The organism is Rhizobium sp. BK418, assembly GCF_004341105.1.
Taxonomy (GTDB): Bacteria; Pseudomonadota; Alphaproteobacteria; order Rhizobiales; family Rhizobiaceae; genus Rhizobium.
Genome location: NZ_SLZK01000007.1, coordinates 1 through 114125, shown reverse-complemented (window position 1 = coordinate 114125; position 114125 = coordinate 1). Strand labels below are relative to the sequence as shown.

Here is a 114125-nt window from a genome sequence, read left to right as displayed (position 1 = left end):
CGCAAAACTGATTGTGTTCAATCCAAGTTCCGACATCTAAAGAATCCCTGTTGCACGCATCTACTATCAGGTAACGCCGGTTTCCGCGGAAAAGTTTCCGAGGCCGGTCTTTATGATTTCAAGATGGTATCTTTAGCCTAAATGCGCAAGGCGTTTCTTAAGAAAAGGTTAATCTCCACAGTTTCGTGGAAAGGAGTAGGGCAGCGCAAAAAGAAGAGCCGCAAAAGCGGCTCTCAAGGTAAAACAGGGAGAAAAATCAGACCAATTCACCGCTTGGAAAACTGTCTGAGGTCCAGAAGAAACTGGACGGTATGAGTAATATCTCATAAAGCTTAATTTTTTATTAATATCGTCCCAATTTAAGACTTGGCGAAAGTAATTTCGAAGCAATAATTGGTCTTTCACAGTTTTATGATCGGAAAAGATTTTCCGCGGCTAATCGACCAGAAGCCTTCTTGGCCGTTTCGGCTTCGAGCCGCTCGATCTCGGTTTTCAAGAGTTCCACACGCGCCTTCAACTCGTCGACCGAAAGCATGGAGAGATCGGAGCCGATCTCATGGGCGATCTTCTTCTGCGGCCTGTCGTCATCTATGAAGCTCATTGTCGCTCCTCCTTTAAAGCGTGCTGTGATCTACCGATCCGCCTCCATGCATATCGTTTATCGCAAAACCGCTGCACAGTTTGCGCGAGATGCTTCAGTTCGTCAGCCGAACTTTACAGCAGGATCACCGCTTTCGGGAGACTTGCTAGAGGCGCGATCGGCAAGCGACATGCTTTGCGGTGTGAGCGTCGGCGATGTCGCCGTCGGGATCGTCGTATAGGCATCGCGGTCGCTTACGGGAACGGCGGCGCGGATGCGGCTTCTGATGACGGCGTAGGCGGTGACCAGAAGGTGGGCAAGCGCGGTTACCAGGAAGAGCGCGTGCGGGCTGATGAGGGACATGACCGGGCCGCCGATCGTTGGGCCGATGACGGTGCCGATGCCGTAGAGAAGGAGCAGTCCGCCCGAAACCTTCACGAAATCCTCAGATGCGGCGAAGTCGTTCGCATGGGCGACCGCGATCGGATAGAGCGTATTGGCGACGGCGCCGTAGAGGATGACGAGACCGATCAGGAAAACCGGCGAAGAGGGGTGCAGCAGGAAAATCAGCAGGCCGGCAAGGGCCGCGATGGCCGACATGGCAGCCAGCACATAACGGCGGTCGACACGGTCGGAGAGGCGCCCGGCCGGAAGCTGCATGATGGCACCGGCAAAGATGGTGGCGCTCATCATCACCGCAATCAATGTGTCGGAGAGACCGGCACCTGCGCCGAACACAGCGCCGAGCGTACCATAGGCACCATTGGCGATACCGACAAGAAGGATGCCCAGGCAGGAGACGGGCGAATTGCGATAAAGGGCCGGCAGGTCAAGCTTCACCGCCTTCAGCGGTTGCGGCGAAGCGGCGGTCGACAGCGTCGTCGGCAGCATGGCGATGCAATAAAAAATGCCGCAGATCATGAAGAGCGCCGGCGTGCGCACGTCTTCCAGCGGGATCATCAGCTGACCGCCTACGACGCCGAGCAGGGTGATGCCGATATAAAGCGAGAAGATCGCGCCGCGGCTTTCATTGTTCGCCCGCTCGTTCAGCCAACTTTCGATGATCATCGATGTGCCGGCGGTTGAGAAACCGGTGACGGCACGCAGGACGACCCACCAGACCGGGTCGATGATGATGCCGCTCACAAGTGCGATGATGGCGATAATGGCGATGAAGCCGGAGAAGGCGCGCACATGGCCGACACGCCGTACCATCTTCGGCGCGATGAGGCAGCCGATGACGAAGCCCGCTGCCCAGGATGTGCCGAGCAGGCCGAGCGTCGTCGTTGCATAACCTTCGAGATTTCCGCGCACGGGAAGCAGAATGCCCTGCAATCCGTTGCCCATGAAAAGGAAGAGCGTGCCAAAGAGCAGCGCGGCGACGGACAGCAGATTTCTTGTCATATCCCCAGACTCGGCGTGTTCGCTTTGAAAAAGGACATAAGGCAAGACCTGTATCTGCCCAGTCCATAAGAATGTTGATTGTGCCCCGGAATGCCTTTACGGCGTGTAGATATTCTCTGTTCGCGTGAAAAAATGTCCGTCCTGTGACATTCTGATAGATGGAAAAAATAAAGCCATGACAAAGTTGATAGCATTGCTGCTCATCCTTGCCATGGCGATCCAGGTCATCAAGCCGCTGGGTTATCCGGGACTGCGCCGCCGGATGGATTTCTGGAAGATCGCGTTGATTGCCTTTGCCATCTGGGCGGTGGCGCTGCTGGCGCGCGACTTTGTAGTGTGATGTCTACGTTCAGTCCCGTAGGATGATTTCGCCCTTCATAACAGGCACGCAGCTTCCGGAGATTCTCACGTCGGTGACGGTGCCGGCTTTCTTGACGACATCGAGCTCAATGATACTGCGTCGACCCATTTCGACGCCCTGTTCGATCGTTACATGCTGGCTGATGTTAGCCTCCGGCAGCAGCGAAACGAGATAGGCGGAAAGAGCGGCCGATGCGCTGCCGGTCGCCGGATCCTCGATGACATTGTCCAGCGGCGCGAACATGCGGGCGCGGATTTTCCACGGCGTGGCCGCGGGTCGGACGTAGAGGAACAGGGAGAAATCATGGCTGCCGGTCGTGGTCTTGGCCGCCGCCTGAAAGCCATTGATATTCGGGCTTGCCGCAGCAAGGGCCTCAAGGCTTTCGAGCTCTGTAACAGCGAAGTTCAGACCGACCGACGCAAAGACCGGGGCATGGGTGCTTTTGCGGATTGAGGCCGGATCAATGGAAACGCAGCTTGCAATGACTGATTCGGGTATCGTCTCTCCTGTGTGAAGCGGCCGTGGAGCGCGGATGGTTGCAGCGGTGACGCGGCCTTCGCTGCGTTGCAAGGCCACTTCCACGAGACCGGCCTTCTCCTCGAACCGCAGCGTATCGCCGATGGCACGGCCGAAGATTTCGCTCTGCTGGCCGAGAACACAGGCGGTGCCGACATTGGGATGCCCGGCGAACGGTACTTCCATCGTCGGTGTGAAGATGCGCACTCTTGCAGAATTTTCGGGGTTCTCCGGCGGGAGCACGAAGGTGACTTCGGAATAGCCGAATTCAGCGGCGATCTGTTGCATTGCCGCATCGCCGAGGCCCCTTGCGTCGGCCATGACCGCAAGCGGATTGCCCTCGAAGCGGGTTGAGGTGAAGACGTCGACGGTGATGTAAGAGAGACTGTTCATGGCGGCTCCGATGGTTGACGTGCCATGATTAGCGAGGCCGGCGGTTACGGCGAACGATTATCTTGTCGCCGTGACAAATCGTAGTGGCGATACATACGCATAAAATAAAACAGGCGGCGAAGATGCTCGCCGCCTGCGTGTTTCGATGCTCAAGAAGCTTATGCAGCCTTTTCGAGCTCGGCCTTCCAATTGCCCTTGGCGGCGAGGCTGTTCATCTCAGCGCGATGCGTGAACTCGCGCTGGCCGGCGGCGACGTTTTCCTGCTTGCCGTTCCAAGTCTTGAGCGCGCTATCCTGCAGGGCGCGGCCATAGGAGAAGGTGACGAGCCAGGGCAGGTCATAGCCGTTAATGGCGGAGAGGTGAGCGGTCGCTTCTTCGGTTGTCTGGCCGCCGGAGAGGAAGGCGATGCCTGGGACGGCAGACGGAACCGTGCGCTTCAGGAGCTGCACCGTGCGCTCGGCGACTTCGGCTACGGAAGCCTTGCGGGCATTCTTGCCGTCGATGACCATGTTTGGCTTGAGGATCATGCCTTCGAGGCTGACACGCGCTTCAGCCAATTCCTCGAAGACGATGCGCAGCGTGGATTCGGTCACTTCTGCGCAGCGGTCGATATTGTGGTTGCCCGGCTTGCCATCCATCAGGCATTCCGGCTCGACGATCGGCACGATCCTGGCTTCCTGGCAGAGTGCCGCATAGCGGGCCAGCGCCTGAGCGTTCGCGCGCACGGAACCGCGGGTTGGCAGGGTCTCAGAGATGGCGATCACACCGCGCCACTTGGCAAAGCGGGCGCCGGCTTCGTAATATTTGGCAAGGCGGTCTGCGAGGCCGTCGAGACCTTCGGTGATGGTTTCGCCTGGGAATTTGGCCATCGGCTTGGCACCGATATCGACCTTGATGCCCGGAATGCTGTCGGCGGCCTTGATAATGTCGACGAAAGGCGTGCCGTCGGCTGCCTTCTGATACAGCGTTTCCTCATAAAGGATGACGCCGGAAATGTACTTCTTCATTGCATCTTCCGATCGGAAGAGCATCTCGCGATAATCGCGGCGGCTGGTTTCGGTCGATTCAAGATTGATCGTATCGAAACGCTTCTTGATGGTGGAGGTCGATTCGTCGGCTGCAAGCAGGCCCCGACCGCCAGCAACCATCTTCACTGCAATTTCTTCCAGTCGTTCGCTCATCACGTTCTCTCCACAATAAAAACCCAGCGGGATTAGTAATATAGATCCCGGATAACAGAAGTTTATAGGGAGAAAAATGGAGGGCTAAGTCACTGAAACGATTGAAATGATTTCAATCGTTTGAAAGTTTGAGAATTTTTTCTCATTTTGAGCAAAAGACCGCGGAGGCGGAGTGGCTTCCACGGTCTATCTTTCTGGAATTCCTGCGTAATCGGACTTCGATCAGCGGGAAAGGACGGCTACACCCGGCAGCTCCTTGCCTTCCATCCATTCGAGGAAGGCGCCGCCTGCGGTCGAGACATAGGTAAATTCCTCGGCAACGCCGGCGTGATTGAGGGCAGAGACCGTGTCACCGCCGCCTGCGACTGACGTAAGCTTGCCGGTCTTGGTGCGCTCGGCTGCATATTTTGCGGCGGCGACGGTGGCGGCATCGAAAGGCTCGATCTCAAAAGCGCCGAGCGGGCCGTTCCAGACGAGCGTGGTGGCGCGCTCGATCCATGCCTTGACGGCCTCAACGGACTTCGGGCCGACATCGAGGACCATGGCATCGGCCGGAATGGCGTCGATGGAGACGGTCTCGTTGGCAGCACCTGCCTTAAATTCGCGGGCGACGACGCCGTCTTCCGGCAGAACGATTGCACAGCCGGCGGTGGCGGCTTCGATCATGATCTGCTTGGCGGTCTCGGCAAGATCATGCTCGCAGAGCGACTTGCCGACATTGGTGCCACGGGCGGCGATGAAGGTGTTGGCCATGCCGCCGCCGATGACGAGCGCATCGACTTTCTTCACGAGGTTCATCAGGAGGTCGATCTTGGTCGAGACCTTGGCGCCGCCGACGATGGCGACGACCGGACGGATCGGGTTTCCAAGGCCCTTTTCCAGTGCTTCAAGCTCTGCCTGCATGGTGCGGCCGGCATAGGCCGGCAGGTGATGAGCAAGGCCTTCAGTGGAGGAGTGGGCGCGGTGAGCCGCGGAGAAGGCGTCGTTCACATAGATATCGCCGTTTGCGGCGAGCGCCTTGGTGAAATCAGGATCGTTCTTTTCCTCGCCCTTGTGGAAGCGGGTGTTTTCCAGGAGCAGGATATCGCCGTTGTTCATCTTTGCGATGGCGGAGGCCGCTGCCTCTCCGATGCAGTCGGATGCCGTCAGCACGGCGTGGTCAAGTACCTGTTCGACGGACGGGGCAACCAGCGAAAGCGAGAATTCTGCCGAGGGACCGTCCTTCGGGCGGCCGAAATGGGCGAGCAGAATGACCTTGGCGCCCTTTTTCGACAGTTCGAGGATCGTCGGCGCGACGCGCTCGATGCGGGTTGTGTCCGTGACCTTGCCATCCTTGACAGGAACGTTGAGATCGACGCGGACGAGAACGCGCTTGCCGGCGATGTCGTTGAGGTCGTCGAGAGTTTTGAAAGCTGCCATGGGAGGATCCGTTCGTGGTTGGCGAAAGTTGCGCAGACCATAGCAAGGATCGGAGGAGACGCAAGGCAGCGGGTCGCCGTTTTAGCGTGGGCTTTCGTCTCGCGCTGGCGCACTTTCCGCCCTGGCTGCCTCATGTTTCCGGCGGCCTTTCACACGGTCGCGGATGCGCTGAATAATATCACGCAGATTGATGAAGATCGGCAGCGTGGTGGCGGGCTCGACAGCCTCCAGCGACATGCCCACAGAGGTAATGTGATCCTGGTCGTCGAGATCGCGAACGATGAGGATGAGCGAGCCGAGGCGGACACGATCGGCATAATCTGCCTTGCCGCCGAGGCGCTGTTTCATCAGCTCGGCGATCGTCAATCCCTTTTCGGATTCGTTCAGGAGACCGGGACCATAGGCGGCGTCGAGATCGGCAGCGGGACGGGCCGGTGAGAGCGCGAAGGCGCCGAAGAACTCCGCATCGTCCTCATCTACGGGTGCGCGGCTGGCGAAGAGGCGGTCGAGCAGGCGCGAGTAACTGGGGGCGATGAAGAGGTAGACGAGATCGTTTTCCCTGAGGCGGCCGGCATATTGATAGCGCATCGACTTGCCGTCGCGGATCACGAGCGAGGGCGCAGCCCAACGCGGGATGCGCTCGCCGCGAAGCACTGGGCTATCCTTGATGACACGATAGGACAACAGCTCGTGGTTGGCAGCGCCCGGCAAGTCGACCTCCACCTTATCGACAGCGCCGATACGCGGCGGGATAATGAGGCCGAGGCGCTTGGCAAGTGGTTTGATCGTCCAGCCCTGTACGAGCAGCGAGGCGAGTACAATGATAAAGGCGGTGTTGAAATAGATCTGGCTGTGCTGCAGCCCGCCGAGGATCGGCATGATGGCAAGCAGGATGGACACGGCGCCGCGCAGACCGACCCAGGCGACGAAGCCGATTTCCTGTTGCGTATAATCGAAGGGCAGCAACGACAGCCAAACAGCGAGCGGTCGGGCAACGAAGATCAGGAAGAGCGCCAGCAGGATGGCCGGCACGATAATGACCGGAAACTGCGAGGGTGTCGCCAGCAGGCCGAGCACGAGAAACATGATGATCTGGGCGAGCCAGGTCATGCCGTCCTGGAAGCGTTTGATGGTGCCGATCGCCTGCATCTTGCGGTTTCCGGCATAGATACCGGCGACATAGACGGCAAGGAAGCCGCTGCCGCCGACGGCACCGGTGAAGGCGAAGACGAGCAAGGCAAGCGCCAGCACGAAGATAGGCGTGAGGCCGCGATCCATTTCCAGCCGGCCCGCGATCAACACGATCATCATGCCACCGAGCAGGCCGAGGATGACGCCAAGGCCCATTTGCTGGATAAACATGGCAAGCAAGCCGATATTGATCCCGGCGTAACGTTCGCCGCTGGCGAGAACCTCGACCAGCGCGATGGTGAGGAAGATTGCCATCGGGTCGTTGGTGCCGGATTCGACTTCGAGGGTGGAGCGCACCTTGTCACGGATGTTGATTCCTCCGATGCGCAGCAGGAAGAAGACGGCAGCGGCGTCCGTGGAGGCGACGATCGAGCCAAGCAACATGCCTTCGAGCCAGCTGAAATGCAGCAGCCAGCGGGCGGCAAAGGCGAAGAGTGCTGCCGTCAACAGCACGCCGACCGATGCGAGAGTCAACGAGGGTACCGCCGCGATGCGGAAAGCCTGCATCGGCGTCCCGAAACCGGAATCGAAAAGGATGATCGCAAGGGCGATGGAGCCCAGAACATAGGCAAGATAGTTGTTGCTGAATTCGATGCCGAGACCATCGACGCCGGCAGCAAGGCCGATCATCAGGAAGAGCAGCAGGAGGGGGGCACCGAAGCGGAAAGCCAGCAGGCTTGAAAAGGCTGCAAGAAGCACGAGTGCCGTTGCGACAAGCACCACGATGTAAAACGCTTCCATGCCCACCCCTTTCGCTTCATCACGCGATCTTGAAGCCGCCCCGGCCTGTCCCTTTTGCCCTCCGCGTCCAAAACGATCCATTAGTAAACGGCAAAATGCAGCAGAAGGGTAGGCCCTGCGGCTTAACCTCGGCTTGCACTGCTGCATCATGCTGCTGGACGACCCTTGAGAGGAGGGACAGTGAAGGATGCTATGGGAAAAAGTCTCTATAAAGAATGTATAAGCAAATCAGGCGAGAGCAGGGCGAACAGACGGGACGCCGCACTTTTTATCGATGAGGCGACTGGAGGCCGCTCCAATCCTTCTGCACCTCATATCGCTTCTGAATTCTATCCATCAGCGTACCATCCTTAAGCGGCACCTTTTCGATCGTATTGTAGGTGCGGAAGCCCATTTTTTCGTAGTAGGCGAGACCGCCAGTATTATCGGCGCGGATTGTCGCGTTGATGAATTCGATATTGCGCTCTTTAGCAACGGCAAGAGTTGCCGCGAAAAGTGCGGTTCCGGCGCCTGGTATCTTTGGGTTCTGCCGCGCAAACGTCGCGATATCGGCCCAGCCCTTCGGTGGGTTTCCGTAGAGGCTCAGGGACTGAAAACCGGCGAGGCCAGAACTGCTCTCGGCGACATGGCATGTCAGAGGCCATTCGCCTGTTATGAACCAATCGGCCAGTTCCTCCGGCGAAAGAGGCGTCTCGATTGCGGTTGTGCCGCCGATTGCGATGATCTCGTTGAGAATTTCGGAAAGTTCCCGGGCGTCGGCCGGATCAGCCTTTCGAATATTCAGATGCACTATTTTCTGCTCTTTCGACCCGAATCAGCGAAGGTTGGACACGGTTCCTCAAAACAAAACGGCCCGGTTTCCCAGGCCGTTTTTCAATCTACCGTCAAGCTCAGATAAGCTTGGCGAAGGCTACAGCCGTGTCGGACATCCGGCTGGAGAAGCCCCATTCATTGTCGTACCAGGACAGGACGCGCACGAAGTTGCCTTCCATAACCTTCGTCTGATCGGTTGCGAAGATGGAGGAGTGGCTGTCGTGGTTGAAATCACGCGAAACGAGCGGTTCGTCGGTGTAGCCGAGGATGCCCTTCAGCTTGCCGTTCGAGGCAGCCTTGATCGCTTCGTTGATTTCGCCGACCGTCGTGGCTTTCTTGGAGACGAACTTGAAGTCGACGACCGAAACGTTCGGGGTCGGAACGCGGATGGACGTACCATCGAGCTTGCCCTTGAGGTGCGGCAGCACGAGGCCGACGGCCTTTGCAGCGCCCGTCGAGGTCGGGATCATCGAAAGCGCAGCGGCGCGGGCGCGATACAGGTCCTTGTGCATCGTGTCGAGCGTCGGTTGGTCTCCGGTGTAGGAGTGGATGGTCGTCATGAAGCCGTGGTCGATGCCGACGGCGTCATCGAGAACCTTGACGACAGGGACCAGGCAGTTCGTTGTGCAGGAGGCGTTGGAGATAACCATGTGCTCCTTGGTGAGCTGGTCATGGTTGACGCCGAAGACGACGGTCAGGTCAGCGCCGTCGGCAGGAGCCGAAACGATGACGCGCTTGGCGCCAGCCGTCAGGTGAGCGGCAGCCTTGTCGCGAGCGGTGAAGATGCCCGTGCATTCCATCGCGATGTCGACGCCCAGTTCCCGATGGGGAAGGGTTGCCGGATCCTTGATCGCAGTAACCTTGATTGGCTTGCCGTTGCCGACGATGATCGTGTCGCCTTCGACCTTCACTTCGGCAGGGAACTTGCCATGGATAGAGTCGTAGCGGAGCAGGTGAGCGTTGGTCTCGACCGGGCCGAGGTCGTTGATGGCGACGACTTCGATGTCGGTGCGGCCGGATTCGACGATGGCGCGAAGAACGTTACGGCCGATACGTCCAAAACCGTTGATGGCAACCTTGACTGTCATGTGCATTCACTCCCTAGAGGTGGGGCTTACTGATATTAGACGAAGAAGTGCCCGAAGGCACTCCCATTAAAGCCTTGCTTCCGCAGCGGCAACGACGGCGTCAGCCGTGATGCCGAAATGTTCGAAGACCTTCTTTGCCGGACCGGAAGCGCCGAAGCCCTTCATGCCGACGAACGTGCCTTCCGGACCAATGAAGGCATCCCAGCCTTCGCGAACGGCGGCTTCGACAGCAATCTTGACCGGCGAGTTGCCGATGATGTCCTTTCGGTAGGCCTCCGGCTGGTCGAAGAAGAGTTCTGTGCAAGGAACGGAGACGACGCGGGTGGTGACACCCTTGCCTTCGAGGGTTGCGCGGGCGGCAACGGCAACTTCAACTTCCGAGCCCGAAGCGAAGATCGTGACCTTCGCGTCGGCGTTGCCGGCAAGCGTATAAGCGCCGAGTTCGCAGAGGTTCTTCTCATTATACTCGGTGCGGACCGTCGTCAGGTTCTGGCGGGTAAGGGCGAGAGCCGACGGATGATCCTTGCTCTTCATGGCGATCTGCCAGCATTCCGCGGTTTCAACCGCGTCCGCTGGGCGGAAAACACGCAGGTTCGGTACCGCGCGCAGGCCGGCGATCTGTTCGACCGGCTGATGGGTCGGGCCGTCTTCACCGACGCCGATCGAGTCATGGGTGAGCACGTGGATGACGCGGATGCCCATGAGCGAGGCGAGGCGGATCGGCGGACGGCAATAATCCGAGAAGATCAGAAAGCCGCCACCGTAAGGGATAAGACCGCCGTGCAACGCGATGCCGTTCATGGCAGAGGCCATGCCGTGCTCACGGATGCCCCAGTGCATGTAGCGGCCCTTGAAATCCGTCGGGGTGATGGAGACCATCTGGCTGGTCTTGGTGTTGTTCGACGGAGTCAAGTCGGCGGAACCGCCGAGCGTTTCCGGCACGAAACCGTTGATGACTTCGAGCGCGTCTTCCGATGCCTTGCGGGAGGCAATCGTCGGCTTGGTTTCGGCAAGCTTCTTCTTGTAGTCGTCAATGGCCTTGTCGAAACCTTCCGGCAGGTCGCCGGCAAAACGACGGGTGAACTCTGCCTTGGCCGGCGACTTGGCGAGCGTTTCTTCCCATGCCTTGACAATATTGTCGGAGCGGGTGCCGGCGGCGCGCCATGCGTCGAGGATGTCGGAGGGAACGACGAAGGGTTCGTATTCCCAGTTCAGCGCCTTGCGGGTGGCGGCGATTTCGTCGGCGCCGAGCGGGTTGCCATGTACCTTGTGGGTGCCTTGCTTGTTCGGAGCGCCGAAGCCGATGACCGTCTTGCAGGCGATGAAGGTTGGGCGGTCAGACTTGTGGGCGGCTTCGATCGCATCGGCAATGGCAGCCTGGTCGTGACCGTCGATCTCGATCGTATTCCAGTGAACCGCCTTGAAGCGGGCGATCTGATCGGTCGAGTCCGATAGCGAAACGGCGCCGTCGATGGTGATCGAGTTGTTGTCCCAGAAGAGGATCAGCTTGTTGAGCTTCAGGTGACCGGCAAGCGCGATCGCTTCATGGCTGATACCTTCCATCAGGCAGCCATCGCCGTTTATGACATAAGTATAGTGATCCTGCAGTTCCGGACCGAATTCCTCGCGCAGTTTGCGCTCGGCGATCGCCATGCCGACAGCATTGGCAATGCCCTGGCCGAGCGGGCCGGTGGTGGTTTCGATGCCCGTAGCATGTCCGTATTCCGGGTGCCCGGCAGTCTTGGAGCCGAGCTGGCGGAACTGCTTGAGGTCTTCAATCGACATGTCCGGATAGCCGGTCAAATAGAGCAACGAGTAGAGCAGCATCGAGCCATGGCCGGCTGACAACACGAAACGGTCACGGTTCGGCCAATGCGGCTTCTTGGGATCGAAGCGGAGATATTTGGTAAAGAGGACCGTTGCCACATCCGCCATGCCCATGGGCATGCCCGGATGGCCGGAATTCGCCTTTTCGACAGCATCCATGGAGAGGAATCGGATCGCATTCGCCATCCGATCGTTTTGTTCGCGTGAGGTCATGGCTTTTCCGCTGGTTCCAAGTTGGGATGGCCTCGAGCCTGCCAAGACCATCAATGAGAGCGGTCGAGACATAGCAGTTGGAACGGGCAAGTCAATAAAACGGACGGGGTTTGAAGGTCGGGTGCGACGATTTTTGACATTTGACCGTCAAGTTTTACAAAAGACGAATTTTGTGTGACAGACTTGTGTAAATCGTTCATCCACAGAATAGGGCGGGAGCGAGCCGGGTGGCTTTATTGACGCGCTCAAACCTAGCTGCGTATCCTTTTGAAAATATAGGGTCGGCTGTGGAAGCCGATTCGAGGGTCTTGTGCGGGGAACCGGAAGAGACATGACGCCTAACGGCAAAACCATCGAAGCGGCGCTTAAAGAGCTGAAACAGGCAATCTCGAGTCTCGAGAATGCGGTGGACATGCGTATCGAGCGCCAGCGCGAGCAGGGCGAGATCGAAGGCGAGGTTCGCCGCGTGCATGCCGACCGCTCGCGCCTTGCCCAGGAGCTCGACCAGGCGGAGTTCCGTGCAAACCGGCTGGAAGAGGTCAATCGCGAGGTTTCGCGGCGGCTGGTGACGGCGATGGAGACGATCCGCGCGGTACTTGACCGCTAAGAGGACTGGAAGACATGGCGCAGGTAACGGTAACGATCGACGGTAAGGCCTATCGCATGGCCTGCGAAGAAGGGCAGGAAGAGCACCTGACCGATCTGGCAGTCCGTTTCGACCGTTACGTCGGCCATCTCAAAGGGCAATTCGGTGAAATCGGCGATCTCAGGATCACCGTCATGGCCGGCATCATGGTAATGGACGAAATCTCGGAGCTGACACGACGTGTCGCCGGGCTGGAATCGGAGTTAGAGCTGCTCCGCAGCAACCGCGATACCGTGCTTGAGGCGACTGCCCGCACTGAGGAAGGCATTGCTGCGGCGCTTTCGGAAGTGACAAGCCGCATTCAGGGCATTACCGACAAATTGAATGGTCGTGCGCCCGCCGAACTCAATTAATTTGGGACAGCACCGCTGCCCCACTGGTGCGGCGAGATAAATGCCCCTATATTCTGCGACGCGGTCTGTGCTTCTCGACAGGAACAAATGAATCCTCGGGGCCATACCCGATCCTTAGGGAGCTGTCCCTGTCCGGGCTCGTGGGTCTGGACACACGGCACCCACCTACTTTCGTAGGCGCCCAGGATCGATAGTTTCCACCGGTTGTGTGGATCGCACTTTATTTCTTTGCTGGCGGGTTCTTCCTGAGCCGCGCCAATATCTCGCGACAAGCTCTGTTTTCAGTCGCCCGGTGGTTCGCTCCAGTCGGTGAGCTTTGCCCAGTCGTAGGCGCCTTCCATTATGATATCGAAGACCGGATCCTTGATGTCGTAATAGGCATCGACATTGTCAGGGAAATAGCCGGCGAGGCGTTGCTTGATCAGGGCGTAGGCGGCTACAGCCGTCGGATGAGCGCGCAAGAAATCCCGGCAGAGAAGCGGGTAACGCTGATTGAAGCGACCCTTTTCACGGACATGGATATTCGCAGGACGGCCCGTGCTTTTGAAAAACAGCTTTCTCAGCTCATATTCGGCCAGATCGACGCCCGGTGGGCAGTGATCGGTTGCGATCGAGCGGCTCTTGAACCCTTCCTTCTCGAACGCGGCTTCGTCGATCAGGTCAAGACTATCGACACTCACCTGAATATCGATGATGTCCTTTGCTGCTAGGCCTGGCACTGCCGTGGAGCCGATATGATGGATCACCGCGCCAGCGGGTGCTGCGCGCAGAAGGGCCCGCTTCAGGCCGAGGAAGTCGTCAGTCCAGCTTTGTCGTGGCGGATGGATTTCTATCGGCATGGAGCGCTTGCTATCTTTGGTCCGTGACAGAGCGATGAAGCTGGTCTCTTTAACGGATGTTCTTGCCCAGGAAATCGATGAAGGCCCGGATGCGGGCCGCGAGATGTTCGTGGCCGGGATAGACGGCGTGGATGAGCTCCATATCGTCAGGATTATAGGCTTGCAACACGGGCACAAGGGTTCCGGCATCGATATCCGGCTGCACATGGAATTGACCGACACGGGCGAGGCCGAGACCGGCCAGGCAAAGGCTGCGGGCGGTCGGCCCATTGTTTGTTTCGAAGTTGCCGAAGATAGGTCTTGAGAACCGGTCGCCGTTTTGCGGGTCGCGGAAGGGCCATTCCTCCGAGGCTGAGCGGAAACTGAAGGTCAGGCAATTGTGACGGTCGAGATCTTCAGGGTTTTCCGGCACGCCCTGCCGTTTCAGATAATCGGGCGAGGCCACGATAACGCGGCGGCTTTCGAGCAGCTTGCGCGCCTTCAGCGAGGAGTCGCGCAAGGCGCCGGACCGGATGGCGATGTCGGCGCGCTCGCCAACGATATCGATGATGCCATCGCTAAGCGCGAGGTCCAGATCGACTTCCGGATAGAGTTTCAGAAAATCCGGCACCAGCGGCACGATATAGCGAACCGCGAACGCGACTGAGCTGCTGACGCGCAAACGGCCGCGTGCCACGGTCGTGCCGCCGGCTGAGACGGCGCGTTCCGTTTCCTCGATGTCCGAGAGGATGCGACGGGAGCGTTCGAGATAGATTTCACCTTCCGGCGTCAGTTGCAGGGCGCGGGTGGTGCGGACCAGAAGGCGCGTGCCGAGACGATCCTCGAGCCGCGTGACGAGCTTGCTGACGGCAGAGGGCGAGAGCCGGAGCTTGCGGCCGGCTGCCGAAAAGCTCTGCAGTTCGGCCACTTGCACGAAGACATCCATCTCGCCAACGCGGTTGTCCATCCGCTTCCCATCTTGAATTCAATTCACAACTGTTGAGCCATTATAGGCTGTTATCGAGCAAGTGCGCCACGCCCATATTCCGGTTCGAACAAGAACCGCAATTCCATCGGGTCATTCTCATGCCTCTCGCACTCTTTGCACTGACGATCGCGGCTTATGCGATCGGGACGACGGAATTCGTCATCGTTGGCCTCTTGCCGACTGTTGCCAATGATCTCCACATCACTTTGCCGCTCGCCGGCCTCATCGTCAGCGTCTATGCGCTGGGTGTCACCTTCGGCGCGCCGATCCTGACGGCATTGACCGGGCGGATCGAGCGTAAGCCGCTTTTGCTCGGGCTGATGGCTCTCTTCATCGTGGGCCATATTATCGCTGCGCTCAGCCCCGGATATGAGGTGCTGCTGATCGCGCGTGTTGTCTCGGCTTTCGCGCATGGTGTTTTCTTCTCGGTCGGCTCGACGATCGCTGCCGATCTGGTGCCGGAAAACCGCCGCGCATCGGCGATTGCCATGATGTTCATGGGCCTGACGGTTGCCATCGTGACCGGCGTTCCGCTCGGCACCTTCATCGGCCAGACCTTCGGTTGGCGCACCACCTTTGCCGTCGTCGCCGGCCTCGGTGTCGTCGCCTTCGCAGGCATTGCCTTGCTGCTGCCATCAAACTTCAAGAAGGCTCCGCCTGCCAGCATTGGCGAACAGATCCGCCTACTCGCCACAGGCCGGCTTCTGCTCGTCTATGCGATGACAGCGCTCGGTTATGGCGGCACTTTCGTTGCCTTCACCTTCCTCGCACCGATCCTCGAAGAGATCACCGGCTTTGCCTCCTCAGCCGTCGGCCTGATCCTGATGCTCTATGGCGTGGCGATCGCTGTCGGCAATGTGGTCGGCGGGCGTATCTCGAACCGCGATCCGGTCAAGGCACTGACCTTCCTGTTCATCGCCCAGGCGTTGGTGCTGGTGCTCTTCGGCTTCACGGCGGTTTCGCCCTGGTTGACCATCCCGACGCTCGCCATTCTCGGATTCCTGTCCTTCGCCAACGTACCGGGTCTGCAGCTCTATGTCGTGCAATTGGCGCGCCAGCTGCGGCCGAATGCCGTCGATGTTGCCTCGGCGCTGAACATTGCCGCCTTCAACCTCGGTATCGCCATGGGCGCCTGGATCGGCGGCCTGGTGGTCGAGTCCCGATTTGGGCTCGGCGCGACGCCCTTCGTCGCGGCAGCGCTCGTCACGGTGGCCCTTGGTCTCACCATCCGGAGCGGTGCGCTTGACCGCCGCTCCGCTCCAGCCGCGGCTGTTGCTGGCCGCGCAGCTTGATCTCTCCCAGCCGAAAGGAAAGAAGCATGAAATTCGTCAGCGCCAATGGCGCCTCCATCCCCGCCCTTGGCTTCGGCACGTTCCGCATGCCGGGACCGGATGCCGAACGCATGGTCTCGCATGTGCTTGCCAACGGCTATCGCCATATCGACACGGCGCAGATCTATGGCAACGAAGCCGACGTCGGCGAAGGCATCCGCCGCTCGGGTGTTGCCCGCGGCGATCTCTTCCTGACGACCAAGGTTTGGGTCGAGAACTACCGGCGCGATGCCTTTCTCGCCTCGATCGATGAGAGCCTGAAGAAGCTGAAAACGGACCATGTCGATCTGTTGCTGCTCCACTGGCCAAACGAAACCGTGCCGCTTGCCGAGCAGATCGGCGCGCTGAACGAGGTGGCAAAGGCGGGGAAGGTGCGCCATATCGGTGTCTCAAACTTCAACACTGATTTGATGCGGAAGGCCGTCAGGTTCAGCAGCCTACCCATCGTCACGAACCAGGTCGAATATCATCCCTATATCGACCAGACGCCGGTCCTTCGCACGGCAAGAGAGCTCAATATGTCGGTCACTGCCTATTACGCCATGGCCGACGGTAAGGTGTTCAAAGATGCAGTGCTGCAGGAACTTGCCGCCAAGCACGGCAAATCGATCGCGCAGATCGTCTTGCGCTGGATCGCGCAGCAGGACGTGATCGTGCTTTCCAAAACTGTCTCGGAAGCGCGGGCCGAGGAGAATGCGGCGATCTTCGATTTTGCGCTAACGACGGAGGAAATGGCGGCGATCCACGCACTCGTCAAGGCGGATGGCCGCATCGTCAGTCCGGAAGGGTTGGCGCCGGTCTGGGATAAGGCAGCTTGAGGAGACGGACGCTTCGGCGCCCGTAATGATGTCTTCGAGTGGGGAAGATCGGCGGGCGGAGCGTCTGTTCCCGCCGATGCGGCTTACTTCTTCAGGCCCGGCAGGGTAACCTGATAGACTTGGAACATGGTATCGACATCGGCGCCGCCGTCACCTTTGTAAGCCGCGCCAACCTAGAAGCGATCCTGGGTGAGAAAGTCGTTGTCGTTGGCGATGAAGAGGAAATAGTCGTCGGGCAGATTCGGATCGAGAACGCTGGCGAGACCCATGGCTTCCGATTTTTCCGGCAGGTTGTTCTTGTCGTTCGGTGCGCCATTGTGCAGGCCCAAACGGCTGCCTGGTGACGGCGAGCAGTTCCGCCAGATGCTCCTGCCTCATGTTACGCAGCCGGCGCATGCGCCGGATCGTTGATCCTGAAATCGTCATGGCTGTTTCCTCGCCCCTGATCATAAGGGCGAGGTGCTCACCACAGCAAGCTATTGCGACGGGCCTTCGAGATCACTCTTCAGCCGGTCCAGAATAGAGAGTGCGTGGCCGGCATAGGCGCTGATCCAGCGGTCGTGGATCTGCTTGATCGGCAGGCTGTTCAGATGATTCCAGCGCTCCCTTCCTTCCTTTCTGGCTATCACCAGATCGGCGTCTTCGAGCACCTTCAGGTGCTGCATGACCGTGCAGCGGTCCATCTCCGGAAATGCATCGCAGAGCGCGCCTGTGGTGCGCGGCTCTTCTTTCAGAAGGTCGAGAATATCGCGACGGCGGCGATGCGCGAGCGCCTTGAAAATGGGATCGTCATCCGATTCGCTTGACATGTTATATTTTTATAACATAATCGCGGGAGATACAACGGAGAAGAGGAGGAAGTCGCATGTCCCTCAATATTCGCGTCTCGGGCCGCATCGGCCGGCCGGTGGCTGATGTTTTTGATGCAGTCGTCAATCCAAAGAAGCTGTCGAGCTACTTCACTACGATAGGCGGAGCGAGTGCGCCGCTGGTGCAGGGCACGACGGTGACCTGGTGGAAGGATGTACCGGTCGAGGTGGTCGAACTCGTACCCGACCGCAAGATCGTGCTGCGCTGGGATGGGGCCACGGACGAAGAGAAGAAGCCTTACAAGACCCTTGTGGAGATGAATTTCAAACCACTTGATGATGGTGGCACCATGGTGACCATCGCCGAAGACGGCTGGCGTGAGGACGAACCGGGGCGGCGCGGAACCTATCAGAATCTCGAAGGCTGGACGCAGATGTTCTGCTGCATGAAGGCCTTTGTCGAATACGGCATCAATCTGCGCGAAGGCATGTTCCTCAGCGAGATGCGCGGCGAGCAGGCCAAAGCGCAGGAAGGTTGAGCATCGATACCCTGATCCGGAGCGGCCGATGGCGCTGAGCCAACGTCGATCACGCAAAAGATATAGCCGCCGGTGAGGCGGCTATATCTTTTGGAAGGGTTGGATTTGCATTCCAAAGACGACAAATTGCCAAGGGCGAAAGGTACCGCCTGCGCCAGATGCAATAGATGCATTCGCCTTTGTGACAGAGACTTCGCTTGCCTGTCTCAATGCCGGTGCTAGTTTCCGGAATCATATCGATTAAATCCCAGGAGATTTCAGATGCAGCTTGGCATGGTTGGTTTGGGCCGTATGGGCAATTACATGGTCCAGCGCTTGATGCGGGGCGGCCACGAATGCGTGGTTTATGACGCCCGGCCGGAAAGTGTCGCCGAGCTCGTCGGCCTCGGAGCTGATGGCAGCGCTTCGCTCGAAGAATTCGTTTCGAAGCTCGCTCGTCCGCGCGCCGTCTGGCTGATGCTGCCGGCCGCCATCACCGACAAGGTCATCGCGTCGATCGTTCCGCTGCTGCATGACGGCGATATCCTGATCGACGGCGGCAACTCCTATTATCATGACGATATCCGCCGTGGCGCGGAGCTTATCACCAAGGGCATTCACTATGTAGATGTCGGCACCAGCGGCGGCGTCTTCGGCCTCGAACGTGGCTATTGCCTGATGATCGGCGGCGAGAAGGGTATCGTGCAGCATCTGTCGCCGATCTTCGCAACGCTGGCGCCGGGCAACGGCACCGCGGAAGCCTCGCCGAACCGCACGCCGGAGGCTGCGGCTCTCAGCACCGCCGAGCAGGGCTTCCTGCATTGCGGCCCACATGGTGCCGGCCACTTCGTCAAAATGGTTCATAACGGCATCGAATACGGTCTGATGGCCGCCTATGCAGAAGGCCTCAACATCCTGAAGCACGCCAATGTTGGCGCCCTGACGCATGAGGCGGATGCGGAGACTGCGCCACTCGCGCACCCGGAATATTATCAGTACGATTTCAACCTGCCGGAAATTGCCGAAGTCTGGCGCCGCGGCAGCGTCATCACTTCTTGGTTGCTCGACCTGACGGCCGATGCCCTGCACAAGGATCCGGCCCTTGCGAAATATGCGGGTCGCGTCTCGGATTCCGGCGAGGGCCGCTGGACGATCATGGCTGCCATCGACGAAAGCGTGCCGACCCCGGTGCTGAGCGCCGCACTGCACGGCCGCTTCTCCTCGCGCGACCAGGATGAGTTTGCCAATAAGGTGCTTTCGGCCATGCGTGCCGGCTTCGGCGGTCATGTCGAAAAGCCACACAAGTAAGCGAAGCTCATTCGTTTTTATATCAGCCGCCGGCTTGCAATGTTCGGCGGCGTTCTTTTGGCCGGCAATCAGCTAGATCGTTAGTTCGTCTGGCTTTTCCGCAGCGGCGCTTGCATAAATGCCTGACGTGCAAAACCGGAGGCGGGTATGGGGCGAATTTCTGCGATCGGCATCTGTGGCATCCTGATGCTGCTCTCTCTTTTCAGTGCCGTTTATGCACAGACGATACCGGCAGGTTCCTCCGAGGTTGCGCCGCCGCCTGCCCAGGTGCGGCAGATGATGGAACTGATGCAGACGCCCGAGGTCAAGCAATGGATGGCGACGCAGATGGCGGCGCCTGCAGCTTCCGCCGGTAACGACCAGGAAATGTCGATATTGTCCGGCCGCCTGCAGCACGCGCGCCAGCATATTGCGATGGTTTCCGGTGCGGCGATGACGCTGCCCTCCGAGGTCGCACGTGCTTCATCGCTATTCCTCGGAGAATTGAGTGCGGCTGGTCCGCTCCGGATGGCCGGGCAATTTCTCGCCATTCTCGTCACCGGCTTCATCGTCGAAATCCTGGTGCGGAGGGCGGTACGTGAAAGGCGGGAGCGGGCAGCGCAGATGACCGGCACGCGGCTTGCCGCGCGGGTCATTCCTGCCATTGTCTTCGGCCTCGCAACGGGCCTCGCGTTAATCAGCTTCAGTTGGCCGCCGGTTAGCCTGAATATCGCGATCGCAATTGCCATTGCTGTCGTTGCCCAGCGTTTCGCCGTTTCTATTGGCGGAGTCATCGTCGATCTCGTTACGCTGCCACGCGGGGAGGGTGAGACTGTTGCTGTCGATCCGGCCGTCGCACAATTCTGGTTCCGCCGCTGCACGCTGTTTGTCATCTATTTTGTTTTCGGCTGGGTTATTCTCCAATCAATGGAGCCGCTCGGCTATTCCATGGCCGCGCGATATCTGATCGGTTATGTACTTGGCATTGGCCTTTTCCTGATTGCCACGGAGGCGGTCTGGTCCCGGCCGGGCAATGAGACGCGGCGCAGCCATGCCGTTACCTGGCTGCTGACTCTTTATTTCATGCTGCTCTGGGGCATCTGGGTATTGAGCTTCGACTGGCTTCTATGGGTCTGCATCTATCTGCTGCTGCTGCCAAGGGTGCTTGCCGTCTCGACGCTCGCAGTCAAATCCTTCCACCAGGCTGAAGCAGGTTTTCTCGCCAAACGCCGCATCGCGACCGTGTTGCTCGATCGCGGCGTCAGGGCTTTGATTATCGCCTTTGCAGCCATCTGGCTCGGTCGTATGCTCGGCGTTGAAACGGCCACGATGATGATGTCGAACGAAACGATGATCGATCGGGTGGCCCGCGGTATCATTGGCGGTATCGTCATCCTGCTCGCGGCCGATCTGCTCTGGCATCTGGTCAAGGCCTATATCGACGGCAAACTGCTTGATTCTCCCGTCGATGGCACGATCAATGACGAAGAGAAGGTCAAACGCGCCCGTCTGCAGACGCTGCTGCCGATCTTCCGCAACATCCTTGCAGTCGTCATTGTCGTGATCGCCGTCCTGATGGTGCTTTCGGGCCTCGGTATCGAAATCGGACCGCTGATTGCCGGCGCCGGTGTCGTTGGCGTCGCCGTCGGTTTCGGCGCGCAGACCATCGTCAAAGACGTCATCAGTGGCATGTTCTACCTTTGGGACGACGCCTTCCGGGTCGGCGAGTATATCGAAAGCGGCAGCCACAAGGGCGTGGTCGAGGCCTTTAGCCTGCGTTCCGTAAAGCTTCGCCATCATCGCGGGCCACTGACGACGGTGCCCTTCGGTGAACTTGGGGCAGTCAAGAATCTCAACCGGGACTGGACGATCGACAAGATCAGCCTGAACGTGACCTACGACACCGATCTCGTGAAGACGAAGAAGATTATCAAGCAGATTGGCCAGCAGCTGCTCGATAACCCGGAGTGGGGGCCGCACATCATCGAAACGCTGAAGATGAAAGGCGTGGAACAGTTCGGTGAATTCGCCATCGAGATCCGGCTGTCGATGATGACGAAGCCCGGCGAGCAGTTCGTCATCCGCCGCAACGCGCTGGCGATGATCCGCAATGCCTTCAAGGAAAATGGCATCCAGTTCGCGGTGCCGACGGTGCAGGTTTCCGGCGAACGTGAGATCGATGCGAGTGCCGCTGCAGCGCGTTACGCAGCACAGGCCCATGCCGGGGGTGAACCGGCGGCCTGATCTTTCCAAATATCTATCGGCGGCGAGGACAGGCTTACGAAAATGCAATGCATTCAGGCCTGCGTGCTGCGCAAATTTGCCCCAATTGAGTATGAAGGAGGCGGCAAGTGCGCGGGTATAGATAATCGCAACAGGGTTCATAGAGCTTGCATGTTGCTTATGTTACGTCTTTCGAAAGAGATTCCCGCCACGCTGGCAATTGCGACAGGTACGAAATGTCGGGTCACGACAAGTTGGAAGAGAATTCAGAGACGGAAGAAGGCTTTTCGCCAGGCGCACTTTTCCGACGCTATCGCACACAGCTGACGGCTCTCGCCACGCTTCTCATTTTCTGCCTCGTCGGCTACGCGATCATGCAGTTGACGAATGAGGTCCGCTACGACGACGTGGTGGAGGCGCTGGCGGAAACGCGGCTAAGTTCGATCCTGCTCGCCCTGTTCTTCACGGCCCTGAGCTTTCTGGCGCTCGTCTTCTACGATATCAATGCCATCGACTATATCGGCAAGCGTCTGCCCTTCCCGCATGTCGCGCTCACGGCCTTCAGTGCCTATGCGGTCGGCAATACAGCCGGTTTCGGGGCGCTGTCGGGCGGGGCGATCCGTTACCGCGCCTACACGCGCCTTGGGATTTCGCCTGAAGATATTGGCCGCATCGTAGCTTTCGTCACACTTTCCTTCGGCCTCGGGCTGGCGGCCGTGGCGGCAATCGCGCTCCTAGTCATCGCCAATGAAATCGCGCCGCTGATCGGCGTCAGCAGTCTGTGGCTTCGTCTTATCGCGGCTGCCATTCTGGCGGTTCTCGGCTCTCTCATGGTACTCGGCCGCGAGGGCCAGGTTATCGAAATTGGGTCGGTTACTCTCCGCCTGCCGGATTCGCGCACCTGGTCGCGTCAGTTCCTGGTGACCGCGTTCGATATCGCGGCTTCCGCCTCCGTGCTCTACGTGCTCTTGCCTCAAACGGCGATCGGCTGGCCGGTGTTTCTGGCCGTTTACGCGATTGCCGTCGGGCTTGGCGTGCTCAGCCATGTGCCGGCGGGCCTCGGCGTTTTCGAGACCGTCATCATCGCGTCGCTCGGCAGCGCGGTGAACATCGATGCCGTTCTCGGCTCACTGGTTCTTTATCGCCTGATCTATCACGTTTTGCCGCTGCTGATCGCAATACTCGCGGTGTCGGCAACCGAACTTCGCCGCTTCGTGGATCATCCGGCTGCCTCCAGCGTGCGGCGTATCGGCGGGCGGCTGATGCCGCAGCTTCTTTCGGCGCTGGCGCTGCTTCTCGGCGTCATGCTGATCTTTTCGAGCGTGACGCCGACGCCCGATCAGAACCTGGAATTTCTCTCCAATTATCTGCCGTTGCCAATTGTAGAAAGTGCACATTTCCTTTCCAGCCTGCTCGGGCTTGCACTTGTCGTAGCGGCGCGGGGCCTTGGCCAGCGGCTTGATGGCGCGTGGTGGGTAGCAGTATTTTCCGCCGTTGCTGCCCTGACACTTTCGCTGCTGAAGGCGATCGCTCTTGTCGAGGCAGGCTTCCTGGCCTTTCTGGTCTTCGGCCTGTTCGTGAGCCGTCGGCTCTTTACTCGCCATGCCTCGCTTCTCAACCAGGCCATGACGGCGTCCTGGCTGACTGCGATCGCCGTGATCGTTGTCGGCGCAGTCGTCATTCTGCTCTTCGTCTACCGCGACGTGGAATACAGCAACGAACTCTGGTGGCAGTTCGAATTTGCGGCCGAGGCGCCACGCGGTCTGCGTGCTGTGCTCGGCATTACGATCATTTCCTCTGCTATCGCCATTTTCAGCCTGTTGCGGCCGGCAACTTTCAAGCCGGAGCCGGCCGATGCGGAGGCGGTGCGCCGCGCCGTGGAAATCGTCGAGAAACAGGACAGTGCGGACGCCAACCTCGTGCGCATGGGCGACAAGTCCATCATGTTTTCAGAAAAGGGCGACGCTTTCATCATGTATGGCCGGCAGGGCCGTTCATGGATCGCGCTGTTCGATCCGGTGGGTAGCCATCATGCTGTGCCGGAACTGGTCTGGCGCTTCGTGGAAGCGGCCCGCGCTGCGGGCTGCCGCGCCGTCTTCTACCAAATCTCGCCGGCGCTGCTTTCTCATTGCGCCGATGCCGGCCTGCGCGCTTTCAAGCTCGGTGAATTGGCGGTGGTCGATCTTCGCACTTTCGAGATGAAGGGGGGCAAATGGGCGAACCTGCGCCAAACTGCGAGCCGCGCCCAACGCGACGGTCTGGAGTTCTCCGTTGTCGAACCTGCCGGTATTCCGGCAATCATCGACGACCTCTCGGCCGTTTCCAACGCGTGGCTTGAGCATCACAATGCGAAGGAAAAGGGCTTCTCACTTGGCGCATTCGATCCTGACTACGTGATGTCGCAGCCGGTCGGCGTTCTCAAGAAGGACGGCCGGATCGTTGCCTTTGCCAATATCCTCGTCACTTCGGCAAAGGAGGAGGGGACGATCGACCTGATGCGTTTCTCGCCTGATGCGCCGAAGGGTTCCATGGACTTCCTGTTCGTGCAGATTATGGAGTATCTGCGCGGCCAAGGCTTTAAGCATTTCAACCTCGGCATGGCTCCCCTTTCAGGCATGTCGAAACGCGAGGTGGCGCCCGTCTGGGACCGTATCGGCGGTACGATCTTCGAACACGGCGAGCGCTTCTACAACTTCAAGGGGCTTCGCGCCTTCAAATCCAAGTTTCATCCGCACTGGCAACCGCGCTATCTTGCGGTCTCCGGAGGGGGCAATCCGATGATCGCATTGATGGATGCGACGTTTCTGATCGGGGGCGGATTGAAAGGGGTAGTGAGAAAATGATGAAAAAGTACCTGTTTGCTGCATGCATCAGCATGCTTGCGGCCATGCCGTCTTATGCTGCCGACGAAACCACTCAGAGCTTCGAGACCGGCCTTATCCCTTCGCCGCATATCTTCCTGCCTCAGGGCGAGGTGAAGGGCGCCGTCTTTCTGATTTCCGATGCGGCCGGCTGGGGCGACAATGAAAAGACTGAGGCCGACCGCTTGGTTTCGCAAGGCTCTGTCGTCGTCGGCATCGATTTTCCCTCCTATTTGGAAGCGTTGAACCGCTATGACGTCAGCCTGAATGACGGCTGTATCTATACGGTCTCCGATATTGAATCGCTCAGCCAGCAGGTGCAGCGCGCCGCCGGTAACAGTCCCTATCACCTGCCGATCGTTGCCGGCATCGGCGAAGGCGGCGCACTGGCGCTCGCTATCGCTGCGCAGACGCCAGATGCGACGATTGGACAGACCTTTGCAGTCGATCCGCGCGCGGGTATTCCGCTGGCCAAGGAACTCTGCACGCCGGCCGCAAAGCAGGTGGTCGGAGACCGCAGCATCTATGGGCTCACCGACGGTGCGCTTCCGGACCCGATCATTGCCACCTTCACGCCGAAGGCCGACAAGGATGGTCGCGCTCATGTCGAAGATCTCAAGAAGACGCATGATGCCATCGACATCCGCGAATCCGACGATGATGCGCAGACGGTATTTGCCGACACGCTCGACGACCTGGTGACGGCTTCGGGCGCTTTCGACAATCCGCTGGGTCTGCCGCTTGCCGTTCTCGACACCAAGCCGAACCTCGACACGATGGCGGTGATCTATTCCGGCGATGGCGGCTGGCGTGATATCGACAAGGAAGTGGGGGGCATGCTCCAGAAAGAGGGCATTCCCGTCGTCGGTATCGACTCGCTGCGCTATTTCTGGACGGAGCGAAAGCCGCAGGAAACGGCCGATGATCTTTCGCGCATCATCGACTTCTATCGCAAGCAGTGGAAGGTCAAGCGCGTCCTGCTGATCGGCTATTCGTTCGGCGCGGATATCGTGCCCGCCACCTATCAGCTTTTGAAGCCGGCGGAGAAGGCGGCAGTGGCGCAGATTTCGCTTCTGTCGCTGTCGCACCAAGTCGATTACGTCATTTCCGTCATGGGCTGGCTCGGTCAGAAGACTGAGGGTGCGGGCGGCGATCCTATCAAGGATCTCAAGGGTTCCGATCCGAAGCTGGTCCAGTGCATCTATGGCAAAGATGATGACGACGATGTCGCTTGCCCCGCCGTCAAAGATGTCGGCGGTGAGGTCATCGAACTGCCGGGCGATCATCACTTCGATGAGAATTACGATCTTCTGACCAAGACGATCATCGATGGCCTGAAGGAGCGGCTCAAGAGCTAACGCATCAGCCGCTCTTCGCTCCATCCGAGGGCAGCGATCTCGCCGCCCCGGAACCTCGCATCGTCATCAACGATAAATTCATCGAGCTGCGGTGGCGCAACGCTGCTGCCAGACAGCATGGCATGCACCTGTCCTCGATGGTGCGTCTGATGCTGGAAGAGATGGCTCAGCACGTCCTCCCTACGCTCACGCTGGACGCGACCGTCGCGCTGAAGCTCTATAGTCGAGACGAGTTTTTCCGGCGTCAGCGTTTCGCAGACGGTAACGAGGCGCTGGTCAACTTTCGCCTGCTCCGCGGAGAGTGATCGGAGATCGTCAAAAGGTTCTTCGATGTCGAAGGCGCGAAGGCCGAGCGTGCCACCTTCGAGACCATCGACATAGAACCAGTCGACTGTGAGGATATGGTTCAGCGTCGATTTGATCGACGGAAAAAAGCTTGTGCGTGTCGCCTCGAATTCACCCGGCTTGAGGGCTGTGCAGGCGGCGAGAAGCCGGTGGTTCGCCAAAGCATTGTTATAGGCGAGCTTTCGGAATATGCGACAGGGATCGAAACTCGGCATGGCATCTCCTCCTTGAAGCATTGCCGATTTCTTCGAAGTGCGGAAATGCTTTACCACTTTGTTTTCACGCAATTCTGGATACTGGCCGCTCCATAGCTTTGCCGGAGTTGCTTTAGTCTTTGTCGTCGAGATCGCCGTCGCGCCAGACCAGGTGCCGGGGCGAGGTCGGCAGGTTTTCGATCTCACCGGCGATGAAATAGGGCGGAATATCGAGCTCAGTCAGGGCCTGGAATGTTGCAGACACCCATTTGAATTCCAGGTGATTGTCACCGTCCTCGACCCGATGAATGATCTCATCTGTGTGGAACGGGAATTCCTGCGGGATTTCCATGAGATAGTAGAAGCCGAGTTCGTGCCAGTCGCGACCTTCGTAATGGAAGAAATTCTCGACGCTCCAGAGCAGGCGTCCGACAGTCACTTCGACACCGAGTTCCTCCATCATTTCCCGCTTCAGCGTTTCCTCCGAGGTTTCACCAATTTCGGCGCGGCCGCCTGGAAAAGTCCAGAAAGGTTCGTGAACGGCGCGATGGACAAGCACATGCCCGTCGCGAAAACCGAGCCCGGCGATGCGGTAGTTGAAGCGATGGCTGCCTGCATTGAGGCGAACGACGGTTCTCTTGGACATGATATTATCCGAGATCGATGACCACTATCTCCGGCGGAACGCCGAAACGCACAGGCGCGATGGAGCAGCCGAGCCCGCCGGAAACGATGATGTTTCGGCCGTTCTCAACAACATGGCCATAGGCGTAACGATCGCCATAGCGTGAGGGCACGACCGGCGAATAGCCGAGAAAGCGGATCTGCCCTCCATGCGTATGGCCAGATAGAGTAAGCGACACTCGCTCGGGCACGCGCGGAAAAATATCAGGCTCATGAGCAAGCAGAACAACGGGTGCGTCATCGGAAATCTGCTCAAGCGTTCCTTCGAGATCATCGAGACCCTGGATCTGGCTGCGGCCTCGTTTCCTGCTCGGCAGGAGCGCCAGTTGGTCTTCCAGCCCCGCCAGCCAAAAGCCATGCCCGTCCTTTTCCAGCCGGATGACGCGATTGCTGTAGACGGGAATACCGGCCTCGGCCAAAGCCCTATGTCCGAAAGTATCGCCCCCGCCATTCCTCTGCGCGGTCTTGTCCTCCCACCAATCATGGTTGCCCATGATCGCGTGGACGCCGAGCGGGGCTCTAAGCGTCGCGAGCGCCTTTGACCACTCACTGGAATGAACATGACCCGTCACCATATTCATGCCGGCCGCATAGTCGCCAAGCAGGACCGTAATGTCGCCCTTCAGCTCGTTGGCACGGGCACAAATCGAGGCGATGCGGGCCGCCGACATCCAGGGTTCGCAGGCGTGGAAATCAGCCAATGCGACAAGCCGCAGCTTCAGGCCGGACGTCCATCCCGGCGGGGTTAGGGCATAACGAGAAACTCTCAATCGGGCCAGCGGCTCATAGGCGAAGGCATATCCGCCGAGTGCCATGAGGCCGGCAAAACTGCTGCCTGCCAATTTGAGAAAGCCGCGCCGGCTGATCAATCAATCGTCCTCCCGGAACAGCCCGAACTGTGCAGCCTCCATATCCTTCGGTGGCTGCATGCCGAGATGTTTCCACGCGATTGCGGTGAGAACGCGACCACGCGGTGTGCGCTGGATGAACCCCTGCTGGATCATGTAGGGCTCGATAATATCCTCGATCGCATCCCGCGGCTCGGAGAGGCCAGCGGCAATGGTTTCGATACCGACCGGACCGCCGCCGAAATTCACGGCGATCATGTTGAGATAGCGCTTGTCGAGCTGGTCGAGGCCCATATTGTCCACCAGAAGGCGGGTTAGCGCCTCGTCGGCGATCTCGCGGGTGACGGCCTCGGCTCTGGCAACCTCGGCGAAATCGCGTACGCGGCGCAGCAGGCGTCCTGCGATGCGTGGTGTGCCACGGGCACGCCGCGCGATCTCGCGGGCGCCATCATCCGTCATGGCAAGGCCCATCAGGCGGGCGCCGCGGCGAACAATGAGTTCCAACTCTTCCACGGTATAGAAAGAGAGGCGCACCGGAATGCCGAAGCGGTCACGCAACGGCGTGGTCAGCAGGCCGAGGCGGGTGGTGGCGGCAACCAGAGTGAACTTCGACAGATCGATCTTCACCGAGCGGGCGGCCGGGCCCTCGCCGATAATGAGATCCAGCTGGAAATCTTCCATCGCCGGATAAAGGATTTCCTCGACCGCCGGGTTGAGGCGGTGGATTTCGTCGATGAAGAGCACGTCGCGCTCTTCGAGGTTGGTCAGCAGAGCAGCCAGATCGCCGGCCTTCGCGATGACAGGGCCGGAGGTCGAGCGGAAGTTGACGCCAAGCTCCTTCGCCATGATCTGCGCCAGCGTCGTCTTGCCAAGGCCGGGCGGGCCGACGAAGAGAACGTGGTCCAATGCCTCGCCTCTGTTCTTGGCCGCTTCGATGAAGATCTTGAGGTTGGCGCGCGCCTCCGCCTGGCCGGTGAACTCGTCCAGCGATTGCGGGCGCAACGTGGTATCCAGGTCTTCGCCACGCTTTTCCGGCGTTATCAGGCGGGCATCAGTCATCAGGCATTTCCGTTCAAAGCTTGCTCAAGTCCATACACTAAGCGGCCGCCATTGACACCCTGCCGGAGCGTCAACGCGAGAGCTCCCTGAGGCCGAGGCGAATCAGTTTGGCGCTGTCTGCATCTTCTCCGGCGGTCTTCATGGCGGCGGCAACTGCGTTGGCAGCCTGGTCGCGGGAATAGCCGAGATTGGTCAGCGCCGAAACAGCGTCGGCAACAGGGGCGGCGGCCACGCCTTCGCCGATCTCCTGCTTGAGGCCGATATTGATCGCCTCGCCGGCAAAAGCGGGAGCCTTGTTCTTAAGTTCGGTGACGATGCGCACAGCGACCTTGGGGCCGACGCCCTGAGCGCGGGAGACTGCGGCCTTGTCCTGCAGAGCAATCGCATTGGCAAGTTCGGGAGGCGTCAGTGCCGAGAGCACGGCGAGCGCCACCTTGGCACCGACCCCCTGAACGCTCTGCAGCAGATTGAACCATTCGCGTTCGAGCTGGGTCTGGAAGCCGAAGAGCTTCAGCTGGTCCTCACGCACGTAGGTTTCGATGAAAAGTACGCAGGCCTCTCCAACGGAGCCGAGCTTAGAAAGCGTGCGCGCCGAGCAATAGGCGACGTAGCAGACGCCATGCACATCCACGAGCACATAATCATCGCCGATCTCGTCTATCGTGCCTTTCAGCTTGCCGATCATGATCTTTTTCCGTCAGGGATGGGTTGCGGGAGTGTCGGCTATGGCCTGGCGCATGCGGTTTCCGCCGCGGTGATGGGCGTGACAGATGGCGATCGCCAAGGCATCGGCGGCGTCATTGCCCTTGAACTCCGCCTTCGGCATCAGGATCTTCAGCATCATATGGATCTGCTGCTTCTCGCCATGGCCGACGCCAATGACGGTCTTCTTCACCGCGTTGGGCGCATATTCAGATACTGGAAGACCGGCACGGGCCGGCACCAGCATGGCGATGCCGCGGGCCTGGCCGAGCTTCAGGGTTGCCACCGCGTCCTTGTTGACGAATGTCTGTTCCACAGCGGCTTCATCCGGCTTGTAGGAATGGACGACATCGGCAAGGCCGTCGTGCAGCTGGCAGAGGCGTGAAGCAAGGTCCATGTCGCCATCTGAAGTCACTGTCCCCGAGGCAACGAAGCGCAGCGAATTGCCGAGCGTATCGATGATGCCCCATCCGGTGCGGCGAAGGCCGGGATCGATACCGATGATGCGAATCGTATTTTGCATGGTTCACCCTATAGCGGAGGCGGAATAAGTGCCATCGATATGTGAACAAAGCGAAAACACACCTGGTTTTCGCGCGGCATTTACCGCGAATTAAACCGGATGCACGAATTCTAATCCATCAAATGCGAGAGAGGCCCGCTTCCTAAAGAGCTCAAGGCCTCCGATGTTCTGTTTACAGGTCGGCCGGACGGGGATTTCCCGACCGGCAGTGCCGTTCCGGAAGGGTTCGTTTTTCATGGCTCAGAGATTTCAGTCCCTGTCCTTCAAGGTGATCGCCACCTTCATCCTGCTGACCACGCTTTCGGTCGCAGTGATCAATATCCTTGCCTACTTCGCCAGCAGCCGCGTTTCCGACCAGCAGGCCCTGAAGGCGAAGGAGAGTGTGCTGATCTTCCGCGGCGATATGTTGCAGGATCAGCTCGCACAGCTCGAAAATCAGGCGACCTCCATTGCGCGCATCGAAGCGCTGCAAATGTCGATCACCAATCTGAAGAGCGGCTGGAAGACGATGGAGAAAAGCTCCGGCGATGCGCGGGGCGAACTGAAGAAGGTCTTCATCACAGACAACCCGAATCCGGCCGACCAGCGCGAAAAGCTCGTCAAGCCCGAGGGGCCGAGCGGTTTCTACTATTCGAGCCATGAGAAAACGCAGGGCGAAGTGGCCCGCGACCTCGCCGACACCGCCTTCAACGATCTCCTGATCGTCGATCTCGACGGCACGGTGCTTTATTCCTACAAAAAGAACGACGACTTTGCCGAAAACCTGAAATCGGATGCCTGGAAGTCGACCGGTGCCGGCATCGCCTATGCCAAGGCGATCGAAAATACCGCCAAGGCGACTGACGATTCCGCGCCGACAGCCTTCTCCGGTCTGCGTGTCGACGCGAAGAGCGGCAAGTCGGCGATCTTCTATGCAGTACCAATCGTCAAGCTCGGCCAAGCGAAAGGCCTGATGCTGTTCAAGGTGCGTGACGATATCGTCACCGGTGTTCTAGTAAAGGGTATCGTGTCGGGAAGCACGGCCCAGGCGGCGATCATATCGGCTGACGGTTCGGCTGTCGGTCTCAATGCATCCGGCCAACTTGCAACGCTCGATACAGCCCCCTTCACGTTTATCAAGGATGCACTTGCGACCGCGGCGATGACGGTTGCAGATTTCGACCGTGCCGATGGGTCGGCGCGCGCCTATGTGCGCGGCATCGACTATCGCGGCGACCGTTTCCTTGTCCTTGAGAGCGTGCTGCTCAGCGAATTGAATGCCGGCTCCATCGAGATCGCCACGTTGCTGACGTGGATCGGCATCGGCGTTCTGATCGTTATGGCCATTGCCACGGGGCTCATCACCAACCTCCTGTTCTCTCCGCTCGCCCGTCTGGCTGGTGTGACCCGGGAAGTGGCTGACGGCAAACTGGAAGTCGAGATCGGCAGTCAGAAACGCAAGGATGAGATCGGCACGATGGCCAAGGCGCTTGATCGTTTCAAGCAGTCGCTGATCGAAGGCCGTCAACTCGAGGCCGCGAGCGAGCAGACGCGTGCGCGTGCCGAAAGCGAGCGCCAGCAGAATCTTGCGCAGCGCGAGGCGGAAGCTCGCAGCCTGCAGAAGGTCGTCGCAGCGCTCGATGATGGGCTTCATCAGCTGGCGAGCGGCAATCTTGCCTATCAGATCGAAACCCGTTTCCCAGGCGAGCTCGAAAGCCTGCGCGTGAACTTCAACGAGGCGCTGGCAACACTCAGCGAAACGATGATGGCGATCGGCGGGAATTCCATGGCTGTGCGCGCCGGCTCGGAGGAGATGCGCACGGGTGCGGATGAACTGGCCGGCCGCACCGAGCGGCAGGCAAGCTCGATCACTGAGACGGCCAACGCAATCAGCGCGATTACCCAGTCGGTGCGCGTACAGATCGAACGGGCCGAACAGGCTGAGCGGATCGCCCGCGACGCCAAGAAGGAAACGGTCGGCTCCAGCCAGATCATGCGCGAGACGATTGCGGCAATGGAAGCGATCCAGGCCTCTTCGCGCCAGATCAATACCATCATCTCTGTTATCGACGATATCGCCTTCCAGACTAACCTGCTGGCCCTGAATGCTGGCGTCGAAGCAGCGCGCGCCGGCGAAAGCGGTAAGGGTTTTGCAGTCGTCGCCATGGAAGTGCGCGAGCTCGCGCAGCGCTCGTCGAGTGCGGCCAAGGAAATCTCCAGCCTGCTGCAGAAATCCACGCATGAGGTCGAAAGCGGTGTGGCGCTGGTCGAAAGGGCGGGGGTGGCGCTCACCGGCATCGGCGGCCATGTGGAGGCCATCAACGGCCAGATCAACGAGATCATGGAATCCACCCGCGAGGAGGCCGATACGCTGCGACAGATCAACAGCTCGGTCGCCGAACTCGATTCCATGACCCAACAGAATGCTGCGATGGTCGAGGAGACGACGGCTGCGATTCATCGTTTGGCGACCGAAGCTGTAGAAATGGACCGCCAGCTCGGCAACTTCACCCTTGCTGAAGGATATCAGCGGCACAGCGCCGAGGTGCGCCAGCTGCGCAAGCGGGCCTGATCGCATCATGCTGATCCGCTTCGAAAGGCCCGAGGATGCGGATGCCATTCACGAGCTGACGTGGGTGGCATTCGAGCCGATGCCTTACAGCAACAACACTGAAGCGCGGATCGTCAGGGATCTTCGCGCGTCGGGTGATCTGACGCTGTCGCTGGTCGCGGAAGAGAGTGGAGAGATTGTCGGCCATGTCGCGTTCTCGCCGATCACCGTGGGCGACATCAGGCATGGATGGTATGGGCTCGGGCCGATTTCGGTAAAGCCGGAGCGGCAGAGACAGGGGATCGGTAGAGAGCTGATCCTGAAAGGCCTCGATCTGTTAAGAGAGCGGGGTGCCTTCGGCTGTGCGCTGATCGGCAATCCATCAGTCTATCACGGCGTCGGTTTCGAGAGCGATGGAAAGCTGACTTATGGCGATCTCGACACGCACTACGTTCAGCGGATTGTTTTCAGGGGATCGCCGCCATCAGGCGCATTGAAATTCTCACCGGCTTTCGACGAATGACAGCCATTCCTTGCGGCGGCTTTTGTTAGCTGCGATTTGGAATAGCGCTACAGCGAACCTACATAAACCGCACTTCCATATTGCGCGGCAGGTTTCCATGGTTCCCTTTTCCATTCTCGATCTTTCCCCTGTGGCAGACGGCACGACCATCAGCCAATCCTTCGCGGCGTCGAAGCGTATGGCGCAGAAGGCGGAGGAATTCGGCTACACGCGTTTCTGGATGGCGGAGCATCATGGCATGCCAGGTGTTGCGAGTGCAGCGACGTCAGTCATTCTCGGGCAGATCGGGGCGGTGACGAAGACGATCCGTATCGGGTCGGGCGGTGTCATGCTGCCGAACCACGCGCCGCTTGTTATCGCCGAGCAGTTTGGCACGCTGGAAGCACTGTTTCCCGGCCGCGTCGATCTCGGCCTTGGCCGCGCACCGGGCACGGACATGCGCACGGCGCAGGCGCTGCGTCGAAACCTCGATGCCGGCGCAAACAGTTTTCCCAATGACGTGGTGGAGCTGCAGCAGCTTCTCGGAACACCAATCGAAAACCAGGCGATCCTTGCCGTACCTGGCAACAACTCGCACATCCCGATCTGGCTGCTTGGCTCCAGCCTCTACAGCGCCCAACTCGCAGCCATGCTCGGTCTGCCCTTTGCCTTCGCCTCGCATTTTGCGCCCGATATGCTGCTCGATGCGATCGCAATCTACCGCGACCGCTTCCAGCCCTCGACCGAGCTCGACAAGCCCTATGTGATGGTCGGTGTCATGGGTGCCGTTTCCGAGACGGACGAGGAGGCGCAGTATCACTTCACCTCGGCCCAGCAACAGTTCGTCAATCTGTGGCGCAATGTGCGAGGGCCTTTCCCGCGGCCGGTCAAGGATATGGATGCCTTCTGGTCGCCGATGGAAAAGATGAATGTGGAGCACACGCTGCGTTATGCCGTGGTCGGTTCGCCGGCTACGGCCGAAGCCCAGCTCAATGAATTCCTGAAGGAGACGCAAGCGGATGAGGTCATCATCTCCATGCCCATCCACGATATCGAGGCGCGGTTGAAATCTGTGGAGCTCTTTGCCGGGCTTAGCAATTTTATGCGGGCCGCGGCCTAGTCGCCGTGATATGCCGGCAAACAAAAACCCGGCGGAATGGCCGGGTTTTTCGCTTCCATATCCTGATGGCTTAAGCCGAAAGCTTGGCCAGAACTTCTTCGGAGACTTCGAAGTTCGAGTAGACGTTCTGAACGTCGTCATCGTCTTCGAGCGAGTCGATGAGCTTTAGAAGCGACTGGGCTCTTTCTTCGTCGACGGGGACATTGTTCTGCGCGCGCCAGACAGCCTTTACGGTCTCAGCTTCGCCGAGGGAAGCTTCGAGAGCTTTGGCGACTTCGCCGAGCGATTCGAAGGCGGTCGTGATGTAATGGCCTTCCTCGTCGGTCTCGACGTCATCTGCGCCGGCTTCGATCGCGGCTTCCATGATCTTGTCGGCATCGCCGGCAGACAGCTTGTAGGTGATTTCGCCGACATGATCGAATGAGAAGGAAACCGAGCCGGTTTCACCGAGGGCGCCACCAGCCTTTGTGAACATCGAGCGGACGTTGGAGGCCGTGCGGTTGCGGTTGTCGGTCAGGGCTTCAACGATGATCGCCGTGCCGCCCGGGCCGTAGCCTTCATAGCGAACTTCGTCGTAGTTCTCGGTGTCGGCGCCGGATGCCTTCTTGATGGCGCGGTCGATATTGTCCTTCGGCATCGACTGGGCCTTGGCGTTCTGGATCGCCAAGCGCAGGCGGGCGTTCATCGAGGGATCAGGCAGACCTGCCTTGGCGGCAACGGTGATTTCGCGCGCGAGTTTGGAGAACATTTTCGACCGCACGGAATCCTGCCGGCCCTTGCGGTGCATGATGTTTTTAAACTGTGAATGGCCAGCCATGGCACCCCTGTTCACGTCTCATTGTTCGGAATGGGCCGCCTTATAAGATCGGAAAGGGCGATATTCAAGGAAAAAGCAGCCATTCGGCCCTGCCCCCATAGCTTGGCAGGCGGCGGAACAAAGCCTGAGAGGCGACGTTTTCAACCGGATAACACCTGCAGGAAAGGAACGGCAATGGCAAGCTTCAGCGAAGCCCGCGAACAACCAGCACGCCAGCTCTGGGACCAGATCAACGACATTCATGCCGGCATGCTCAGCCTTGCTGCTGTCGACATGCATATGCAGCCAATGGCTCCGAATGTCGATCCGACCACCAACACGATCTGGTTCTATACAAAGACGGATGCCGAACTCGTGCAGATGATCAAGCCCGGCAGCCGCGCGCATTTTTGCGTTATTGGCAAGAACCATGATTATCATGCCTGCCTGTCCGGAGTTATCGAGGTGCGTCCGGATCCCTTGAAGATCGAGGAGTATTGGAACTCCATCGTGGCCGCTTGGTACGAAGGCGGCAAGAAGGATCCGAAGCTGACGATGCTTGCCATGCATGTCGATGACGCCGATATATGGGTCTCGACCGGCAGCACGCTGAAATTCGGCTGGGAGATCGCCAAAGCCAATTTCGACGAGGAGAAGATGGCCGACGTCGGCATCAAGCGGCACCTGCAATTTGCATGAGCCAAAGGCCCGGCACAGTCCGGGCTTTACTGTACGTCCTTCATCACATAAATCAGGGGCTTTTTCGGCAATGTGCGCAGCGAAACGGTGATGCTGTTGTCAGGCGCATAATTGACGTCGAAGCCGTTGCCAAACATCGAGATGAAAGCGTTGACCGGCGGACCGCGGCGATGCATTGGCAAGATTAGCGACGAGCGCAGTCGTTTGATGACCCGGCTCATGCTATCTGCGCCCATCGTGAGGCCGCCGTCGACCGGCACCATGACCACGTCGAGCCTGCCGATTTCTGTATAATGCGTATCGGTCAGCTCGTAATGCAGATGGCCAAGATGGCCGATGCAGAGGCCGGCGATTTCAAAGATGAAAATGGAATTGCCGTCCAGCTGCGATCCACCGAGCCCGTAGCTGAAGCGGATATCCGTCGTGACATTGCGGATATAGGCGTCGCCGACGACGAGGTTGATTTTAGCCTTTTCACCGGGGACGTCGCTCCAGCCGTGCAGCACATGTTTGATATCTGGATCCGGTGTCAATGTATAGTGCGTCGGATGCGCCTTGTTCATCGTGACGACATCGGGCGTCACTGCCGGCTTGTACCAGCCGTTATAATCGGTGGCGATAACGATGCCGCCGGGTGTGTCGATCTCGAAAGTTGAATGGCCGAGATAGGTTAGTCTGACATCCTCGTCCTCGGAGACTGCCGGTATCACCGGCGCGATCCCTGAGAAGCTCGCAAAGGTCGCCTCGGGAATATTTTGCGCGATGGCCTGGCACTGGCTCACAGGCCGTCGCTCCTCCTGGGCTTGGGCAGAAATCGCTGCGGTGAAGACCCCAAGGCATGCGATAGCGAGGACAAGATGATGCGGCTTCATGCCACCCCTCCGGCGCTTTCACGACGCCGTGAGGATGCGGCAAGCCGTCGCAGCGGTCCAGCCGAAGCACGCTCACAATTGCGTGTTAGCGCCAGAACTCCGGGATCGTCTCGGCAAGTCTCGGACCGAGACGCAAGGGCGCAATCTTTGCCGCCAGACCCGTCGCATCGGAGATCTCCACGCCGACGCCGCAGATCGTGGCAGGGCCTGTCGCCGCCTCCATGCGGCCCTTCGGCATCTTGGAGATGAAGCGATTGAGCGGCTCTTCCTTGTCCATGCCGAGGGATGAATCGTAATCGCCGCACATGCCGGCATCCGACATATACGCGGTGCCACCATTCAGGATCTGCGCATCGGCAGTCGGCACATGGGTGTGGGTGCCGACGACGAAGCTGGCGCGGCCGTCGACAAAATGACCGAAGCACTGCTTCTCGCTCGTCGCTTCCGCGTGGAAATCGAAGATGATTGCATCGGCCTGCTCCTTCAGCGGACAGGCGTCAAGGATCGTTTCGGCAGCCTTGAAGGGATCATCAAGCTCCGGATGCATGAAGACGCGGCCCATGATGTTGGCAACAAGCACGCGCGCGCCATTGCGGGCATAAAAAAGGCCGGAGCCGCGGCCCGGTGTCCCTTGCGGATAGTTTGCCGGACGCAGGAACTGATCGTGGCGGCCGGCGAAGGCGACGGCATCCTTCTGATCCCAGACGTGGTTCCCCGTCGTTACGACATCGGCGCCGGCATTGATCGTCTCCAGAAAAATGTCTTCCGTGATGCCGAAGCCGCCGGCGGCATTCTCGCCGTTGACGATCACGAAGTCGAGCTTCAGGTCGGAAACCAGGCCGGGCAGGCGGTCCCATACCGCCGTGCGTCCCGTCTTGCCGACCATGTCACCCAGAAATAGCAGTCGCATTCCCTATCCAATCCGTGAGGTAAAATGGCGCAGGCCGCTTTCCGTCAGGATGGCATCCAGGCTTATGTCATGCGGCTCAGCGGGTACCTCTGCCACTTCCTGGCAGTCGAATGCAATGCCGATCAGCTTCGGAGACAGGCCTTTTTGCCGGAGACGGTGAATTGCGCGGTCGTAATAGCCGGCGCCATAGCCGATGCGATGTCCGCGGGAATCGAACGCGGATAGCGGAACGAGCATGATATCAGGATCGAGCGCAGGCGCGTCCTCGGTGGGGCCGACAGTCCCAAAGCCGGTGCTGATAAGGGCTGCACCGTGGACAAGTTCCCGAAAGACGATGGTTTGCTTGTCGATAATTGCGGGCACACAGAGGCGGGCTCCGCGTCCTCGCCACCGTGCCATCAGCGGCCGCAGGTCGGCCTCAGAGCGGATGGGTAGAAAGCCGGAAACGATGGTGTCGGGCTCGAAGGCAATCGCATCGCCGGCGTGGGCGGCCATGTCGAGGCTTTTGGCGGCGCGCAATTCGGCCGGGATGGCGTCGCGAAGCGCCAGACGATGGGCGCGCAACTGGGCCTTTAATTCCTTCGGTGTCATTTAAGCTTCCATATTGTTATCCGGCAAAGATAGCCGCTCTCCCGAAACAGCAACAGGCAAAAAGGACCTATTTTTCGCCTGTTTGCGTCTCATTCTCAGGATTTGCATAGGCAAGCTTGAGCATGATTTCCGACGCTTCCAACAGGGTTTTACGTTCTTCTGGGGTCAGGCTGTCGTCCATCGCCTTTTCCAGCCATGCACGGCGGGCGCCGATGTCGTCCGACAACACTCTGCGGCCATGCGGCGTAATCGAGAGTTCTATCTCGCGGCGGTCGGCTTCGCTGCGCGTTCGGTCGATCAGCCCGTCGCGCTCGAGGGCGGCGATGATGCGGGTTACTGATTGCGGCTGCAGATGCTCTTCGAGAGCAAGCCGCCAGGCTGGCATCGGTCCCAGGCGATGAAGGGTAGCGAGGATCGCGATGGTCGACAGGCTGTGCGGACCTTCGGGCCGCGCGGCACGCAGCCGGCGGCCAAGCAGCAGGACGGAACGCAGGATGAGTGTCGCAGGTGCGTCGCTGCTACTGGACATATAGTACGCACTGCGTATTATTTCTCTCAAACCCGATCACGAACCAGAGAGACGGTTGATGGAAAAGACACTCAATCACGTTGCCGGAGCCTTTCGCTGGTCGACTGAAAAGGAAGTGACGGCGATCGAAATTGCCGTCTCAGCGCTTGCCATGGCCGTTCCGGCGTTGCTTGCGGCGAGGGGCCACCATACGGGGCTCGGCCTAATCGGCGGCATGGCAATGAGCGGAACGGTATCGCATGGCCGACTAAGGGCGCAAGCGGCAAGCGGAGGGGCCGCCTTACTGGTGCTGATGCTGGCGGCTGGACTTGCCTGCGGGTTCGCACAGCTGGGCAGTGCGGGGCAGATCGGCCTATTGCTGATCGCTGGGCTCGCCGGCGTTATCGGCGGCTTCGATCGGGCGATGGTCGCGGCCTCGATGCGGTTTGTCTTCTATCTTGTCATGGTCGGCGGCATCGTCTCGACTACCACGGCAGATCCGCTGCTCATCTTTGCCGTTGTCGTCGGCGGCGCGCTTTTCGCTGTCGTTCTTCACATGCTGATGGCCGGTGTCGTCGAATATATCCGCGGTCACGCGGCAGAAGAGGCCGAGGAGGAGCGCAAGCCGACGGCGAAACAGAAGTTCAACCGGCTGCGGCGCTCGCTGATGGAGGCGGCTGGTTGGCAATATCCCGCCCGGCTGGTCTCCTGCCTCGGCGCCGTATCGGTCATTCACCTGTTCTTTCCCGATCATGACGTTCACTGGGCAGCACTGGCGCTTGTGCTGCTGATCGAGCGGAGGCCCGAACGTTTGCCGCTCAAGACCACGCAAAGGGTGATTGGCGTGCTCTTCGGCGTCCTGTGCGCGGGAGTGCTATCGTTCCTCGCCCTGCCGGCCTGGGCCGATGTGCTCAGTGTCGCCTTGCTAGGTGGCGCTAGGCCTTTCCTGCGGGCCAGGAATTATCTTGCCTATTCGATCGTCATGACACCGCTGATGATGATGGCCATGGGAAGTGCCGATCATTCCCTGCCGGCTTCAGCGCTGCTGGACAGGCTGTTTGCAACTGTCTTTGCTGCCTGCCTGGTGCTGCTCGTCAACCAGGCGACGATCTACTTCCTGCCGCAAGCGGCAGCGCCCAAGGCCTAGACGACGATGCTCGAAGGGATTGTCGCTGTCGGTACTGTTGCCGACAGACTGGTCACGGCCGATTGGGCAGCACCGATTGCACCTTCGGCGGCAGCATCGCGGTTTTTCTCGCGCAGATCACGCATGGCTTTTTCGAGGACCTGCTTCAACTCACGGACGATGGATTTGAATTCTTCCATCGTCTTGCGGTCATCGGTGGAAATCGTGGACGATTTCAGGCCATCTTCCACGATCTCCTGATAGGCTCTGCGTGCGTGAGCCGCACCATCCGTTTGCGCAGCATTCGTGCTGTCTTGTGTTTCTCCCGTCCTCGTTTCGGTATCCTGCGTTGTCTCGGCGGAGGCCGTCGCATCGCTTGCGACAGCATCGGCCGTCGCAATCTCGGCGGCATCGGTCGTCGCGGCGGCCGAAGCGGTAGAGGAAGCTGACGTGGCTGCGCCGGAAGAGCCGCCGGTGGCAACGGCCGAGGCAAATTCGGAAGCCGCAGCGCCGACCTTGCGAGCAAGCTCGGCGGCAAGACGGGCGATCACCTCCGGTGGGAAGCCGGCCGTCTTCAGCGCCTGCAGTTCCTGCTTGGCATCTTCAAGCTTGCGCTGGGCGCGGCTCTTCGCATCGTCAGCGGAGCTTGCGAGCGAGTTGCGCACCTGCTCCAGTGCAAGCGATTGTCGCTGGATCTTCAACACGCCGGTATCAGGCTCTTCGCCGGTGGACGAAACGCCGGATTGTGCCGGCATGGCGCCGCGCAGAATGGAGGACGCCGAAACGGTTGCGAGCTGCATAGAATACTTCCCGGTTACATTTGGAGCGCACTCTGCCCGATCAGGCTTGCGTGGAACTTGGCCATGTTGTCGATTTTGCCTTGGCCAAATGCTGCATCGTCTGCTCGAAAAGAGGCCTGCCGCCGGGAGTCCAGCCGAGCGCTGCGATCTTGTGCGTGTTCATGGAGCAAAGGTCCGTCTTGTCCGCTGCTTCGGGCAACGGGAAGGGACAGTCGACGTGTTGCCGGATCGGAGAGAGTATATCTCTCGTATCGACGGCGATATCCGAGACATTGAAGACCTCGCCGGAGATCCGGGTCGTTTCGGTTTCGAGCATCAGTCGCACGGCACGGCCGAGATCGCGGCCATGCACTTCGGTTCCGGCGCGCGGGGAAACAGGCTGTCCGCTAAGATAGTCGTCGATCAACCCGTCCCATTTGTTCGGTGCGTGATCGCCATAAACGCCTGTTGCCCTCAGGCTCGCTCCCGTAAAGCCGGGACCGGAAAGATGTGCAAGAGCTCGCTCCGCATCGAGCTTGACCTGTCCGTAGAGCGTTTCCGGCATGGATGACGTCGTTTCGAAAAGTTCGGTCCCCGGCGCATGCCCGCCATAAGCGGCGCGGCTGGAGATGAAGATGCAACGGCGGGTGCCAGCGCGCTTAGCCTCGTCGAAAAGCTTGACGGTGCCATCGAGGTTCAGTCGCCGAAAGGCTTTGGGATCATCGCCCTCGCCGCCACGATATTTTCCAGCGACATGGCTGAAGGCTGCGTGCACAAAGAAATAGGCATCATCGAAAGCGCCGATATCGTTCTCATTCGGGTCGAGCGAAAGCGGGGCGAAATCGACCGGGCGGGAGAAGAAACGGGGAAGGGGCGCATGCCGCGCACCGACGATCACATGGTATCCGGCGGAAAGCAGTTCTTCGACGATATAACGTCCGACAAGACCCGTTCCGCCTGATACCAGTACTTTCATACGACCTCCGGATTGGCCAGAGATCCAATCTCCGGCACATAACTCCCAGTATGAAAATCATGCCAAAAATCGATCAAGGGTTGTAGTCTCGTTGCCTTCGGATGATCTTTTTCCCACGGTTTTTCATACTGATAATGCAGGATCGAAATGCTCTTCCAGTCCCAGAGGGCGGGCATAGTGAACCACACATATTGCAGCATGTTGAAATATACCGGCAGGCCGTGCCAGTCGGGAAAGAATGTTTCGAGGAAGGTCTGGTCAGTGCGCCGCCAGAAGATGTCGAACCGATCCAGGAGTTCGAGCATCCGCCGAAAGGTCTCTTCCGAAGGGCGGGCGACAAAGACCCCGGAATTCATGCGGTGGAAGTCGGCAAGGCTCTCGTAGACGTTCGGCGCCGCGGAGAATTCCGGGTAGGCGAAGAGCTTGTCGATATTCTTCAGGACGATCGCATCGGCATCGATGAAAACGCAGCGCTCATATTCGACGAGCTGCCAGAGGCGGAGCTTGCAGAAATTGTCGAGCGGTGAATGAAAGGCCGGCTTGCGGCCTTTCATAAAGGGGGCGGCCGAGTGGAGATTTCCGCGGGCATGGCGTTCGTTGAAAGCGTCCGACAATGGCAGATGTTCGACTTCGATCAGACGGCAACCGTTAGCCTTCAGCGGTGCCAGGGCGGTAGCGTCGACACCGCCGGTATGGAGCACCACGATGGCGGCTTGGGTGCCGGTGCGGCGCAGGGAGTTCACTAGCGCGGTTGCGCCCATGGCGTAATCGGCATTCGTGACGAGTGTGACGTAGGCGAAGTGCGGCGCAGGGATCATGGACAGCGGGCGCTCCCGCAAGCACCCTCAACTCCCCGCGGCCGGCGGTTCAAGATAAAAGCGGTGATCATGATACCGACTTCAGCCGTTTGCCTTCCGGATCATGATTGATCGTCGCAGCGATATCCTTTGTCCAGGCTGACACGGCCGGGACGCGGGAGCGATCGACGCGGTAGGCAAATTTTTTGGCAACTTCGACGATTTCATCGAGCAGCCCTGCCTGCAGGGTAATCGGATTGAGGCCGAGACCGAGGAACTTGTCGTTCTTGACGACCAGGTCGTTTTCGGCAGCTTCCTTGCGCGGGTTGGGTAGCCAGGCAATTTCGGAGCCGCTCATCCTGGCGATCATTTCGGCGAGATCGCGCACGCGATGGGTTTCCGTCATCTGGTTGAAGATCTCGACCCGCGAGCCGGCGGCGGGTGGGTTCATCAGTGCCAGCTCGATGCAACGGACCGAATCCTGGATATGGATGAAGGCGCGTGTCTGGCCACCGGTGCCATGCACGGTCAGCGGATAGCCGATGGCTGCCTGAATCAGGAAGCGATTCAGCACCGTGCCATAGTCGCCATCATAGTCGAAACGATTGATGAGCTGCGGATGGCGGCGCGTCTGTTCAGTATGCGTGCCCCAGACGATGCCCTGATGTAGATCGGTAATTCTGAGGCCATCGTTCTTGGCATAGAATTGGAAAAGCAGCTGATCCAGGCACTTGGTCATGTGGTAGATCGAGCCGGGATTGGACGGGTAGAGGATTTCCTGGGAGACGGTCTCGCCGCCCATCGTCTCGATGCCGACGGGCAGATAACCTTCCGGGATCGCGGCACCAACCGTCGAATAGCCGTAGACGCCCATGGTGCCCAAGTGGATCAGATGGGCGTCGAGCTGCAGCTCGACCAGCGCGTTCAAGAGATTATGCGTGGCGCTGACATTGTTGTTGACCGTGTAGTTCTTGTGGCGGTCGCTCTTCATCGAATAGGGGGCGGCGCGCTGCTCGGCAAAATGGATGATCGCATTCGGCCGATTTTCTGCGAGCCACTTTTTCAGGAGCTCGTAGTCGCGGGCGAGATCGATGAGATTGAAGTGGATCCGTCGGCCGGTTTCCGCGTGCCAGATGCGGGTACGCTCCTGAATGGAATCCATCGGCGTCAGAGACTGGACTCCGAGTTCGGTGTCGATCCAGCGGCGGGAGAGATTGTCGAGGATGTGGACGTCATGCCCGGCATCGGAGAGATGTAGCGAAGTTGGCCAACCGATGAATCCGTCTCCGCCCATCACCGCAATCTTCATGCCACTGGCTCCTCATGGGTTGCTTCCTATCGGGAATAATTAGGAAATATGACAATTGTTCAATGCTTGCCTGTCGAGAAGCGTTGCGTCAAAGAGGGCCGGAAAGTTTGGAGAAAATTATGGCGGAACATCGTTTTTCTATTTCCGGCGAACTTACGGAAGCGGGCCATCGACTCGTGCAGCGGGTCTATTATGAGGATACGGATTTCTCCGGTCTGGTCTATCATGCACGCTACCTGCATTTCCTGGAACGCGGACGTACCGACTATCTGCGCTGCCTCGGCGTGGAGCAGCGCGAACTCGTCAATGCCGATGAGGAAGGGCTCATCTTCGTCGTCCATCGCATGGAGATCGATTTCAAGAGCCCGGCCCGCATGGACGATATCCTGACCGTTGAGACCCACACGGAAAAGGCGGGCGGCGCCAAGATGGTGCTCAACCAGGAAATCCGCCGCCATGATGCGCTGCTGATATCAGCCAAAGTGATCATTGCCGTCATCAATGCCAAGGGCCGGCCGCGCCGATTGCCGGAGGCGCTGGCTAGGCAGATGCTCATTCCCGAGACATGAAAAGGCTGATGAAGGGCTGCGATTTGCTGCGTTGAACCCGCCCGTCGAGTGCTTGTAAAAACTTGAATTGTATGTGAAGGAATTTCCGCGCTGCAAGATGAGCGCTGTGTTCAGCAACCGGACAATGCTCCGGTCAAGTCAATCCAGGAAAAATCTCCCGCGACATCTGCCTATCATAGTCTGGCACTAACGATCTATTAACCATAATGGTGTCTTACTTGCGGAGTCGGAGTTTGTGCGACGCACGCCTTCCTTTGACCAAATTTGACGGCAAGAAGGCGGAAGAAGAGCTTGGAAGCTTGACCAGGGCTTTGGGCGGCGGCCGCCAGACATTCTTGCGTGATCACTTTGTGCCGCCCGGTCAAGCGCCGGGCGTTTGGATTCGGGGATTTTGGATCTATGGAACAAGTAGGATTGGCAGCAGCCACGACCGACGTCAGCCTCTGGTCGCTATTCATGCAGGCCGGCATCGTCGTTAAGCTGGTCATGCTCGGCCTTATCGCGGCTTCGGTATGGACCTGGGCCATCGTCATCGACAAATATCTGGCATACGGTCGCGCCCGTCGCCAGTTCGACAAGTTCGAGCAGGTCTTTTGGTCGGGCCAGTCGCTGGAAGAACTCTACAGGACACTCTCCGAGCGCAACAATACCGGCCTTGCGGCGATCTTCGTCGCGGCGATGCGCGAATGGAAGAAGTCCTTCGAGCGCGGTGCGCGTTCGCCGATCGGTCTGCAGATGCGTATCGACCGGGCAATGGACGTGACGCTCGCCCGTGAATCCGAATATCTCTCCGCCCGTCTCGGATCGCTCGCGACGATCGGTTCTGCCGGTCCGTTCATCGGCCTCTTCGGTACGGTCGTCGGTATCATGACCTCGTTCCAGGCGATCGCCGGTTCGAAATCCACCAACCTTGCGGTCGTGGCGCCTGGTATCGCGGAAGCGCTTCTCGCAACCGCCATTGGCCTCGTCGCCGCTATTCCGGCGGTTATCGCCTACAACAAATTCTCCGCCGACGCCGGCAAGCTCTCGGGTCGCATGGAAGGCTTTGCGGATGAATTCTCCGCCATCCTTTCGCGCCAGATCGATGAAAAGCTGCAGCCGCGCCAAGCTGCGCAGTAACGAACGGAGCGACGACCATGGGTATGGCTGTAGGCGGCAATAGCGGAGGGGGCGGTGGACGCCGCCGCCGCGGTGGCCGCAACAAGGGAGTTATCTCCGAAATCAACGTGACGCCGCTCGTCGACGTCATGCTCGTGCTGCTCATCATCTTCATGGTTGCCGCACCGATGATGACCGTCGGCGTTCCGATCGATCTGCCGGAAACACAGGCCAAGGCTCTGAATTCCGAGACACAGCCGATCACGATTTCGGTCAAGAACAGCGGCGAAGTCTATCTGCAGGAAACGCCGATCCCGGCTGAAGAAATTGCTGCCAAGCTCGAGGCAATCGCGACCACCGGTTACAATGAACGCATCTTCGTGCGGGGCGACGCAACGGCGCCCTATGGCGTGATCGCCGATGTGATGGCCCGCATCCAGGGTGCCGGCTTTAAGAATATCGGCCTCGTGACGCAGCAGAAGAAGGACCAGTAACGCTCAAGATGAAGGCCAGCGTCGTCACATCTGCGGTTCTGCACGGGCTGGTGCTTACCTGGGCGCTGGTGTCGCTGAGCGCTCCCGAATCCTTCAAAGTGGAGGATTTCGAGGCGATGCCGGTCGATCTCGTGCCGGTAGAATCCATCACGCAGATGCAGCAGGGCGACAAGAAGGCTCCGAAGAAGGAGACTTCTGCGCCCGTGCCCACGACGCGGCCGCCGATCCCGCAGCCGGCCGAAAATGCCGGCGACAACAATGTCGACCTGAAGACGCCGCCGGTTCCGAACGCCAAGCCGAGCAACAGCGAGGCCGCTGCCGCCAATTCAAGCGATAAACCTCAGCCGCAGATCGATCCGAAGCCGAACGACGTTAAGGAAGTCAACAAGGAAGAGACTGAGGTCGAGCAGCCGAAGGAGGTTGCCTCCATTCCGCCACCGAAGCCTGTCGAAGTGACGCCGCCGAAGCCGGAGGAAAAGCCGCCCGAAGAGCAGGCGAAGCCCGCTGAACCGCCGAAGCCAGACGCCGAGGCGTTGCCGGATAAAGTGCCGACGCCAGTGGTCAAGCCGCAGGTAAAGCCACCGGAACAGAAGCCGGTTGAGAAGCCGCCGGAGAAGCCTCAGGATCAACCAAAGGCTGCTGAAAAGCCGACCGACAAGAAGAAGGACGATAAGAAGCAGGAAGTGGCGAAATCCGCCTCGTCTATGAAGAGCGACTTCAATGCGGATGAAATTTCTGCGCTGCTCAACAAAACCGATCCGTCTGCTGGCGGTGCCAAACGTTCAACGCAGGAAGCGTCTCTGGGCGCAAAGAAGGCCACGAATGGTGCTTCGAAGCTGTCGCTGAGCGAAATGGATGCGTTGAAGAGTGCGATTGCCGGCAATTGGTCGGTCATCCCCGGCATGGAGGGCATGGCCGATGTGCGCATCAAAGTGCACATGAAGCTCGATCAGGACGGCAACATCATTGGCGAGCCGGAAGTCGAAGCAACCGGTGGCGACAATGATTCCACCCGCCGGGCTCTGGCCGGCGGTGCCTATCGCGCCATCATGAAATCAGCGCCTTTCTCAAGTCTGCCGAAAGACAAATATGACGCCTGGAACGAAGTCGTCGTCAACTTTGATCCGAGCGATCTGGGAATCTAGATGCTGACGGACCTCTCGCACGGCACCAAGTCCCTTGCAGCCGCCATCGTGCTTAGCGCGCTGCTAAGCCGCGCCAATGAGACATCGGCGCAGTCAGTCGGGCTAACGACGTCTGACGCGTCAGCGGAGGCGATACGTCAGGCCATAACGGCCTATTTCAATGTTCCCGCAGGTTTGCTGAAGGGTGGCAAGGTTTTGATCACCATTCACCTGAAGCTTAGCAGGACTGGCGCGATCAAGGGATCGCCGCTTGTGACGGCTTCGGGCGGCGATGAGGCTGTGCGACAAGGTCTGTCGGCTGCGGCTCTCCGTGCGGTGCAGCGTGCATCGCCATTCACCACGCTTCCGAAAGACAAATACGAATCCTGGAAAGAAGTCGTCCTGCGCTTCGAACCCGGCGATCCGACTCCATAGATGCTGAAAGGCTGTTTGGTATGACAAAGTGTTCCTTCTTCCGCGCCATTATGGTCGCAGCCGGTTTGATGACCGCCGCCGCCTTCGCGACGCCGGCCAACGCACTGGTCGAGATCAACATCAACAAGGGTAATGTTCAACCGCTGCCGATCGCGGTGACGGACTTCCTGCAGGGCAACATGGGTGCGCAGGTTTCGCAGGTTATCGCAGCCGACCTGCAACGGTCAGGGCTGTTTGCGCCGATTAATAAAACAGCCTTCATCGAGAAGATCTCCAATCCGGACGCCGCGCCGCGCTTCGAGGACTGGAAGGTCATCAACGCCCAGGCGCTGGTCACCGGCCGCGTCACGCAGGAAGCGGATGGCCGCCTTCGCGCCGAGTTCCGTCTCTGGGATACCTTTGCTGGCCAGCAGATGACCGGACAGCAGTTCTATACGCAGCCCGAGAACTGGCGCCGCGTCGCCCACATCATCGCCGACGCGATCTACAAGCAGATTACCGGTGAAGAGGGTTATTTCGACACCCGGGTCGTCTTCGTTTCCGAATCCGGTACCAAACAGCAGCGCAAGCGCCAGCTGGCCATCATGGACCAGGATGGTTTCAACGTGCGCATGTTAACTGATGGCAGCGACCTCGTTCTGACGCCGCGTTTCTCGCCGAACCGGCAGGAAGTAACCTACATGTCCTTCGCCAATCAGCAGCCGCGCGTCTACCTGCTGCAGCTCGAAACCGGGCAGCGCGAAGTCGTGGGCAACTTTCCGGGCATGACGTTCTCGCCGCGTTTCTCTCCTGATGGCCAGAAGGTCATCATGAGCCTGCAGCAGGAAGGCAATTCCAACATCTACACGATGGATCTGCGCTCGCGTACGACGACCCGCCTGACCTCCACGGCGGCAATCGACACCTCGCCGTCCTATTCGCCTGACGGCAACCGCATTGCCTTTGAAAGTGACCGCGGCGGACAGTCGCAGATCTATGTCATGAATGCCGATGGTTCGGGCCAGACGCGTATCTCTTTCGGCGATGGCCGTTACTCCACGCCGGTCTGGTCGCCGCGCGGCGATCTGATTGCCTTCACCAAGCAGTCGGGCGGCAAGTTCTCGATCGGCGTCATGAAGCCGGACGGCTCGGGCGAACGCATTTTGACGACCGGTTTCCACAACGAAGGCCCGACCTGGGCGCCGAATGGCCGCGTCATCATGTTCTTCCGTCAGGCAGCTGGTGCGGGCGGCCCGCAGCTCTATTCGATCGATCTGACGGGCTATAACGAACAGGCCATCAAGACGCCCGCCTATGGTTCGGACCCGGCCTGGTCGCCGCTTCTTGAGTAGTGGAGGAGCGGAAATTCGCCTTCATGTCGCCGCAAAGTCCTGAAAATGGGCGATGCAGGGACAAATCAACGAATCGTTAACCATAATCTTTGATGGCCGGTTAACCGAGTGCGGTTACTGTCCGGCAACCCTGATTGAAGTCGCAAGGAGACCCGGCCATGAGCCGAATTCACACCCCGGCAATGAGCCGTATGCAGAATTTTGCCCGCAACCCCGTCATGATCGCGCTTGTCGCCGGCCTAGCTCTCGCGAGCTGCGCCAACAAGAAGAACATGCCGAACAGCGCCGGCGACATCGGCCTCGGTGCCGGTGCAGCAACGCCGGGCTCCGCCCAGGACTTCACGGTCAATGTCGGCGACCGCATCTTCTTCGACACCGACTCGACCTCGATCCGCGCCGACGCCGCTCAGACGCTCGACCGTCAGGCTCAGTGGCTCGGCCGTTACCCGAACTATCAGATCACCATCGAAGGCCATGCCGACGAGCGCGGTACGCGCGAATACAATCTGGCTCTCGGCGCGCGTCGCGCTGCAGCTACCAAGGATTACCTCGCTTCGCGCGGCGTTCCGGCTCAGCGCATGAAGACGATCTCCTACGGCAAGGAACGCCCGGTCGCCGTCTGTGACGATATTTCCTGCTGGTCACAGAACCGTCGTGCCGTCACCGTTCTCGGCGGCGCAGGCACGTAATCTTCGGCAAAAGGCGGAATTTGACGAGGCGGCCCTGCGGGCCGCCTTTCTTTTTGACCACACTTTGGCCAGACTCCGTTGCTTTTTGACAGCAATTGGAAAAATCTCCTGTCGTGCCATCGGGGCGCGAAGAATCACTGGGACAGGACGATACAAATGAAGAAACTAGTCGTGGCAGGCATGCTGTGCCTTGCGGCCGTGACCGGGAGCGAGCGAGCGGCTTATTCCGCTTCGTTCTTCGGCTTGCACATTGGCGGCCAATCCGCGCAACGGCAGAGCCAGCCAGCAGCGCCTGTTGTTAACGTGCAGAGCAGCGGCGCGGAAATCCGCATCCAGCAGATGGAAGACCAGATGCGGCAGTTGAACGGCCGTATCGAGGAAATGAGCTATCAGCTGCTCCAGATGCAGGAGACGATTCGCAAACAGCAGGAAGACAACGAATTCCGCTTCCAGCAGCTCGAAAAGACGGGCGGAGGAGCAGGTGGCGGCAGCGGTGCTGCCAAGACGCCGGTAAAGAAGAGCGAAGCCGATATCGCTCCGCCGGCATCAGGTGGTGGCGACGATATTGCCAAAGTTATTCAAGCCCCGCAGGGAGCCGAAACGGCTCCCTCCACGGACGTGCCGGCCAATAGCGGCCTCGGCCAGCCGCCGCGCGAACTGGGCTCCATGGATTTTGACCAGAACGGTAATCCCGTTGGCAATACCATGAACAAGAATGCGACAGTTGGCTCTGCGCCGCTGCCGGATGCGACGGCACCACAGCAGACCGCCTCGCTCGGCAGTGAGGCCGATCAGTACAAGGCCGCTTATGGTCATGTGCTTTCCGGCGACTATGGTACAGCTGAGAAGGAATTCACCCAGTATATCTCCCGTTACCCGAACAGCACCCGTTCGGCGGACGCCAATTTCTGGCTCGGAGAGGCTCTTTATTCACAGGGCAAGTTCAACGAAGCGGCCAAGACCTTCCTGAACGCCCACCAGAAATACGGCACGTCTGAGAAGGCGCCCGAGATGCTGCTGAAGCTCGGCATGTCGCTTGCCGCACTCGACAATACCGATACTGCCTGCGCCACCCTGCGCGAAGTCAGCAAGCGCTATCCGAAGGCTTCCCGTGCCGTGATAAACAAGGTTGCGAGCGAGCAGAAGCGTCTCGCCTGCTAAGGTCTTCCGGCTTGGAAGGTCTGATTTCTCCCGAAGCGGCGATTGGCCGTTTCATCGCTTCGCTGAAGACGCCCGCGCGCATTCTTATCGCGATTTCGGGCGGAAGCGATTCCACCGGTCTGCTCCTGCTGCTCTCAGAAGCGCTGAAGGCCGCTCCCGATCTTTCCATTTCCCTTTGCGCCGCAACCGTCGACCACGCATTGCGTGATGGATCGGCAGATGAGGCCTATCAGGTCGCGGCTCTCTGTGCATCACTCGGTATTACGCACCGAACGATGGTCTGGCAGGGCGAAAAGCCGAAAACCGGTGTCATGGCGGCTGCACGCGAGGCCCGTTATGGACTTCTCGCCGAGGCGGCGGAAGCCTTTAAGGCAAACTTCATCGTGACAGGACATACGCTGGACGATCAGCGCGAAACGCTTGCCATGCGCGGAATGCGGGCGGAACAGATTTCAACCGGTATCGCAGATGCAGTGCTATTCAACCGACGCTTTTGGGTCCTGCGGCCGCTTCTCTTTTCCAACCGGACCGACATCCGTGACTTCCTGAGCACACGCGGCGTGGCGTGGATCGACGATCCGAGCAACGAGGATATGAAATACGAGCGCGTGCGGACGCGCCGGCAGCTTTCCGGCAACGCGGATGCGGAGATGAATATTCGAGACGTCTGGGAGGAAAGGCTGGATCTTTCTTCTGACGGTGCCGAGTGGCTGGACCGTCATTTCAGGCTTCATGGCGGTTTGCTCGGCCAGGTGATGCCCGATGGGTTAACACGGGACCGCGCCGTCCTTGATTACACGCTCGGTCGTCTGACGGCCGTTTTCGGCGGGCAGTCGTTTGTGCCGGGGCGGGTACAGATGCAGCGGCTTCTTGCATTTGCCACCGGCAGCAAGCCGGGGCGGATGGCCCTCGGCAGGGTGGTGTTCGATCTGCGGCGTGGCGGACTTTATCTGGCGCGCGAGAACCGTGGGATCCTGCCTCTGGTGCTTAAGCCGGGAGAGGCCGGGATCTGGGACGGCAGATTCGAGGTCAGAAACCGGTCGGGAGCGACCATCGAAATCACGGCATCTGCCGCAGCGCTGGATGACCTGACAATGCGCGAGGAACCTTCCACTCTGGATGCGCTGGATTCAGGCGACAAGCAAGGGAATGAACGGGATTGGAGCCGGGGACTTCCCAGGAGCGCATGGAAGCGGGCCTATGCTTCCGTGCCGGTCATATCGGCAGGGGAGGGCTTCTTTTCTCGGGAATCCATCCCGTCCATAGATTGGATGCCCCATTTTGCCCCCTTCGACCGCTTTTTGACACGATTTGATCTCACCTTTGCAAGGAGACTTTCGGCGGTTTTCTCAAGGGTGCCCTATGCGGAGCTGCCTTTAAGAAGTATTGACGGAAAAACGACCTGACAAAGTGGATCGCCTTGGCAATGGCTCGGGGCAACCCTATGTTAGAGACCAAATATGACGGCCGCCATGAGGCGACTGTCCAGTGCTGGGGAGTTCGATGAACCCTAACTTACGTAATTTCGCCTTGTGGGCGATCATAGCGCTTCTGCTGATCGCCCTCTTCAGTATGTTCCAGACGGCTCCGGCGCAGACGGGTTCGCGCGAGATCCCTTATTCGCAGTTCCTGCGTGAGGTGGATGCGGGCCGTGTGAAGGATGTCGTGGTCACTGGCAACAGGCTGACCGGGACATATCTGGAAAACAACAATACCTTCCAGACCTATTCGCCCGTTGTCGACGGCAATCTGCTTGACCGCCTGCAGTCCAAGAACGTCGCTGTCACTGCGCGCCCGGAAACCGATGGTTCCTCCGGCTTTTTGAGCTATCTCGGAACGCTGCTGCCGATGCTTTTGATTCTCGGCGTCTGGCTGTTCTTCATGCGGCAGATGCAAGGCGGTTCTCGCGGTGCGATGGGCTTCGGCAAGTCCAAGGCCAAGCTTCTGACCGAGGCGCACGGCCGCGTCACCTTCGATGACGTTGCGGGTGTGGACGAGGCCAAGCAGGATCTGGAAGAAATCGTCGAATTCCTGCGTGATCCGCAGAAATTCCAGCGCCTCGGTGGCAAGATTCCGCGCGGCGTGCTGCTCGTTGGCCCTCCGGGTACCGGCAAGACGCTGCTTGCCCGCTCGGTTGCCGGCGAAGCCAACGTTCCGTTCTTCACCATTTCTGGTTCGGACTTCGTCGAAATGTTCGTCGGTGTCGGTGCAAGCCGTGTCCGCGACATGTTCGAGCAGGCCAAGAAGAATGCGCCCTGCATCATCTTCATCGACGAAATCGACGCTGTCGGCCGCCATCGTGGCGCAGGTCTCGGCGGTGGTAACGACGAGCGCGAACAGACGCTGAACCAGTTGCTTGTCGAGATGGATGGTTTCGAAGCCAATGAAGGCATTATCCTGATCGCTGCGACCAACCGTCCTGACGTTCTTGATCCAGCACTGTTGCGTCCGGGCCGCTTCGACCGCCAGGTCGTCGTTCCGAACCCTGATATCGTCGGTCGCGAGCGCATCCTGAAGGTTCATGCCCGCAACGTTCCGCTGGCGCCGAATGTCGATCTCAAGGTTCTTGCTCGTGGCACGCCCGGTTTCTCGGGTGCAGACCTCATGAACCTCGTCAACGAAGCTGCCCTGATGGCTGCGCGCCGCAACAAGCGCGTCGTCACCATGCAGGAATTCGAAGACGCCAAGGACAAGATCATGATGGGTGCGGAGCGCCGCTCTTCGGCCATGACCGAAGCGGAAAAGAAGCTCACGGCCTATCATGAGGCCGGTCACGCGATCACCGCGCTGAACGTTGCCGTCGCCGATCCGCTGCACAAGGCGACGATCATTCCGCGCGGACGCGCTCTCGGCATGGTTATGCAGCTCCCCGAGGGCGATCGCTATTCGATGAGCTATAAGTGGATGATCTCGCGCCTCTGCATCATGATGGGCGGCCGCGTCGCCGAAGAACTGACCTTCGGTAAGGAGAACATCACGTCGGGTGCTTCCTCCGATATCGAGCAGGCGACCAAGCTTGCCCGTGCGATGGTCACCCAATGGGGCTTCTCCGACGAACTCGGCCAGGTTGCCTATGGCGAGAACCAGCAGGAAGTCTTCCTCGGCCATTCGGTTTCGCAATCGAAGAACGTTTCAGAAGCGACCGCTCAGAAGATCGATAACGAAGTGCGCCGCCTGATCGACCAGGCCTATACGCAGGCCCGTACGATCCTAACGGAAAAGCACGACGAATTCGTCGCTCTCGCCGAAGGCCTGCTCGAATACGAGACGCTGACCGGCGAAGAGATCAAGGCCCTGATCCGCGGCGAAAAGCCTGCGCGTGATCTTGGCGATGATTCGCCTCCGAGCCGAGGTTCGGCTGTTCCGAAGGCCGGTGTGCGTCCAGCTTCCAAGGGTGATGAACCCGAGGGTGGGCTGGAACCCCAGCCCCACTGAAATTGAACAGGACTTTTCTAAAGGGCCGGATTTCCACAGGGAATCCGGCCTTTTTAATATTAGTAACAGGATATAATCGATTTTCTTGGTAATTTACGTGCCGGTTATGCGGTTTTGTGGCATTCCGCTGACCAGGGACAAGTCTGGATAAAGGTTTCGGGCACGGCCTTGATATTGAAGCCGGATTCTTGCTTGAGGAATGCGCAGCCTCTACGGCGCGCCAAAAGCGCAGGAGTGCATATGAAAAGACGCTATTTCGGGACTGACGGCATCCGAGGCCAGGCCAACATCTTCCCCATGACGCCGGATCTCGCGATGCGGGTCGGCATCGCCGCAGGGACGATTTTTCGTAACGGCGCTCATCGTCATCGTGTGGTGATCGGCAAGGACACGCGCCTGTCAGGCTACATGCTGGAGAACGCCCTCGTGGCCGGCTTTACGGCAGCGGGGCTGGACGTATTTCTGCTCGGCCCTATTCCGACGCCTGCGGTTGCCATGCTAACGCGTTCTCTGCGGTGCGATATCGGGGTGATGATTTCGGCCTCGCACAATCCGTTCCAGGATAACGGTATCAAGCTTTTCGGTCCTGATGGCTACAAGCTCTCCGATGATATCGAGGCGCAGATCGAGGATCTGCTCGACAAGGACCTTTCGGGACAGCTTGCGAAGGCTGAGGAAATCGGTCGAGCCAAACGCGTCGATGGCGATATTTACCGCTATCTCGAACACGTTAAACGCACCTTGCCGCGCGATGTGACCTTGCAGGGCCTACGCGTCGCGGTCGACTGCGCCAACGGTGCGGCCTACAAGGTGGCGCCTGCTGTTCTCTGGGAACTCGGCGCCGATGTGGTGACGATCGGCAACGATCCGAACGGCACGAATATCAATCTGAATTGCGGCTCCACCAGCCCGGTCGCCCTGCAGAAGAAGGTCGACGAGGTGCGCGCCGATATCGGCATTGCACTTGATGGCGATGCGGACCGCGTCATCATCGTCGATGAGAACGGCTCGATCGTTGATGGTGATCAGCTCATGGCCGTCATCGCCGAAAGCTGGGCCGAGAGCCAGCAGCTGCGCGGCAACGGCATCGTTGCGACCGTCATGTCCAATCTTGGCCTTGAGCGCTTCCTTGAAGACAAGGGCCTCAGCCTTGCCCGCACGAAGGTGGGCGACCGCTATGTGGTCGAGCACATGCGCCAGCATAACTACAATGTCGGTGGCGAGCAGTCCGGACATATCGTGCTTTCGGACTATGGCACAACCGGCGACGGTCTCGTCGCTGCCTTGCAGATTCTCGCCGCTATCAAGCGGACGGGCAAGACGGTCAGTGAAGTCTGCCGCCGCTTCGAGCCAGTCCCGCAGCTTCTGCGCAATGTCCGCATCAGCGGTGGCAAGCCGCTGGAAGACCTGCAGGTGGTCAAGGCAATTGCCGATGCGGAAGCCGAGCTGTCGAAGAACGGCCGTCTCGTCATCCGCCCGTCCGGCACCGAGCCGCTGATCCGCGTGATGGCGGAAGGCGACGACCGCGCGCAGATCGAGCGGATCGTCAACGATCTGATCGGCACGATTTCGAGCGTTCGCAGCGCCGCCTGAAAGCGATGCAGGAAGAAATAAAGCCGGCCTTTGCGCCGGCTTTTTTGTCGGCACTTTTATTGGCGTTGTGCGAGCCAGACCGTGTGACTGCCGCAAGCTGGGTCTTCAGCCTTGTGGGCGACGACTGTGAAGCCGTGTTCAGTGAGCAGGGCGCGATATTCATCCGGGCTGAGGCTGCTGTGATAGAGAGGCTCGCCGACAAAGGTGCCCATGGCTTCTCCGTGCGCCGGCCCACTGGTGAACATCAACGCCGTCCCCGGTTTCGAATGGGTGCGAAACAGTGGGAACATGTCTCGCTGGTCCTCGGAGGTCAGGTGGAAGAAACTATCCCAGGCAATCAGCCCATCGAAGCTTCTGCCAAGCGAGAGGCTGCGCATGTCTGCGATCTGCCAATCGGAGTTTGGGAAGCGCGTCTTGCACATGTCGATCAGGCTTGATGAAGAATCGATGCCGGTAACCGCATAGTCGCTCTCGATGAAATGACGCGCGAGTGGCTCGCCGGAGCCGCAGCCAATATCGAGGATCGAACCGCGTTGCGGGATCAGTGCGGTGAAGCGATCCAGCCAGCTTCGCTCAAAGAGCGTTTTGCCGCGGCTGATGTCCCAAAGCTTTGCATGCCGCTCGTAGAGATCGGCAACGGTATTGGCGGCCTGCCTGTTGTTGCTTTGCATGTGCTGATCCTGCATCGAAATCTTCGGCTTGTCTTAAGCGGTTCGATGCCGAAAGAACATGCAGGCGATGCGGTTTGCTTGTCTTTCTGCTCTCTTCATCCGCCTGGGTGAAATCCACAGCACTTTTTATTTGTCGTCTTGCAAATTTCAGAAGTTGAAACAGGCAGTTGGTCCGCATTTACTTTTTCGAAACATGTTTTGCGGCGAATATTCAAATTACTTCTTATGGTTAAGCAGCTTTTAACCTTTCCGATTCATTATCCATAAAAAGCGTATCCGTTTTGGCGGCCCACGGCACGCCACGCAACCGACTGGAGTGAATCCATGAAACGAACCTTCTCCGGTATCTTCGCCGCGCTCTTGATTGCGTCGAATGCCTATTCTGCCGATCTTGCTCCGGTCGAGCCCGTGCCGGAACAGCCGCCGGAAGTTGCGGTCAGCGAAAGTACCGGCTGGTATCTGCGCGGTGATGTCGGCTACGCCTTCACCGATCTGCGTGGTGCAAAGTTCTTCCAGGGAAGCAATGCCCTGGAAGCCGATTTCGATCATGCTGATCTGGATGATGCCTGGACGGTTGGCGGCGGTGTCGGTTACCAGATCAATAACTATCTGCGCACCGATTTGACCTTCGATTATCTCACCAAGGCCGACTTCCGCGGCTCGACGACAGGCGGCGGTGCGGCCTTCGGCGCCTGCGTCGTCTCATGTACTTCGACAGATGTATCGTCGATGACGGCTTATACACTGCTCGCCAACGCTTACGTCGACCTCGGCACCTACGCCTACTTCACGCCCTATGTCGGTGCCGGTATCGGTGGTTCCTACGTCAAGTGGAAGGACCTCCACAACGTTGCCTGCGCTGACGACGGCAGTGGCTGCGATGACGAAGTCGTTCACGGCGGTCGCAGCGGCTGGCGCTTCAGCTATGCCCTTATGGCAGGTGCTTCGATCGACGTGACCTGCAACGTCAAGGCCGATGTCGGTTACCGCTACCTGCATATCAACGGCGGCGACATGTTCGGCTACAACGAAAATGGCGGCCCCGGTCGTGACCGTGGCATCAACGTCCATGAAGCCCGCATTGGCGCCCGTTATCTCTTCGACGGATGTGCCCAGCCGGTCGCCTACGAACCGCCGCAGATTCCACTGCAACAGCCGGTCTACAAGTAAGATCAAGTTTTCAAATGTCATCGAAAGCCGCCCCAAGGCGGCTTTTTCGTTTTGTCGTTCGCCCTAAAGGAGGTGGCCTAATCGCTGCTGCGGCAAAATATCCTCCAAAAACGACGTCATCTGCTTGACTGTGACGGGCTTCACCCATAAACACGGCGGCGGGACACTCCTCCCCAACGAGGAGCCATCTATCTGGAAGGGTAGCAATATGGCGAATATCGCAAAGCCGGACGTGCGTCCGCAAAACACTCATTTTTCTTCTGGCCCCTGCGCGAAACGTCCTGGTTGGACGCTTGAGGCGCTTTCCGACGCGGCTTTGGGCCGCTCGCATCGTGCGAAAGTCGGCAAGGCCAAGCTCAAGCAGGCGATCGATCTCACCCGCGAAATTCTGGAAGTGCCCGCGGACTACCGCATCGGTATCGTTCCGGCTTCCGACACCGGCGCCGTCGAAATGGCGCTCTGGTCGCTGCTCGGCGAGCGTGGCGTCGATATGGTTGCCTGGGAAAGCTTCGGCGCTGGCTGGGTCACCGATGTTGTCAAGCAGCTCAAGCTCAAGGACGTTCGCAAGATCGAAGCGGGTTACGGTGAACTCCCTGATCTTTCCACCGTCGATTTCGACCGTGATGTGGTCTTCACCTGGAATGGCACGACCTCGGGCGTTCGCGTTCCGAATGCCGATTTCATCCCTGCCGACCGTAAGGGCCTGACGATCTGCGATGCGACCTCGGCCGCCTTCGCGCAGAACCTCGATTTCGCCAAGCTCGACGTCGTCACCTTCTCCTGGCAGAAGGTTCTTGGCGGCGAGGGTGCACATGGCGTCCTCATCTTGTCGCCGCGCGCTGTGGAACGTCTGGTTTCGTACCAGCCGGCATGGCCGCTGCCGAAGATCTTCCGCCTGACCTCTGGCGGCAAGCTGATCGAAGGCATCTTCCAGGGCGAAACGATCAACACGCCGTCGATGCTTTGCGTCGAGGACTATATCGACGCGCTTCTCTGGGCCAAGCAGCTCGGCGGCCTCAGATCTTTGATCGGCCGGGCTGACGCCAATGCCAAGGTGATTGCCGATTTTGTTGCTGCAAACGACTGGATCGCCAACCTGGCCGTCAATCCCGAGATCGAATCCAACACCTCGATCTGCCTAAAGATCGTCGACAAGGACGTTGCCGCTCTCGATGCCGATGGCCAGGCGAACTTCGCTAAGGGCCTCGTCGCTCTTCTCGAAAAAGAAGGCGTCGCCTACGACATCGGCGCTTACCGCGATGCTCCGTCGGGGCTGCGCATCTGGGCAGGTGCGACGATCGAAACCGCTGACATGCAGAAGCTGATGCCTTGGCTCACCTGGGCCTTTGAAACGCAGAAGGCTGCGCTTTCCCAGGCTGCTGCCTGATGTGATCGCATACGGCTCCGTCTGATGGCGGAGCCTAGCATTCCCAATTCAAATTCATCGCTGAACTTTTTGAAGGAGGCCCGTATGGCACCTCGCGTTCTCGTATCCGACGAACTGTCGGAAACCGCTGTCCAGATCTTCCGTGATCGCGGCGTCGAAGTCGATTTCCAGCCGCAACTCGGCAAAGACAAGGACAAGCTGTTCGAAGTCATCGGCAACTACGATGGTCTTGCCATCCGTTCTGCCACCAAGGTAACGGAAAAGATCATCGAAGCTGCCAAGAACCTCAAGGTTGTCGGTCGCGCCGGCATCGGCGTCGACAATGTCGATATCCCCGCTGCATCGCGCCGCGGTATCATCGTCATGAACACGCCCTTCGGCAACTCGATCACGACGGCTGAACACGCGATTGCGCTGATGTTTGCTGTTGCCCGCCAGCTTCCGGCGGCCGATCTTTCCACGCAGGCCGGCAAGTGGGAAAAGTCGAAGTTCATGGGTGTGGAAATCACGGGCAAGACACTCGGCGTCATCGGGGCCGGCAATATCGGCTCCATCGTCTGCGCCCGCGCCATCGGCCTGAAAATGCATGTCGTCGCCTATGACCCGTTCCTTTCCAAAGAGCGTGCAGAGGAAATGGGCGTAACCAAGGTCGAGCTCGACGAGCTGCTCGCCCGCGCCGATTTCATCACGCTGCATGTGCCGATGACGGACAAGACGCGCGGGATCCTTAATAAGGAAGCGCTTGCCAAGACCAAGCCTGGCGTTCGCATCATCAATTGCGCCCGTGGCGGACTTGTCGATGAAGCGGCCCTTGCCGATGCCATTAAGTCCGGTCATGTCGCCGGTGCCGCCTTCGATGTCTTCGAAGTCGAACCAGCCAAGGAAAGCCCGCTTTTCGGCCTCCCCAATGTCGTCTGCACGCCGCATCTCGGCGCATCGACCACGGAAGCGCAGGAAAACGTTGCCCTGCAGGTTGCCGAGCAGATGGCTGATTACCTGGTAAAAGGTGCGGTTTCGAACGCCATCAACATGCCGTCGATCACGGCTGAAGAAGCACCGATCCTGAAGCCGTTCATCAAGCTCGCTGATGTTCTCGGCGCCTTCGTCGGTCAGGTCACGGAAGAGCCGATCAAGGAGATCGAAATCCTCTATGACGGCGTGACGGCCAACATGAACACCCGGGCGCTAACCTCTGCGGTTCTCGCCGGCCTGATCCGTTCGCAGGTTGCCGATGTCAATATGGTTTCGGCACCGATCATGATCAAGGAGAAGGGTATTATCCTTTCCGAGGTCAAGCGCGACAAGTCGGGCGTCTTCGATGGTTACATCAAGCTGACGGTGACGACGGAATCCATGACGCGTTCGATTGCCGGCACGGTCTTCTCCGACGGCAAGCCGCGCTTCATCCAGATCAAGGGTATCAATCTCGATGCCGATGTCGGCAGTCACATGATCTACATCACCAATACCGACGTTCCCGGTATGATCGGCTTCATCGGCACGACGCTGGGTGCTGCTGGCGTCAACATCGCCAACTTCCAGCTCGGCCGCGACAAGCAGGGCGGCGACGCCATCGCTCTGCTCTATGTGGATGCTGCGGTTAGCGATGCCGTTTTGAACAAGCTGACAGCGAATCCGGCGATCCGTCAGGCAAAGCTGCTGACCTTTAACGTCGACTGAGTTTTCCTCCCAGGGAAGACATGCAAAAACCCGGTGCGGCTTCCGTGCCGGGTTTTTATTTAGTCCAGCGGATATCGTTAGTTCCGTGCGATCTTCGCGTCTTGATGCAGAAAAGTCTTTTTGCTCGCATCGAGTACCCTGAAGAACTCATCCCAGGAAATATTCTCGACGGTGTTTTCTTGCTTGCTGAAATCAACGCCGACTAGGCCGCTTTTCATCCGGGCGGGATGGCCGCCACGTGCTTCGATCCATTCTCGAATTTTATCATGATCTGTCCTTGGGGATGCGCCCATCGTCGCCTCCTGCAGATGGGTTGTATTTTCAGCTTCAAATAACTCTTTGGAAATGAATTGGTTCCATCTGATGATCAAGTATCCGTTCGGGTCTTTGCCCAGCTCGGTGGAACTTGCAACTAGGCAGCGAAATCGTTGGTTTGAATAAGTTCGCTGCTTATTTTACAGGCGCGCGCACAAAGTTTAAGCGTCTTATGATTGTGATTTTATTTAGCTTTTTCGCCTATACCACTTTCGATATGGTCCTAATTTCACGCGAATTTCTCAATGGCTTTGTTTCAGACGATATCCGGGCAATCCGAAGCTTTCGTTGATGATTTCCGTTCGCTGTTTGCGACGCATCCCTCTCCAATGTGGGTCTACGATCCGGATACGCTCGGCTTCCTGATCGTCAACGACGCGGCGCTCGCACTTTATGGTTACAGCGCAGAAGATTATCAGGGCATGACCGTGCTCGATATCCGCCCCGCCGCGGAGCGGGAGCGGATGCTTAGCGCCGTTCATGATCGCACCGACATGGAGAAGGCCGAGCGCTGGACGCATCTGAAGGCCAATGGCGAGACGATCGAAGTTCTGACCTACGGCCGGGAAGTGCGTTTCGACGGAAGAGCTGCGATCCTCGCGATCGTGCAGGACCAAACCGAGATGAACGCTGCACAGCGCCAGGTCACCGATACGCGTTCGCTCTTGGACAGCATCGTCGACAACCTGCCGGTCGGCGTCTTCGTCAAGGATATGGACGAGGATGGCCGCTACATTCTTCTGAACGAAGCCTGTGGCGAGATCATGGGTTTTCGTGCCGGCGACGTGGTTGGGCACACGGATCGGGACTTTTTCCCTCCTGAACAGACGGTTATCTTCCGCAAGCAGGATCATGAGGCTCTTGTCGCCGGGGTGACGATCAGCTTCGAGGAGACGATGGAGCGAGCCGATGGCGGCAAACGGATCCTTCGCACGGTCAAACGCGCTCTACCGGCCCCTGAGGGGGCGGAGCCGCGTTATTTGCTCGGTATTTCGCATGATGTGACGGAAGAGCGTGCGGTGGAGGCAAAGTTTGCGCATCTTGCCATGCATGACTCACTGACGCGCCTGCCAAACCGCGCCGCCTTCTCCAAACATATCCGTAAGCAGGCCATCACCGCCTCCATCGAAAAGCCGGTGGCGCTGCTTTATATCGACGTGGACCACTTCAAGACGATCAATGACAGCAAGGGCCATGCTGCTGGCGATGCGCTTCTGTGCCAGGTTGCAGAGCGCCTGCTGGCGCTTGCCGATGAGGGCGACCTTGTCGCACGTCTCGGTGGGGATGAATTCGCGGTCGTACTGCAGCTTGTCGACGCAGATCGGGCGGAGCGTTTTGCGAATCTACTGCTCACGTCGCTTGCCAAGGCTTTCGATCTTGATGGCACACGGGAGCATGTTACCTGCAGCATCGGCATTGCCCTCGCTCCCGTTGATGCCGGCGAAGCCGATGTGCTGATGCGCCACGCTGACCTGGCACTCTACGCCGCCAAGGAAAGTGGCCGCTCGACCTATCGTTTCTATGAGGCCGAGATGCGGCTCGAGGCCGAACGCCGGCATCTTTTGACCGGGGAATTGCGTGATGCGCTGGAACAAGGGCAGTTCGAGCTGCACTACCAACCGATCGTGCAGCTCGAGGATGATGGCATCGGCGGTTTCGAGGCACTGATCCGCTGGCGGCATCCGGTGCGTGGACTTGTCCCGCCGATGGAATTCATTCCACTCGCCGAGGAGACGGGGCTCATCGTTCCGATCGGCGACTGGGTCTTGCGGGAAGCCTGCCGCGCTGCCGCATCCTGGCCGGACCATCTTAAGATCGCAGTCAATCTTTCTGTCATCCAGTTTCGCCACGCGAGCCTGCTTTCCAGCGTTGTCGCCGCACTCGATGAGACGGGGCTGCGTCCGGAGCGGCTGGAAGTCGAGATCACCGAATCCGTCTTCCTGGCAGACGTGGCGCAGAGCTTACCGTTGCTTCGTGCGCTGAAGGAACTCGGTGTGCGTATTGCCATCGACGATTTCGGTACAGGCTATTCTTCGCTCAGCTATCTGCGCGCCTTCACCTTCGACAAGATCAAGCTCGATCGCAGCTTCGTGTCCGGTATCGAGACAGAGCCCGGCAATCTGGCCATCGTGCGGGCTGTCGCCGGCATCGGCTCCGGTTTCAACGCCGTTACGCTGGCCGAGGGCATTGAGACCGAGGAGCAGTTGCAGAAACTCAGAGCCGAAGGCTTTGGCGAGGTGCAGGGCTATCTTCTCGGCAAACCCATGCCGCAGCATGAGGCTGAAGCGTTGATTTACGGTCGGCAATTGAAGACAGCGTCAGCCTGAGATTATCCTATGGCGTCCCGCGTCGGTAAGCTCCTGATTTATATTGAAGGCTTCCTTGTCACCAAACCAGGAATGACAAGATGAATGTCCACAGGCAGACGTAGACGAGAAGCCCAAAGCTATAGAGAAGCGTTGTCCGCATGATGTCGGATTCTCGACCAACCTGGCCTACCGCAGCCGCAGCGATGGCGATCGATTGCGGAGAGATCAGTTTTGCCATCACTCCACCGCTCGTGTTGGCCGCTACCAAGAGCGCCTCGCTAGTCCCGATCTGAGATGCTGTAACCAATTGCAGATGGGCAAAAAGCGTATTGCTGTTGACGACGGATCCGGTAATGAACACGCCAGACCAGCCGATCACAGGCGCGATTAGCGGAAAGATCCTGCCAGTTTGAGCCAGTCCCAGACCAATGCTGGACGATGCTTCGGAGAAATTGGCAATATATGCAACGGCCATGATAATAGAAATCATGGCAAGCGGGCTCCAAAGGTCAAGAATGACCGATCTGAGCTGGCTGAGGGCCTCCGAAGGCGAAACTCTCGACGAAAACAAGATGGTAAGAACCACAGCAATCAAAATTGCGGTTCCGGATGCGCTGATCAGAGCGACGTTCCAAACGGCAGGCAGCCCGTGAACCGCGTCCGAAATCGGAGGCATTTCCTGGACCTGAAGGTGCAGGAATGGGATTTGCAGTTTCAGCACCGTGGCCGCGAGAAGACCATCCTCCGCGAACAGGCTTTTAAATTGCGGCAAGCTCCATAATAGAATGGTGCCGGTCAAAATGTTAAAAGGCGACCAAGCCTTGATGACCTCCATCAGCGACCACCGCTGCGATGATATCGGCGGAGCGCCATCTTCCCGGTAAATCGTTTTGGCTGCCAGAACAGCATGAACAATGCCAACGTGCCCATGGAGCCTAGTGGTGCCACGATATCGGTTAGCTCCGGTCCGACAAAATATAACGTGAGTGTTTGGAGACCGCTGAACAGAACGCCGATCAGGAGCAGTACGGGCCAGGTTTCTCTCACGCCTCGATAGCCATCCAGAACAAGAATGAGCAATAACGGCACGAACAGTGTGGACAGTTGGACGATGGCGATCATCATGGCGGACATGTCTGCCAGACTGACACCGCCTTGCCGTGCACCGACGAGGATCGGAATACCGATTGCGCCGTATGCGCCATTGGCGGCATTTGCCAGCAGGCAGAGCATGGCTGCCTTGATCGGTTTGAAGCCGAGTTCGACGAGCAGCGCCGCGCAGATGGCGATCGGTACACCGAATCCGGCCGCCCCTTCCAGGAACGCACCGAAGCAGAAGGCGATCAAAATGACCTGAATGCGTTGATCATCCGAAATCGTTGCGATGCTTCCCCGGATAACTTCGAACTTGCCGCTTTTGACCGCAAGCCGATAAAGCCAGACCGCCATAAGTACGATGTAGCCGATTGGCCACAATCCGCCGAGGATGCCGAAGAGGGCTGCTGCAAGTATCTTTTCCAGCGGCATATGAAATATGACGGAAGACACGATGATTGATATCGCGAGCGTCGCGACGGCGGCGGTCAATCCCTTGAGCTTCAGGAAAGTCAGGGCGACCAGAAAGAACAGGATAGGCAGGGCGGCAACCAATGCCGAAAGATGAAGGTTTCCCAGCGGATCGTATGTCTGCTGCCACATCGCTTTTCCCGGTTCGTTCGATCTCTGATGTCGTGTCAGAAGGGGGCTTTATGCTTTCAGAACGGCATTTGGACAGTTTGTTCCATTGACTAGGCAGTTCAGGTTTTGAAACGTGACGTCTGCAATTTCGCGCAAGGCCTCGGTGGTAAAGAACCCCTGATGGCCCTTCACCAGCACGTTGGGAAAAGTCATCAGCCGCTGAAAGACATCATCATCGATGATATCGGACGACCGATCGTGAAAGAAAAGCGCGCTCTCCTCTTCGTACACATCGATACCAAGGGCGCCTAAGCGACGGGATTTCAGTGCCAGAATGACGGCGCGCGTATCGATGAGTGCTCCACGGGACGTATTGATCAGCATTGCGCCAGGTTTCATCAAACCCAGTTTCTCTCTGTTGATCATGTGTCGGTTGTGTTCGAAGAGCGGGCAATGGAGCGTGACGATATCGGACTGAGCCAGCAGGCTTTCCAAGTCCACCACTTCGCCTATAGCTTTAAATTCCGGGGACGGCGTCGGATCGAACCCCAGAACACGGCAGCCAAAACCGTTCATGATTTTTGCTACAGCGAGACCGATCTTGCCTGTTCCGATGATACCGACCGTCTTTTTGTGAAGGGTCATGCCCAACAGCCCGTTGAGCATGAAATTGCCTTCCCGAACACGATTATAGGCGCGATGCGTATGTCGGTTCAGCGTCATGATCAGCGCTATCGTGTGTTCCGCCACGGCTTCTGGAGCGTAGGCGGGCACGCGCGCGACGAGAAGACCAAGCTTTTGGGCAGTGATGATATCGACATTGTTGAAGCCCGCGCAGCGGAGAAAGACGCCCTTCACACCGAGCCGGTGCAAAGCCTCGAGGACGGGTGCATTCACAACGTCGTTGACGAAGACGCAAATGGCATCACAGCCCTGCGCAAAGGCTACTGTCTGCAAAGAGAGACTGGCTTCCTGGTAAATCAGCTCAAAGGGCGCCGGTTCAAGCCGATTTGCTTCGTCCAAGAAAGTCTTGTCGTAGGCATGAGCGCTGAAAACGGCTACTTTCATGGGCAATCCTATCGTCGTGCTTTGGACTCCGCTCGCCTTTAATGAGAGGATGGGATTGCCAGATTGCTTGCATGCCGGCGCAATCGGCATCTTCGTCGTCAAGCAAATGAACGCCAAGGCCATCCCCCAGCTATCAGTCGAATGCTAGCATCACTTGTATGATCAAGCCCGTAGCATCGCGTAGCCTCTATCGGCGTAGGCGCCGCTTGGACATCAGCCTGATATCACGGCATCGAAAGCATCAGCCGCTCTGCTGCGATAGCGCTCCTCATGGCGCAACAGGAAGAAGGGACGAGGCAGCGGCGGCATGTTCACTTCGGTAAGAAGACCGCTGTGCAGCTTCATGGCAACGACGCTCCGTGACATCAGCGTCGCGCCCACGCCAGCTTCGACAATGCCGACGAGCGGTTCGTTTTCCGGCAACACCATCGCCACATCGAGCGCATCGATATCGAGGCCGGCCTTTTGCAGAAGGCTTTCGAAGGCGAGGCGGGTGCCGGACCCCCGCTCGCGCAGGACCCATTGCGTCTGCGGAAAATCGGCCGGGCCACGCATTTTGCCGTCTGCCCATGGGTGATCGGGGGCGACGACGACGATCATCTCGTCCAGCGCGACCTGCCTTGCCGAAACGCCGCGCCTGTGGCTCGGCCACTCGATAAGGCCTACTTCCACCTCGCCGTTGGCAACGGCGTCGGACACTTCAGCTGTGTTGCCGATGCGGACTGCCAGTTCGATTCCCGGATAATCTCGCCGGAACGCGGCAAGTCGTGGTGACAGCCAATAGCCGCCGATCGTCTGACTGGCCATGATCGTGAGTTCTCCATGCATGAGGCCGGAGAGATCCATGAGGGCCGCTTCCGCCGCCTTCGCACTGGCGAGCACAGCCTGCGCCTCCTTCAGGAACAACTGGCCGGTCCGGTTCAGCACGATCGAGCGGCCGACGCGGTCAAAGAGGGTCACGCCGTGGCGCGTCTCCAGCGCCGTAATTGCGGCGCTGACGGCCGATTGGGTCATGTTGAGATGGTTGGCGGCCCTCGTGACGTGCTGCCGCGCAGCCACCTCCACGAATATTCTGAGTTGCTCTAGTGTCATATGACCTCCGATAGTTATTCGATTTTATCGAATGAATTTACCAAGATAAATCGTTGGAAGCGATTATTTGGTGGGAATAAGAAAGCGGTCAACGAAAGGAATCCACCATGACCGTCCTACCTCTATCTCCCTCAGTTCCGATTGCCCGGCCGCAGGCGCGGGTCCTGCGGCATTTCACGCCGAACTGGTTTGCGACGACGATGGGAACCGGTATCCTCGCCGTCTGTCTTGGTCAGTTTCCGGATCTGCCGATGGTCCGCGCGGCGGGAGAGGTGCTGTGGCTCGCAAATATGGGTCTCTTTATCGTGTTGACCTGCACATATGCCGGAAAGTGGCTGCTGCACCCTGGTGCGGCACTTAGGGCATTCGATCATCCCGTCGTATCGATGTTCTTCGGCTGCATTCCGATGGGGCTTGCTACCATCATCAACGGTTTTCTGATCTTCGGGCCATCCCTTTTCGGTGCCGCTGCTGTCGCTATTGCTGCGGAGCTCTGGTGGGTGGATGCCGCGCTGGCAGTCCTTGCAGGTCTTGCCATTCCGCTGGTCATGTTCACGCGGCAGCAACATGCAATCGAGCATATGAGCGCCATCTGGCTGCTGCCGATCGTGGCCTCTGAGGTTGCGGCCGCAAGCGGCGGGCTGCTGGTACCGCATCTTGCCACCGGCGAGCAGCTCCCGGTGCTTTTTGCGAGCTTCGTTCTCTGGTCGTGTTCGGTGCCGCTGGCGCTCGGCATTCTCGTTATTCTCTTTCTGCGCATGGCTCTGCACAAGTTGCCGCCGGCCGGCATGGCGGCAACGAGTTTCCTCGCCCTCGGCCCGATCGGCACAGGAGCGCTCGGTCTCGCCCTGTTTGCCATCAATGGTGGGCAAGCTCTTACGGCTGGTGGTCTCGGTGCATTGGTTCCGGCAATTTCGGGGGCGGCTGTGTTTGGTGCCGTCCTGTTGTGGGGCTATGGCCTTTGGTGGCTTGGTCTGGCGGTTGGCATCACGATCAATCATCTGCGGCAGGGGCTGCCCTTCAATCTCGGCTGGTGGGGTTACACTTTCCCGATCGGCGTCTATGCCGTCGCGACGCTGCGGCTTTCCAGCATCTTCCCGCTCCCGGCTTTGACAGGTTTCGGGGAAATTCTGGTCGCAGCCCTTGCCGCAATCTGGATCGTCGTCGCCATCCGCACGAGTCGCGGCGCCTATAATGGTTCGCTCTTCGTCGATCCCAGCCTGGAGAACTGAAGGGCCGATTTACACATTGGCTTCAATCATTCGTTATTTTGATAACGCCAGTCAGCGTTGCATACTCTCCACGGGCTGGAAAAGGAGGATGCACATGAAACGCTACACGCTTTCGATGATTGGTCTAGCGATCGTGACTGCCATCATCGCCAATCCAGGGATCGCACTTGCCTGCAACAAACTGATTGGCACCTGAGCCAGCAACATCCACCTCTCCATTTGAAGGCGCAGTTCAGCTGCGCCTTTTTGGTGTCCTTCTCCTGAGGTATTGCCCCCTTCGCGCCCGTTTTCGCGGTCGGGGAACACCGCGAATGTGAAAGAGCGAACCGTCGGCGCAGATAAAGCGCGAGCTGGCGGGATAGGCCTATCGCGTCTGACCTTCCAGGTCGCCTTCCGCTGGCGTCGTGGCGATTGGCGATTGTGCGTCGCCGGAGGTAACGGCCGCGGGCAGGGGGACGTGGCGCTTGCGTTCGCGGATCAGCGTCAGCAGGCCTGAGCAGATGATGAGCACGATGCCAAGAGCCATCGGCAGATCGACGCTATCATTGAAGAAGAGATAGCCGAAAGCGATTGCCCAGATCATCTGGCTGTATTGCGGCGTAGCAACCAGCGTTGCCGGGGCGAGGCGTGCTGCCGTCATCAGCATGACGTTGCCGGCCGCACCGAGCAGACCGTAGCTCGCAAGGAATAGCCATTGCTGGGGTGTCGGAACGACCACCTGCGACAGCATAAGCAGGCTGCTGACAACAAGCGTGCCGAGCAGTGATGCGCCATAGAGTGAGAGGCGTTTTTCAGCGGGGCCGAGTTTGCGAAGGATGACGATGGCGATGGCGGCCGAGATCGCCCCGATGGTCGCCGCCAGATGGCCGACGGACAATTCGCGAAAGCCGGGTCGCAGAACCACCAGCACGCCGAGGAAGCCGACGATGACGGCGGCCCAGCGCTGCCAGCGTACATCTTCCTTCAAAAAGACGACCGAGAGAATGGTGACGAAGGAGGGGAGCAGAAAGAGCAGGCAGAAGGCTTCCGCCATCGGCAGCTTGGTAAACGTGATGATCGAGGCGATTGCACCAGTTGCGCCAGCCGCAAACCGCGCCATCCAGAGTGGCCTGTTCGTCGTCCTGAAAATATCAAGCCATGAATCGCCTCGCCCCTTAATGAAGGGGAGCGCGGCGAGGCTGAGAACCGCACCCGTGAAGGCGACTTGGAAGGAGGGAACCGTTCCGTGCAGGGCTTTGATGGATGCATCACTGAAGGCAAAGACGGCATAGGCCGCAAATGCGACGAGGATGCCACGAAGCGTGGTGGAGGCGGCTGTCATTTTTCCGATTCTTCAAAAAGGTGGGTCATTTCATCTACGTGATGAAATACGACCGATCAAAGGTCGATTGCGAATAGCTGCAATGCGTGACCCGCGAATGACGCCGCGGGAAAGCACCGAAAAGCCGGGCCTTGCGCAGGGGCGCAATAGTTTCTATATCCGTCGCCCATGCAGACTGGCGGACGACCCCGCCGGAAATACAGGAAATCCGCCATATTCCGAAGGCAGGAAGGCGGATCGCAACAGCATAGAATTTGGCAGCAATCGTGAACACACTGGATTTTGACAAGAAGCCGGAAGACACCCGTGTCGTCGTCGCCATGTCGGGCGGCGTCGATAGCTCCGTCGTGGCCGGGCTTCTCAAACGCCAGGGCTATGATGTGCTGGGTATCACGCTGCAGCTCTACGACCACGGGGCCGCCGTTCACCGCGCCGGCTCCTGCTGCGCGGGCCAGGATATCGACGATGCGCGCCGCGTCTGCGAGACGCTCGGCATTCCACATTACGTGCTCGATTACGAGAAGCGCTTCCGCGAGACCGTCATCAATCCGTTCGCGGAAAGCTATGTGGCCGGTGAAACGCCGATCCCCTGCGTTGCCTGCAACCAGACCGTCAAGTTCGCTGATCTTCTGGCGACCGCCAGGGAGCTCGGTGCCGATGCGCTGGCGACTGGTCATTATATCCGTTCGCGCCCGAACCCGTCTTCCTGCAATCCCGGCCGTCGCGCGCTCTATCGCCCGGCCGATGCCGACCGTGACCAGAGCTATTTTCTGTTTGCGACGACGCAGGAGCAGATCGACTATCTGCGCTTTCCGCTCGGTGGATTGCCGAAGTCGGAAACCCGTCGGCTGGCCGAAGAAATGGGTCTCGTCGTCGCCAAGAAGGCCGACAGCCAGGACATCTGTTTTGTGCCGCAGGGCAAGTATTCCGACATCATCACCAAGCTGAAGCCGAATGCGGTCCTGGCAGGTGAGATCGTGCACCTCGACGGTCGTATCCTCGGCCAACACGAGGGTATTCTGCATTATACGATTGGCCAGCGCCGCGGCATCGGCGTTGCCACCGGCGAACCACTCTATGTCGTTTATCTCGACGCGCGCTCGCGCCGCGTCGTCGTCGGGCCCAAGGAGGCGCTGGAAACGCATCGCGTCTACCTGCGCGACGTCAATTGGCTGGGCGACGAAGCGCTTCAGGTCGCAGCTTCGGGCGAGGGCTTTGCGTGCTACGCCAAGGTGCGCTCCACCCGCGCACCGGCGCCCGCGGTGCTGCATCTCGATGCGAGTGGCATCTATGTCGATCTCACGGTCGGCGAAGCCGGCGTCGCGCCTGGTCAGGCCTGCGCGCTTTATTCCGCGCCCGGCGATGATGCTCGCGTCTTCGGCGGCGGCTTCATCGAGCGTTCCGAGCGCGAGCCGGCTGCGGAAGCCTCCCTGAAGGCTCTGCTTTCCAACTACGCGATGGCCTGAAACGACGAAAAACGGTGCAGTAAAAAGCCCACCGTTTTTCTCCATCATGTGCTTGACACAAAGCGGAAGCGCACCTTATAAGCCGCACATCCCACGAACCGGCAGCGCTTCGCGAACGGTATCGTTTGACCAGTGGCGGAGTAGCTCAGTAGGTCAGAGCAGAGGAATCATAATCCTTGTGTCGGGGGTTCAAATCCCTCCTCCGCTACCATTTGTCCCCAAAGCAAAACAATCAATGCGCGCTTGTCGCGCGGGCGATATAATTTACCATAAGATGCTTCGTTACACGGGGATTCAAGATGAAATACGCTGTTGTCGCGATGATACTGCTTGCTGCCGGCTGCAGCACGACGACGGAGGACCAACCGATACCGGGCAGCTTGACCTACGGTGGCAAGGTTATCCATTCGCCTTATAAGCCTGGCACTGTCATCAAACATACTTTCCTCGGCGACTTCGGTAAAAGGGAGTTCGAGCGTTACGTCGTTCAACCAGATGGCACGCTGAAGCTTGCCACGCGGATCACGAGCGAGGATTTCCTCTGGAATTGATGTGATGTCCTTGCTCTCTGCTGAGCAATACTCGACGTTGACCTGCGTCAAGGCGCGGGATTACGATCGCGGCTGAATTCCTCTTCACCTGAATTCAACCAGCAGAACGGATCTCCCATGTACAATCGCATATTGCTGCCCACCGACGGTTCGGAACTTGCCGCTCGGGGTGTCGATCATGGTCTTGCGCTTGCAAAAGCGCTCCACCTTCCCGTCACAGTCGTGAGCGTCATCGTACCGCTGACCGGTTTTGCGCTTCAGGGGGTCGTGCAGGCAGAAGCGATGGACAGCTATAACGAGGGCCGTCGCAAAGAGATTGAGGATCTGGAAAAGATCATCGGGGAAAAGGCGAAGAGTGCCGGTGTCGTTGCCGACTTCGTCAGTAAAGTGCATCTCTCACCCGCCTCGGCCATTCTGGAAACGGCGGCGGAGCAGGGCTGTGGCCTGATCGTGATCTCCTCGCATGGTCGCCGCGGAATCTCGCGGCTCATGCTCGGCAGCCAGACATCAGAGGTTCTTTCGGAGGCGGGTATCCCGGTTCTGGTCGTAAAGTAAGCGGCTTCGTTTTCCGTCACCGGAGCAAGGGAACGGCGCGCTCGGCGGTATGATCTGCCGCCTTTACGCCTGTCGTGCCATTTTCCCGCTTGCGACAGTCGGTTTCGTCGCGGCTGCTATTTGGGTCCGCAACCATATAGAAAGCAAGCATCTCCTCCAGGCGAGAGGCGGTGAGGTTGGCAGCGAAACCCTTCATGGCTTTCCTCGGCGTTTTTCCGGTTGCGGAGTTTCATAGCCCACGTTCGGGGAGGTCCGGAACATGTCGTGGAAGGTTGTCACCAACTTTCGAAGACCGGTTGAGTGCTTCGTTTTTCTTCAAAACCCTGCTGCCGGTATTGCTTTAGTCGCGGATGAGTTCGAGACAGAATTCGATAAAGGCATTAACCTTGGCAGGCACATGATGCCGCGAAGGATGAACCGCATAGAGCGGGAACGTTTCATCCGGCCAGTCCGGGTAGAGTTCGACCAGACGGCCTTCGGAAAGCAGCTCCCTGACGCTGAGGGCAAGTACCTGGGCGACGCCGGCGCCCGCAAGGCAGGCATCGAGCATGGTGCCGGGGTCGCTCATCAGAAGTGGTCCTCTGGCATCGAGCTGCACGATCTTCCTGCCTCGGTGCAGTTCCCATTCGAAAGTGCGGCCAGTGAGGGGGTCGCGGAACTGGATGCAGGAGTGGCTGGCGATATCAGTGGGTAGCTTCGGCGTGCCATGCTCTGCGAGATAGGCAGGCGTTGCCACCGTCAGGACGCGGGTTTCCATCAGCTTGCGAGCAATGCGCGACGAGCTCGGCTGCTGACCGAAGCGGATGGCAATATCGATTCCATCGGCGACGAGATCGCTCATCAGCTCGCGGGTTATCAGCTCGAGTTCGAGCTCTGGATAGCGCGCGACGAACTCTTTCAGATGCGGAGCGAGCACCATGCGCGAAAAGATCGGATCGACATCGACGCGCAGACGGCCGCGCACGGTTAGCGATGCGCCTGACGCAAGCGTTGCAGCTTCCGCAATGCCGTCAAGATGCGGAACAACCTGCGCATGAAAGCGGGCACCCTCATCCGTCAGCCTTACCGAGCGGGTGGTGCGGTCAAGCAGACGCACGCCGACGCGCGCCTCCAGCCGTGAAATGGCGCGGCTGACGCCGGATGCCGAAAGGCCGAGCGCGTCAGCCGCCTTGACGAAGCTGCCGCTTTCGACAACCGCGGCAAGGGTGCTGACGCCGGAAAGCAGGCGGCCGTCGAATGCCATGGTTCACTCCCGATTTGATGTCATGGGTGATGCGAGGGAAATGCAACAGGATCAAGAATATCCCACGCCATATCCAGGGGCCGAAACCACGCAAAAACCGGCCGATGGAACAAGTTTCCGCCGACCTAGTTTCTTTTGTGCAGATTGGAGGATCAAACGATGACCCAATATGGAGACGACAAAAACCGCATCGTGGACGAGGCTACCGGCATGCCAGTCGGACAGCCGTCCTATGAAGAGGAGCTAGCCGATAGGCGGCGCAGCGTCTCGCTCTGGGGTGTGCTTGCAGCCGGCATTCTAGTTATCCTGATTGCCGCCGTGAGCTTCGCGATCTGGCCCAGCACGACAACCGATCCAGCTTCGACCGCATCGACGAAGCCTGACGCAATTAACGCGCAGCCTTCGGGCCAGGGCACGTTCGATAACAATCCGGCAACCGGCTCAATCAAGCCGCCGGAAGCAACCGATCGCGATCCGACACCTGATGGCAGTGGTGGCGGACCGACGGGTGTAACGACGCCGAGCGGTACACAGAACGGCCGATAATTAGAGCATTCCTTTAACGCAATTCCCGATGCAGCTGCTGCACATTCGGGAATTGCTCTCATCACGGCTGGGGAAGGGCCGCGCGGTTTCCGTGCGGTCCGTTTCATATTCTGCCTATCGTTCAGAAGGCAGGCCATTTCCAATTGCGCACGTCAGGCATGTCCTCGCCATATTCGCGGACGTAGGCGTGGTGCTCGACAAGTTTAGCTCTCAGGCTCTCCAGCACTTCAGGCACTTTTTCCTTCAGGCCCGGAACGCGCTCGATCGCCTCGATTGCGAGGTGGAAGCGGTCGAGTTCGTTCAGCACGGTCATGTCGAAAGGCGTGGTGGTCGTTCCCTCTTCGATAAAACCGCGCACATGGATATTGCGGTGATTGGTGCGCTTATAGGTCAGCCGATGGATGAGGTAGGGATAGCCGTGATAGGCGAAGACGACCGGCTTGTCTGACGTGAAGATCGCGTCGAAGTTCTCATCCGTGAGGCCGTGCGGATGCTGATCTTTCGATTGCAGAGCGAGCAGGTCAACGACGTTTACAGTGCGGATCTTCAGTTCCGGAATATGCTGATGCAGCAGGTCGACAGCGGCGAGCGTCTCCATGGTCGGCACGTCGCCGGCGCAGGCCATGACAACATCGGGCGCGACGGTATCGCGCTCATGACTTGCCCAGTCCCAGATGCCGATCCCGGCCTCGCAGTGCTTTATCGCCTCATCCATCGTCAGCCATTGCGGCTCCGGCTGCTTACCGGCGACAATGACGTTGATGCGGTCATAAGTCCTAAGGCAATGATCGCCGACCCAGAGCAGCGTGTTGGCATCGGGCGGCAGGTAGATGCGGACGATATCGGCCTTTTTGTTGGCGACAAGGTCGACAAAACCGGGATCCTGATGCGAGAAACCGTTATGATCCTGCCGCCAGACATGCGAGGTCAGCAGATAGTTCAGCGAGGAAATCGGCTTCCTCCACTCCAGTTCTCGAGTGACCTTCAGCCATTTGGCGTGCTGGTTGAACATTGAGTCGATAATGTGGATGAAGGCCTCGTAGCAAGAGAAGAGGCCATGCCGGCCCGTCAGCAGGTAGCCCTCCAGCCATCCCTGGCAAAGATGCTCGCTCAAAACTTCCACGACGCGGCCATCGCGTGACAGGCTGACATCATAAGGCTCGATCTCCTCCATCCAGACCCGATCGGTGATTTCGAAGACGCTGCCGAGCCGGTTTGATTCCGTTTCGTCGGGGCCGAAAATACGGAAATTCGCATTGGTTTCGTTCAGTTTGAGCGTGTCGCGCAGATAGTGGCCGAGGATCTCGGTGGATTGCACCATGGCCGCACCCCGCTTTTCCACCTTCACCTCATAGGCGCGGATATCGGGCGTGATCAACTCCTTGCGTAAAATACCGCCATTGGCATGCGGATTGGCCCCCATGCGACGCTCGCCCGCAGGGGCAAGTGCCCGCAGTTCCGGCTTCAGCCTGCCGGAGGCATCGAAGAGGTCTTCGGGATCGTAGCCGCGCATCCAGTCTTCGAGGATTTTCCGATGCCCGTCGTCATCGCGGCAATTGGAGACCGGTACCTGATGGGCGCGCCAGAAACCTTCGACTTTCTTGCCATCTACTTCCTTTGGCCCGGTCCAGCCCTTGGGGCTGCGCAGCACGATCATCGGCCAGCGCGGGCATGCCTGCGGCACCTTGCCGTCGCGGGCTTCCTTCTGAATGGTGCGGATACGGTCGAAAACCTCCTCAAAAGCCGCGGCCATCTGCTGATGCATTTTTGCCGGTTCGTTGCCTTCGACGAAGAAAGGCTCATAGCCATATCCTACGAAAAGATGCATCAGATCCTCGTCACCGGCACGGCCGAGGATGGTCGGATTGGCGATCTTGTAGCCGTTCAAATGCAGGATCGGCAGAACGGCGCCGTCACGGGCAGGGTTCAGGAACTTGTTGGAATGCCAGCTTGCCGCCAGCGGGCCGGTTTCCGCTTCGCCATCCCCGATGACGCAGGCGACGATCAGATCCGGATTGTCAAAGGCTGCGCCATAGGCATGGACGAGCGCATAGCCAAGTTCTCCGCCCTCGTGGATGGAGCCGGGTGTTTCCGGTGCTGCGTGGCTCGGAATCCCGCCGGGGAAGGAGAACTGGCGGAAAAGCTTTCGCATGCCGTCCTCGGTCTCGGCGACATCGGGATAGATCTCGCTATAGGTGCCTTCGAGATAGGTATTGGCGACCATGCCCGGGCCGCCATGACCGGGGCCGCACATATAGATGATGTCGAGATCGCGGGCGCGGATGATGCGGTTCAGATGCGCATAGATGAAGTTGAGGCCGGGCGTCGTGCCCCAGTGACCGAGCAGGCGAGGCTTGATATGTTCAGGCTTCAGCGGCTGACGCAGTAGAGGATTGGAAAGGAGGTAGATCTGGCCGACCGAGAGATAGTTGGCCGCCCGCCAGTAGCGGTCGATGAGCGTGAGTTCGGCGTCGGAAAGAACTGCTGGAGTCGAGACATGCTTTTCCATGGATTTCTCCCGTTTAAACTTGTTCAACGTCAATTCTAGTCGATTGCGCCGGCAGGGACTTGATCTGGATCATCAGGAGCGAAGCTTAGAAAGTGCCTCCTGCGCGATCATCTGCTCCTCGTCGGTAGCAATGACATGCGCCGTTACGCGGCTTGCGGGCGTCGTAATCGCGAAGCCGTTGGCGGCATTCGCCTTTTCGTCGACCGCAAGGCCGAGCCAGCCCAGATGCTGGAGAACGGACGCGCGGATTTGCGGCTGGTGCTCGCCGATGCCGGCCGTAAAGATGATGGCATCGAGCCCGCCGAGCGTCACCGACATGCGGCCGATCTCGCCCGCAATGCGCAGTGTGAAGAGGTCGAGCGCCTCGCGGGCTTCCGGGCTGTTATCATCGAGTAGATCGCGGGTATCGGCGTTGATACCGGAAACGCCGAGCAGACCGGAGCGATGGTAGAGCATGTCTTCCACCTGTTCAGCGGATTGCTTCTTTTCCTGCAGCAGATGCAGGATGACGCCGGGGTCAAGCCAACCAGGCCGAGTGGCCATGGGTATGCCGTCGAGCGTCGAAAAACCCATGCTGCAATCACGGCTGACACCTTTTTCCAGAGCGCAGAGGCTGGCGCCGCTGCCGAGATGAGCGGCAACGATCTTCGGTTTGTTCGGGAGCCTGCTGCCAACTTCGCCGGCGATGAATTTGTAAGAGAGGCCGTGAAAACCGTAGCGCTTGATACCCGCGTCGTGGAGCGCGCGCGGGATGGCGAAGCGGCGCACCAGATCGGTCTGCGTGGCATGAAAGGCGGTATCGAAGGAGGCCGTCTGGACAAGATGAGGCTTCAGATGCTTCAACGCCCGGATGAAACGAAGGGCCTGCGGCTGGTGAAGCGGTGCCAGCGGCGTGAGTGCATCGATCGCCTCGATTGCGGCGTCATCGAGAGCTGTTGCTTCGGTAAAGCGGTCGCCGCCGTGAACGACGCGGTGACCGGCAGCGCGCATGGTGCTGATATCGAAATGCTCGGAAAGGAGCTCAAACGTCTCGTCGATGATCGCGTGCAGGTCATCAGTAAGCTTGGCTTTCAGCGGTGTATCGAAAGCTTGCGGACCTTCCATCAGCTTGAAAGCGAGAGGTTCGGCGCGGAAATCGATCACGCCCTTGCCGATGCGCCGCACTTTTCCATCCTCAATGGCAAAGATGCCGATCTTCACCGTTGAAGAGCCTGCGTTGAAGGTCAGGAGAAGATCGGTCGATGGCATGTTGTTTGATGCTCCCGGCAAGCGTGACGATGAACGAACTTAGCGTCATCGGGCTGTGTGGGAAGTCTCCGCCGTACGATGAGCAATTTTTAGTTGCCGATTTCGGTCCATGACGTCGTGAGGCAAGGGATGAAAGGCGAATGGCTGCGTCACGAGAGTTTCACGCTAGGGATTTATTAACAAATGGCAAATTTGCAAATGGAACAAGGAACTATGCCATGGCCGATATTGCCCCAAGCCATAGCGACGTTTCCCATCCGCTGCACCATTCGAACTCCGTCGGCAAATGGTTTCTGCCGGTGTTCGGGCTCATGTTGGTCTGCGGTCTTGGATATGTTGCCTATGCTCTCGCCCGTGATCTGACTGCCGCAGTTGCCGTTCCCTGGATACTTCTCGGCCTCGCGCTGCTGATTGCGCTCGGCTTCGAGTTCGTCAACGGTTTCCACGATACGGCCAATGCCGTGGCAACCGTCATCTACACCCGGTCCATGCCTGCAGAATTTGCCGTCATCTGGTCGGGCTTCTTCAACTTCCTCGGCGTTTTGACGTCCAGCGGTGCCGTCGCCTTTGGCATCCTGGCCTTGCTGCCGGTCGAACTGATCCTGCAGGTCGGTTCCGGTTCGGGCCTTGCCATGGTCTTTGCTCTGTTGATCGCGGCGATCATCTGGAACCTCGGCACTTGGTATCTCGGTCTGCCGTCATCGAGCTCTCACACCCTGGTTGGCTCGATCATCGGCGTGGGCCTTGCCAACCAGTTCCTGGCGCCGGCCGGCACGGCCACCAGCGGCGTAGACTGGTCGCAGGCGGCCAGCGTCGGTCTGTCGCTCTTGATCTCGCCGATCATCGGCTTCGGCCTTTCTGCGATCCTGCTCGTGGTCCTGAAATTCCTCGTGCGCAAGCCCGAGCTCTACCAGGAGCCAAAGGGCAACCAGGCGCCGCCGCTGTGGATCCGCGCCATCCTGATCTTTACCTGCACGGGCGTCAGCTTCGCCCATGGTTCGAATGACGGCCAGAAGGGCATGGGTCTGATCATGCTCATTCTGATCGGTCTTGTGCCTACCGCTTTCGCGCTGAACCGCACACCCGACGTCAATTACCTTGAAGCCTATAAAATGGCGTCCGCACAGGTGGAAACGGCGCTCGGCAAATATGTGAAGCCGGGTATTACCGTCACCGACTACAAGGCTGAGGTCGGTAATGCCGTCAAAAACAAGGCTTGGACGGATGCGACCACGCCGGCACTGCAGCAATATATCCATCAGACGAGCGCTGAAGTTGCTGCTTTCCCGACACTGGAAGCCGTTCCGACCAATCTCGTCGGCAACATCCGCAACGACATCTACCTGATCGGTGAGGCGCTGAAGCTCATCGACAAGCAGAAGCTGCTGCCGATGGATGCCGGTGATCTGAAGGCCGTCACCGCTTATCATGCCTCGGTCGACAACGCGACAAAGTTCATTCCGCTGTGGGTGAAGGTCGCCGTGGCGTTGGCCCTCGGTCTCGGTACCATGGTCGGCTGGAAGCGTATCGTCGTCACCGTCGGCGAGAAGATTGGCAAGACGCATCTGACCTATGGTCAGGGTGCTGCTGCGGAAGTCGTCGCCATGGTGACGATCGCCTCCGCCGACCATCTCGGCCTGCCGGTCTCGACCACGCACGTACTGTCGTCCGGCGTGGCGGGCACGATGGCGGCAAACGGTTCGGGCCTGCAATGGTCCACCGTGCGCAACATGCTGATGGCATGGGTGCTGACGCTTCCGGCTTCGATCGCGATCGCCTTCCTGCTCTTCGTGATCCTGCGTCAGGTCTTCTGAAGTCGCTCAGGCCGTGGAGGCCAGACCAACATTCTGATTGCTGATGAAGATGCCCGCTTCGGTTGCGGGCATCGCCTTTCCGAAGAGATAGCCCTGGCCGATGTCGCAACCGAGCTGAAGCAGAGTGGCGAGTTGGGAGTGTTCCTCGACACCTTCTGCGGTCGTCTTGATGTTGAGACTTTTTCCGAGGGCAAGCATGGCGCGGACGATCTTTTCCTGCTTCTCATCTTCCCGGCAGGTGGCGATGAAGCTCTTGTCGATCTTGATCTTGTCGAAACGGTAGCGGGCGAGCTGTGCGAGGCTCGAATAGCCCGTGCCGAAATCATCGAGCGCGATCTGCACGCCCGCCTCATGCAACTCATCGAGAATATGGGCGGCGATTGCCGGGTCCTGGATCAGCGCGTTTTCGGTGATTTCCACTTCCAGCCGTCTGGCAGGCAGCCGACTTGCCGCAAGTACCTTGAAAATGCGGGAGGCAAGCAGCTTGTCCTCCATCTGCACAGGCGACACGTTGAATGAAAGCCTGACGTGATCAGGCCAGGCGAGGGCGTCGTTGCAGGCCTGGGTGAGGAGATTTTCGAACAGTTCGGTGATCATGCCGGTTTCTTCGGCGATGCCGATGAAGACTGGAGGCGGAATATTCATGCCGTCTTCGTCAGTCCATCGGGCCAGCGCCTCGAAGCCGCAGAGCCTGCCGCTCCTCAGATCGATCAGCGGCTGGTAGTGGGTCTTGATCGCCTTGGCCTGAATGGCGCTGCGCAGCTTGGTCTCCAGCGAGGCGCGTTCCGCTACCTTGCCCTGCATGGACGGCTCGAAGATCAGTTGGTGATTGGGGCCGCGCGATTTCGCCTCGTACATGGCAAGGTCGGCGCGGTGGGCAGCATCCTCCAGCGGCTCTGCACCTTCGTTCCAGCGGTCGTAGCCAACGCTGGCGCCGACCTCGACGGCAAAGCCATCGATCGGGATGGGGCGGGTGACCGCGTGGATGAGCATTTTGGCGAACCACTCCTCGCGTGCTGCGGTGAGGCCAAGGGCGATGACGATGAATTCATCGCCGCCGAAACGATAGACGCAGTCGGCATTACCCAGCGCGCAGATGCGCTTGGCCACTTCGACAAGCAGAACGTCGCCGCCTTTGTGACCAACGAGATCGTTGACCTTCTTGAAACCGTCGAGATCGACGGAGAAGATAGTGACGTTGTTCCTGGCCTCGTCGGGAATATCGCCTTCCTTGTCGGCAAGCTTGGGCAGGATCTTGCGTTCGAAGGCGTAGCGATTTGGAAGCTTGGTCAGGTGGTCGTGGGTGGCAATCCAGTCGGCGCGCGTCTGGGCGGCATCGCGAAGCTGCATCTCCTTGCGAAGATCTGCAATGCGCAACACCGAGTAGATGAAACTCATCGCGCCGGCGATGCCGAGGGCGAGCACAAACTTATCGGCACCGTAATTCTCAAAGCTGTTCATGAAAATGACGAGCCAGCTATCGACATCAAGCAGGGCGCCTGAAATCCATAGCGCCGCACCAAGCGCCATGATCATCAGACATTGCCTTCCCGCCCTCGTCCTGAAGAACTTCGGCATCAGTGTCTCCATCTCCACCCGCGGCGGAACTATCATGAAAGTCTGAAGTGTTTATTGAAACCTGAAGGCGAATTGTTGGGGAATGTGCCATGTGCTTGAGAATTCATCGAAACAAGCACGTGCATTTGGGTTGCACAGCCTCTGACATGTTGCAAGAAACGCCGAATGTTACCGGCAATTTGAACCTCTAGTCGCCTGATGCTTTATGCCTCAATCCAGGGCGGATCGCGGGGATCGAAGTGCGGAAGGATTACGCCCTCTGATCATGCGTCTCTACGGGTGGAGTTGAAGGTTGATAGCATCCGCTCGCCCTGAGCGGAACCAATGTGCTGCTCAAGTCGTTTTCCGGAACCATCCAGGAGAGAGGACGATCTCATGCAACTTGTCGGCACCCAGGTTATTCCCGCCTACGGCGGCAAAGGTGGTTTTACGGTCGAGTTCGTGGGCGACGGCGGCGAAGTCGTCTCCGTGCAGATCAGGAGCGATCGCGGACAGCAATTGAATCGGCTGAATGCAGTGGAAAAGGCGCGGGAGGTTATGAGCCGCTTCGCCACGGCGCCAATCCGCGAGGGCGATAACGAGCGGCCATCTGCGTTAAGGAATGCCCGTTCACGGGGTGACGAGGAGGCGATGGAAGAACAATTGGACGAAGGACTTGAAGGTACTTTTCCCGCCAGCGATCCGGTATCGATCACCAACACCGCAATACCCAGGGGCAGCAAACACTGACCTGGCCTTTCATGGCCGTTGTGGGTGAAGGGAGAAAGGCGAGCGGCTATGGCACGCTCGCCTTTGACGTATTCTGACAGTTCAGGCGACGTTGATCAGCAATGGCAGGCTGATCGCTACGCCGATGAGAACGGCGACGATAGTTGCGATACGCACGATGCGAATGCGCCGCGTGCGCTCCCCACTCCAGTCATAGGTCATTTTTCGTCTCCTCGGGGAAGGACGTAGAGCCCGGAATTCCGGGTTCAGTATGGATGACCGTGTTTGCTTGTGTAAGGCTGGACTAATTTACGAGGATTATTCAGAAACGTAGCGACCAGCGGCGGCCGTCGTGCGTCATGCGCGCCGCGCCGAGAGGTTGGACATCGATGGTCCAGAACGCGGCGGGCGGCGCTTTTAGCACATTCAGGACCGCGGCGCGGATGACGGCTGCATGCGTAACCGCAACAACATGCCCGCCGAGCGGCATTTCCTCGTTCATCCAGCCTGCAATGCGTTTGCCAAGCTGTTGCAGGCTCTCGCCCTCATGTGGCGCAGCATCGGGATCGGACATCCAGAGCGCAACGTTTTCGGGCTCTTCGGAGTGAAGGCTGGTCAGCGGCTTTCCCGCCCAGCGACCGTAATTGCAATCCCTGAGAGAGGGAGCAAGGATCGCGTCAAAGCCCAGCATTTCGGCCGTCTGTCGGGCTCGCAGCGCCGGGCTGACGAATACCCTATCCGCTCGTCCTGGTATCGGCAACGCTGTCTCGCTCAGCGCCTTTTCCTCCAGCGGCTCATCTGCCGGGAAGGAAGCGGTCCGATTGGCGGACGTGGCGCCGTGGCAGATCCATGTAAGGCGAGTGGTCACGTTTCGCGGCGCCCTCCTGAGATAGGGCGGGATGGCTCCGCCCGCATATGAAGTTTCGTTGACAGTGTCTTTGGCGTGCAGATATAACCGTGACGTTGCGGGTTTGGAAGCCGGTGAAACTCCGGCGCGGTCGCGCCACTGTGACCAGCGTGTCGAAATTCTTCGCGTTGGAAGTCAGACCCTACTGCACGCAAGATTTTCGACTGAACGCGTCATTCCAGGAGGAATACATGTCTGATACCACTTTTGCACCCGCCGCAGCACCTGCAGTTATCCCACTCGGCGAGATTCTGCCTTGGGCGATCTTCGGTGGCCTGCTGATGCTCATCACCATCTATTTCGTCGGTACGGAAGAAGGCGCGATGGCGCTCTTCAACGGCATGTATGTGCACGAATTCGTGCATGACGCCCGCCACCTTCTCGGCTTCCCCTGCCACTAAAGCGCGGCGCGCTCTTTTAGATCCGCTCGATACGCTTTAGGTTTTTGTTTTGCATGTCGTCATCGCAAAACTGAACTCTTTTGCGAGACATGCTTCAGGGGAGTGTTTCACATGGTTGGAAATCTTCTGCTTCGCGGCATGATCGCGGGCGCGATTGCCGGTATCCTGGTTTTTGCTTTTGCGCGGTTCTTCGGCGAGCCGCTCGTCGATGCGGCCATCACCTTCGAAGAGGCCGCGGCTCGAGCTGCCGGCGAGGCCGCAGAACCCGAAATCGTCAGCCGCGCCACCCAGGCGGGGCCTGGGCTCTTTATCGGAGTGATGGCCTATAGCGTTGCTATCGGCGGGCTGTTTGCTCTGGTCTTTGCCTTCGTGCACGGCCGCTTCAGCAATCTTTCGGCACGCGGCACTTCGGCCGTCATTGCCGCCGCCGCTTTCGTCGCCTTCGTCATCATCCCAGCAATCAAATATCCGGCCAATCCGCCGGCGGTCGGCAATTCGGATACGATCGGTGCGCGCACAGAGCTGTTCTTCCTGATGATCGTCGTCTCGATTGCTTCGCTGATCGCGGCCATTGCGATTGCGCGCAGGTTGGCGGCAAGCTACGGCGTCTGGAATGCGGCGATCATTGCAGGCGTCCTCTTCGTCGGCTTTATCGGTCTGGTGGAATATCTGCTGCCGTCGATCAACGAAGTGCCGGAGAATTTCCCTGCCATGGTGCTATGGCGCTTCCGCGCGACCACGCTAGGCATGCATATGATCCTCTGGTTGGTTCTCGGCCTGGCTTTCGGGGCGATGGCGGAGAAGCGGCTCGGCGCGAAGAGCGGGCCGCGCCCGGCCTTTCGATAAGTAGCGGAAAGGGGGCTTGCGGCTCCCTCCTTCCTTACGAGGATTATCGTTCTGCGGTTCGCTGCGTCTGGACTTTGGACGTCTCATGAAAAACGGATTCCCTCTCCTTTGTTTCGGCCTTGCGCTGCTGATCGCGGCCGGCGCATCCGCGCATGGAGGCGGGAGCCAAGGCAGCCATGCCGGGTTGCCGGTGCCCGAAATATCTCACGGGGAAATGGCTGTGATTGCCGACTATCGCGGCCATATCATGGATCTCGCCGCAAGCGCGGTCGATACAAATGAGCCTTTCCGGCGCGTGCTGAACTATGCTGAAATCCAGTATTCCTACTGTCTCTGGGGCCGGGTGCCGGGCAGCGTGACGGATGAGGAAAGCCCCTTCAATGAATGCGCCCATGCCTATCTCGCCGCGACCAAGGCCGTACTGCTCGCTATGCGCGACATGCCGCAGGAGGCTGCTGCCGCGGGTGAAATCGCCTCTGCGGTCGATGTCGACATGGTCAGACGCGGGCTTTCGCTGGTGACGTGCCGGTTCAGCGGCGAGGGGTTCAACACCGGCGATGTGGTTCGGCCGCGCTGGAGCGAAATTCCGCTGCATCCGGCGAGCATGGCTTGGTTCACCGGATTTGCAGCGCTGCTCGCTCTCGGCTTCTTTGGCGCTAAGCGACTTCTCAGGGTTTAGTCTTCAGAATAGCGCTGCTCGCGCCATGGATCGCCATACATGTGGTAGCCGTTCTTTTCCCAGAAACCTGCCTTGTCTGCCGACAGCAGATCGATGCGGCGCAGCCATTTGGCGCTTTTCCAAAAATAGAGATGCGGCACGACGAGGCGCATCGGCCCGCCGTGCTCGGGGCTGAGGGGCAAGCCCTCCCATGATGTGGCGAGAATGGCATCTTCGGCGGCAAAATCCGAGAGCGGCAGGTTGGTCGTGTAACCGTCATAGCTGGTCAGCATGACGTAGCTGGCTTCGGCTTTCGGCATGGCAAGATCGAGCAGGTCGCGGGTCGAGACACCCTTCCATTTGTTGTCGTAGCGCGACCACGTGGTCACACAATGGATATCGCTGACGAAGGTGCTTTGCTCTAGCGCCTGGAAGGCTGCCCAATCGAGGTCCAGCGTCGTCTCGACGAGGCCTCGAACCTCCAGTCGCCAGCTCTCGATGGAAATGACCGGCTGCTGGCCGAGATCGAGGACCGGCCAGTTCTTGACCAGATGCTGACCCGGCGGCAGGCGCTCTGTTTCCGGGCGGCTGATGCGGCCGGTCAGGAACTTTCCTTCTGCCGCCCAGCGGCGCTTAGATGTCGTGAGCTTGCTATCTTCTGGGATCCGGTCTTCGCTCATGGCGGTCTCCTTGCAGTGCAGCAATCAGACATCTGCATCTGACAGGTGTCAAGTTTTGGCGCCTCTTGGAAATCCCGACCGCGCTCATTACACTTGGAGCCGTCGGGTTATGCCTCCACGGGGAGCGGAGGCGGAAAGGGAGGAGCGAGACACTGTCTTCGCGCTATCGTGTCATTGCGGCACTTTGCGTCGCACCCTTGCTTGTTTTCGCTTTCTTTTATTACGGGAGCGCGGTTGCTACACGCGCCTATATGGGCGAAGCTTCGGCGCAAGCGGGCACGGCGTTGAGACTTGCCGTCGCGGCGCTGAGCGGCCATCTCAGCCGTTATGAAGCCCTGCCGGCGTTGATTGCCGATCACGACGATATCAAGCAGCTGGTGAGCCGACCAGATGACCAGTCCCTTCGTAAGGGTGCCAATCTCTACCTCAAGGAAATCAACGGGCTGCTGAAATCGTCAGATATTTATGTCGTTCAGCCGGATGGCGAGACGATCGCCGCCAGCAACTACGACAGTCCCGGCAGTTTTATCGGCGAAAACTTCAGCTACCGTCCGTATTTCCAGGAGGCGATTGGGGGGCATCAGGCTCGTTTCTATGCGCTCGGCACCACATCGTTGAAGCGCGGCTATTATTTCTCTTCGCCAATCTCGGTCGATGGGGAAATCCGGGGCGTCATCGTCTTCAAAGTGGATATCGATGTTATTGAATCCTCCTGGAGCGGTGGTGAGTATCGCATCTTCGTCTCCGACCCCGAGGGCATCATCTTCATGTCCGATAGTCCCGACTGGCTCTACGGGGCGATCCTGCCTTTGAGTGCGGATCGCGTGGCGCGCACCGAGGCATCGCGGCGTTATGCCAATGCGAAGCTCGTCGAACTACCGGTCATCCGCCATCGGTTCGAGGATCATGATCTGATGACCCTCGCCAGCGGTCTCGGGCAAAACGAATATCTCGTCCTCTCGCACTATATGCCTGCCGAAGACTGGACGGTAAACGTGTTGATGGACACGAGCTCCATCCGCACGCAGGCCCGAACTGCCCTGGTCGTCGTCTTCCTCATTCTCTGCATTGCTGCGCTGACATTTGCCATTCTTCGGCAGCGGCGAATGCGGCTCGCCGAGCGATTGCAGTTGCAGGCCGAGGCGCAGAACGAGCTGGAGCGGCGAGTCGATGAGCGCACAGCCGACCTTGCCCGCGTCAACAGCCGTATCGAGGAGGAGATCGCCGAGCGGCGGCTCGCCGAACAGCAGCTTCGGCAGACGCAGGCGGATCTTATCCAGGCGGGCAAGCTTGCCGGTCTCGGGCAGATGTCGGCAGCACTCTCGCATGAATTCAACCAGCCGCTTGCCGCCGCCAAAACTTATACGGACAGTGCAGCCGTTCTGCTCGAACGAGGTCGTACGGAAGAAGCGCAGGACAATATCCAGCGCATCGGCGGGTTGATCGACCGCATGGCCTCCATTAGCAGGCACCTGCGCAATTTCGCCCGTAAGCCGAATGAGAAGCTCGGTCCCGTGCCGCTCGAGCAGGCGATCCGCGACACCCTGGAGATCATCGCCTGGCGCCTGAAGGCGGCCGATGCCGATCTCTGGCTGCATCTCGGAGCGCGGCCGCCGGTGGTCAAGGCCGGCTCCGTGCGTTTGCAGCAGGTGCTGGTCAACGTGATTTCGAATGCGGCCGACGCTGTTGAGGGACTGGAGGATCGGCGCATCGAGGTTTCGGCATCCGAAGAGGCTGGCAGGGTGATCCTGACCGTACGCGATCACGGGCCGGGCGTGCCGGCGGCGATTGCCGAGCGTATTTTCGACCCGTTCTTCACTACCAAGGGCGTCGGCAAGGGGCTGGGGCTCGGTCTCTCCATCTCCTACAACATCATCAAGGATTTTGGCGGCAGCCTGACCGTCTCCAACCATCAGGAGGGCGGGGCGGTATTCCGTATCGAGCTTTCGGCCGCGGCGGGCATGATGCCGGAGGCGGCCGAATGAACGAACAGAAGATATTGCTCGTCGACGATGAAGAGGAGTTGCGGCGTTCGACGGCGCAGGCGCTGGAGCTTTCCGGCTTTAGTGTCGAGACCTTTTCCAACGCCGATCATGTGTTGGAATTGATCGGCTATAGTTTTCCTGGTGTCGTCGTCACCGATATCCGCATGCCGGGTATGGATGGCATGACGCTGATGCAGAAGATCCGCGAACTCGATACTGAGGTCCCGGTCATTCTCGTCACCGGCCACGGCGATGTGCAGCTGGCCGTCAAGGCGATGCGCGAGGGCGCCTATGACTTTATCGAAAAGCCGTTCACGCCGCAGATGCTCGCCGGCGTCATCCGCCGCGCCATGGAGCGACGCAGTCTCGTGCTGGAGAACCGGTTGCTGAAGGCCGTCGCCGGCAAGCGTGACGATATCGAGGCACGGCTGCCAGGCCGCACGCAGATTATGGTCGACCTGCGCTATCGTATTCGCGCGATCGGAGCGAGCGACGCTGATACACTTATCGTGGGCGATACAGGTGTGGGTAAGGAAGTGGTGGCGCGTGCGCTGCATGATATAAGCGCACGGGCAAATCGGCCCTTCATTGCCATCAATTGCGCGGCACTCCCGGCGAACCTCATCGAGAGCGAGCTTTTCGGGCATGAGGCCGGCGCTTTTCCGGGTGCAGTCCGGCCGCGCTACGGCAAGTTTGAACATGGGCGGGGTGGGACCATTCTGCTCGACGAGATTGGTTCCATGCCGGTTGACCTGCAAGCGAAATTCTTGCGCGTGCTGCAAGAGAGGATGATTTCGCGGCTGGGTTCGAACGAGATCGTTCCACTTGATGTGCGCTTTATCGCGACCAGCAAGGTCGATCTGGAGGCGGAAGTCGCCGCGAGCCGCTTCCGCGCCGATCTCTTTTACCGCTTGAATGTTGCAACCATTCACGTGCCGTCGCTTTCTCAGCGCCGGGCCGATATTCCTTTGCTCTTCCTGCAGCTCGTGCGGGAGGCGGCAGCGCGCTACGGCAAGGACGAGATGCTCGTGCCGCCGGATGTGGTTTCCGACATTGCGCAGCGGGACTGGCCGGGTAATGTTCGTGAATTGCGCAATGCCGCCGATCGCTTCGTGCTCGGCCTCGATGGCGGCAGCAGGCAGGCCGAGGCTGCGGGGCTTGCCGAGCGCGTGGCCGAATTCGAGCGCGGCGTGATTGCCAGCGCGCTCGTTGCTCATGGCGGCAGCCTGAAGCCGGTTTATGAATCCCTTGGCATTTCGCGCAAGACGCTTTACGAGAAGATGCAGAAATACGGTCTCGACAAGAAGCTGCTGGCGAATGAGATGGCCGGCGAGATGCGCCGCGAGCCCTGATCCCCTACCCAATTTTCGATGTGATCGCCTGTTTTCAGGCCGACTTGATTCATGCCTTGACAGGCAGCCATTTGGTTGCATATAAAATAACAACAGGCAACCAAATGGTTCCGTATTGATATGGATGAAGACGCGGTTTTTCGGGCTCTGGCGGACGGTAGCCGGAGACGTCTGCTGGATCGCCTGCATGCGCGCAATGGTCAGACGCTCGGCGAATTGTGTGAAGGGCTGGAGATGACGCGTCAGGCGGTGACGAAACATCTCGGCATTCTCGAGGAAGCAAACCTCGTTTCCACGCGCCGGCAGGGACGCGAGAAACTGCATTACATCAATCCGGTTCCGATCAACGAGATCGTAGACCGGTGGATCAGCAAATTCGAGCGCCGTGCATTAGAGGCGCTCTCCGATCTCAAGAAGAGCCTCGAAGGCAGCGGCGGCGAATGAATCGTCCGGTCTGCCGGCGAGGGTGTGACCAAGCCTTGACCAAAAGGAGCATCATCATGGCTGGCAGCGCATTCAATTACGTCACCTATATCCGCACCACACCGGAGCAGCTCTGGTCGGCACTCACGACATCGGAATTCATGAAGAAATTCTGGCTTGGCGTGCAGTTCGAGACTGATTGGAAAGTCGGTTCCCCTTGGCAGATGCGTTATTCCGATGGAACCGTCACCGATACCGGCGAAATCCTCGAATTCGATCCGCCCAAAAGGCTGGTCCTGAAGTGGCGTAATGAGTTCAAGCCAGAGCTCAAGGCTGAAGGGTTTTCCCAGTGCGTGATGGAGCTCGAACCGGTCGGCGAGGCGGTCAAGCTGACGCTGACGCATTCGATTCCGGTCGAAGGTTCCAAATTCATTGGTGCAGTCTCCGGCGGATGGCCGCAAATTCTGTCCAACCTCAAATCGCTCCTGGAAACGGGCGAGGTCGTTCTGCCGCCGAACCGGTGACGCAAGGGCGATGGGTGGATTTCCACCCATCGCTTTAACCATTTGTTTCCAAATCAACCCATGCTGCGGCGCACTGTCGCAAAATCATCATTCCTCTCTTCGTGCCGAGATTGCGGCTGCAAGTCCTTGGCCTGCAAATGGAGTATCCAAGCCGGTGCGGAGGATGCACCGGCGAATGACCCATTTTCATCAGGGAGGAAAACGATGAAAATCCTGAAGGCAATGCTCGGCGTGACCGCCGCTGCTGCCATTTCGCTTCTCGCCTACACCGCTTCGGCCCAGACCTATCCCGAGCGCACCATCACCATGGTCGTGCCCTTCGCCGCCGGCGGCCCGACTGATACCGTCGCGCGCCTCGTCGCCGAATCCATGTCGAAGGATCTAGGCCAGCAGATCGTCGTTGAAAATGTTGGCGGAGCAGGCGGCACGCTCGGCGCCGGTCGCGTCGCAAGCTCCGATCCGGACGGCTACACGATCCTGCTGCATCATATCGGCATGGCGACCAGCGCCACGCTTTACCGCAAGCTTGCCTATGACACGTTGAATGCCTTCGAATATGTCGGACTCGTCACCGATGTTCCGATGACGATCGTCGCCCGCAAGGATTTCGAGCCGGCCGATCTCAAGGGGCTGGTTGAGTATGTGAAGGCCAACAAAGACAAGGTCACCGTTGCCAATGCGGGTATCGGTGCGGCATCCCATCTTTGCGGCATGATGTTCATGAGCGCCATTCAGACGCCACTGACAACCGTTCCCTACAAGGGCACCGGCCCCGCCATGACCGACCTTCTCGGCGGTCAGGTCGATATCATGTGCGACCAGACGACCAATACGACGAAGCAGATCCAGGGCGGCACGATCAAGGCCTATGCCGTTACCTCGCCGGCCCGCCTCGATGTGCTCAAGGATATTCCGACCGCCGTCGAAGCCGGCCTGCCCGGCTTCGAAGTGGGTATCTGGCACGGCATCTACACGCCGAAAGGCACGCCTGCCGAAATCAACGAGCGCTTGTCGAAGTCGCTGCAGATCGCGCTGAAGGATCCGAACGTCGCAGCCCGCTTTGCCGAACTCGGAACGGCTCCCTCATCCGAAGCCGATGCGACGCCGGCCGCACTGAAGGCGAAGCTCGAGAGCGAAATCGCTCGCTGGAAGCCCGTCATCGAAGCTGCCGGCGAATACGCAGACTGAGTCCGACTGCGACATCAGCACCCTCCTCCCGGTCGGCAGGAGGGTGTTTGCGCAGTCCCCGATATCAGCCGCGACGCTTTATCTCCAACTCCAGGAGACGTTATGAAATCCCTCAGTTTCGACACAACTAATATCATCTGCGGCGCCTTGCTCGCCGCAACGGGTGCCTTCTTTGCCTATCAGTCGCTGGACCTCGAAATCGGCACGGCGCTGCGCATGGGGCCTGGTTATTTCCCGCTCGTCCTGTCGGGCATCCTCGTTCTGCTTGGTCTCATTATTCTCGTTCAGGCCGTGCGGGTCCAGGGCGAGCCGATCGAGCCGTTCGCCTGGCGCGGCATGCTCTTCATTCTTCCGGCGCCGATCTTCTTCGGGCTGACTGTGCGCGGGCTCGGCTTTGCGCCTGCAATCTTCCTGACCGCCTTCATCGCCTGCTTTGCGTCTACCCGCATGACCGTGCTGATGGCGCTTGGCCTTTCGCTGGTGCTGGCGGTCTTTTCGGTGGCGGTCTTCAGCTATGGGCTCGGGCTGCCATTTGAACGTTTCGGCCCCTGGGTGCGGTTCTAGGAGGCTGCGATGGAACTTTTCAGTAATCTCGCTCTTGGTTTCTACACGGCGGCAAGCCCGGAAAACCTACTTTTCTGCCTGATCGGCGTGCTGCTCGGCACGCTAATCGGCGTATTGCCCGGCATTGGCGCAACGGCAACGATCGCCATGCTGCTGCCGATCACCTTCCAGCTTGAGCCAGTTTCCTCGCTCATTATGCTCGCCGGCATCTATTATGGCGCGCAGTATGGCGGCTCGACAACGGCGATCCTTATCAACATGCCGGGCGAATCCTCTTCGGCCGTTACCGCGATCGATGGCTACCAGATGGCGCGAAAGGGCAGGGCGGGCGCGGCTCTTGCGATCGCCGCGCTCGGCTCTTTCTTCGCCGGCACAGTCTCAACCTTCCTGGTGGCGATCTTCGCGCCGCCGCTCACAGCAATCGCGTTGCAATTCGGTTCAGCCGAATATTTCTCGCTGATGATCGTCGGTCTCGTGTCTTCGATCGCGCTTGCACATGGCTCGGTCGTCAAGGCACTGGCAATGGTGGCGCTTGGGCTGCTGCTCGGCCTTGTGGGGACGGATATCTATACCGGCACGCCGCGCTTTACCCTCGGCATCCGTGAATACGCCGATGGGCTGAATTTCGTGGCGCTTGCCGTCGGCGTCTTCGGCATTGCAGAAATCCTGCGCAATCTGGAAGGCGAGAAGACCCGAACGGTATTGATGGCGAAGGTCTCGGGCCTGTTGCCGTCGAAGGAAGAGTTCAAGGAGATGATTGCGCCGGTCATTCGTGGAACGGTCATCGGCTCAGCGCTCGGCATCTTGCCGGGCGGCGGGGCAATCCTCGCATCCTTTGCATCCTATACGGTGGAAAAGCGCGCTTCCAAGAAGCCGGAGGAGTTTGGACATGGCGCGGTCGCCGGCGTCGCCGGGCCGGAATCGGCCAATAACGCCGGTGCGCAGACCTCGTTCATTCCGCTTCTGACGCTCGGTATTCCGGCAAACCCGGTCATGGCGCTGATGGTCGGCGCGATGATCATCCAGGGCATCGTGCCAGGGCCGAACGTGGCGACGGAACAGCCTGCACTCTTCTGGGGCATCATCGCTTCCATGTGGATCGGCAATCTGATGCTCGTCATTCTCAACCTGCCGCTGATCGGTCTGTGGGTGAAGCTGCTGACAGTGCCGTACTACGTGCTTTTCCCTATCATCATGGCCTTCTGTTCGATCGGGGTCTACAGCGTCAATTCCAACGTCTACGACCTTTACGCCGTCGCCTTCTTCGGCCTCATCGGCTACCTGCTCGCCAAGCTTCGCTGCGAGCCGGCGCCGTTGCTGCTTGGCTTCGTGCTGGGCCCGCTGCTCGAAGAGAACCTGCGACGCGCCATGATCCTGTCCCGGGGTGATGCGACGACTTTCATCACACGGCCGATCAGCGCCACCCTGCTGGCGATTGCCGTTGCTGTGCTGATTGTCGTCTTCCTGCCGAGCGTCAAGCGCAAGCGCGAAGAGGTCTTTGTCGAAGAGGCGTAGAGGCTTGCGCTTACGGCTTGTTTGTTGAAAAAAGAACAATCTGATGCGGGCGCCGTCGGGCGCCCGTTTTCGTCTTACAGGATATCCAGGCTCATGAGCATTCCCGCCCGGATCAGCAACGATCTGCCCTTTCTAACCTCCCTCCGTCGCGACCTACATGCCCACCCCGAACTAGGCTTCGAGGAAGAGCGCACCAGCGCGATCGTCGCGAAGCTTCTCGAAGAAGCAGGCATCAAAGTGCATCGCGGTCTCGGCGGCACCGGTGTGGTCGGCACGCTTCAGATCGGTAACGGCACGCGTGCGATAGGACTGAGGGCAGACATGGATGCGCTCGCCATGCCGGAGACGGCGGAGCGACCCTACAAGTCGACGGTGCCAGGCAAGATGCATGCCTGTGGTCATGATGGGCACACAACGATGCTGCTCGGAGCGGCTCGCTATCTGGCGGAGACGCGGGGCTTTTCCGGCACAGTGCATTTCATATTCCAGCCGGCCGAAGAAGGCCGCGGCGGTGCAAGGCGCATGGTGGAAGAGGGACTGTTCAAGCAATTTCCCTGCGATGCCGTTTTTGGGTTGCACAATATGCCGGGGCTTGCCGTGGATGAGATCGCAGTCGTCGAGGGGCCGCAGCTTGCATCCTCGGATAGTTGGCGGATCACATTCCGGGGTGTCGGCACGCATGGGGCAAAGCCCCATCTCGGTCGTGATCCGATCACCGCTGCCGGCATTTTCCTGTCGTCGCTGCAGACGATCGTCGGGCGCGTCGTCGATCCCCTTCAGCCGGCTGTCGTCAGCGCCTGTTCAATACAGGCGGGCAATCCAAAGGCATTGAACGTGATCCCCGATATCGTCGAAATCGGTGGAACGGCGCGCGCATATTCGCTCGAGGTTCGCGATCAGCTTGAGGTGGAAATCGGCCGGCTTGCGCAGGGCACCGCCGCCATGTTCGGTATTTCGGTCGACTATGAATTCGAGCGTCGCATTCCGCCCGTCGTCAACAATGCGGATGCGACGTCGCGCGCTTTAGGCGCCGCACAGGCCGTTTTCGGGGAAAGGGTGCGCACGAGCTTTCCGCCGTCGACCGCAGGCGACGATTTCGCCTTCTTCGGGCAGAACGTTCCCGGCTGTTACGTCTGGCTGGGCAATGGTCCGGCCGTTGATGGCGCGTTGCATCACAATACTGCCTATGACTTCAATGACGAGGCACTGGGGTATGGCGCAGCCTATTGGGTGGCGCTGGTGGAGCGGGAGCTGAAGACTGAGACGTAAGCCGCCTCAAAAGGTCTCCAGGATGGGGCTTTCGAGAACCGTGCCGGTGAGGACGTCAGCAATACCGCGATCGGTCTGATGCGGGCCGGTGTTGCAGGCAAGCGTAGCGCCGAAGCAGGCCTTGAAGACCAGATAGGGCGGCTTCCAGTCGACGATAGTTTCCATCGCCTTGCGGATTGCGGCGAAGCCTTCAGCGGTTTCCTGCAGGGTGGCATCGGTTACAAGGCCGGAGAGTGGCAGGGGCAGCAGGGCTTCGATCCGGCCGTCCTTTGTCACCGCCATGCCGCCGCCGGCTTGGATGACGGCATTGGCGGCAAGCGCCATGTCGCCTGCATTTCCGCCGAACACGGTGAGGTTGTGGCTGTCATGCGAGACGGTGGTGCAGAAGGCGCCGCGCCACTCGCCCCAGCCAGTCAGAAAGCCGATCCGCGGTTTGCCATCTGCGAGCCCGTGACGGTGGACGACTGATATCATGGCGCTGCCGGCCGGCGGCACGATGAAACCGCCGCGGACATCGGCCTCGGCTTCGCCCCATTGAGTGAAGCGCGGGCGATCGATTGTCGCAAGACGCACCTTCGTACCGTCGGCGGGAATACGAAAATCGTCCTCGACGAAAGGCGTGAGCTTGACCGAATGCGTGAGCGGGCCGGCATCGAACGTCTCGATTGCCTCCGTCACCGCGCCGTCTTTTGCGACGAGGCGGCCGTTGACGACAACGGCGCGTGCCTTGAACTCGTGCATATCCTCGAACAGCACCAGATCGGCGCGCCGGCCGGGGGCGATGAGGCCTAGATCGGAGCGCTTCAGGCGCTGCGCGGCATTGAAGGTTGCCGCACGGAGCGCCCATTCCGGGCGCATGCCGTAGCGCACGAGGCGGCGCACCACATCGTCGAGGCCGCCGTTCTCGTAGAGTTCATCCGGGAAAACGTCGTCGGTGCAGAGGGTCACGGATGGCGGTAGGTGGCCGATACCGTTCAATGCATCGACAAATTCCTTCAGCAAATGATCGTGTGAGCCACGCAGCTCAATCGTCATGCCGGCCGCGAGTTTCTGCAGCAGGTCAGCGCCAGAGGTCAGTTCATGGTCGGAGGTGATGCCGGCGGCCATGAAGGCATTGAGGTCGACGCCTTCCAGCCCGCGGGCATGACCGCAGACGAGTTTGCCGGAGGTCAGGCCCGCATTGACGATCGCTGTCATGCGGGGGTCGGCATCGATGACGCCGCGCATGTTCATCACCTCGGCGACGCCGCCGATCGCGGGTGAGCGCAGCAATTCCGCAATGATATTGGCATCGAAATCCGCTCCCGCCAGCTCAAGCCGGGGGGCGGAGGGAACGCAGGAGGGAGCAAACAGGATCATGCGCAGCGGCAGACAACGCGAGGCTTCGATTGCCCAACGTACGCCGTCGAGGCCATGGACATTGCCAAATTCATGCGGGTCCCAGACGATCGTCGTCACGCCGCGCGGCAACACGGCCTTAGCATATTCAGCTGGCGTGACCATCGAGCTTTCGACATGCATATGCGTATCGATGAGGCCAGGAGAGATGATGCTGCCAGTCGCATCGATCACCTTGTCGGCGTCGCTGCGACTTGCCGGCGCGTGCACACTGGCGATCAGTGCGCCGACGAGACCGATATCGGCTTCACGGACGAGGCCGGTGACGGCATCGAGGATGCGGCCGCCGGTCACAAGCACGTCAAAGGGGCCAACGCCACGGGCCGCGGCGACGGCACGGGCACGTAAGGCCGGTTCATTGATGTCGGCAGGTTCCTGGCGCGGAGTGGCGGTCATTTGCGGGCCTCGTTAACCAGGGCGGCGAGAATGATGACACGTGCCATATCGGCATCGATGTCGGCGGCGAACTGTGCATTGAAGGTTGCATGCGTGGCGCGGGTTTCAACGACCGTGCGCCCACGCGTATGCTGTCCCTGCAACTCCACATCGATGCGGGCAGGGCGAAAGCTTACCACTTGGGGAGCCACGAAGGCGACAGCGGCCGAAGGGTCGTAGAGCGCCATAGCCGGGCGGCCACGGCTGGTGCCGATGCGGATATAGCCAGCGAACATATCAGCGAGAAGTTCGGCATTGGCGCCACCCGCAGCGCGAACCGGGTCGGCATCCTCAGGCTTTGCGAGAACCTTGCGGCAGAGATCGAGATCGACCATGCGCAGCGGCAGCTTATGGGCGATCACAATTGCCAGGGCTTCCGGATCGGCAAGCGCGTTAAACTCGGCGGAAGCGGTGTGATTGCCCGAAGTGACGCCGCCGCCCATCCAGACGAGCTCGGTGATGCGGGCTGCAAGATCGGGTCGGGCAAGCGTCAATGCCGCGATATTCGTCAGCGGACCAAGCGCCAGGACGCGATGGGGGCCCTCCAGTTCCAGCCAACGGGAGAGGGCAAGGAAGGCATCGCTATCAGGCTGGATGGGCGCCGGTGGCAGATGTTTGCCCGTCGTCGGAATACCGCTTTCGCCGAGGATTGCCTGCGCGGTTTCAAGCTTGCCGAGGACGGGCATATCACGGCCGATATGAACAGGAAATTTCCAGCCGAAGGCCTTGGCGGCTCCCGCGGCATTGGCGCGGACTTGCGGCAGTGGCGCATTGCCGAAGACCAGTGAGACGCCATCGATGTCGTGTTCGGCGTTCGTCACCACCATGATGGCGGCGATGTCGTCGAAACCCATGTCCGTGTCGATCCAGACGCCCATGATCTCACCCGAAACGCTTGAGGTTTGCGGCCGCATCGACCGGCAGGTCGAAGGCGATGGTGCTGCCGAGTTCGTGTTGCGGCAGGGCGGCATCCACTTCCGCTTTGATCGGACCGAGCGCGCTGTCGAGCAGATATTCGCGGCTGTTGCCGGCAAAGGACGTGCCACGCACGGTGCCCTGGAAAGGACCGGAACCAAGGATTACCGCGCGCGGCCGCCATGCCAGGCCCGCCGCAACATCCGGCGCGGGAGTAGAAAGTGCGATCGCGCCGTTCGCCGTCGCAAGCTTTCCGTCCTTCAGCGCGAAGACATTCTCGAAACCGACAAAATCGGCGACGAAGGAGGAAATGGGGTTGTTGTATATTTCTTCCGGCGTGCCGATCTGCTCAATGCCGCCGTTCAGCATGACGATGATGCGGTCGGCTAGCGCAAGTGCTTCCGCCTGGTCGTGGGTGACGAAGATCATCGTCACCCCGGTTTCCTTCTGGACGCGCTGCAGTTCGGCGCGCATTTCGAGGCGTAAGCGGGCGTCGAGATTGGAAAGCGGCTCGTCGAGCAGCAGCACCTTCGGCTCCATGACCATGGAGCGGGCGAGGGCAACGCGTTGCTGCTGGCCGCCAGAGAGCTCGCCCGGTTTGCGGCCGGCGAATTTTGCAAGGCCGACGGATCTGATGCCGGCATTGACCTTGCTGTCCAGATCCTGGCCGCGAAGGCCTTTAAGCCGCAGGCCAAAGGCGACGTTTTCATAGACAGTCAGATGCGGGAAAAGTGCGTAGGACTGGAAGACGAGGCCGACCGCGCGTTTGTTGGCGGAGACGCGGGTGATGTCAGCGCCGTCCAGATTGATGCGGCCGGAGGCCGGGTTCAGTAGGCCGGCAATGGCGCGCATGGTCGTCGTTTTGCCGCAGCCGGAAGGGCCGAGAAGCGCCACAAGCTCGCCCCTGGCGATTGACAGGTCGAGGTCCTTCACCGCGACCGTATCGCCGTAGGCGAGCGTCAGCTTGTCGAGTTGAAGGTAGGCATCAGACATAGCGAGAGAATCCCAGGAAGCGTTCGGCGAGGAAGACGATGCCGATCGAAAGGAAGGCGAGCAGCGCCGAGAGCGCCGCAATGGACGGATCGTAGGTGGTTTCCATGTAGCCCAGCATGTCGATCGGCAGCGTGCGCACGCCGGGGCCGGAGAGAAAGAGCGAGACGGGCACCTGATTAAAGCTTGTGACGAAGCCGAGGATGAAGGCAGCCAGAATGCCGCCGCGGATATTCGGCATCACGACACGGAAGAAGGCGCCGAGCCGGGAGGACCCGAGCAGGACGGCCGCTTCCTCGATGTCGGCGCGCAGGTTGCCGAGGCTTGCGGAGACCACACGCACGGCATAGGGCAGCACCAGTGCCGTATGGGCAAAAAACAGCGCGAGCGTGATGTTGAAGCCGAAGGGCACGACAAGATAGCGCAGCAGCGCCAGGCCGACGATAATGCCAGGGACGATGATGGGCAACGATACGATGGTTCTCACCGCCTCGGCGCCCGGCAGCCTGTAGCGCGACAGCGCATAGGCGGCGGGGATGCCGAGGACGAGAGCTGCAACCGTGCCAAAGACCGCAAGGAACATCGACATGGCGAAGCTGTCGCGAAAACTGTCGATGGTGAACACCTTGGCGACCCAGCGCAGTGACAGGCCTTGCGGCGGGAAGGCCAGCGTATCACCTGCCGAAAGCGAGGCGGCGATGATGATCAGGAAGGGGCCAATCAGGAAGACCAGCAGCAGGAACAGAACGACAGGCGAAAAGAGGCGGATGCTCATCGGCGGTTTCTCGCGGTCGCAAGGCGCTTGAGAAGAATATTGGCGGCAAAGCTCATGACAATTAGGATGAAGGCGATGACGCTCGCCGAAACGAAGTTATTGGCGACGGAAACCTGCTGATACATCAACGTTTCCAGCATCAGCACTTTGGAGCCGCCGAGGATGGCGGGGGTGATATAGGCCGTCAGCGAGCCGGTGAAGACCAGCGTGCCGCCGATGACGAGGCCCTCCTTGGTGAGCGGCAGGATGACTTTCCAAAAAACCTGGAACCAGTTGGCCCCGAGCACGCGGGCAGCCGGGATGGCATCCTTCGGCATGTTTTCAAGTGCGCTGATGAGCGACAGGATCATCAGGGGCAGGAAGAGCTGTAGGAGGCCGATGAAGACGGCTGTCTCGGTGAAGAGCAGGCGCAGCGGCTCGGCGCTCAGACCAAGACCGGTGATGGCCTCGTTGACGATCCCGGTGCGGCCGAGAATGACGATCCAGGCATAAGTGCGCGCAACGGGCGAGATCATTAGGGGCAGTGTAACGAGGCCGATCATGCGGCCCTTGCCCTTCGGCGGCAGGTTGACGATCGCAAAGGCGGCTGCATAACCGATGATGGCCGAAACTGCCGTCACTTCGAGACCGAGCCGAAAGCTGCGGAAGAAGACCGTGCGGTTCAGTGTTTCGGAGAAGAAATCCGTATAGGCAGCAAGCGACCACGCGCTGCCGCTGCGAAAACCTTCTGACAGCAGGATCGCGACAGGCAGCAAAAACACCACGGCTGCGAAGATCGCTGCCGGCAGGGCAAGTGCCAAGGCTTCGGCGCGGTTCTGGAACATGGGACGCCTTTCGAGCGGAGGAGGGGTCGGCCCCGGCCAGTGCCGGGACCGTTATCAGCAGGGATTACTGCCCGACCTTTTCGTTCCACTCCTTCAGCCAGCCATTGCGGTTGTCGAGGGCGGCGGCGGAGGGGATCAGCTTCAGGCTTTTGGCGGTTTCCTCGCCGTAAGTGATATTGTTGGCGACCTGGTCAGAGACCTTGACCTCCTTGTTTGCCGGGCTGTCGATCAGCTTTTCGGCAAGCTTGGTCTGAACTTCCGTCGAGAGCCAGAAATCCATGAACTGCAGGGCGAGATCCTGGTTCTTGGAGCCCTTAGTCATGACCAGCACGTTCATGCCGCCGGTCTGGCCTTCCTTTGGAGTTGCCCAGGCAACGGGAACATCGAGCTTGGTGAAGCCGGCCCACGAGAAGCGGCCGATCGGAGCGGCCCAGATTTCTTCCTGCTGCATCAACTGCACGAGCTGCGAGGACTTTTCATAGAAGGTAACGATGTCGTCCTTCTTTTCGCCGAGTGCTTCGATCGGCGCCTTGAGATCCGGCGTGTCCTTGCCGAGCGCGAGGCCAAGCATATAGAGCGCTGGCGGACCCTGATTAGTCGTGACGTTCGGGAAGGCGACGTGGCTGACATATTCCGGCTTCAAAAGATCGGCCCAGGAGTCGATCTTCATCTTGTCCGAGCGATAGGCGATGGACGTGGCATAGAAGGTGTACCCAACGCTCATGCCGTCGCCATTCGGATCCTTGGCGACATCATAGAGCTTGGAGAAATTTTCGAGCTTGGACGTATCGACCTTGTCGATCAGGCCAGCGCGGGCGGCGGCGAGGCCGTCAGCCATGGAGACGGCGGCAAGATCGACCACCGGATTGGCCTTGTTGGCTTCCATCTTGGCGATACGCTCGACGCTGTTGCCGGTTTCGACAACGAGTTTGCAGCCGCATTTGGCTTCGAAGGGGTCGTAGACGATCGTCTTGTAGTCATCCTGCGCGAAGGCATAGACGGAAATAGTCAGTGTCCGTTGCTGTGCCATAGCGCCGAAGGGGAAGAGCGCGGCCAACGCCACCGATGCGATGAGGGCTTTCTTCATTCTACCTGTTCTCCATCTCTGAGGTTTTTTGTGCCGGGTTCGCAGGCCCGGATGACTGGCGGATGATGAGCTGCATAGGCACGCGTTCGGTCTCCGCCGTAACCAGTACGCCCTCCCGGGTGCCGCTTTCACTGATCCTATCGGTGAGCGCCGAAACGGCGATTTCGGCGATAGTATCCATGTCCATCCTGACTGTCGTCAGCGACGGCGTCACGACAGACGACCAGATGAGATCGTCGAAGCCGGTGACGCTGACATCGCCGGGCACGCTGATGCCCTCCTGCTGCAGTTCGGTCAGCGCGCGCAGCGCTTGCAGGTCCGAAAGGGCTGCGAAGGCGGTGAAGCCTCGACGCACCTTTTCTGCGAGACCTAACCGGCAGCCGGCGCCCGCCTCATTCTCCAAACGCTCGATCCAGAGCGTTTCGGACTGCATGCCAGGTTGCAGTCCAGACCTGATGCCGCCGGCCCTGTCATTCTGGACATTGGACTCGTGATTATTGCCGATGATCAGAATCCGTCTGTGGCCGAGATCGGCGAGATGGGCGGCAATTTCCCTACCGCCCTGCCAATGGTCTGCGGCAACCGTGTTGCCGGGCGTGGAGGCCGTATCGATGACGGCGACCGGGCAGCTTGCAGCAGAAATGCGCGTGGCGCGCCGAGGCACGACCACCATGCCATCGACGCCACGCTCCACCAGTCGGTTGATCGCCTCAGTTTGCGCCGTAATGTCGCCGCGGGAGTCGGCGATCAGGACGCCGTAGCCTGCGGCGGACGCGGCGGACTCGATCGCCTGGGCAATTTTTGGAAAGAGCGGATTGGCGATGTCTGGCAGGACAAGGCCGAGAACGCCACTGCGTCCGGTGCGCAGCGCCCTGCCTGCCTGACTCGGCACATAGCCGAGTTCGGCAGCATGGGCGCGGATCTTCTCGATAAGAGCGTCAGAAACACGACCCTTGCCGGAAAGCGCATTCGAGACCGTCGCGACAGAGACGCCGAGTGACGTCGCTATCCTGCTGAGATTGGGTCCCGGGCGTTGTGAAACCATTGATCTGAGGCGCCAAGCTTAATCGTTTAAGCAAGTGCATAGCGCAGCGATTGGAGCTTGTCGAATCCAAATTCATCCAACACTGCGATTATCCGTACCGGCGGACTTCTACGCAAACAAAAGCCCCGCGGAGACCGCGGGGCTTTGAAATAACACAATGCGAAAATCTTAGCTGCCCTTGGCAACCTTGACCGGCGCCGTCGTCTTGCCGCCCGGAGCGAAGCCGCCGCCGGTTGCGATATTGAGTGCGGCATAATCCTTCGCCATCTGCTGAACGGCCGCGGCAAGGCTTGCCTGAGCAAGGGAGACCTGACGCTGGGCGTCGAGAACGTCGAGCAGCGAGGAAGCGCCGTCCTTGTAGGATGCCGTCGAGAGTTCGAGGGTTTCCTGTGTCGTGCGGACCTGGGCGCGCAGCGCATTGACCGTCTCGGCGTCGCGGCGGACGGCCGACAGAGCGTTCTCGACCTGCTCGACCGCCGTCAGAACGGTCTGCTTCCAGGCGAGATAGGATGCGGCTGCATCGGACTTCGCAACGTCGACATTGGCGCGCAGGCGGCCTCCGTCGAGGATCGGCAGGTTCAGGCTCGGGCCGAAGGACCATGCACCGAGAGCGCCGTGAAGGCCGCGCTGGTTGATGTAGCTCGGCGAGATCGAACCGGACAGCGTGATCGACGGATAGAGCTGAGCCTCCGCGACACCGATCTGAGCGGTGGCGGCTGCAAGGTTACGCTCGGCTTGGCGAATATCGGGACGGTTGCGGATCAGATCGGCAGGAATGCCCGAATTGATGCCGCCACGGAACGTCGGCTGACCGGAGCCCCGCATCAGCTCATCGACCATCGAACCGGCCGGCTGGCCGACGAGGGTCGCGATATGATGGGCCGAAACGCGGATGTTGGTTTCGAGGCCGGGGATTTCTGCGAGCGTCGACTGGACGAGACCTTCCGCCTGCACGACATCGAGGCGGGAAGCGGCACCTGCATCGAGCTGGAACTTGGTTAGGTCGTAGGTTTCCTGACGAGACTTCAGGTTGGCCTTCGAAAGCGCCAGGCGCTGCTGGTAGAAGCGTAGATCGATATATGTCGAGACAATGTCCTGAATGTAGGACAGTTTGGCAATATCGGCACCCGCGTAAGCCGAGTCAAGCGAAGCGAGGGCAGCTTCCTTGCTGCGCTTGTATAGGCCGAATAGATCGAGCAGCCAGGACAGCGAGAGCTGGCCGGCGCTGGTGTTGCGGGTATCAAGCTGGGTGCGCAGTTCGCCTGTCTGGCCGCTGATGGTGTGGGAGGCGCCAGCATCGAGGGCAGGCAGGGCGCCGGCGCCGGCAATCGTCACGTTGGCAGAGGCGGAATTGATGCGTTCGATTGCCTGCTGAATCGTCAGGTTCTGATCGAGGCCGGTCTGGATGAGGCTGTTGAGCTTCTTGTCATTGTAGGCGGTCCACCATGCGGTGGTGGCGACATCGCCGATGCTCTTTGCGCCGCCTTCGCTGAATTTTCCAGGAAGCGACATTTCAGGAGGTACGTGGTCAGGGCCTAGGACGCAGCCCGAAAGCAATAACAATAGCGCCGGTGTGGCATAACGAAGGGGTACCATGCATTTCATCCTGTAACTCGAGCAAGTCAATTCTTGTCCGAAGCGTCATGCTTCACTATCGGCTAACGCGCCTCGTTCTCTACGCCAAACATCATGCCGAAGCTGTCCGCGTGCAATGTAGCAATCTGAAAAGCTTTCTCACAGTGCATTTATATCACACTGCCGCCTCATTTTTTTGCCGTGTGGCAAACATGCGGCGGATGACGACGAAGAAGCTCGGCACGAAGAAAATGCCTAGCATTGTCGCAGAAAGCATGCCGCCCAGCACGCCGATACCGATCGCGTTCTGGGCAGCGGAACCCGCGCCCGTTGCAATCGCCAATGGCACGACGCCGAGGATGAATGCCAGAGACGTCATGACGATGGGGCGCAGGCGCAGCCTCGCCGCTTCCAGCGTCGCCTCGAAGAGGTCAAATCCGGTCTCCATCCGGTCTTTGGCGAATTCCACGATCAAGATCGCGTTCTTTGCTGCAAGGCCTATCGTCGTGAGCAAGCCCACCTTGAAATAGACGTCGTTCGCCTGCCCGAAGAGCGTTGCTGCGGCAAGCGCGCCCAGCACGCCGACCGGCACGGCCATGATGACGGAGAAGGGGATCGACCAGCTTTCGTAGAGCGCAGCAAGGCAAAGGAAGACGACGAGAACCGAGATTGCATAGAGCATCGGAGCCTGTGAGCCCGAGAGGCGCTCCTGATACGAGATGCCCTGCCAGGCAACCGTATAGCCGCCGCCGAGCTGTTGGGTCAGGGCCTCCATCTCGTTCATCGCATCACCCGAGGAGACGCCCGGCGCTGCGGCGCCATCGAGCGGAATGGCGCTGACGGCGTTGAAGCGCGCAAGCGACGGTGCGCCTTCGACCCATTGGGTGGTGGTAAAGGCGGAGAAGGGTACCATCTCGCCGGCGTTGTTGCGGGCATACCAATGGTTCAGATCCGTCGGCTGCATGCGGAAGGGAGCATCGCCCTGCACGTAAACCGGTTTGATCTCGCCATTCAGCGTAAAATCGTTGACGTCACGGCCGGTGAAGATGATCGACAGCATTGAGTTGACCGAGGCGAGGTCGACGCCCATGGCGCCAATCTTCTCCTGATCGATCAGGATCTTCATCTGCGGCTCGACTTCTTTGTTATTCGAGCGTAGCGCGACAACCTTCCCTGTGGCGCCGGCCATCTGGATCAACCGTTTGGAAGCGGCCGTCAGGGCTTGGGTGCCATGGCCGCCGGTGTCCACCAGATACATCGAGAAGCCGCTCGACACGCCGAGACCCTGGATAGCGGGCGGCAGCAGGGCAAAGACCTGTGCTTCTCGGATCGTGAAGAAGTTCTTCAGAGCCCGGCTTGCCACCGACTGCGCGCTGAGATTGGGATCGGTGCGCAGCGAGAAGTCCTTGAGCTTGGTAAAGATGATGGCGCTGTTCTGACCCGAACCGTTGAAACCGAAGCCGAGGGCGCCGAAGACGGAGTCGACCGCGTCCTTCTCGTTCTCGCGGAAGTATTTCTCGACCTTTTCAACGACGGCTTGGGTCTGCTGTGTGGTGGAGCCTGGCGGCGTGGTGACGATAGTCAGGAGCACGCCCTGGTCTTCCTGTGGCAGGAAGGAGCTTGGCAAGCGGGCAAAGAGGTAGGCACAGCCGGCGCCGACCAGCAGGAAAACCAGCATGACACGGATCGGCCGTTTCAAGAGATAGCCGATGGTGCGGACGTAGCCGTTGGTCGAACGGGTGAAGTTACGGTTGAACCAGTCGCCGATGCGATGCTTCTTATGCTCGTTGATAGGCTTCAGCATCGTCGCGCAGAGCGCCGGCGTCAGCACGATGGCGACGAGGGCCGACAGCAGCATTGCCGACACGATGGTAACGGAGAACTGGCGATAGATGATGCCGGTCGAGCCCCCGAAGAAGGCCATCGGGATGAACACGGCGGTCAGGACGAGCGCGATGCCGACGATGGCGCCGGTGATTTCGCCCATCGACTTCTCCGTCGCCTCGAGCGGCGAGAGCTTTTCCTCCGACATGATACGCTCGACGTTTTCCACGACGACGATAGCATCGTCGACGAGAAGGCCGATCGCCAGGACCATGGCGAACATCGTCAGCGTATTGATCGAATAGCCTGTTATCGCGAGAATGCCAAAAGTGCCGAGAAGCACGACGGGAACGGCGATGGTCGGGATTAATGTCGCGCGCAGGTTCTGCAGGAAAACGAGCAGGACCACGAAGACGAGCACAATCGCTTCGATCAGCGTATGGACGACCTTTTCGATCGACAGCTCGACGAAGGGGGTCGTGTCATATGGATAGGTGATCTCGACGCCTTCCGGCAGGCCTCGGCCGATCGTTTCAAGCGCAGCACGCACCCGGGCGGCGGTATCGATGGCATTCGCACCAATTGCAAGGTTTACGGCAAAGCCCGAGGAGGGCAGGCCGTTATAGCGCGAATTGCCGCCATAGCTCTCTTGGCCGATCTCGACGCGGGCGACATCGCTGAGGCGAACGGTCGAACCGTCCTTTTCAACCTTCAGGATGATGTGCTCGAAGTCCGCGACCGTGGTGAGTTGGCTTTGGGCGGTGATGGTGACGTTGATCTGCTGACCGGGAACCGCCGGTTGGGCGCCGAGCGAACCGACGGAAACCTGGGTATTCTGCGCCTGGATGGCGGAGGTCACGTCACCGGGGGTCAGCTGAAATTTCTGCAGCTTGAACGGGTCCAGCCACACACGCATGGCATAGCCCGAACCGAAAGTATTGATGCTGCCGACGCCCTCCAGACGTTGGATCTGATCCTCGATCGAGGTCGACATGATGTTGCCGAGATCGACCGAGGTCCGCTTGCCGTCGGTCGAGATCAGCGAACCGACGAGAAGGATGCTCGAGGTGGAGCGTGTGACGCTGATGCCGGCATCGATGACGTCGCCCGGCAGCTGCGACTGAACGAGCTGGAGCTTGTTCTGCACCTGTACCTGCGCGATGTCAGGGTTGATGCTGGTCCCGAAGGTCAGCGAGATGCTGGCCGAGCCCGTCGACGAGGTTGAGGTCATGTAAGTCAGGTCATCGAGGCCGGTCATGCCGTCTTCGATGATGGTCGTCACCGATTTCTCTACCGTCTCCGCGCTGGCGCCACGATAGCTGGCGTTGATGCGCACGGTTGTCGGCGCAATGTCGGGATATTGCGAGATCGACAGCGTAAAGATGGCGAGCACACCTGCGAGCATGATGGTGATCGCAATGACCCAGGCAAAGATCGGTCGTCGGATGAAAAACTTGGCCATCGGTTATTCCTGTACGGCTGAGACGGTGACGATACGAAGACGTCCGCGCGTTACTTTGCTGCGGGCTTCTGTTCGCCTCCGGCCGCGGGCTGATCGGCAGGGACCACCACGCCGTTATCGTTGATCTTCATCGGAACCGGCTTCACCGGCATGCCTGATACAATCGACTGCAGACCGCTGACGATCACCTGGTCGCCATCGTTCACGCCCTGCGTCACGAGCCACGAATTGTTGGAGGGCGTGGCATTTTCAAATATGCGGGTCTCGACCTTGCCTTCGGCGGAAACGAACTGCGCGGTCAGGCGACCGTTGGCATCGCGGGTCGTTGCAAGCTGCGGCAGGGAATATCCGGTCTCCGCACCAAGCTCGACGGTAGCCCGGACATACATGCCCGGCAGGATGACGCGATCCGGATTTGGGAAGACAACGCGGATGATGAATGTGCCGGTCGTTTCGCTGACGACCTGCTTCGACATATCGAGCTTGCCCTTCTGATTATATTCGCGGCCATCCTCGAGGATCAGGCGGAAGGTGACGTTATTGTCTTCCCCCTTCACCTCGCCGGCCGCGATCGCATCGCGCAGCTTCAAGAGGTTGGTGCTCGATTCCGTCAGCGAGATATAAATAGGATCCAACTGGCGGATGGTGGTCAGCGCATTCGACTGGTTGGCGGCAACCACGTTACCGATGTTGTAAGCTGTCTGATCGATGACGCCGTCGAAGGGAGCAATGATCTTCGTATGGTCGAGATCGATTTGCGCCGCGGTCAGCGCCGCCTTGGCGGCTTCCACTTCGGCATTTGCCTGGGCGAGTGCCGTACGGGCGTTTTCAAACTCGATCTGCGTTGCACCGCTGCCGACCAGCCGCTGGTAGCGATCGAAATTGCTCTGGGCACTCGGCACGCTGGCTTGCGCCTTGGAGATGGCTGCTTGTGCCTGTTCGACGGCGGCGCGATAGGCGGCATCATCGATCTGGTAGAGCAGGTCGCCCTTCTTGACCTCGCCACCTTCCTTAAAGGCGATTTCGCGGATGATGCCGTTCACCTGCGGGCGAATATCTGCCACCTGAAAGGCTTCGGCGCGACCGGGAAGGATCGTGGTGATCGGATAGGTACCCTTTTTCAGCGTGACCACGCCAACTGGAGCGCCCTGCTGGGCGGCGCCCGCGCCTGCATTGCCTGCGGGCTTTTTGCTGCTGTCGTTGCAGGCGGCGAGGCCCATAACAAGCAAGAGAGCCGAGGAGACGATGAAGGCACGCCGAATCATGCGAATTTCCTGTGCGGTTGGCAGTAGCGGTTCAATCGCCGACCTGAAGAGGCGCTGCTCGATATAAGCGTAGTGATTGGTCCGGATACAGATGCCGTTATCCGATATTAAGAAAAGCTTTATGAAGTGACGTAAGTCAGCAATCGTCACTTAGCAAGCGTTATTTTGCAGTGCGGCATCCACAAAGCACACGATTTTTTCTGCACGATGGACAAGTGTGTCCTTATCGTCCTTGGCGATCAGGATCGGATGGAGAACGCAAGCCAGGACGTCTGCAACAGTGCTGGCGGCGGCATCGGTGCGGTTACAATGGTAACGGCCATCGGCCACACCTTCGGCTATGATCTCGCGGAGCCTCTGCTCTATCCGCTGGCGATAACGATTACCGGCCTCAAGCTTGGCCTCGATCGTCGAGATGACCATCTCGAAGATATAGGGGTTCTGCTGGATGTCCTGCAAATGGCTGTCGAGCAGACGAAGGACGAAGCTTAACAGCTGTTCCTTCGGCGGCAGGCTGGCGTCGGTTGCCGCGAAACGCTCCGCGGCATTGCCGAGATGCCGCTCGGCGATCGCGTCGACGAGTGCGGCTTTCGAGTGGAAATGCTTGAAGACATTGGCTGGAGACATATGCAGGGATGAGGCGATATCGGCGATCGAGACCGCTGCAAAACCGCGCTGGCGGAACAGGATGTCCGCCATCGAGAGGATATCCTCCCGCGTCTCTTCGGCCTTGCGTCTGGGCCTGCGTGCCATATGTCCCCCGCCAGGCTTTGCCCGGCACCCCTTTTTCCCGATGCTAGCGCGATTGGCCGAAAGGCTGCAAGCAGGCTCGCTACTACCTTTCAGCGGTTCCAAGGAAATAGGGTGCAAGATTTGCGCGGACCCGGGCGACAGGCGTTTCGCCGCTGTCGTCGGGCACGAAGCGTTCGCCGGTGATCCATTCGTAGGCCTTGATATAGACGGCCGAAGTCTGCTCGATCAGCTCGACCGGAATTTCCGGGATATTGTCCTTGTAAGGGTCGCAGCGTTCAGCCACCCAGGCGCGGACGAAGTCCTTGTCAAAGCTTTCCGGCCGTTTTCCGGCTTCGAAGGCGGCAGGATAGCTCTCGGCTACCCAGTAGCGGCTGCTATCTGGTGTGTGGATTTCATCGGCGAGGATGATGTTGCCATCCTTGTCCGTGCCAAATTCATACTTGGTGTCGACGAGGATGAGCCCGCGTTTTGCCGCCACATCCTGGCCGCGGGCAAACAGCGCCAGCGCGTATTTCGAAAGCGTTTCCCATTGCTCTGCGGTCAGCAGCCCGCGGCTGACGATTTCAGCAGGCGTCAAAGGCTCGTCATGGCCGCCGTCGAATTCCTTGCTCGTCGGCGTGATGACCGGTTCGGGAAGGACCTGGTTGTCGCGCATACCATCGGGCAGGCGCATGCCGTACATTTCGCGCTCGCCCTTCTTGTAGAGCGTCAGGATCGACGTGCCGGTCGTGCCAGCCAGGTAGCCACGCACGACGATCTCGACCGGAAGGATATCGAGGCGCTTACCGATGACGACATTTGGATCGGGATAGTCGAGAACGTGGTTGGGGCAGATATCCTTCGTCGCCTCGAACCAGTAGCGGGCGGTCTGGGTCAACACCTGGCCCTTGTATGGAATGCAGGTCAGAATACGGTCGAAGGCGCTCAGCCGGTCCGTGCTGATGATGATGCGCCGCCCATCCGGAAGATCGTAATTCTCGCGCACCTTGCCGCGGTAGTAGTTCGGCAGTTCCGGGAAATGGGCTTCGGAGAGAATACGCACGGTGCTTGGCTATCCTTCTATCGGCTGAGACCAAGCATGTCGCAATCTCCAGGATTCGCTTCCCACGCTCGAGGTCTCTGTTTACGCATGTCGTTATCGCAAATCGGCGGCACAGTTTTGCGCCGCATGCTCTATCCCTGCTCTAGTTTCATTGCCGGGGAAGTCAAGCAAAGGCTCATTCAAGCCAGAAGAGGGCAATGAGAATGAGCGTGACTATATAGCCGGCGAGCGTCAGCGGCCAGCCGGCGCGCAGGAAATCGCCGAAGCGATAGCTGCCGATGCTCATCGACAGCGTATTGTTGTGATGGCCGAAGGGCGTGAGGAAATCCTGCGAGGCGCCGGCGGCAACCGCGATCAGATAGGCCTGTGGCGGTTGCTGACCGGCTCTCGCAAATTCAAGTGCGATCGGCGCGAGCACGATCGCGACGGTCGCATTGTTTACGAAAGGCGTCAGCGCCATGGCGAGAAACAGAACCAGGGCGACGCCCCACAGGGGATGGCCGATTGGGAAGGCCAGGCTCAACCATGCCGCAATGGCCTCAGCCACGCCCGTCGTCGCGACCGCCTGGCCGATGGGGATCATCGCTGCGAGCATGATGATGATCGGCCAGTTGATATCCGCCATTGCATGGCGAATGTTGAGGTAGCCAAGCAGGGCAAGCGCCAACACCACGAAGGCAAGGGCAATATCGGGGCTTAGACCGAAGGCGGAAGCAGCGACACCGCAGGCAAAAATCGCAAAGGGTCGCCATGAGGCCGATGATTTCGGCGAGGGCGCTGCGGAGGCAAGCGGCAGGCATTCGCACTCCTCAAGGGCTTCCGCGATGGCTGTTTTGGGCCCCTCCAATACCAATATGTCGCCGATTGAAAGCTGCAGGTCGGCGAAACGTCCTTCGATACGGGGAGAGCGCATCGATAGGGCCGAGACCGTGACGCCGCGGTTGCGGAAGATTTCCAGAGAGGCGATGCGCGATCCGACGACGGTGCTTTCCGGCATGACGACGGCTTCGATGCTGGCGAAATCCGGCTGCAGCCCATGCGGATGGGCTTCAGGCACCAGCGCCTGCAAGGCGGCAAGGTCCGCGAAGATCGAATCCGCGCCTTGCGCCAGCAGAATATCGCCTGGCTGGATGACCGATTGCTCGAGCGGGCCGAAAACGAAAGCCCTATCGCGGATCAAGGCATGCGGCTGGATGCCGAAACGCTCCAGACACTGGGCAAGCGTAATGCCAACAAAAGGCGAATGCTCGGGAATGCTGCGCTCGACAACAATGCGACGGGCGGCGGGTGCGGGTGCTGCTACGGCCTCGTCCGGCTCGGAAAATATTCGCCGGACGATCAGCGTGATCAGGAGAATGCCCAGAACGGCGACCGGCAGGCCAACATAGGCGAAGTCGAAGAAGCGGAAACCTTTGCCCGTGGCTTTTTCAAGCGCATCGCCGACAAGCAGGTTGGCGGGTGTACCGATCAGCGAAACGAGACCGCCGAGAAGAGCAGCAAAGGAGATCGGCATCACAAGCTGCCGTCGCGGAATGCTCATGAGCGTGCTGAGCCGCAGCGCCAGCGGCAAAGTGATCGCGAAAGCGCCAATATTGTTCATGAAGATCGAGATGAAGCCAGTCAGGGCCGAGACGCCCGCTATGACCCGGAAATGCGAAAGGCCCGATGTCATGAAACGCTCGGCGAGGCTGTCAAAAAGTTTGGTGCGTGCAAGGACCTGGACTACCAGCAGGATTTCCACGACAGTAATGACGACGGGGCTCGCGAAGCCGGCAAAGATGCTGTCGGCGGGGTAAAGACCGAGCACATAGCCCGCAAGCAATCCGCCGATCGCGATAACTTCCATGCGCAGGCGATCGAGGGAGAACAGAAAGAGCATCGCCGCCAGCAGGATGAGGAGGGCAGCTTGCTCGGGCGTCATCGGCGGTTCCTGTGTTCGATCAGACGCCGAATGTAGCTTTTCGTCCGGCGCTGTATAGTCCGTCCAGACGAAAGAATGGATGATCCTTACATGTGGCCTTGCTGGCGATCAGGCTGGCGCGCGCCATTTTCCCTCGGCTGTCCGCTCCAGGATCGGCGTTGTGAAAACGCCTTTCGTAACCTCTTGCCACTGAGGACCTGCGTCGTCGAGTTTTGCGCGCCAGCGGTCCGACTGCAGCATGGCGGCGCCGATGACAACAGGTTCTATGCCGCAGCCGGCAAGCAGATCGAGACCAGCGACGATAGACGTTCCGCTCGATATGACATCATCGATGAGCGCGACGCGGCGTCCTTCCAGAAGGGGCAGCATGCGTGGATCAATATAGAGGCGTTTTTGCTGCTCCGGTGTGGTGATCGAGGAGAGAGCGACCGAAAATTCGTCGCGATACCAAAACTTGCGGGAGGTACCGAGCGGAACGTAACGGCCATGGCCGAGCTTCTGGGCCACTGCCGCTGCAAGTGTCAGGCCGAGTGTGGGAAGGCCAGCGATGACGTCGATGCCGAAGGGCCAGATTCTTTCCGCCAGGCTCTCTGCCAGCGCATCGAGCACTGCGAAGCTCGCTTGATTGATAATCAAAGAGGCCAGCGCATGATCGCCGTCGGCGAGCACGCGGATCGGCAGGCGCAACTGTCTGCCGTCCTCCAGCTGCGCCACGAAAAAGGAGGTGAAGTCGCCGCCTGTTTCGAAGCTGCCGGGCGGATGGACTTCCTGCCAGAAATCATGCGGCATCAATTCCGTCATTCTCAATCCCGTATCGCTTTGCTGCCGCCGATCTTTCGGCGGAGGTCCTTCAGCTGGTCCTCGCTCAGCACCCTGACCGATCCCTTTGCCAGATCGCCAAGCTCCAGCCCACCTATCGCGACGCGCACCAGTCGCAGGCAGGTGACATCGAGCGCTTCCAGCATGCGACGGATCTGCCGGTTGCGGCCCTCCTGCAGTTCCACTTCGATCCAGGAATTGCGGTCGCCCTCACGCAGCTTTCGGGCTGCCGTGGCGCGCAGCAATTCACCGTCGTGCCGAAGACCTGACGTCATGGCCGTCAGCATATCGTCGTCGGCAATCTGATCGATCTGCACGTGATAGGACTTCGAGATATGGGTGATCGGATCGAGTAGCGCCTGGGCGAATTCCGTATCGTTGGTAAAGAGCAGCAAGCCTTCGCTCGCCTTGTCGAGCCGGCCGACGGGCGAGAGATGTGGAACGTCGAAATCGGTCAGGCAATCATAGACCGTCGGCCGTCCCTCGGGATCATGACGAGTGGTGACCAGACCGCGCGGCTTGTTGAGCATCAGGTAGATCCTCGCCTCTGCGATGATTTCCTTGCCATCGACCTTGATAAGGGCGGCCGAAAGATCGACCCATGTCGAGGGATCGGTAACTATGCGATCGCCGATCGCGACCCTGCCCTCGGCAATCAGCCGTTCGGCTTGCGTACGGGAACAATAGCCAAGTTTGGAGAGCGCGCGCGGAAGCGTGACCCGCTTGCCGGCTGATTCAGCCTGGGGTCTGATGTGCTCGCGTATTTTCTGCGGTGATCGCCGGCCCTTCACTTTGCCATCCCCGGTGTGATTGCGAAGCCGTTCTTTGCATGAACGGGGCGAGGATACCAGCAATGGGGGTTGAAATTCTGGGGGAGTAGAGGATCTCGGATGCCGAAAGATATTATCAACGCTTCAGGCAAGCGCAGTCGAGGAGGACAAGCTTTTCCTGCACCTCAAGGGCAGGCCATGAAGCCGGCGAGTTCCTGCCGGTTCATCACGATGCCAGCGGCGGCCTTGGCCGGGTCCGGATGCGTGTAGGAAAGGCTCGGCATTTCAGGGAGGTCGAGCGCCTGGCGCATGTTCATGATACCGACCGCGCGACGCCCAAAACCTCCATCGACGCTGACTTCAACGATCAGCTTCTCTCTCTTGTCGTCCATGATGTCCTCCCTTCATTTTTATGTCCTCACTGCTCGCACTAAAAGTTGGTTTTTCTAAGACATAAGTATTTACGCATCCTGCAAAAATTGGATTTGCAGGATGCGTAAAATGTAGAACTTGATGTTGGCGATTCAACGCCACCAGTGACGTGGTTCAGGCTGCGAGGCGCCCGAAAGCATATACCCCGCCAGGAAGCCGATCGCTCCCGCAACCAGAAGTGCCGTTGTGGTCGCTGCCGGGTGTTCGCGGGCGGTGCCGGCAACGGCCGCACCCTCCGCCCGAATCTGGGCAACTGCGCTCTTGGCGCGGGGAAGGGTGTCTTCATATGCCTTGCCTGCGCGGTCACGCACTTCGTAATAGGCTTCGGCGCCCTGCGCGGAAATCATCTTCTGGAGGCGGGACACCTCCTGCTGCAAGGCTGCAATGTCCTTGCTCACGGATGCCCTGATATCGTCTGTATTGGCGGCCATGTGTGTCTCCTTCCTTCGATGGGAAGGGAAACACGAAAAAGCGCGTTAGGTTCCGTGCCTTTGGCGACAATCCAATATGACGGTTGTTTGACAGCGTGGCGTTGACTGTGTTTTTTTGGCGTTAACCATAAATTTGGCCAAGGCGCTGTTTTTCCGGGGCTTTTCCGCATTTTTTCACCGGGCTCAGGACCGTTCTTTATCGCCTGGTAAAAGTTTTTTCGGGAATTGTGCCCCGAAAGGCGGCTTGTGGATAACTTCCCGTTAGAAATACTCCTGTCGAATCAACCTGTTACAAAAATGTCAAAAAAGTTGGATGAGTGGTGTTGACTGTTTTGCGGGTGTAGGCTTATAAGCCCACTCACTGACGAGGGCGG

At 59.3% G+C, this 114125-nt stretch carries 105 protein-coding genes, 1 tRNA gene, 1 other RNA gene, 2 pseudogenes and 1 riboswitch (1 of these 110 running past the window's edge); of the genes and pseudogenes, 50 read left to right on the top strand and 59 right to left on the bottom strand.

All coding sequences use genetic code 11. From position 1 onward, the window contains the following. From EV281_RS24965 to EV281_RS24955, 3 genes are all read right to left on the bottom strand, one after another. Positions 1–36: the 5' end (the start) of a DUF1465 family protein gene (locus tag EV281_RS24965; RefSeq protein ID WP_132656957.1), read on the bottom strand. The gene continues 480 nt to the left of window position 1, outside the view; 36 of the gene's 516 nt are visible here — the first part of the coding sequence; it begins with the start codon at positions 34–36; the stop codon falls past the left edge of the window. Between the two features lie 373 nt (positions 37–409). Beyond that, on the bottom strand, positions 410–601 hold the full coding sequence (locus tag EV281_RS24960; protein ID WP_132656956.1) for a DUF1192 domain-containing protein: 192 nt from the start codon (positions 599–601) through the stop codon (positions 410–412). Between the two features lie 102 nt (positions 602–703). Then, positions 704–1984, bottom strand: coding sequence for an MFS transporter (locus EV281_RS24955; RefSeq protein ID WP_132656955.1), 1281 nt, complete (start codon positions 1982–1984; stop codon positions 704–706). A 175-nt stretch (positions 1985–2159) separates the two neighbouring features. Here EV281_RS24955 and EV281_RS31265 point away from each other — a divergent pair, with 175 nt between their 5' ends. Next, complete coding sequence (locus tag EV281_RS31265; RefSeq protein WP_165911954.1) at positions 2160–2324, top strand: hypothetical protein; 165 nt, start codon at positions 2160–2162, stop codon at positions 2322–2324. A 9-nt stretch (positions 2325–2333) separates the two neighbouring features. Here EV281_RS31265 and EV281_RS24950 read toward each other — a convergent pair whose 3' ends face one another. From EV281_RS24950 to tkt, 7 genes are all read right to left on the bottom strand, one after another. Continuing rightward, positions 2334–3254 (bottom strand): PhzF family phenazine biosynthesis protein, encoded by a 921-nt coding sequence (locus tag EV281_RS24950; protein WP_132656954.1) that lies wholly within the window; start codon positions 3252–3254, stop codon positions 2334–2336. A 158-nt stretch (positions 3255–3412) separates the two neighbouring features. Next, positions 3413–4435, bottom strand: coding sequence for a class I fructose-bisphosphate aldolase (locus EV281_RS24945; RefSeq protein ID WP_132656953.1), 1023 nt, complete (start codon positions 4433–4435; stop codon positions 3413–3415). A 222-nt stretch (positions 4436–4657) separates the two neighbouring features. Beyond that, positions 4658–5854 (bottom strand): phosphoglycerate kinase, encoded by a 1197-nt coding sequence (locus EV281_RS24940; protein WP_132656952.1) that lies wholly within the window; start codon positions 5852–5854, stop codon positions 4658–4660. 81 nt (positions 5855–5935) lie between these two features. Further along, the gene (locus tag EV281_RS24935; protein WP_132656951.1) at positions 5936–7786 is read right to left on the bottom strand and encodes a potassium/proton antiporter; all 1851 of its coding nucleotides are present in this window, start codon (positions 7784–7786) and stop codon (positions 5936–5938) included. Between the two features lie 268 nt (positions 7787–8054). Then, a complete protein-coding gene (locus tag EV281_RS24930) occupies positions 8055–8570 on the bottom strand; it encodes a GNAT family N-acetyltransferase (protein WP_132657243.1) in 516 nt (171 codons plus the stop codon). 106 nt (positions 8571–8676) lie between these two features. Then, positions 8677–9687: a type I glyceraldehyde-3-phosphate dehydrogenase gene (gene gap / locus EV281_RS24925; protein WP_132656950.1), complete on the bottom strand. Its 1011-nt coding sequence runs from the start codon at positions 9685–9687 to the stop codon at positions 8677–8679. Positions 9688–9753: 66 nt separating this feature from the next. Further along, entirely contained in the window at positions 9754–11727 is a 1974-nt protein-coding gene (tkt, locus tag EV281_RS24920) for a transketolase (protein ID WP_132656949.1), read from the bottom strand. A 331-nt stretch (positions 11728–12058) separates the two neighbouring features. Here tkt and EV281_RS24915 point away from each other — a divergent pair, with 331 nt between their 5' ends. From EV281_RS24915 to ssrS, 3 genes are all read left to right on the top strand, one after another. Then, the gene (locus EV281_RS24915; RefSeq protein WP_132656948.1) at positions 12059–12334 is read left to right on the top strand and encodes a DUF4164 domain-containing protein; all 276 of its coding nucleotides are present in this window, start codon (positions 12059–12061) and stop codon (positions 12332–12334) included. A gap of 14 nt (positions 12335–12348) precedes the next feature. Next, positions 12349–12726, top strand: a complete 378-nt coding sequence (locus EV281_RS24910; RefSeq protein WP_132656947.1) for a cell division protein ZapA — start codon at positions 12349–12351, stop codon at positions 12724–12726. Positions 12727–12785: 59 nt separating this feature from the next. Beyond that, positions 12786–12945, top strand: a non-coding RNA gene (gene ssrS, locus EV281_RS24905) — 6S RNA. Between the two features lie 62 nt (positions 12946–13007). Here ssrS and EV281_RS24900 read toward each other — a convergent pair. Both EV281_RS24900 and EV281_RS24895 read right to left on the bottom strand, forming a co-directional pair. Beyond that, positions 13008–13565, bottom strand: coding sequence for a GrpB family protein (locus tag EV281_RS24900; protein WP_132656946.1), 558 nt, complete (start codon positions 13563–13565; stop codon positions 13008–13010). Positions 13566–13614: 49 nt separating this feature from the next. Further along, positions 13615–14511 (bottom strand): LysR family transcriptional regulator, encoded by an 897-nt coding sequence (locus tag EV281_RS24895; protein WP_132656945.1) that lies wholly within the window; start codon positions 14509–14511, stop codon positions 13615–13617. A gap of 119 nt (positions 14512–14630) precedes the next feature. Between EV281_RS24895 and EV281_RS24890 the strand changes: the two genes are divergently transcribed. Both EV281_RS24890 and EV281_RS24885 read left to right on the top strand, forming a co-directional pair. Beyond that, positions 14631–15824, top strand: coding sequence for an MFS transporter (locus tag EV281_RS24890; protein WP_132656944.1), 1194 nt, complete (start codon positions 14631–14633; stop codon positions 15822–15824). Between the two features lie 26 nt (positions 15825–15850). Then, positions 15851–16681 carry an aldo/keto reductase gene (locus EV281_RS24885; protein WP_132656943.1) on the top strand — a complete coding sequence of 277 codons (831 nt, stop codon included), beginning with the start codon at positions 15851–15853 and terminating at the stop codon, positions 16679–16681. An 83-nt stretch (positions 16682–16764) separates the two neighbouring features. On the opposite strand, the pseudogene EV281_RS24880 reads toward EV281_RS24885, so the two are convergent. Then, a pseudogene (locus EV281_RS24880) lies at positions 16765–17016 on the bottom strand (hypothetical protein); the annotation flags it as partial. 141 nt (positions 17017–17157) lie between these two features. Further along, complete coding sequence (locus EV281_RS24870; RefSeq protein WP_132656942.1) at positions 17158–17490, bottom strand: metalloregulator ArsR/SmtB family transcription factor; 333 nt, start codon at positions 17488–17490, stop codon at positions 17158–17160. A 56-nt stretch (positions 17491–17546) separates the two neighbouring features. Here EV281_RS24870 and EV281_RS24865 point away from each other — a divergent pair, with 56 nt between their 5' ends. The 5 genes from EV281_RS24865 to EV281_RS24845 all read left to right on the top strand — a co-directional run bounded on the left by EV281_RS24865 (position 17547) and on the right by EV281_RS24845 (position 25737). Next, complete coding sequence (locus tag EV281_RS24865; RefSeq protein ID WP_132656941.1) at positions 17547–18029, top strand: SRPBCC domain-containing protein; 483 nt, start codon at positions 17547–17549, stop codon at positions 18027–18029. Positions 18030–18290: 261 nt separating this feature from the next. Then, positions 18291–19316 carry a phosphogluconate dehydrogenase (NAD(+)-dependent, decarboxylating) gene (gnd, locus tag EV281_RS24860; protein ID WP_132656940.1) on the top strand — a complete coding sequence of 342 codons (1026 nt, stop codon included), beginning with the start codon at positions 18291–18293 and terminating at the stop codon, positions 19314–19316. A 147-nt stretch (positions 19317–19463) separates the two neighbouring features. Beyond that, complete coding sequence (locus EV281_RS24855; protein WP_132656939.1) at positions 19464–21539, top strand: mechanosensitive ion channel family protein; 2076 nt, start codon at positions 19464–19466, stop codon at positions 21537–21539. Between the two features lie 215 nt (positions 21540–21754). Beyond that, positions 21755–24361, top strand: coding sequence for a bifunctional lysylphosphatidylglycerol flippase/synthetase MprF (gene mprF, locus EV281_RS24850; RefSeq protein ID WP_132656938.1), 2607 nt, complete (start codon positions 21755–21757; stop codon positions 24359–24361). Further along, the gene (locus EV281_RS24845; RefSeq protein WP_132656937.1) at positions 24358–25737 is read left to right on the top strand and encodes an AcvB/VirJ family lysyl-phosphatidylglycerol hydrolase; all 1380 of its coding nucleotides are present in this window, start codon (positions 24358–24360) and stop codon (positions 25735–25737) included. The genes mprF and EV281_RS24845 overlap by 4 nt, the downstream gene beginning before the upstream one ends. Here EV281_RS24845 and EV281_RS24840 read toward each other — a convergent pair. The 6 genes from EV281_RS24840 to ruvC all read right to left on the bottom strand — a co-directional run bounded on the left by EV281_RS24840 (position 25734) and on the right by ruvC (position 30092). Next, positions 25734–26297: a DinB family protein gene (locus EV281_RS24840; RefSeq protein ID WP_132656936.1), complete on the bottom strand. Its 564-nt coding sequence runs from the start codon at positions 26295–26297 to the stop codon at positions 25734–25736. The two genes, EV281_RS24845 and EV281_RS24840, sit on opposite strands and share 4 nt — an antisense overlap. A 112-nt stretch (positions 26298–26409) precedes the next feature. Beyond that, the gene (locus EV281_RS24835; RefSeq protein WP_132656935.1) at positions 26410–26922 is read right to left on the bottom strand and encodes an NUDIX hydrolase; all 513 of its coding nucleotides are present in this window, start codon (positions 26920–26922) and stop codon (positions 26410–26412) included. 4 nt (positions 26923–26926) lie between these two features. Beyond that, positions 26927–27829, bottom strand: coding sequence for a metallophosphoesterase (locus EV281_RS24830; protein ID WP_132656934.1), 903 nt, complete (start codon positions 27827–27829; stop codon positions 26927–26929). Further along, on the bottom strand, positions 27830–28870 hold the full coding sequence (gene ruvB / locus EV281_RS24825; RefSeq protein ID WP_165911959.1) for a Holliday junction branch migration DNA helicase RuvB: 1041 nt from the start codon (positions 28868–28870) through the stop codon (positions 27830–27832). 67 nt (positions 28871–28937) lie between these two features. Continuing rightward, positions 28938–29552, bottom strand: coding sequence for a Holliday junction branch migration protein RuvA (ruvA, locus tag EV281_RS24820; protein ID WP_132656932.1), 615 nt, complete (start codon positions 29550–29552; stop codon positions 28938–28940). 12 nt (positions 29553–29564) lie between these two features. Then, positions 29565–30092, bottom strand: coding sequence for a crossover junction endodeoxyribonuclease RuvC (ruvC, locus tag EV281_RS24815; RefSeq protein ID WP_132656931.1), 528 nt, complete (start codon positions 30090–30092; stop codon positions 29565–29567). Positions 30093–30327: 235 nt separating this feature from the next. On the opposite strand from ruvC, the gene EV281_RS24810 reads away from it, so the two are divergent. From EV281_RS24810 to EV281_RS24800, 3 genes are all read left to right on the top strand, one after another. Then, positions 30328–32643 carry a methyl-accepting chemotaxis protein gene (locus tag EV281_RS24810; protein ID WP_132656930.1) on the top strand — a complete coding sequence of 772 codons (2316 nt, stop codon included), beginning with the start codon at positions 30328–30330 and terminating at the stop codon, positions 32641–32643. Between the two features lie 7 nt (positions 32644–32650). Then, positions 32651–33145 carry an N-acetyltransferase gene (locus tag EV281_RS24805; RefSeq protein ID WP_132656929.1) on the top strand — a complete coding sequence of 165 codons (495 nt, stop codon included), beginning with the start codon at positions 32651–32653 and terminating at the stop codon, positions 33143–33145. 97 nt (positions 33146–33242) lie between these two features. After that, complete coding sequence (locus EV281_RS24800; RefSeq protein WP_132656928.1) at positions 33243–34244, top strand: LLM class flavin-dependent oxidoreductase; 1002 nt, start codon at positions 33243–33245, stop codon at positions 34242–34244. 70 nt (positions 34245–34314) lie between these two features. Here the strand turns inward: EV281_RS24800 and EV281_RS24795 are convergent, their stop codons facing one another. Beyond that, positions 34315–35061: a YebC/PmpR family DNA-binding transcriptional regulator gene (locus EV281_RS24795; protein WP_132656927.1), complete on the bottom strand. Its 747-nt coding sequence runs from the start codon at positions 35059–35061 to the stop codon at positions 34315–34317. A 174-nt stretch (positions 35062–35235) separates the two neighbouring features. On the opposite strand from EV281_RS24795, the gene EV281_RS24790 reads away from it, so the two are divergent. Next, a complete protein-coding gene (locus EV281_RS24790) occupies positions 35236–35739 on the top strand; it encodes a pyridoxamine 5'-phosphate oxidase family protein (RefSeq protein WP_132656926.1) in 504 nt (167 codons plus the stop codon). Between the two features lie 26 nt (positions 35740–35765). On the opposite strand, the gene EV281_RS24785 is transcribed toward EV281_RS24790, so the two are convergent. The 4 genes from EV281_RS24785 to EV281_RS24770 form a co-directional block, all read right to left on the bottom strand. Beyond that, on the bottom strand, positions 35766–36611 hold the full coding sequence (locus EV281_RS24785) for an MBL fold metallo-hydrolase (RefSeq protein WP_132656925.1): 846 nt from the start codon (positions 36609–36611) through the stop codon (positions 35766–35768). 85 nt (positions 36612–36696) lie between these two features. Beyond that, positions 36697–37521, bottom strand: coding sequence for a TIGR00282 family metallophosphoesterase (locus EV281_RS24780; protein ID WP_132656924.1), 825 nt, complete (start codon positions 37519–37521; stop codon positions 36697–36699). 3 nt (positions 37522–37524) lie between these two features. After that, complete coding sequence (locus EV281_RS24775; protein ID WP_132656923.1) at positions 37525–38112, bottom strand: 5-formyltetrahydrofolate cyclo-ligase; 588 nt, start codon at positions 38110–38112, stop codon at positions 37525–37527. A gap of 67 nt (positions 38113–38179) precedes the next feature. Beyond that, entirely contained in the window at positions 38180–38641 is a 462-nt protein-coding gene (locus EV281_RS24770) for a MarR family transcriptional regulator (protein ID WP_132656922.1), read from the bottom strand. A 58-nt stretch (positions 38642–38699) separates the two neighbouring features. Between EV281_RS24770 and EV281_RS24765 the strand changes: the two genes are divergently transcribed. After that, positions 38700–39767 carry an FUSC family protein gene (locus EV281_RS24765; protein ID WP_132656921.1) on the top strand — a complete coding sequence of 356 codons (1068 nt, stop codon included), beginning with the start codon at positions 38700–38702 and terminating at the stop codon, positions 39765–39767. On the opposite strand, the gene EV281_RS24760 is transcribed toward EV281_RS24765, so the two are convergent. The 4 genes from EV281_RS24760 to EV281_RS24745 all read right to left on the bottom strand — a co-directional run bounded on the left by EV281_RS24760 (position 39764) and on the right by EV281_RS24745 (position 43607). Next, complete coding sequence (locus EV281_RS24760; RefSeq protein ID WP_132656920.1) at positions 39764–40546, bottom strand: hypothetical protein; 783 nt, start codon at positions 40544–40546, stop codon at positions 39764–39766. The genes EV281_RS24765 and EV281_RS24760 overlap by 4 nt on opposite strands. A 40-nt stretch (positions 40547–40586) precedes the next feature. Continuing rightward, on the bottom strand, positions 40587–41501 hold the full coding sequence (locus EV281_RS24755) for an NAD(P)-dependent oxidoreductase (RefSeq protein WP_132656919.1): 915 nt from the start codon (positions 41499–41501) through the stop codon (positions 40587–40589). Continuing rightward, positions 41498–42319 carry a glycosyltransferase gene (locus EV281_RS24750; RefSeq protein ID WP_132656918.1) on the bottom strand — a complete coding sequence of 274 codons (822 nt, stop codon included), beginning with the start codon at positions 42317–42319 and terminating at the stop codon, positions 41498–41500. Before EV281_RS24750 ends, EV281_RS24755 begins: the two co-directional genes overlap by 4 nt. A gap of 67 nt (positions 42320–42386) precedes the next feature. Beyond that, positions 42387–43607 (bottom strand): NAD-dependent epimerase/dehydratase family protein, encoded by a 1221-nt coding sequence (locus EV281_RS24745; protein ID WP_132656917.1) that lies wholly within the window; start codon positions 43605–43607, stop codon positions 42387–42389. Between the two features lie 119 nt (positions 43608–43726). Here EV281_RS24745 and ybgC point away from each other — a divergent pair, with 119 nt between their 5' ends. The 11 genes from ybgC to glmM all read left to right on the top strand — a co-directional run bounded on the left by ybgC (position 43727) and on the right by glmM (position 55536). Beyond that, a complete protein-coding gene (ybgC, locus tag EV281_RS24740; protein WP_132656916.1) occupies positions 43727–44176 on the top strand; it encodes a tol-pal system-associated acyl-CoA thioesterase in 450 nt (149 codons plus the stop codon). Positions 44177–44575: 399 nt separating this feature from the next. After that, positions 44576–45295 carry a protein TolQ gene (gene tolQ, locus EV281_RS24735; protein WP_029868707.1) on the top strand — a complete coding sequence of 240 codons (720 nt, stop codon included), beginning with the start codon at positions 44576–44578 and terminating at the stop codon, positions 45293–45295. Between the two features lie 17 nt (positions 45296–45312). Continuing rightward, complete coding sequence (gene tolR / locus EV281_RS24730; protein WP_007827059.1) at positions 45313–45768, top strand: protein TolR; 456 nt, start codon at positions 45313–45315, stop codon at positions 45766–45768. Between the two features lie 8 nt (positions 45769–45776). Next, positions 45777–46913 carry a hypothetical protein gene (locus tag EV281_RS24725; protein ID WP_132656915.1) on the top strand — a complete coding sequence of 379 codons (1137 nt, stop codon included), beginning with the start codon at positions 45777–45779 and terminating at the stop codon, positions 46911–46913. After that, positions 46914–47327: a hypothetical protein gene (locus EV281_RS24720; RefSeq protein WP_132656914.1), complete on the top strand. Its 414-nt coding sequence runs from the start codon at positions 46914–46916 to the stop codon at positions 47325–47327. It abuts the gene before it with no gap. A 20-nt stretch (positions 47328–47347) separates the two neighbouring features. Next, on the top strand, positions 47348–48658 hold the full coding sequence (tolB, locus tag EV281_RS24715; RefSeq protein ID WP_132656913.1) for a Tol-Pal system beta propeller repeat protein TolB: 1311 nt from the start codon (positions 47348–47350) through the stop codon (positions 48656–48658). Positions 48659–48816: 158 nt separating this feature from the next. Then, entirely contained in the window at positions 48817–49347 is a 531-nt protein-coding gene (pal, locus tag EV281_RS24710; RefSeq protein WP_132656912.1) for a peptidoglycan-associated lipoprotein Pal, read from the top strand. Between the two features lie 156 nt (positions 49348–49503). Then, positions 49504–50508, top strand: coding sequence for a tol-pal system protein YbgF (gene ybgF / locus EV281_RS24705; RefSeq protein WP_132656911.1), 1005 nt, complete (start codon positions 49504–49506; stop codon positions 50506–50508). A 23-nt stretch (positions 50509–50531) separates the two neighbouring features. Further along, positions 50532–51914, top strand: a complete 1383-nt coding sequence (gene tilS / locus EV281_RS24700; protein ID WP_132657241.1) for a tRNA lysidine(34) synthetase TilS — start codon at positions 50532–50534, stop codon at positions 51912–51914. Between the two features lie 97 nt (positions 51915–52011). Next, positions 52012–53943, top strand: coding sequence for an ATP-dependent zinc metalloprotease FtsH (gene ftsH, locus EV281_RS24695; protein ID WP_132656910.1), 1932 nt, complete (start codon positions 52012–52014; stop codon positions 53941–53943). Positions 53944–54183: 240 nt separating this feature from the next. Continuing rightward, complete coding sequence (gene glmM, locus EV281_RS24690) at positions 54184–55536, top strand: phosphoglucosamine mutase (protein ID WP_132656909.1); 1353 nt, start codon at positions 54184–54186, stop codon at positions 55534–55536. Positions 55537–55592: 56 nt separating this feature from the next. Here glmM and EV281_RS24685 read toward each other — a convergent pair whose 3' ends face one another. Next, positions 55593–56207: a class I SAM-dependent methyltransferase gene (locus tag EV281_RS24685; RefSeq protein ID WP_132656908.1), complete on the bottom strand. Its 615-nt coding sequence runs from the start codon at positions 56205–56207 to the stop codon at positions 55593–55595. A 324-nt stretch (positions 56208–56531) separates the two neighbouring features. Between EV281_RS24685 and EV281_RS24680 the strand changes: the two genes are divergently transcribed. The 3 genes from EV281_RS24680 to serA all read left to right on the top strand — a co-directional run bounded on the left by EV281_RS24680 (position 56532) and on the right by serA (position 60444). After that, positions 56532–57377, top strand: coding sequence for an outer membrane protein (locus EV281_RS24680; RefSeq protein ID WP_132656907.1), 846 nt, complete (start codon positions 56532–56534; stop codon positions 57375–57377). Positions 57378–57585: 208 nt separating this feature from the next. Beyond that, complete coding sequence (locus EV281_RS24670; RefSeq protein WP_132656905.1) at positions 57586–58764, top strand: phosphoserine transaminase; 1179 nt, start codon at positions 57586–57588, stop codon at positions 58762–58764. Between the two features lie 84 nt (positions 58765–58848). Beyond that, on the top strand, positions 58849–60444 hold the full coding sequence (gene serA, locus EV281_RS24665; RefSeq protein ID WP_132656904.1) for a phosphoglycerate dehydrogenase: 1596 nt from the start codon (positions 58849–58851) through the stop codon (positions 60442–60444). A 77-nt stretch (positions 60445–60521) separates the two neighbouring features. Here serA and EV281_RS24660 read toward each other — a convergent pair whose 3' ends face one another. Beyond that, entirely contained in the window at positions 60522–60737 is a 216-nt protein-coding gene (locus EV281_RS24660; protein ID WP_132657239.1) for a hypothetical protein, read from the bottom strand. Between the two features lie 267 nt (positions 60738–61004). On the opposite strand from EV281_RS24660, the gene EV281_RS24655 reads away from it, so the two are divergent. Continuing rightward, on the top strand, positions 61005–63086 hold the full coding sequence (locus EV281_RS24655) for a bifunctional diguanylate cyclase/phosphodiesterase (RefSeq protein ID WP_132656903.1): 2082 nt from the start codon (positions 61005–61007) through the stop codon (positions 63084–63086). Positions 63087–63144: 58 nt separating this feature from the next. On the opposite strand, the pseudogene EV281_RS31800 reads toward EV281_RS24655, so the two are convergent. The 3 genes and pseudogenes from EV281_RS31800 to EV281_RS24640 all read right to left on the bottom strand — a co-directional run bounded on the left by EV281_RS31800 (position 63145) and on the right by EV281_RS24640 (position 66905). After that, positions 63145–64766, bottom strand: a pseudogene (locus EV281_RS31800) (lactate permease LctP family transporter). 48 nt (positions 64767–64814) lie between these two features. Beyond that, complete coding sequence (locus tag EV281_RS24645; protein WP_132656902.1) at positions 64815–65813, bottom strand: 2-hydroxyacid dehydrogenase; 999 nt, start codon at positions 65811–65813, stop codon at positions 64815–64817. 213 nt (positions 65814–66026) lie between these two features. Beyond that, positions 66027–66905 (bottom strand): LysR family transcriptional regulator, encoded by an 879-nt coding sequence (locus EV281_RS24640; protein WP_132656901.1) that lies wholly within the window; start codon positions 66903–66905, stop codon positions 66027–66029. A gap of 107 nt (positions 66906–67012) precedes the next feature. Between EV281_RS24640 and EV281_RS24635 the strand changes: the two genes are divergently transcribed. Then, entirely contained in the window at positions 67013–68137 is a 1125-nt protein-coding gene (locus EV281_RS24635) for a TDT family transporter (RefSeq protein ID WP_132656900.1), read from the top strand. 364 nt (positions 68138–68501) lie between these two features. Here the strand turns inward: EV281_RS24635 and EV281_RS24630 are convergent, their stop codons facing one another. Then, complete coding sequence (locus EV281_RS24630) at positions 68502–69458, bottom strand: DMT family transporter (protein WP_132656899.1); 957 nt, start codon at positions 69456–69458, stop codon at positions 68502–68504. A gap of 266 nt (positions 69459–69724) precedes the next feature. On the opposite strand from EV281_RS24630, the gene mnmA reads away from it, so the two are divergent. From mnmA to EV281_RS24610, 4 genes are all read left to right on the top strand, one after another. Next, positions 69725–70924 (top strand): tRNA 2-thiouridine(34) synthase MnmA, encoded by a 1200-nt coding sequence (mnmA, locus tag EV281_RS24625; protein ID WP_132656898.1) that lies wholly within the window; start codon positions 69725–69727, stop codon positions 70922–70924. A gap of 134 nt (positions 70925–71058) precedes the next feature. Next, positions 71059–71135: transfer RNA gene (locus EV281_RS24620), tRNA-Met, on the top strand. Positions 71136–71223: 88 nt separating this feature from the next. After that, complete coding sequence (locus EV281_RS24615; RefSeq protein WP_132656897.1) at positions 71224–71475, top strand: hypothetical protein; 252 nt, start codon at positions 71224–71226, stop codon at positions 71473–71475. Between the two features lie 117 nt (positions 71476–71592). Then, positions 71593–72030 carry a universal stress protein gene (locus EV281_RS24610; protein WP_132656896.1) on the top strand — a complete coding sequence of 146 codons (438 nt, stop codon included), beginning with the start codon at positions 71593–71595 and terminating at the stop codon, positions 72028–72030. 16 nt (positions 72031–72046) lie between these two features. On the opposite strand, the gene EV281_RS24605 is transcribed toward EV281_RS24610, so the two are convergent. Both EV281_RS24605 and EV281_RS24600 read right to left on the bottom strand, forming a co-directional pair. Further along, complete coding sequence (locus tag EV281_RS24605) at positions 72047–72226, bottom strand: hypothetical protein (RefSeq protein WP_132656895.1); 180 nt, start codon at positions 72224–72226, stop codon at positions 72047–72049. Between the two features lie 144 nt (positions 72227–72370). Next, positions 72371–73273: a LysR family transcriptional regulator gene (locus EV281_RS24600; protein ID WP_132656894.1), complete on the bottom strand. Its 903-nt coding sequence runs from the start codon at positions 73271–73273 to the stop codon at positions 72371–72373. A 159-nt stretch (positions 73274–73432) separates the two neighbouring features. On the opposite strand from EV281_RS24600, the gene EV281_RS24595 reads away from it, so the two are divergent. Next, a complete protein-coding gene (locus EV281_RS24595; protein ID WP_132656893.1) occupies positions 73433–73819 on the top strand; it encodes a hypothetical protein in 387 nt (128 codons plus the stop codon). Between the two features lie 121 nt (positions 73820–73940). Here the strand turns inward: EV281_RS24595 and EV281_RS24590 are convergent, their stop codons facing one another. Then, complete coding sequence (locus EV281_RS24590; RefSeq protein ID WP_132656892.1) at positions 73941–76328, bottom strand: phosphoketolase family protein; 2388 nt, start codon at positions 76326–76328, stop codon at positions 73941–73943. A gap of 72 nt (positions 76329–76400) precedes the next feature. Beyond that, positions 76401–77576, bottom strand: coding sequence for an acetate/propionate family kinase (locus EV281_RS24585; protein ID WP_132656891.1), 1176 nt, complete (start codon positions 77574–77576; stop codon positions 76401–76403). A 218-nt stretch (positions 77577–77794) separates the two neighbouring features. On the opposite strand from EV281_RS24585, the gene EV281_RS24580 reads away from it, so the two are divergent. Then, on the top strand, positions 77795–79390 hold the full coding sequence (locus EV281_RS24580) for an inorganic phosphate transporter (RefSeq protein WP_132656890.1): 1596 nt from the start codon (positions 77795–77797) through the stop codon (positions 79388–79390). 6 nt (positions 79391–79396) lie between these two features. On the opposite strand, the gene EV281_RS24575 is transcribed toward EV281_RS24580, so the two are convergent. Next, a complete protein-coding gene (locus EV281_RS24575) occupies positions 79397–80968 on the bottom strand; it encodes an EAL domain-containing protein (RefSeq protein WP_132656889.1) in 1572 nt (523 codons plus the stop codon). A gap of 375 nt (positions 80969–81343) precedes the next feature. Here EV281_RS24575 and EV281_RS24570 point away from each other — a divergent pair, with 375 nt between their 5' ends. Next, a complete protein-coding gene (locus EV281_RS24570; RefSeq protein WP_132656888.1) occupies positions 81344–81697 on the top strand; it encodes a hypothetical protein in 354 nt (117 codons plus the stop codon). A gap of 301 nt (positions 81698–81998) precedes the next feature. On the opposite strand, the gene EV281_RS24565 is transcribed toward EV281_RS24570, so the two are convergent. Continuing rightward, positions 81999–82544: a histidine phosphatase family protein gene (locus EV281_RS24565; protein WP_132656887.1), complete on the bottom strand. Its 546-nt coding sequence runs from the start codon at positions 82542–82544 to the stop codon at positions 81999–82001. A gap of 105 nt (positions 82545–82649) precedes the next feature. Next, positions 82650–82724, top strand: a riboswitch (cobalamin riboswitch). Positions 82725–82774: 50 nt separating this feature from the next. Here EV281_RS24565 and EV281_RS24560 point away from each other — a divergent pair. The 3 genes from EV281_RS24560 to EV281_RS24550 all read left to right on the top strand — a co-directional run bounded on the left by EV281_RS24560 (position 82775) and on the right by EV281_RS24550 (position 84509). Continuing rightward, positions 82775–82984 (top strand): CbtB domain-containing protein, encoded by a 210-nt coding sequence (locus EV281_RS24560; RefSeq protein WP_132656886.1) that lies wholly within the window; start codon positions 82775–82777, stop codon positions 82982–82984. 111 nt (positions 82985–83095) lie between these two features. Beyond that, a complete protein-coding gene (locus tag EV281_RS24555) occupies positions 83096–83830 on the top strand; it encodes a CbtA family protein (protein ID WP_132656885.1) in 735 nt (244 codons plus the stop codon). An 85-nt stretch (positions 83831–83915) separates the two neighbouring features. Beyond that, positions 83916–84509, top strand: coding sequence for a hypothetical protein (locus EV281_RS24550; RefSeq protein WP_132656884.1), 594 nt, complete (start codon positions 83916–83918; stop codon positions 84507–84509). Here EV281_RS24550 and EV281_RS24545 read toward each other — a convergent pair. Further along, a complete protein-coding gene (locus EV281_RS24545) occupies positions 84506–85168 on the bottom strand; it encodes a sulfite oxidase-like oxidoreductase (protein ID WP_132656883.1) in 663 nt (220 codons plus the stop codon). The two genes, EV281_RS24550 and EV281_RS24545, sit on opposite strands and share 4 nt — an antisense overlap. A gap of 251 nt (positions 85169–85419) precedes the next feature. Here EV281_RS24545 and EV281_RS24540 point away from each other — a divergent pair, with 251 nt between their 5' ends. From EV281_RS24540 to EV281_RS24505, 8 genes are all read left to right on the top strand, one after another. Then, positions 85420–87153 carry a sensor histidine kinase gene (locus tag EV281_RS24540; RefSeq protein WP_245508353.1) on the top strand — a complete coding sequence of 578 codons (1734 nt, stop codon included), beginning with the start codon at positions 85420–85422 and terminating at the stop codon, positions 87151–87153. Next, positions 87150–88505 carry a sigma-54 dependent transcriptional regulator gene (locus tag EV281_RS24535; RefSeq protein ID WP_132656882.1) on the top strand — a complete coding sequence of 452 codons (1356 nt, stop codon included), beginning with the start codon at positions 87150–87152 and terminating at the stop codon, positions 88503–88505. The genes EV281_RS24540 and EV281_RS24535 overlap by 4 nt, the downstream gene beginning before the upstream one ends. A 120-nt stretch (positions 88506–88625) precedes the next feature. Beyond that, positions 88626–88949 carry a metalloregulator ArsR/SmtB family transcription factor gene (locus tag EV281_RS24530; RefSeq protein WP_132656881.1) on the top strand — a complete coding sequence of 108 codons (324 nt, stop codon included), beginning with the start codon at positions 88626–88628 and terminating at the stop codon, positions 88947–88949. 56 nt (positions 88950–89005) lie between these two features. After that, positions 89006–89452, top strand: coding sequence for an SRPBCC family protein (locus EV281_RS24525; RefSeq protein WP_132656880.1), 447 nt, complete (start codon positions 89006–89008; stop codon positions 89450–89452). 204 nt (positions 89453–89656) lie between these two features. Then, complete coding sequence (locus EV281_RS24520) at positions 89657–90640, top strand: tripartite tricarboxylate transporter substrate-binding protein (protein WP_132656879.1); 984 nt, start codon at positions 89657–89659, stop codon at positions 90638–90640. Between the two features lie 102 nt (positions 90641–90742). Continuing rightward, positions 90743–91204 (top strand): tripartite tricarboxylate transporter TctB family protein, encoded by a 462-nt coding sequence (locus tag EV281_RS24515; RefSeq protein WP_132656878.1) that lies wholly within the window; start codon positions 90743–90745, stop codon positions 91202–91204. Between the two features lie 9 nt (positions 91205–91213). Continuing rightward, positions 91214–92719, top strand: a complete 1506-nt coding sequence (locus EV281_RS24510; RefSeq protein ID WP_132656877.1) for a tripartite tricarboxylate transporter permease — start codon at positions 91214–91216, stop codon at positions 92717–92719. Between the two features lie 93 nt (positions 92720–92812). Continuing rightward, entirely contained in the window at positions 92813–93988 is a 1176-nt protein-coding gene (locus EV281_RS24505) for a M20 aminoacylase family protein (RefSeq protein ID WP_132656876.1), read from the top strand. A 6-nt stretch (positions 93989–93994) separates the two neighbouring features. Here the strand turns inward: EV281_RS24505 and EV281_RS24500 are convergent, their stop codons facing one another. The 17 genes from EV281_RS24500 to EV281_RS24420 all read right to left on the bottom strand — a co-directional run bounded on the left by EV281_RS24500 (position 93995) and on the right by EV281_RS24420 (position 113751). Continuing rightward, on the bottom strand, positions 93995–95782 hold the full coding sequence (locus EV281_RS24500; RefSeq protein WP_132656875.1) for an adenine deaminase: 1788 nt from the start codon (positions 95780–95782) through the stop codon (positions 93995–93997). Beyond that, positions 95779–96699 carry a nucleoside hydrolase gene (locus EV281_RS24495; RefSeq protein ID WP_132656874.1) on the bottom strand — a complete coding sequence of 307 codons (921 nt, stop codon included), beginning with the start codon at positions 96697–96699 and terminating at the stop codon, positions 95779–95781. The genes EV281_RS24500 and EV281_RS24495 overlap by 4 nt, the downstream gene beginning before the upstream one ends. A gap of 4 nt (positions 96700–96703) precedes the next feature. Next, positions 96704–97729 carry an ABC transporter ATP-binding protein gene (locus EV281_RS24490; RefSeq protein ID WP_132656873.1) on the bottom strand — a complete coding sequence of 342 codons (1026 nt, stop codon included), beginning with the start codon at positions 97727–97729 and terminating at the stop codon, positions 96704–96706. Continuing rightward, a complete protein-coding gene (locus EV281_RS24485; RefSeq protein ID WP_132656872.1) occupies positions 97722–98501 on the bottom strand; it encodes an ABC transporter permease in 780 nt (259 codons plus the stop codon). The genes EV281_RS24490 and EV281_RS24485 overlap by 8 nt, the downstream gene beginning before the upstream one ends. Continuing rightward, the gene (locus tag EV281_RS24480; protein WP_132656871.1) at positions 98498–99325 is read right to left on the bottom strand and encodes an ABC transporter permease; all 828 of its coding nucleotides are present in this window, start codon (positions 99323–99325) and stop codon (positions 98498–98500) included. Before EV281_RS24480 ends, EV281_RS24485 begins: the two co-directional genes overlap by 4 nt. A gap of 64 nt (positions 99326–99389) precedes the next feature. Further along, complete coding sequence (locus EV281_RS24475) at positions 99390–100412, bottom strand: ABC transporter substrate-binding protein (RefSeq protein WP_132656870.1); 1023 nt, start codon at positions 100410–100412, stop codon at positions 99390–99392. A gap of 1 nt (position 100413) precedes the next feature. After that, complete coding sequence (locus EV281_RS24470; protein ID WP_132656869.1) at positions 100414–101457, bottom strand: LacI family DNA-binding transcriptional regulator; 1044 nt, start codon at positions 101455–101457, stop codon at positions 100414–100416. A gap of 168 nt (positions 101458–101625) precedes the next feature. Beyond that, the gene (locus EV281_RS24465; RefSeq protein WP_132656868.1) at positions 101626–103053 is read right to left on the bottom strand and encodes an efflux transporter outer membrane subunit; all 1428 of its coding nucleotides are present in this window, start codon (positions 103051–103053) and stop codon (positions 101626–101628) included. A 154-nt stretch (positions 103054–103207) separates the two neighbouring features. Beyond that, on the bottom strand, positions 103208–106318 hold the full coding sequence (locus EV281_RS24460) for an efflux RND transporter permease subunit (RefSeq protein ID WP_132656867.1): 3111 nt from the start codon (positions 106316–106318) through the stop codon (positions 103208–103210). A gap of 50 nt (positions 106319–106368) precedes the next feature. Next, positions 106369–107583 (bottom strand): efflux RND transporter periplasmic adaptor subunit, encoded by a 1215-nt coding sequence (locus EV281_RS24455; protein ID WP_132656866.1) that lies wholly within the window; start codon positions 107581–107583, stop codon positions 106369–106371. A 150-nt stretch (positions 107584–107733) separates the two neighbouring features. Continuing rightward, positions 107734–108336 carry a TetR family transcriptional regulator gene (locus tag EV281_RS24450; protein WP_132656865.1) on the bottom strand — a complete coding sequence of 201 codons (603 nt, stop codon included), beginning with the start codon at positions 108334–108336 and terminating at the stop codon, positions 107734–107736. An 82-nt stretch (positions 108337–108418) separates the two neighbouring features. Beyond that, a complete protein-coding gene (locus tag EV281_RS24445; RefSeq protein WP_132656864.1) occupies positions 108419–109378 on the bottom strand; it encodes a phosphoribosylaminoimidazolesuccinocarboxamide synthase in 960 nt (319 codons plus the stop codon). A gap of 175 nt (positions 109379–109553) precedes the next feature. Continuing rightward, positions 109554–111299, bottom strand: a complete 1746-nt coding sequence (locus tag EV281_RS24440; RefSeq protein ID WP_132656863.1) for an SLC13 family permease — start codon at positions 111297–111299, stop codon at positions 109554–109556. A gap of 108 nt (positions 111300–111407) precedes the next feature. Further along, positions 111408–112100: a phosphoribosyltransferase gene (locus EV281_RS24435; protein WP_132656862.1), complete on the bottom strand. Its 693-nt coding sequence runs from the start codon at positions 112098–112100 to the stop codon at positions 111408–111410. A gap of 2 nt (positions 112101–112102) precedes the next feature. Next, positions 112103–112909, bottom strand: a complete 807-nt coding sequence (locus EV281_RS24430) for a pseudouridine synthase (protein ID WP_132656861.1) — start codon at positions 112907–112909, stop codon at positions 112103–112105. A 164-nt stretch (positions 112910–113073) separates the two neighbouring features. Next, a complete protein-coding gene (locus EV281_RS24425) occupies positions 113074–113280 on the bottom strand; it encodes a hypothetical protein (RefSeq protein WP_132656860.1) in 207 nt (68 codons plus the stop codon). Positions 113281–113412: 132 nt separating this feature from the next. Next, entirely contained in the window at positions 113413–113751 is a 339-nt protein-coding gene (locus EV281_RS24420) for a hypothetical protein (RefSeq protein ID WP_132656859.1), read from the bottom strand. Positions 113752–114125 lie beyond the last annotated feature (374 nt).

Coding starts and splice junctions, on each gene's coding strand:
- EV281_RS24660 (WP_132657239.1), bottom strand. CDS start 60,737: ATGGGCGCATCCCCAAGGACAGATCATGATAAAATTCGAGAATGGATC.
- ruvA (WP_132656932.1), bottom strand. CDS start 29,552: ATGATCGGCAAGCTGAAAGGCACGATAGACGAGATCGGCGATGATTAT.
- EV281_RS24450 (WP_132656865.1), bottom strand. CDS start 108,336: ATGGCACGCAGGCCCAGACGCAAGGCCGAAGAGACGCGGGAGGATATC.
- EV281_RS24720 (WP_132656914.1), top strand. CDS start 46,914: ATGCTGACGGACCTCTCGCACGGCACCAAGTCCCTTGCAGCCGCCATC.
- EV281_RS24500 (WP_132656875.1), bottom strand. CDS start 95,782: ATGACCGCCACTCCGCGCCAGGAACCTGCCGACATCAATGAACCGGCC.
- EV281_RS24960 (WP_132656956.1), bottom strand. CDS start 601: ATGAGCTTCATAGATGACGACAGGCCGCAGAAGAAGATCGCCCATGAG.
- EV281_RS24495 (WP_132656874.1), bottom strand. CDS start 96,699: ATGGGCGTCTGGATCGACACGGACATGGGTTTCGACGACATCGCCGCC.
- EV281_RS24945 (WP_132656953.1), bottom strand. CDS start 4,435: ATGAGCGAACGACTGGAAGAAATTGCAGTGAAGATGGTTGCTGGCGGT.
- EV281_RS24895 (WP_132656945.1), bottom strand. CDS start 14,511: ATGGACAACCGCGTTGGCGAGATGGATGTCTTCGTGCAAGTGGCCGAA.
- EV281_RS24460 (WP_132656867.1), bottom strand. CDS start 106,318: ATGGCCAAGTTTTTCATCCGACGACCGATCTTTGCCTGGGTCATTGCG.
- ftsH (WP_132656910.1), top strand. CDS start 52,012: ATGAACCCTAACTTACGTAATTTCGCCTTGTGGGCGATCATAGCGCTT.
- EV281_RS24750 (WP_132656918.1), bottom strand. CDS start 42,319: ATGATCCCTGCGCCGCACTTCGCCTACGTCACACTCGTCACGAATGCC.
- EV281_RS24540 (WP_245508353.1), top strand. CDS start 85,420: ATGGGCGAAGCTTCGGCGCAAGCGGGCACGGCGTTGAGACTTGCCGTC.
- EV281_RS24590 (WP_132656892.1), bottom strand. CDS start 76,328: ATGGAAAAGCATGTCTCGACTCCAGCAGTTCTTTCCGACGCCGAACTC.
- EV281_RS24615 (WP_132656897.1), top strand. CDS start 71,224: ATGAAATACGCTGTTGTCGCGATGATACTGCTTGCTGCCGGCTGCAGC.
- EV281_RS24800 (WP_132656928.1), top strand. CDS start 33,243: ATGGTTCCCTTTTCCATTCTCGATCTTTCCCCTGTGGCAGACGGCACG.
- EV281_RS31265 (WP_165911954.1), top strand. CDS start 2,160: ATGACAAAGTTGATAGCATTGCTGCTCATCCTTGCCATGGCGATCCAG.
- EV281_RS24440 (WP_132656863.1), bottom strand. CDS start 111,299: ATGACGCCCGAGCAAGCTGCCCTCCTCATCCTGCTGGCGGCGATGCTC.
- EV281_RS24585 (WP_132656891.1), bottom strand. CDS start 77,576: ATGCCATCGACCGATCTTCTCCTGACCTTCAACGCAGGCTCTTCAACG.
- EV281_RS24865 (WP_132656941.1), top strand. CDS start 17,547: ATGTCCCTCAATATTCGCGTCTCGGGCCGCATCGGCCGGCCGGTGGCT.
- EV281_RS24470 (WP_132656869.1), bottom strand. CDS start 101,457: ATGGTTTCACAACGCCCGGGACCCAATCTCAGCAGGATAGCGACGTCA.
- tolR (WP_007827059.1), top strand. CDS start 45,313: ATGGGTATGGCTGTAGGCGGCAATAGCGGAGGGGGCGGTGGACGCCGC.
- EV281_RS24645 (WP_132656902.1), bottom strand. CDS start 65,813: ATGAAAGTAGCCGTTTTCAGCGCTCATGCCTACGACAAGACTTTCTTG.
- EV281_RS24755 (WP_132656919.1), bottom strand. CDS start 41,501: ATGAAAGTACTGGTATCAGGCGGAACGGGTCTTGTCGGACGTTATATC.
- EV281_RS24685 (WP_132656908.1), bottom strand. CDS start 56,207: ATGCAAAGCAACAACAGGCAGGCCGCCAATACCGTTGCCGATCTCTAC.
- EV281_RS24870 (WP_132656942.1), bottom strand. CDS start 17,490: ATGTCAAGCGAATCGGATGACGATCCCATTTTCAAGGCGCTCGCGCAT.
- EV281_RS24955 (WP_132656955.1), bottom strand. CDS start 1,984: ATGACAAGAAATCTGCTGTCCGTCGCCGCGCTGCTCTTTGGCACGCTC.
- EV281_RS24420 (WP_132656859.1), bottom strand. CDS start 113,751: ATGGCCGCCAATACAGACGATATCAGGGCATCCGTGAGCAAGGACATT.
- gap (WP_132656950.1), bottom strand. CDS start 9,687: ATGACAGTCAAGGTTGCCATCAACGGTTTTGGACGTATCGGCCGTAAC.
- EV281_RS24555 (WP_132656885.1), top strand. CDS start 83,096: ATGGTTGGAAATCTTCTGCTTCGCGGCATGATCGCGGGCGCGATTGCC.
- EV281_RS24795 (WP_132656927.1), bottom strand. CDS start 35,061: ATGGCTGGCCATTCACAGTTTAAAAACATCATGCACCGCAAGGGCCGG.
- EV281_RS24805 (WP_132656929.1), top strand. CDS start 32,651: ATGCTGATCCGCTTCGAAAGGCCCGAGGATGCGGATGCCATTCACGAG.
- EV281_RS24790 (WP_132656926.1), top strand. CDS start 35,236: ATGGCAAGCTTCAGCGAAGCCCGCGAACAACCAGCACGCCAGCTCTGG.
- EV281_RS24780 (WP_132656924.1), bottom strand. CDS start 37,521: ATGCGACTGCTATTTCTGGGTGACATGGTCGGCAAGACGGGACGCACG.
- ybgC (WP_132656916.1), top strand. CDS start 43,727: ATGGCGGAACATCGTTTTTCTATTTCCGGCGAACTTACGGAAGCGGGC.
- EV281_RS24655 (WP_132656903.1), top strand. CDS start 61,005: ATGGCTTTGTTTCAGACGATATCCGGGCAATCCGAAGCTTTCGTTGAT.
- EV281_RS24910 (WP_132656947.1), top strand. CDS start 12,349: ATGGCGCAGGTAACGGTAACGATCGACGGTAAGGCCTATCGCATGGCC.
- EV281_RS24550 (WP_132656884.1), top strand. CDS start 83,916: ATGAAAAACGGATTCCCTCTCCTTTGTTTCGGCCTTGCGCTGCTGATC.
- EV281_RS24505 (WP_132656876.1), top strand. CDS start 92,813: ATGAGCATTCCCGCCCGGATCAGCAACGATCTGCCCTTTCTAACCTCC.
- EV281_RS24950 (WP_132656954.1), bottom strand. CDS start 3,254: ATGAACAGTCTCTCTTACATCACCGTCGACGTCTTCACCTCAACCCGC.
- EV281_RS24810 (WP_132656930.1), top strand. CDS start 30,328: ATGGCTCAGAGATTTCAGTCCCTGTCCTTCAAGGTGATCGCCACCTTC.
- EV281_RS24515 (WP_132656878.1), top strand. CDS start 90,743: ATGAAATCCCTCAGTTTCGACACAACTAATATCATCTGCGGCGCCTTG.
- EV281_RS24510 (WP_132656877.1), top strand. CDS start 91,214: ATGGAACTTTTCAGTAATCTCGCTCTTGGTTTCTACACGGCGGCAAGC.
- EV281_RS24605 (WP_132656895.1), bottom strand. CDS start 72,226: ATGAAGGGTTTCGCTGCCAACCTCACCGCCTCTCGCCTGGAGGAGATG.
- EV281_RS24545 (WP_132656883.1), bottom strand. CDS start 85,168: ATGAGCGAAGACCGGATCCCAGAAGATAGCAAGCTCACGACATCTAAG.
- ruvC (WP_132656931.1), bottom strand. CDS start 30,092: ATGCAAAATACGATTCGCATCATCGGTATCGATCCCGGCCTTCGCCGC.
- EV281_RS24855 (WP_132656939.1), top strand. CDS start 19,464: ATGGGGCGAATTTCTGCGATCGGCATCTGTGGCATCCTGATGCTGCTC.
- glmM (WP_132656909.1), top strand. CDS start 54,184: ATGAAAAGACGCTATTTCGGGACTGACGGCATCCGAGGCCAGGCCAAC.
- EV281_RS24465 (WP_132656868.1), bottom strand. CDS start 103,053: ATGGTACCCCTTCGTTATGCCACACCGGCGCTATTGTTATTGCTTTCG.
- EV281_RS24670 (WP_132656905.1), top strand. CDS start 57,586: ATGGCGAATATCGCAAAGCCGGACGTGCGTCCGCAAAACACTCATTTT.
- ybgF (WP_132656911.1), top strand. CDS start 49,504: ATGAAGAAACTAGTCGTGGCAGGCATGCTGTGCCTTGCGGCCGTGACC.
- EV281_RS24935 (WP_132656951.1), bottom strand. CDS start 7,786: ATGGAAGCGTTTTACATCGTGGTGCTTGTCGCAACGGCACTCGTGCTT.
- EV281_RS24630 (WP_132656899.1), bottom strand. CDS start 69,458: ATGACAGCCGCCTCCACCACGCTTCGTGGCATCCTCGTCGCATTTGCG.
- EV281_RS24635 (WP_132656900.1), top strand. CDS start 67,013: ATGACCGTCCTACCTCTATCTCCCTCAGTTCCGATTGCCCGGCCGCAG.
- EV281_RS24455 (WP_132656866.1), bottom strand. CDS start 107,583: ATGATTCGGCGTGCCTTCATCGTCTCCTCGGCTCTCTTGCTTGTTATG.
- EV281_RS24575 (WP_132656889.1), bottom strand. CDS start 80,968: ATGCCGAAGTTCTTCAGGACGAGGGCGGGAAGGCAATGTCTGATGATC.
- EV281_RS24680 (WP_132656907.1), top strand. CDS start 56,532: ATGAAACGAACCTTCTCCGGTATCTTCGCCGCGCTCTTGATTGCGTCG.
- EV281_RS24480 (WP_132656871.1), bottom strand. CDS start 99,325: ATGTTCCAGAACCGCGCCGAAGCCTTGGCACTTGCCCTGCCGGCAGCG.
- EV281_RS24535 (WP_132656882.1), top strand. CDS start 87,150: ATGAACGAACAGAAGATATTGCTCGTCGACGATGAAGAGGAGTTGCGG.
- EV281_RS24485 (WP_132656872.1), bottom strand. CDS start 98,501: ATGAGCATCCGCCTCTTTTCGCCTGTCGTTCTGTTCCTGCTGCTGGTC.
- EV281_RS24435 (WP_132656862.1), bottom strand. CDS start 112,100: ATGACGGAATTGATGCCGCATGATTTCTGGCAGGAAGTCCATCCGCCC.
- gnd (WP_132656940.1), top strand. CDS start 18,291: ATGCAGCTTGGCATGGTTGGTTTGGGCCGTATGGGCAATTACATGGTC.
- EV281_RS24785 (WP_132656925.1), bottom strand. CDS start 36,611: ATGAAGCCGCATCATCTTGTCCTCGCTATCGCATGCCTTGGGGTCTTC.
- EV281_RS24765 (WP_132656921.1), top strand. CDS start 38,700: ATGGAAAAGACACTCAATCACGTTGCCGGAGCCTTTCGCTGGTCGACT.
- EV281_RS24900 (WP_132656946.1), bottom strand. CDS start 13,565: ATGCCGATAGAAATCCATCCGCCACGACAAAGCTGGACTGACGACTTC.
- EV281_RS24490 (WP_132656873.1), bottom strand. CDS start 97,729: ATGTCTGATGCCTACCTTCAACTCGACAAGCTGACGCTCGCCTACGGC.
- EV281_RS24520 (WP_132656879.1), top strand. CDS start 89,657: ATGAAAATCCTGAAGGCAATGCTCGGCGTGACCGCCGCTGCTGCCATT.
- EV281_RS24845 (WP_132656937.1), top strand. CDS start 24,358: ATGATGAAAAAGTACCTGTTTGCTGCATGCATCAGCATGCTTGCGGCC.
- pal (WP_132656912.1), top strand. CDS start 48,817: ATGAGCCGAATTCACACCCCGGCAATGAGCCGTATGCAGAATTTTGCC.
- EV281_RS24580 (WP_132656890.1), top strand. CDS start 77,795: ATGGCCGATATTGCCCCAAGCCATAGCGACGTTTCCCATCCGCTGCAC.
- EV281_RS24600 (WP_132656894.1), bottom strand. CDS start 73,273: ATGGCATTCGACGGCCGCCTGCTTTCCGGCGTCAGCACCCTTGCCGCG.
- EV281_RS24475 (WP_132656870.1), bottom strand. CDS start 100,412: ATGAAGAAAGCCCTCATCGCATCGGTGGCGTTGGCCGCGCTCTTCCCC.
- EV281_RS24560 (WP_132656886.1), top strand. CDS start 82,775: ATGTCTGATACCACTTTTGCACCCGCCGCAGCACCTGCAGTTATCCCA.
- EV281_RS24525 (WP_132656880.1), top strand. CDS start 89,006: ATGGCTGGCAGCGCATTCAATTACGTCACCTATATCCGCACCACACCG.
- tolQ (WP_029868707.1), top strand. CDS start 44,576: ATGGAACAAGTAGGATTGGCAGCAGCCACGACCGACGTCAGCCTCTGG.
- EV281_RS24640 (WP_132656901.1), bottom strand. CDS start 66,905: ATGACACTAGAGCAACTCAGAATATTCGTGGAGGTGGCTGCGCGGCAG.
- EV281_RS24840 (WP_132656936.1), bottom strand. CDS start 26,297: ATGCCGAGTTTCGATCCCTGTCGCATATTCCGAAAGCTCGCCTATAAC.
- EV281_RS24775 (WP_132656923.1), bottom strand. CDS start 38,112: ATGACACCGAAGGAATTAAAGGCCCAGTTGCGCGCCCATCGTCTGGCG.
- tkt (WP_132656949.1), bottom strand. CDS start 11,727: ATGACCTCACGCGAACAAAACGATCGGATGGCGAATGCGATCCGATTC.
- EV281_RS24570 (WP_132656888.1), top strand. CDS start 81,344: ATGCAACTTGTCGGCACCCAGGTTATTCCCGCCTACGGCGGCAAAGGT.
- EV281_RS24885 (WP_132656943.1), top strand. CDS start 15,851: ATGAAATTCGTCAGCGCCAATGGCGCCTCCATCCCCGCCCTTGGCTTC.
- mprF (WP_132656938.1), top strand. CDS start 21,755: ATGTCGGGTCACGACAAGTTGGAAGAGAATTCAGAGACGGAAGAAGGC.
- EV281_RS24760 (WP_132656920.1), bottom strand. CDS start 40,546: ATGCAGCTCGCAACCGTTTCGGCGTCCTCCATTCTGCGCGGCGCCATG.
- EV281_RS24890 (WP_132656944.1), top strand. CDS start 14,631: ATGCCTCTCGCACTCTTTGCACTGACGATCGCGGCTTATGCGATCGGG.
- EV281_RS24745 (WP_132656917.1), bottom strand. CDS start 43,607: ATGAAGATTGCGGTGATGGGCGGAGACGGATTCATCGGTTGGCCAACT.
- EV281_RS24915 (WP_132656948.1), top strand. CDS start 12,059: ATGACGCCTAACGGCAAAACCATCGAAGCGGCGCTTAAAGAGCTGAAA.
- EV281_RS24610 (WP_132656896.1), top strand. CDS start 71,593: ATGTACAATCGCATATTGCTGCCCACCGACGGTTCGGAACTTGCCGCT.
- EV281_RS24595 (WP_132656893.1), top strand. CDS start 73,433: ATGACCCAATATGGAGACGACAAAAACCGCATCGTGGACGAGGCTACC.
- EV281_RS24425 (WP_132656860.1), bottom strand. CDS start 113,280: ATGGACGACAAGAGAGAGAAGCTGATCGTTGAAGTCAGCGTCGATGGA.
- EV281_RS24770 (WP_132656922.1), bottom strand. CDS start 38,641: ATGTCCAGTAGCAGCGACGCACCTGCGACACTCATCCTGCGTTCCGTC.
- tolB (WP_132656913.1), top strand. CDS start 47,348: ATGACAAAGTGTTCCTTCTTCCGCGCCATTATGGTCGCAGCCGGTTTG.
- EV281_RS24940 (WP_132656952.1), bottom strand. CDS start 5,854: ATGGCAGCTTTCAAAACTCTCGACGACCTCAACGACATCGCCGGCAAG.
- EV281_RS24530 (WP_132656881.1), top strand. CDS start 88,626: ATGGATGAAGACGCGGTTTTTCGGGCTCTGGCGGACGGTAGCCGGAGA.
- EV281_RS24725 (WP_132656915.1), top strand. CDS start 45,777: ATGAAGGCCAGCGTCGTCACATCTGCGGTTCTGCACGGGCTGGTGCTT.
- EV281_RS24835 (WP_132656935.1), bottom strand. CDS start 26,922: ATGTCCAAGAGAACCGTCGTTCGCCTCAATGCAGGCAGCCATCGCTTC.
- serA (WP_132656904.1), top strand. CDS start 58,849: ATGGCACCTCGCGTTCTCGTATCCGACGAACTGTCGGAAACCGCTGTC.